Here is a 110,115-nt window from a genome sequence, read left to right on the forward strand (position 1 = left end):
AAGCTCTAAATCCTCCTCGGCACGGGGGGCGGAGGGGGATGGCGGCAAGCGGCAACGCCGGATGTGCGGCCATCCCCTACGTCGGGAAAGCCTCAATGCAGCTTGGCGATCTTCAGCCCGTCTTCCTTCGCCCGCTGCTTGATCGACTCCTCGCTCCGCGTCAGCGCCTTGGCGAGTGCCTTCAGCGCCATGCCCTTGCCGGCCAGCTGGTGCAGCTTCTGGATTTCATCGGGCCGCCATGGCTGGCGGTGACGTTCGAATTTTTCGGCCATAGCCTCTCTCCTAAAGCCCCCGTGCCAGCCGGACCAGCGCGGTGTCGAGCGATTGCAGGAAGCGCGAGCGGTCGGCCTTGGCAAAGGGCGGCGGCCCGCCCAGTTGCTCGCCACCCGCGCGCAAATCGGCCATGATCGCCCGCGTCGCGATCGCACCGCCGATCGACGCGCCGGTGAACGGCTTGCCGTTAGGGGCGATCACCGTAGCTCCGGCTTTCAGGCAACGATCGGCGAGCAGGATATCGGCGGTCACCACCACACAGTCCTGGCCGGCGGTCTCGGCGATCCAGTCGTCGGCGGCATCGAACCCGTCCGACACCACCACCCGTTCGACCCATGGCACCAGCGGCACGCGCATATGGCTGTTGCTGACGATCGCCACGCGGGCGCCGTGCCGCTCGGCGACGCGGTACACTTCGTCCTTCACCGGACAGGCATCGGCATCGACGAGGATGCGGATCATCGCTCGATCGGGCCGGTCTCGATCACGTCGATCGCGTCGCGTCGTCCGCCGAAATCGGCAGTCTCGCCCGCCATTAGCCCGGTAAGCGCCACCGCCAACGGCGCGGTGAACGGAATGCGTCCCGCCATCGGATCGGCCTCGTCGCTGCCGACCAGTTCGATCGTCTTCTCCTGCCCGTTCAGTCGATAGGTCACCCGCGATCCGAACGCGACCTCGTCCTCGGGGATTGGCGCGATCTCGGCGGTCGAATGCCGCGTCCGCCAGTAACGCAGGTCGCGCTTGATCGCGGTCGTCCGCTCGGCATCGCCCTCCGCGTCGGCCAGTTCAGCCTCCAGCCGCGCGACCTGCCCGGCCATCGCCGCCAGCCCGCGTCGCGTAACCAGATTGGGTCCCGGCGGCAGCGGCAGTTCGAAGCGCGGTTCCTTATGTTCGTCATCGTCTTCCCGGCGGAACGCAACGCTCATCAGATCGCGCCCGAGAAGGTGTCGCATTGTGCCGGGTCGCCGGTCTGCAGCCCGCGCTGCAACCACTTCATCCGCTGCGCCGACGTGCCATGGGTAAAGGTCTCGGGCGAGGCACTGCTCCCTTGCAACGTATCGTCCCCGATCGCCTCGGCCGCGCGCAGCCCTTCCTCGATATCGCCCGGTTCCAGCCGGTTGCGGTTCCGCGCCGCCCAGACGCCGGCATAGCAATCGGCCTGCAATTCCAGCCGGACCGACTGGGCATTGCCCTGTGCCTTGGGCAGGGTCTGCTGGGCGCGGCTGACGGCTTCGGCCTGTCCGGTCAGGTTCTGGATATGATGACCGACCTCGTGCGCGACGACATAGGCCTGCGCGAAATCGCCCGCCGCACCGAAGCGCTGCGACAATTCACGGAAGAAGCTGGTGTCGAGATAGACGCCGCGATCCGGCGGACAATAGAAGGGACCCATTGCCGACTGCGCCGCGCCGCATCCGGACTGCGCGCCCTGCTGATAGAAGCGCAGCGTCGGCCGAACATATTGCTGCCCCTGCTCGCGGAAGATTTCCGCCCAGGTCAGGTTCGTCGACTGCATGACCCGGCAGGCAAACAATTCCTCCGCGGTATCGCAGGGGACGTTGCCCTGCTGCGAACCCTGTTGGGTCGTGGGCGCCTGCCCGCCGGTCAGCAGGCCGCCACCGCCCGAAAACATCATGAACGCGACAGCGACAATGGCGATGATCCCGATCGTCCCGCACCCAAGGCCGCGGCCCAGCAGCAGCGGCAGGAAACCGAGCAGGTTCAGGCCGCCTCCGCCCATGCCGCCCCCCCGGCCAAGATCCTCTACGTTACTGGCGGGATCGAGATCGTCGAGGCGCATGGGCGGCGGTCCGTTCGTTGAAGCTGCGTACTGAAATGCGCGAAACGCCGCCTGCGTTGCAACCGGTCCGCATGAAATCGGTTGTACGGGCGTTGAACCCGGTTCGTATAACGCGCAAAGTGTCCTTGATGGCCGAAGCCGATCCCCGTCTGCGCCGACAATCCCCACCCGGCCTGCCGCTTCCCGATTGCGTCGCGCTGGTGTTGCAGGGTGGCGGCGCGCTCGGCAGCTATCAGGCGGGGGTGATCGAACGGCTGGACGAAACCGGGATCGAGGTCGACTGGGTCGCCGGCATCTCGATCGGCGCGATCAACGCCGCGATCTTTGCAGGCAGCCCGCCCGAATGCCGCGTCGATCGTCTCCGCGCCTTCTGGCAACAGGCGGCGGGCGTGCTGCCGTGGTTCCCGATCCTGCCCGACGACCGGGTCCGCGAATGGGTGCACGAATGGTCGGCGGGCGTGGTGCTGGCGACCGGCGTGCCCGGCTTCTTCCGCCCGCGTGGCATAGCGCCGCAATTCGCCGCGCCGGGCACCCCCGCCGCGCTCAGCTATTACGACACCGCGCCGCTGCGCGAGACGCTCGACCGGCTGGTCGACTGGGACCGGGTCAATGACGGGCCGGTGCGGCTGTCGGTCGGAGCGGTCGATATCGAAAGTGGCAACTTCGTGTACTTCGACAGTGCGCGCGACCGGCTGGACGCGCGGCACGTCATGGCTTCGGGAGCGTTGCCACCGGGACTGCCGCCGGTCGAGATCGACGGGCGCTGGTATTGGGACGGCGGCCTGGTGTCGAACACGCCGCTGACCCACATCCTCGATCATCAGCGCGATCCGATGCTGGTGTTCCAGGTCGACCTGTTCTCCGCCGAGGCGGCGCTGCCGCGCACGATCGGCGATGTCGTCGCCCGCGAAAAGGAAATCCGCTTTTCCAGCCGCACGCGACAGGTGACCGCCGAACGGCTGCGCCTGCGCCAGGAGCGCGAACTGATCCGGCGGATGGTCGCCAAGCTGCCGGTTGAGCTGCGCGACGATGCCGATGTCCGCGCGCTGGAGGCGATGGCCGACGAACATCCCTTGAGCCTCGTCCACCTGATCTATCGCGCCAATCGCTGGGAAGGCGGGGCGCGCGACTATGAATTTTCGGCACGCGCGATGCAGGAGCATTGGGCGGCGGGACGGGCGGCGATCGCCGATACGCTCGCCAACGCCCGCGTCGTCGCCGAAAACATCCTCGACGGTCGCACCGCCGCGTTCGACCTGACCCCGCATCTCCATCAACGCCAAGGATAGCCATGTTCCTGAAGGGCAAGACTGCGATCGTCACCGGTTCCACCTCGGGCATCGGCTTGGCCTATGCCAAGGCATTCGCCGCCGAGGGCGCGACCGTCGTCATCAACGGCTTCGGCGACGAGGGGAAGATCGAGGCCGAACGCGCTGCGCTCGCCGAGGCGAGCGGTGCCGACGCCCGCTACGATCCCGCCGACATGACCAAGCCCGACCAGATCGCGGCGATGGTCGACAAGGCGGCGGCGGAGTTCGGATCGGTCGATATCGTCGTCAACAATGCCGGCATCCAGCATGTCGCGAAGATCGAGGAATTTCCGATCGACAAATGGGACGCGATCCTCGCGATCAACCTGTCGTCGGCTTTCCATATGATCCGTGCGGCGGTCCCGCATATGAAGAAGGGCGGCTGGGGCCGGATCATCAATACGGCGTCGGCGCATAGCTTGGTCGCCAGCCCCAACAAATCCGCCTACGTCACCGCCAAGCACGGTCTGGCCGGGCTGACCAAGACCGTCGCGCTCGAAGTCGCGACCTTCGGCATCACCGCCAACTGCATTTCGCCCGGCTATGTCTGGACCCCGCTGGTCGAGCAGCAGATCCCGGACACCATGGCGTCGCGCGGCCTTACCCGCGAGCAGGTGATGAATGACGTGCTGCTGGCGGCACAGCCGACCAAGGAATTCGTCACGTCGGAACAGGTCGCCAGCCTCGCGCTGTATCTCTGCCGCGACGAGGCGAAGGCGATCACCGGCGCGAACCTGTCGATCGACGGCGGCTGGACCGCAGCATGATCGCGGCATGAGGCACAGCGCGTGCATCGCCGGGCTGGTGCTCGGCCTAGCGACCGGCGGCTGCGGCGGCGGGGCAGGGGTAGCTTCGGCGGGCACCGCAGCGCCACAGACGCCGGCCGCTGCCGACGACTGGCGGCGCGTGGCGACGCCCGCCGATCGCGACCGGTTGCGGCGTTGGCGCGAGGCTTGGCTGGCGGCCTTGCCCCGTGCCCGTGCCGCAGATCCGGCAGCGGTGGCGGAGCAGGGCGCGCTGTTCCAACCGGACCTGGCGCTGGCCGGCGCCGCGCCGGCCGGGCGCTATCGTTGCCGGGTGTTCAAGCTGGGCGCGGCGGGCAGCGCTATGCGCGACTTCACCGCCTACCCGGCGTTCGACTGCCGCATCGCCGATGAAGGACGGGTACGCAGTTTCTACAAGGAAACGGGGTCGCAGCGGCCGGTCGGCCTGCTATTCGCTGATGGCGACCGGACGATCTTCCTTGGTACGCTGCTGCTCGGCGACGAACGCGCCCCGTTGCAGTACGGACAGGACCGGGACCGCGACATGGCGGGGGTGCTGGAACGGATCGGCGAACGGCGCTGGCGGCTGGTGCTGCCCTATCCGCGGTTCGAATCGCTGCTGGACGTGGTCGAACTGGTGCCGACGGAGTAGGGCTCGCCGGTAGCCATGTATGTCATCCCAGCGCAGGCTGGGATCTCCCGGTGGTAGCGCGCAGCAGGAGCCGCCGGAGACCCCAGCCTGCGCTGGGGTGACGAACGGGCGACGGCTTATGCCGCCAGCGTGCGCCGCACCGTCTCGTAACAATCGTCAATATGCGAATTGCCGACCAGCTTCATCGCGCCGAAGCTGATGCCGGCCGCCGCAACCTGTCCGGCGAATGGCACGAACCGCAACAGCGACTTGCTTGCATAGCGTGCGCCGACCTTGCGGATCAGCATCGTCACCACCCGCCGCGTGATCGACCGGCCGATGACCCCGTTGCCGAGGTTCGCGGCGATCAGCAGCACCTGCTTCGCACGATCCGGTTCGAGCGCCTGCACCTGCTTTTCGCTCAGGCCGAAACGGCTACTGATGTCGGGCAGCAATTTGGTCAGGATGTTGGCATCGACGATCAGGTCGGCACCCGGCACCGGCACCACCGACGCACCCGCCGATACCAGTGCGCGCTTGGTCACCAGCTTGCGTGCTTCGTTGCGGACCCGGTCGAGTTCGGCGATGGTCGTGATGTGCATGATGGCCCCGTATCGTTTCGTTGCCGCATCAACGCCGTTCTTGCCAAGCGGCTCCCGATCTTCCAGTTTGTCGATATTCGATATTGAGGACGGACCTGTTGATGATCGTACGTCTCGGCGCGTTGCTTGCCACCACTGCCCTTGCCCTGCCTGCCCATGGTGCCGCCATGCCGCAAACCCCGACCACTACCGCCGCCGTCGACGCGACGCCGCTGACCGCGAAATGGGGCGGCCCGTATCAGGGGGTGCCGCCATGGGACCAGGTGACCCCGGCGATGTTTCCGGCCGCCTTCCCGGTGGCGATGGCCGAGATGCGCCGCGACATCCATGCGATACGCGACGACAAACGCCCGGCGACGTTCAAGACGGTGATCGAACCGCTGCAACTCGCCGGCGAGATGATGGACCGGGTCGGATCGATGTGGGGCGTCTATACCAGCAACCTCGCGACCAAGGAGGTGCAGGCGATCGACCGCTTATGGTCGCCCAAGCTGTCGGCGTTCAACGATGAACTGTTCCTAGATCCGAAGCTCTTCGCGCGGATCAAGACCGCGTACGACACCCGCGCGAAACAGAATCTGAACCCGCAGCAATTGCGATTGCTGGAGCGGACCTATCGCAGCTTCGTGCGGCGCGGCAGCCTGTTGACCGATGCACAGCGTCAGCAGGTCAGCGGCCTGAACCAGCAATTGTCGGTCGCCCATAACGACTTCAGCCAGAAGGTGTTGGCCGACGAGGAAACGTGGATCGTCGTCGACGATGCCCGGCAGTTGGCGGGGCTGCCCGACAGCTTCGTCGCGTCGCTGAAGGCCGCCGCCGACGACCGCGGCCTTGCCAGCAAATGGGCGATCGTCAACACCCGCTCGTCGGTCGCCCCCGTGCTGACCTATGCCACCGACCGGCCTCTGCGCGAAAAGGTCTGGCGCGCCTTCACGATGCGCGGCGACAACGGCAACGCCAACGATACCAAGGCGACGATCGCCACCATCCTGAAACTGCGGCAGGAGCGGGCGAAGCTGCTCGGTTTCCGCAACCATGCCTATCTCCGCATGGACGACACGATGGCCGGCACCCCCGCCAATGCTAAGGCGCTGATGATGCGCGTCTGGCCCGCCGCGGTGGCGCGGGTGCGCGAGGAAGTCGCCGACATGCAGGCGTTGGCCACCAAGGACGGCGCGAACATTACGATCGAACCCTGGGACTATCGTTTTTACGCGGAGAAGGTGCGCAAGGCGAAATACGACCTCGATGAGAGCGAGGTGAAGCCGTATCTGCAACTCGACAATATCGTACAGGCAGCCTTCTACGCGGCCGGACGCCTCTACGACCTGAAGTTCACCGAAAATACCGGCCAGATCCCGGTGTTCGAGAAGAATGTCCGTACCTTCGTCGTCACCGATGCGAAGTCGGGGCGCAACGTCGGCGTCTTCTACCTCGATAACTTCGCCCGGTCGGGCAAGCGGTCGGGCGCCTGGGCGACGCGCTATCGCGGACAGCAGAAACTGGGCGGCGAACGCAACGTGCTGGCGTCGAACAACAACAACTTCGTGAAGGGCGCGACCGGACAGCCGACGCTCATCAGTCTCGACGATGCGACGACGCTGTTCCATGAATTCGGCCATGCGATCCATTCGCTGCTGCAGGACGTGACCTATCCCGGCCTTGCCGGCACGCCGCGCGACTTCGTCGAATATCCCAGCCAAGTGAACGAGAACTGGTTGCTGACCCGCGACGTGCTCGACCGCTTTGTCAAGCATTACCAGACCGGCCAGCCGATGCCGCAGGCGTTGGTCGACAAGATCGAGAAGTCGTCTACCTTCAATCAGGGCTTCGACACCGTCGAATATCTGTCCTCGGCCATCGTCGACATGGAGTTGCATGATCGCGAGACGCCGGTGACCGATGTCGCGGCGTTCGAACGCGATACGCTGGCCAAGCTCGGCATGCCGAAGGAGATCGTGATGCGGCACCGCCTGCCGCAGTTTAATCACCTGTTTGCGTCCGATGCCTATTCGGCGGGCTATTATTCCTATTTGTGGTCGGAAACGATGGACGCCGACACCTGGGCCGCGTTCGAGGCGACCGGCAATGTCTGGGACAAGGCGACCGCCGATCGCTTCCGCAAGACGCTGCTGTCGACCGGCAACGAAACTGACCGCAAGGAAGCCTATCGCGCGTTCCGCGGGCGCGACCCGGACGTGACTGCGCTCTTCAAGCGGCGGGGGTTTCCGACCAACTGAAATCCTCCCGCTCCGCAGGACGGTGGAGGGGGCGGGCGGCATACGGGAGCGTTGCGTATGCCGCGCGCCCCCTCCACCATGCTGCGCATGGTCCCCGTCCCCCATGAATGGGGGGGATTTCACAACGACTCGGGCCAATGGTTCGACTGTATCACCGGTTTCCGGCTTATGGCGTCGGCGTCGAGGTCGGTACGCACCCCGTCCTTGCCGAACACCAGCTCTGCGGGTTTGAGCGCGTGCAACGTCTCGCCCACGCCGCCGACACCGCCGGTACTGACCACGACATAGGCGATGGCGTTGTCGCCACAGCCTAGCATCGCATCCACGACGGTACCGACCGCTTCACCGTCCGGCCCGGTCAGCTTGGCGCCTATGACCCCGCCGGCCGGATATAGGGACGGTACCGGATGCCGCGCGCTCGCGTCCGCCGCTGCGTTGCTTCCCTTGTCGTACGTCGCCTGTCGCCCGAGCCAGCGCCAGATGCCGACGAGGTTGACGACCGTCAAAAATGCGTTCGACAGCACGAGATTCGTCTGCCCGCTGGTTAGTCCGACCGTCGTCCACGCGACCGATCCCACCGAAAAGACGACGAATCCCCAGCCGGTTACCCGCGCGCCGAGGTTCGCGGCGGTCATCATCGCGGCGATCATCGTCGCCGCCGGGGCGATCCATCCCGCCATTTCCTCCACGAAATTCTCCCAGCTTTGTCAGCGTGATACGGGCGAAGTGGGCCGTGGTTCCGACGAAAGCGAACGGCCGGGCCTTCGCCCCTCTCGCCAAGCGCGTTGAAATTATATAACAAGGCATTGAAACGAGTCTGCGCGACCGAACCGGCGACGTGGAAGCGACATGGAGAGTGCATGACCGGCGACAGCCGCACCAATTTGCCGCGCCTCGCGCTGCATGTGCCCGAACCCAAATTCCGTCCCGGCGATGCGGTGGACTTCGCCGACGTCGCCGTGCCCGCTGCTGGGGCGCAGCCGCGCCCTGACACCACCGCCGCGCCCGACCGCTTCCACGACCTCGCCTATACGCTGGTCCGGGTGCTCGATGAGCAGGGGCAGGCGGTCGGCCCATGGAACCCGCGCATCGACCCGGACGTGCTGCGGCGGATGCTGCGGCACATGGCGACGGTGCGCGCGTTCGACGAGCGGATGTTCCGCGCGCAACGGCAGGGCAAGACCAGCTTCTACATGAAATGTACCGGGGAAGAGGCGATCGCGGTCGCCGGCACCATGGCGCTCGACCGCGACGACATGGCCTTTCCCAGCTATCGGCAGCAGGGCATCCTGATCGCGCGCGACTATCCGCTCGTCGAGATGATGAACCAGATCTATTCGAACCGCGGCGACAAGCTGCAGGGCAAGCAGTTGCCGATTATGTATTCGTCGAAGGATTTCGGCTTCTTCTCGATTTCGGGCAACCTGACCACGCAATATCCGCAGGCGGTCGGCTGGGCGATGGCGTCTGCGTCGAAAGGCGATACGCGGATCGCGGCGACATGGTGCGGGGAGGGGAGCACCGCCGAGGGCGATTTCCACTCGGCACTGACCTTCGCCACTGTCTATCGTGCACCGGTCATCTTCAACGTCGTCAACAACCAGTGGGCGATCAGCAGCTTTTCCGGCTTTGCCGGCGCGGAGGCGACGACCTTCGCCGCGCGGGCGATCGGCTACGGCATCGCAGGGCTGCGCGTCGACGGCAATGACGCGCTGGCGGTCTATGCTGCGACGGCATGGGCGGCGGAGCGGGCGCGGACCAATGCCGGCCCCACGCTGATCGAGCATTTCACTTATCGTGCGGAGGGACACTCCACTTCCGACGATCCGTCGCAATATCGCTCGGCCGGCGAACCGACCGCATGGCCGCTCGGCGATCCGGTCGCGCGGCTGAAGGCGCATCTGATTACGATCGGCGAATGGGATGAGGACGCCCATGCCGCGATGGACCGCGACGTCGCCGAGCGCGTGCGCGCGGCGCAGAAGGAAGCGGAAGGCAACGGCATCCTCGGTCACGGCCTGCACCAGCCGCTCGACACGCTGTTCGACGGGGTGTTCGAGGAGATGCCGTGGCATCTGCGCGAGCAGCAGGCGCAGATGATGGCCGAGGAGGAAGCCTCCGGCCGTCCCTGGGCGCGCAAGGAGGTTTGAGATGGCGCGCATGAACATGATCCAGGCGATCAACTCCGCCATGGACGTGATGATGGATCGCGACCCCAACGTCATCGTGATGGGCGAGGATGTCGGCTATTTCGGCGGCGTGTTCCGCGCGACCGCCGGCCTCCAGTCGAAATACGGCAAGACCCGCGTGTTCGACACGCCGATCACCGAATGCGGAATCATCGGTGTCGCGGTCGGGATGGGCGCGTACGGCCTGCGTCCGGTCCCCGAAATCCAGTTCGCCGATTACATCTACCCTGCGCTCGACCAGCTGGTCAGCGAAGCGGCACGGCTGCGCTATCGCTCGGCGGGCGACTTTACCGCGCCGATCACGGTACGCTCGCCGTTCGGCGGCGGCATCTTCGGCGGGCAGACCCACAGCCAGTCGCCTGAAGGCATCTTCACCCATGTCAGCGGCATCAAGACGGTGATCCCGTCGACGCCCTATGATGCCAAGGGGCTGCTGATCGCCGCGATCGAGGACAATGACCCGGTCCTCTTCTTCGAACCCAAGCGCATCTATAATGGTCCGTTCGACGGCCATTGGGACAAGCCGGCGCAGAACTGGTCGAAACATGCCGGTGGCGAGGTGCCCGAGGACTATTACCGCATCGAGCTGGGCAAGGCGAAGGTGGTACGCGAAGGCGGCGACCTGACCATCCTCGCTTATGGCACGATGGTCCATGTCGCACAGGCGACCGTGGAAGCGGCGGGCGTCGATGCCGAAATCCTCGACCTGCGCACGCTGGTACCGCTCGATATCGACGCGATCGAGGCGTCGGTGAAGAAGACCGGCCGCTGCATGATCGTGCACGAAGCGACCCGCACCGGCGGCTTCGGGGCGGAGCTGTCGGCGCTGGTGCAGGAACGCTGCTTCCACCATCTTGAAGCGCCGATCGAGCGCGTGACCGGCTTCGACACGCCGTATCCGCATAGCCTCGAATGGGCGTATTTCCCGGGGCCGGTCCGCATCGGACAGGCGCTCAAGAAAATCATGCAGGACTGACCGCCATGGCACGTTTCTCTTTCCGCCTGCCCGATATCGGTGAAGGCATTTCCGAAGCCGAGATCGTCGCGTGGCACGTGGCCGTCGGCGACCGTGTCGAGGAAGACGGCCGGCTGGCCGACATGATGACCGACAAGGCGACGGTCGAAATGGAAAGTCCGGTTGCTGGCACCGTCGTCGAACTGGCGGGCGAGCCGGGCGATCAGGTGGCGATCGGCGCGACGCTGGTGGTGATCGAGACGGAAGAAGAAGTCGTGCAGCCCGCCGAACCCGAGCGGGTCGAGGCGGAAAATCCGGGCGTCGAGGAGGTCGCAAATCCTCCCCGGGACGGGGAGGGGGACCATGCGCAGCATGGTGGAGGGGGTGCGCCGCTGGACGCAACACCCGCCGCTGTTCCGCAGGAGGCCGCCCCCCTCCACCGTCCTGCGGACGGTCCCCCTCCCCGCGAACGGGGAGGAGCATTGGCTTCCCCCGCCGTTCGCCAGCGCGCCAAGGACCTCGGTATCGACCTGTCTGCCGTCCATCACGACGGCCCGCACATCCGCCACGCCGATCTCGACGCCTATCTCCGCTACGGCAGCGCGCAGGGCTATCACGCTCCGAACGCCTCCCGCGCCCGTCCGGACGAAAGCGTCAAGGTCATCGGCATGCGCCGTCGCATCGCCGAGAATATGGCGGCGGCGAAGCGCCACATCCCACATTTCACCTATGTCGAGGAGATCGACGTCACCGCGCTGGAGGCGATGCGTGCCGACCTGAACGCGGGCAGGGGACAGCGGCCGAAGTTGACGATGTTGCCACTGTTGATGGTTGCGATCTGTCGCACGCTGTCCAACTTTCCGATGCTCAACGCCCGTTACGATGACGAGGCGGGCGTGGTTACGCGCTTCGGGCGGGTGCATTTGGGCATGGCGGCGCAGACCGATGCCGGATTGATGGTGCCGGTGATCCGCGACGCACAGGATCTGAACCCGTGGCAATTGGCGAATGAAATCAGTCGCCTGGCCGAAGCGGCGCGCACCGGCAAGGCAAAGTCGGAGGAAATGTCGGGCGGCACGATCACCGTCACGTCGCTGGGGCCGCTTGGCGGGATCGCGACCACGCCGGTCATCAACCGGCCCGAAGTTGCCATTATCGGCCCGAACCGCATCGTCGAACGCCCGGTATTCCGCGCGCGGCCGGGCGGCGGCGAAGAAATCGTGAAGGCGAAGTTGATGAACCTGTCGATCAGCTGCGACCACCGCGTCGTCGATGGCCATGACGCCGCCAGCTATGTCCAGGCGTTGAAGCGGCTGATCGAGACGCCGGTGCTGCTGTTCGCGGAGTAGCGCGTCAGGCGATCGGTTCGTCGAACATCAGCGCCCGCACGAACCGGACCGGCGGCGATCCGTGCGAGATGGCGGCGTTGTTGTAGCGCATCAGGTCGAACTTGCCGCCGGCCCGCTTCTCCGCTTCGCGGCGCATGTCCATATGCTCGCTATAGCCGACGAAATAGCTGAGCAGCTGCGTCGACCCCAGCCGGGCGCGGGTCCATTTGCCCGCCGCCTCGCGCTCCTGCTGGAACGCGCCTTCCATCATCAGCTTCATCGCCTGCGCCTCGGTCAGCCCTTCGGTGTGGATGCCGATGTCGAGCAGGGTGTTGGTGATCGACCGCATCCGCATCTTCAGCACCGTCAGCTTGAACAGCGGATCGCCGTCGAGATAATCGGCATCGGCCATCAGTCGTTCGGCATAGACCGCCCAGCCTTCGACGAACGGTCCCGATGATAGCACCGCGCGCAGCACCGATTTGTTTTCGTTGCTGTGCGCGATCTGGAGGTAATGGCCGGGCATCGCCTCATGGATCGACAGGTCGTGGATCATATAGTCGTTATATTCGCGCAGGAACGAGGTCGTCTGCGCCTCGGTCCAGTCCGCCGGGATCGGCGACACCGCGTAGAAGGTGCCTAGATTCTTTTCGAGCGGACCGGGGCTGTCGCAATAGGCGACGGCGACACCCTGCTGGAACTTCGGCATCTCGATGATCTGGACCGGCGTGGTCGGCACCCGCACCAGCTTCTTCTCGCGGACGAAGGCGGTCGCCTGCTCAAGCGTCGAGCGCGCCTTGGCCATTACGCCCGATCGCGTCGGGCGGCGGGCGTAGCTCATTTCCAGCGCGGCCTCGATCGCCTTTTGCTGCTGCGCCGGGCTGGGTTTCAGCGGCGTCGGCGGTGCCTTCGGCCGGCCGCGCAGGACCATGCGCGCCTGTTCGTACATTTCGGCGCGGGTGTCGGCGGCGGCGCGGACGGCGCGCGCCTTGATCTCGGTCCGCGACAGCGGCGACAGGAGCGCGAACTTGACCTTTTGATCGTACAGCTCGGGCGACAGGCGGAAATCGCCTTTGGCGGCGGGCACCAATACCGTGTCGAGCCAGCGCTGCTGTTCGGCGGTGGCGGTCTTCAGCGTCGCGACGGCACGGTCGAACTTCGCACGGTCGGCACGGCCGAGCGTGGCGCGGTGCGGGGCCAGCATCGTTTCGACGATCTGGAGGATGCCGTCATTCTGCTTGGCGACGGTGGTGGCGTAGATGGCGGGAACGCGCTCGGGCACGATGCTCGCGCGCATCTGCGCATACATGGTCGGCACCTGTTCCATCCGTCGCGTCGCCGCGCGCAGCCGTTGCGGCCATGGCGCGAAGTCGCGTGCGGCCAGCGCATAGAGGCCGCCCGAGATGGTGCCGGCCGCGCCCTGCGGGTCCCACGCGAAGGGTTGCAGCACCTCCAGCGTCCACAATTGATAGCGAAGCTCGTTGTCGAGCAGCGCGGCATCGACCTGATCGTCGCGCGACAGCGTGTCGCGAGGAATCGCGTTCAACTCCAGCAGCGTCGCGCGCAGGAATTCGGCATCGCGGGCGCGTCCGGCGGCCGACAGGTCCTCGACCTCGCTGTCATGCGCATGGTTGCCGAGCGCAGTGGCATAGCCCGGATGGAGCCGGGCGATGCCGTCGAGATAACGTTTCGACAGTCGCGCGAAATCGCCGGCCGGGCCGCTCTGCGCCAGCGCCGGAAAGCTGCCGGCCAGCGGCGCAAGCGCCATCAGCGCGACGAAATGGCGGCGATACATGCGGCAATCCCCCTATATTCTCTGCCGGCCACGCTACCGGGCCGGAGCCGCGGCACAAGCGGATTCAGCGGGTGTCGCGCAGTTCGATGGCGCGCGCGAACACTGCGGCGAACATCTCCGGCGTTAGTCGCCCGGTATTCTGGTTGTAGCGCGAGCAGTGATAGCTATCGATCAGCGTCCGCCCGCCCGGCATGACATGTTCCGCCAGATGGGCGAACGGCGCCTTGGGCAGGCGTCCGCCGAGCACCTTCACCGCCGACTGGTGCGCGATCGCACCCAGCGCGACGACGACGCGCAGCGACGGCATCGCCGCCAGATCGGTATCGAGGAACGGGCGGCAGGTGCGGATTTCCTCCGGGCTCGGCTTGTTTTCCGGCGGCAGGCAGCGGACGGCGTTGACGATCGCGATGCCCTTCGGCACCGGTGCATCCTCGATCCGGCCGGTATAGACGCCCTCGGCCAGCCCCGCGGCGATCAGCGTGTCCCAGAACAATGGCCCCGACCGGTCGCCGGTGAACGGGCGGGCGGTGCGGTTGGCACCCTGCAATCCGGGCGCGAGGCCGATGATCGCCAGCCACGGATCGGCGTCGGCCAACACCGGGACCGGCGCGTTCCACCATGTCGGATGGTCGATGCGCAGTTGTTCGCGCACCGCGACGAGACGGGGGCAGCGCGGGCAGTCGCGGGACGGTTCGGTCGGGGTGGTGCTTTCCATGCGCGGGCGATAGGCGCGGGCGATGGCGACCTCAACCTATGCGATTGCGATCGGATCGAACCGGCGGGGGCGACATGGTGGCCCGACCAGCGAGGTACGCGCGGCGATCGCGGCGTTGGGCGAGGTGAGGGCGGTGGCGCCGATCATCGGCAGCGCGCCGCTGGGCCCGTCGCTCAGGCGCTATGCCAACACGGCGGTCCTGATCGACAGCGACCTGTCGCCACCCGAAATGCTCGCGCGGCTGAAGGCGATCGAACGCGCGTTCGGCCGGCGGCGCGGGCGGCGCTGGGGATCGCGAGTCATCGACCTCGACATCGTGCTGTGGTCGGGCGGGTGCTGGTCGGGACCGGGACTGACCGTGCCGCACGTCGCGTTTCGCACGCGCGACTTCGTGCTGCGACCGCTTACCCGGATCGCGCCGGGCTGGCGCGATCCGGTCAGCGGGCGGACGATGCGCCAGCTGCACCAACTGGTTGACCGCGCCCGTCCGCGGGACTAGGGGGCGGGGCTTCGTGGGCCCGTAGCTCAGTTGGTAGAGCAACGGACTTTTAATCTGTAGGTCTCGGGTTCGAATCCCGACGGGCTCACCACCGCACCTGCCGGCCAAGTCATTGCGCCGTTAAGCCCTTTTTAGCCACGCCCCGTTATTCGGGGTGGAGAGCGGCATCGCAAGATCGGTGGCCGGGCCCATAGCGGCCGGCATCGACGGCACCATGGCCGGCGAAGGGGATGCGACCGTCGATGCGGCTACGAAGGGCGATGATCCGGTTCCGGGACGGCTCCACGCGTGCGAAGCTGACTATCGCGTTCGGCATCCTGCTGACCATGGCGATCCTGCTGATCGGCATGGTCGCCGGTCAGATCGAGTCGATCCACGACGCCGTCGACCGGAACGAGCAAAGCGCCAAGATCATCCGTCTGTCCCACGTCGCCGAAAAAGGCGTGATCCGCGCCAATTCGCAGATGCGCGGCGTGTTGCTGACCGGCAATTTCGACTATCTCGACACCTATTACGAGGGGCGGGCGCAATTCGCGGAGTCGATGGCGAGCCTAGCCACGCTGGTCGACCTGCCCGAACAACGGGCGCTGGTGAAACATGCGGTCGCCGCCTATGCGGACTGGAGCCGTCATTACGGCGATCCGTTGCTGGCAATGGCGCGCCGGCCGGGCGGGCGGGCACAGGCGACCGCTATCCTGATCGCGGCCGGGCCGAAGGTGCGCGTCACCTATATCAACCGCATGATCGCATCGCTGCGTGAGATCGAGGAACGGCGCATCGCCGCGCGCGAGGACGAACTGCACAGCACCATGTCGCACGCCTTCTTCGCGCTGGGCGGCGGGGGCATCGCCCTGATGGCGATGGCGGTGGCGATGGGGTGGTTGCTGACCACGTCGATCGCGAACCCGCTGGCGCGGCTGAGCGCCATCGTCGACCAGCTGGCGCAGCGCGATTTTACCACGACCGTACCGGCGGACAAGCGCCGCCGTCGCGACGAGATCGGCCGGATCGCCCGGTCGCTGGAGGTGTTTCGGGTGGCAGGGATTGAGAATGAGCGGCTGGAGGCCGAAGCGCAGCGGCTGATCGAGGCGCGCGCGAGCGATGCGGAGGAGGCCGCGCGGCGGGTCCGCGTCGATGCCGAACGCGACCGGGCGACGATCCGGATCATCGGTGCCGGGCTGGCGGCGATCGCTCGCGGCGACCTGACCTTCCGCCTGCCCGGCGGGCTGTCGGGCGATGCGGCGGTGCTGAAGCAGGACTACGACTCGGCGCTGGCGCAGCTGGGCAGCCTGTTGGCGCGGGTGCAGCGGATGGTGGGTGCTGTCGATCGCGATACACGCAGCATCGTCGTCGCCAGCGAACAGCTGACCCAGCGGACCGTCGAACAATCGACGGCGATCGCCATCGTCGGCGACCGGTTGACGCAGGTCACGGCGTTGATCGACCACAATACGGCGGGCGTCCGACGCGTCGCCGAGGTCGCCCATTCGACCGGCGAGGCCGCCGAACAGTCGCGCCGGACGGTGGCGGAGGCGGTGCGGGCGATGGCGCGGATCGACGAGAGTTCGGAACAGATCGGTGCGATCGCCGGATTGGTCCGGTCGATCGCCGAACAGACGCACCTCCTGTCGCTGAACGCGCAGATGGAGGCGGCACGTGCCGGGGCGGCGGGCAACGGCTTCGCGGTGGTTGCCAAGGAGGTGAGCCAGCTCGCCGCCCGGCTGCGCGCGGCGAGCCACGACATCGCCCAGTCGCTGACATCGGCACGCGCCTGCGCCATCGAGGGTGTCGACCTGGTCGGGACCGCCAGCGGCAAGCTGGGGCTGATCCTGCGCGACGTGAAGGAAATGTCGACGCTGGTCACCGATCTGGCGGGCGCGGCGGAACGGCAGGCGCGCGAGGTGCAGGATGTCGATGTCCGGATGCGTGACATTGCCCGCGTGACCGAACGCAACGCCGCCGCGGCGGGCGAGGCGGACGAGACGCTGGCGCGGTTGCTGACCGGGGCGGACGGGCTGGCCCGGTCGCTGGCGCAGTTCCGGATCGCCGATGCTGGCGATGCGGGGGCATTGCCGGCCGCCGCCTAAGGCGTTCTGGCCCGGCGCGTCCATTTGGCTGCGTGCCGCGTTCGGTCGGGCATGCCCGATCCGCTCCGTCCCGAACCCCGCCCGTCACGCCGCATGCCGTGGAGCATCATCGGCATCGCGGCCGCTGGCGGCGTGCTGTTGCTGCTGTTCTTCCTCGGCACGCGGGTGATGCAGGGCGACGTCTTCGCGCTCGACCGGCGGCTGATGCTGGCGCTGCGCGGCAGCGACGGGACGCCGATCGGGTCGGTGCGCTTCACCTCGATGGTGCGCGACGTGACCGCGCTGGGCAGTACGACGGTGCTGACGATCCTTGTCGCCTTCGTTGCGCTGCTGCTCGCCAGCATGGGGCGGTGGCGGACCGGGGCGCTGGTCGCGCTAGCCTGCTCTAGCGGGAGCTGGGCGAACGTGCTTCTCAAGCATGCGGTCGCGCGGACCCGGCCCGACCTCGTCCCGCATCTGATGGCGGAGACGTCGAACAGCTTTCCGAGCGGCCATGCTGCCAATTCGGCGATCGTGTACCTCACGCTGGCGACACTCGCTTGGCCGCTGCTGCGGCGTCCGGCGGCGCGGGCGTTCGCGATGGCGGCGGCGGTGCTGCTGGTGATCGCGATCGGGGCAAGCCGCGTCTATCTGGGGGTGCATTGGCCGAGCGACGTGTTGGCCGGGTGGCTGTTCGGCGCGCTGTGGGCGATCGGGTGGTGGCGGATCGAATTGCGGGTGCTGGGTGGGCGGTAACGATGGAAACCTTTGCCACGTCGGACGTACCGGCGTAGCGTTAGCGCAAACAATACCGCGCAATGCGGGTGTTACAGGAGGTAGGGATGAAGCTGAGGTTCGCTTTGGTCGCCGCAATGCTGGCATTCGGTGCAGGTTCGGCTCAGGCGCAGGTAACGACCGGCGGCGCGCCGTCGACCGACGGGCGGCTGGGCAACGACACCTCGCGCGCCGCCACCAGCGACCGCGACCAGCAATTCGCGCTAGACAATCTGCGCGACGAGGCGGGGACGACGACCAATGCCCGGCCGACGCGGCGCAACACCAACCGCATCGTGCCGGCGGTGGCCGCCGACCTGCTGGTCGGGGCGAATGTCTATGACTCGACCGGCGCGGCGCTCGGCACGATCGAGGCGGTGAAGCCCGAAGGCGTGCAGCTGCTGTCGGGCAGTTCGCGGGCGATGATCCCGGCAGACGTCTTTGCGGTCAAGGGTAACAAGCTGATGCTGAACGTGACCAAGGCCGATTTCGACAAGCAGACCGGCGCGGCGAAATAGGGTCGGCTTAGCCGCCCAGTTGCGCGAGGAGCGCCTTGGCCGCTGCGGTCTCGGCCTCCTGCTTCGACGTGCCGGTCGCCTCGATCGCGGCTAGCTTGCCGATCGTCACGCGGACGGTGAAGCGCGGGGCGTGGCCGGGGCCGCTCTTGTCGACGATCGCATATTCGGGCGGGCGGCGATTGTGGGCGGCGGCCCATTCCTGCAGCGCCGATTTGGGGTGGCGGGGGACGCGCAGCTGCGCATCGATCCGCGATCCCCATAGCGAACGGACCAGCGCCCGCGCGGCGTCATGGCCATGGTCGAGATAGAAGGCGCCGATCAGCGCCTCCATCACGTCGCCGAGCACATTGTCGCTGTCGCCCGCACCATCGTCGCGCGCCTGCTTGCCGAGTTTCAGATGGGGGACGACACCGATCCCGCGCGCGATCTCAGCACAGACCGCGCCGGTGACCAGCGCGTTGAACCGCTTCGACAGCGCGCCTTCGCTCTCGGTCGGGAAGCGGTCGTACAGCCATTCCGCGACCGCGAGGCCGAGCACGCGGTCGCCGAGAAATTCGAGCCGCTCATAGGTAGCCTTGGCAGTGCTGCCATGGGTCAGCGCGCGTGCATAATCGTCGATGCGGGTTGGGGCGCGGCCCAGCGCCTGTTCGACCCAGCGGGGAAGGGCGTCGCTCAGAAGCCTTCCCCGATACGGTTCCACCGCGCCGCGGATACCCAAGTCCAGGGCAGCAGCCACTGCGCCGATCCGTCGGTCGAGAAGAAGTTCACGACCGCCTTCCCCTCGATATTTTCCAGCGGTACGATGCCGATCCCGCCGCCTTCGCGTGCGGGGAAGCGGCTGTCGGCGCTGTCGTCGCGATTGTCGCCCATCAGGAACGCGTGCCCTGCGGGTACGGTGAAGACGCCGGTATCGTCGGCCTCGGTCGTGCCGAGGTCGAGGACGTTGTAGCTCTTTCCGCCCGGCAGCGTTTCGCGATACTGCGGATAGGCGCAGACCTGCTTTTCGGCGACGACGCGCTGGAATTCATAGGCGCAGTCGGTGTTGGGCGATACCGGCACCACGAAATCGGGCATGCGCTGCTTGGGGATCGCCTTTCCGTTCAGGAACAGCTGGCCGCCGCGCATCTGCACCGTATCGCCCGGAATGCCGATCACTCGCTTGATATAGTCCTGTTTGGCGGTCGGCGGCGCCTTGAACACCACCACGTCGCCGCGCGCCGGGGTGCGCGGCAGGATGCGGCCAGGGATCAGCGGCAGGTTCCACGGCAGCGAATAGCGCGAATATCCGTAGTTCCATTTGGTGATGAACAGATAGTCGCCGATCAGCAGCCGCGGCTGCATCGACCCCGACGGGATCGAGAAAGGCGAGAACAGGAACGAGCGGATGATGAACACCACGATCGCCAGCTTCAGCAGGAAGACCATCAGGTCCGCCCCTTCCGAACGCTTCGGCTTGGGGGCGGCGGGAGTCGTGCGGGTCGGATCGAGAGCCATGGTTCCGCCATGCGTGGGGCAGGGCGGGGCGTCAAGCGGGTTGGGGCGGCGAGGGGCCGAGCTAGAGTTGCGGGAGACCCCAGCCTGCGCTGGGGTGACGTAGGTTAAGAGGACGCATAGCCGCATACGTCACCCCAGCGCAGGCTGGGGTCTCCCGCAACTCAAACGATGTCGTCGAACAAGTCCCGCCATTCCGGACTCGATTCCGCGATCAACCGGTGCTTCCATTCGGCCCGCCACGCCTTCAGCGCTTTCTCGCGCCGGATCGCGGTTTCGATGTCGTCGTGATGTTCGGCCAGGACCAGCGTCTTGATCCCGTACTTGCGACAATAGGCGGACCCTTCGTCCCGGCGGTGCTGCCAGATGCGGGCGGCCAGATTGGCGGTGACGCCGACATAGGTCATGCCGAACGGGCGGTTCGCCATGATGTAGGTCCAGCCGCCACGCATGGGTCGGACGTATCGCCATGCGGACGGAGATGCCAGCCTGCGCTGGCATGACGTTTGGGAGGGCCGCCGCTCTGATCGTGCTGGACCTCCCCCCGTCATCCGCCCTAGGGCATCGGCCAAGTCAACCGACGGCAGATGAGGGACGATATGGCGATGCAGGACTGGTCCGCGATCGAAGGGCTTAAGCAAACCAGGCTGACCGAACTGTTCGAACAGGATGCCGATCGGCTGGGCAAGCTGACCCTCGATGTCGGCGGCATCCATTTCGACTTTGCCAAGACGCATCTTGACGATGCCGCGCTGGCCGCGTTTTCGGGGCTGGCGACGACCATGGAACTGGCTGCCAAGCGTGATGCGCTGTTCAGCGGGCAGGTCGTCAACGTCACCGAGGGCCGTGCCGCGACGCATACCGCCGAGCGGGGAGAGGGGAACCCCGACGACGTCGCGCAGGCGCGCGGGTTCCAGGCGCGGATGCGGCAGGTGATCGACGCGATCGAGGCCGATGCCTTCGGCCCGGTCCGCCACATCCTGCATGTCGGCATCGGCGGGTCGGCGCTGGGTCCCGATCTGATCTTCGACGCTTTGGGGCGTGACGAGGACAAATATGACGTCGCGATCGTGTCGAACGTCGATGGCGTGGCGATGGAGGAGGCGGTCAAGGATTTCGATCCCGCCGCCACGCTGCTGGTCGTCGCGTCGAAGACCTTCACGACCACCGAGACGATGCTGAACGCCGCATCGGCGCTGGCATGGATGAGCGAAGGCGGGGTCGAGGACCCCTATGGCCGGGTCATCGCGCTGACCGCCGCGCCCGACAAGGCGGTGGAATGGGGCGTCGACGAGACCCGCGTGCTGCCGTTCGCCGAGAGTGTCGGCGGGCGCTATTCACTGTGGTCGTCGATCGGCTTTCCTTTCGCGCTGGCGCTGGGGTTCCAGGCCTATGAGGAGTTGCTAGGGGGCGCGGCCGAGATGGATCGCCATTTCCGGCTTGCCGACTGGACGCAAAATGCACCGGTGCTCGCCGCCTTTGCCGACCTCTATTATTCGCAGGTCGCCGGTTGCGAGACGCGGGCAACCTTTGCCTATGACGAGCGGCTGCGGTTGCTGCCGTCCTACCTGCAACAGCTCGAAATGGAATCGAACGGCAAGTCGGTGACGGCGGCGGGCGAGCCGCTGGGCCGCAATTCGGCGGCGATCACCTGGGGCGGGGTCGGCACCGATGCGCAGCATGCGGTGTTCCAACTGCTGCATCAGGGGACGCGGATCGTCCCCCTCGAATTCGTTGCGGTGATCGAGGCGGGCGATACGCTCGACCCCGGTCATCACCGGCAGCTGCTGCTCAACGCCTTTGCGCAGGGCGCGGCGCTGATGGCGGGCAAGACCAACGACGATCCGGCGCGAGCCTATGCCGGGGATCGCCCGTCGTCGACGATCCTGCTGCAAGATCTCGACGCCCGCAGCCTCGGCGCGCTGATCGCGTTCTACGAGGCGCGGACATTCGTGAATGCGGCGCTGCTCGGCATCAATCCGTTCGATCAGTTCGGGGTCGAGCTGGGCAAGGAAATGGCGAAGGCAGCCGATCGCGGTGGTCAGACGTTCGATGCGTCGACCAACGACCTTCTGACACGGGCAGGACTTGCATGAGCGAATACGACTACGACCTGTTCGTCATCGGCGCGGGATCGGGCGGCACCCGCGCCGCCCGCGTCTCGGCGGCGCATGGCGCGAAGGTGGCGGTGGCGGAGGAGTATCGCGTCGGCGGCACCTGCGTGATCCGCGGCTGCGTGCCGAAGAAGCTGCTGGTCTATGGCGCGCACTTCGCCGAGGATTTGCGCGATGCGAAGGCGTTTGGTTGGGACGTGCCGTCGCAATGCGACTTCAGCTGGCCGCGACTGCGCGACAATGTGCTAAGCGAGGTCGACCGGATCAACGGCGCCTATACCAGCACGCTCGAAAATCACGGCGTCGACATCATCCACGAACGCGCGACGGTGACCGGGCCGCATTCGGTGAGGCTGGCGAGTGGTCGCGAAGTCACTGCCGAGCGCATCCTAATCGCGGTCGGCGCGCGGCCGGCGGTGCCCGATTGCCCTGGCGCCGAACATGGCATCACCTCGAACGAGGCGTTCCATCTGGACGGCGTGCCCAAGCGCATCCTGATCGCAGGGGCAGGCTATATCGCCAACGAGTTCGCGGGCGTGTTCCATCAGTTCGGCGCGCACGTCATCCTCATCAACCGCACCGACGTGATCCTGCGCGGCTATGACGAATCGATCCGCGACCGGTTGTTGCAGATTTCGATGACCAAGGGCATCGAATTCCGCTTCCATGCCGAGTTCGAGGGGATCGAGAAGGGCGAGGATGGCTGCCTGACGGTCAAGATGTCGAACCACGAGCCGGTGACGGTCGACATGGTGATGTTCGCGACCGGGCGCGTGCCCAATACCGACGGGCTGGGACTGGAGACCGCTGGCGTCGAGCTGGATGCCAAGGGCGCGGTGAAGGTGAACGAGCAGGCGCAGTCGACCTGTCCGTCGATCTATGCGGTCGGCGACGTCACCAATCGGGTGCAGTTGACCCCGGTCGCAATCCGCGAGGGGCAGGCGTTCGCCGACCGCACCTATGGCGGCAAGGACGTGACGGTCGATTACGACTGCATCCCCTCCGCCGTCTTCAGCCATCCGCCGATGGCGGGCGTCGGCATGACCGAGGGCGAGGCGAAATCGAAGCTGGGGTCGGTGAAGGTCTATCTGTCCGACTTCCGCCCGATGAAGAACGTGCTGGCCGGGCGCAACGAACGCGCGCTGTACAAGATGATCTGTGACGACGTGACCGGGCGGATCGTCGGGCTGCACATGATCGGGCCGGATGCGCCGGAGATCCTGCAGGCGGCGGCGATCGCGGTGAAGGCCGGGCTGACGAAGGAGGCGTTCGACCAGACGGTGGCGCTGCACCCGACGATGGCGGAAGAACTGGTGTTGATGAAGTAGGGCAGAGGTGGGGCGTTCCGGCCCGCTGCCGCGAGCGGAACGCCAAATCCTCCCCATTTCATGGGGAGGGGGACCAGCCAAAGGCTGGTGGAGGGGGGGGGTGTCCGCATACGGAAGCGTTGCGTTGCGCCGCGGTCCCCCTCCACCACCGCTTCGCGGCGGTCCCCCTCCCCGCGGAGCGGGGAGGATTTAGCCGTCCGCCAATATCGCGTCCGCCTCGCTTACCCGTTCCCCGCCGACCCGCTCGCCGATCACCGTCGTCACCGCGACGTTCATCGTCACATTGCCGAGCGTCCGCACGATATCCGGCAGCGTCTCCACCGCGACCAGCAGGGCGAGCGGCTCGACCGGCACGCCCATCGCCACCGCGATCGGCGCGATCGACGAAACGAAGCTGATCTGCCCGGGCAAACTTGCCGCGCCCATCGTCGTGATCGCCCCCGCCGCGATCCCCGCCGCGATCTGCCCGGCGCCCAGCGGTACGCCGAACACATGCGCGACGTACAGCGCGACGCCGAGGTTCATCGCCGGCCCGGTCGCACGGAACAGCGCCACCGCCATCGGCAGCACCACGCCCGAGGTTGCGACCGGCACGCCCAGATCGCCCGATCCCTTCAACATCGCCGGCAGCGAGGCAAGCGAGCTTTGCGTCGAGATCGCCACCGCCTGTGCCGGCGCGGTCCCTTTCAGGAAGCGCCCGATCGACACCCGCCCGCCGAACCGCGCGAGCGGATAGGCGAGCAGCCATATCGACAGTCCGACCGTCATCAGCACCAGCACGTAATGGACCAGCGCCCCGAACGCGGCGGTGCCGGCCCGCGCGCCGACGACATAGCCGAGCGCGAACACGCCGATCGGCCCCAGCCACAACACCCAGTTGATGACGATCAGCATCGTGTCGGCAATCGCCTGAAACAGGCGCACCAGCACATGACGGTTGTCCTTTGGCAGCCGCGTCATCGCGAAGCCGAAGACCAGCGTGAACAGGATCAGCGGCAGGAACTGATCGTTCGCTGCCGCCGATACCGGATTGGTCGGCACGATCGCGACGAGGAAGTCGGTGAAGGGCGGGACCTTTGCCGCCGGCGCCGCGGTGCCGAACGTCGCGCGCAGCGCTTGCGCGGCGGTGTCGCCCAACGGGAACAGGTCGAGCAGCGTCAGCGTGACCAGCGCGCCGAGTGCCGACGACGTCCACAGGATGACGATGAACAGCAGCAGCGAGCGGGTCGCGATCCGTCCGGCGCGGGCCGCCTCTGCCGTCTGGGCGATGCCGGTGATCAGCAGCGCCACCACCAGCGGCACGATCGTCATGCGCAGCGCGTTCAGCCACGCGGTGCCGATCGGTTCGGCGACAGCGATGCCCGACAGCGCGGTGTCGGGCGATTGCCCGGCCAGCACGATGCCCAGCGCCAGCCCCGCACCCAATCCCGCCAAAATTCTGGTCGCTTGCGACATGCTCGCCCTTTTAACAAAGTGGCGGTAATAGCCGCGCCACGCAAAGGCTCAACCTGAAGGCGTATGGGACGATGGCAAGGAAATATTTCGGCACCGATGGTATACGCGGGCTGACCAACAGCAAGCCGATGACCGCCGAAATGGCGATGCGGATCGGCATGGCGGCGGGTGCGCACTTCCGGCGCGGCGATCACCGCCACCGCGTGGTGATCGGCAAGGACACACGGCTGTCGGGCTATATGCTCGAAAACGCGATGGTCGCGGGCTTCACCTCGGTCGGCATGGATGTGGTGCTGGTCGGGCCGATGCCGACGCCGGCGGTGGCGATGCTGACCCATTCGATGCGCGCCGACATGGGCGTGATGATCTCCGCCAGCCATAATCCGTTCCACGACAATGGCATCAAGCTGTTCGGGCCGGACGGATACAAGCTGTCCGATGCCGACGAACTGGCGATCGAGGAACTGATCGACAGCGACATCGACCTGTCGGCGCCCGGCGATATCGGTCGCGCCAAGCGGATCGAGGACGCGCGCGGCCGCTATATCCACTTCGCCAAGGCGACCTTTCCCGAAAATCTGCGGCTCGACGGGATGAAGCTGGTGCTCGATTGCGCCAATGGCGCCGCGTACAATGTCGCGCCCGCCGCCCTGTGGGAATTGGGGGCGGAGGTGATCGCGATCGGCGTGACGCCCGATGGCAAGAACATCAACGACCGCGTCGGATCGACCGCGCCGCAACTGCTGTCCGAAACGGTGGTGGCGTCGGGCGCGCAGATCGGCATCGCGCTGGACGGCGATGCCGACCGGCTGATCGTGGTCGACGAAGCGGGCCGGGTGATCGATGGCGACCAGCTGATGGCGACGATCGCCGCCAGCTGGGCGCGCGCCGGGCGGTTGAAGGGCGGCGGGTTGGTCGCGACGGTCATGTCGAACCTCGGCCTCGAACGCCATCTGTCGGCACAGGGGCTGGGGCTGGTCCGCACCGCGGTCGGCGACCGGCACGTCCTCGAGAAAATGCGGTCGTCGGGATACAATGTCGGCGGCGAACAGTCGGGGCATATCATCCTGTCCGACTATGCGACGACCGGCGACGGGCTGGTCGCGGCGTTGCAGGTGCTGGCCGAGGTGCAGCGTGCCGGCGCACCGGCCAGCGAGGTGCTGCACCGGTTCGATCCCCTGCCGCAGCTGCTCAAGAATGTCCGCTTCGCCGGCGGCAAGCCGCTCGACGATCCGCGCGTCAGGGACGTGGTGGCGGGCGTCGAAGCCGAACTGGCGGGGCGCGGGCGGCTGGTGCTGCGCGCGTCGGGGACCGAGCCGGTGATCCGGGTGATGGCCGAGGGCGACGACAAGGCGCAGGTCGAACAGGTCGTCGACCGCATCTGCGACGCGGTGCGGCAGGCGGCGGCCTGATGCTGGACATGAAGCCCGCGTGCGAACGGTGTGACGCGCCATTGCCGGCGGCGGCGCATGGCGCGTTCATTTGTTCGCACGAGTGCACCTTCTGCGCGGATTGTGCGGACGAACTCGATGAGGTTTGTCCGAATTGCCGGGGCGAGCTGGTCGATCGCCCGACCCGCCGAAAGTGAAAATCCTCCCCGCTCCGCGGGGAGGGGGAACAGCGAAGCTGGTGGAGGGGGGTGTCGGCGCAACGCAACGGTTCCGTATGTTGCGAACCCCCTCCACCATCCGCTGCGCGGACGGTCCCCCTCCCCGCAGGCGGGGAGGAACTTGCTCTCCGCTCCGGTCATGCTAACGCCACCGACATGACCACACCCCGCATCCTGATCGTCGCCGGTTCCGACTCCGGCGGGGGCGCCGGTATCCAGGCGGACATCAAGACCGCGACGATGCTCGGCTGTCACGCCATGACCGCGATCACCGCCATCACTGCGCAGAACACGCTGGGCGTCGATGCCGTCCATCCCGTGCCGACCGACATGGTGATGGCGCAGATTGACGCGGTGGTCCGCGATATCGGCGTCGATGCGGTCAAGATCGGCATGATCGGATCGGCTCGCACCGCCCATGCGCTGGCCGACCGGTTGCGCGAGCTGCGCGGCATTCCGGTCGTGTTCGATCCCGTCATGATCTCGACCAGCGGCGCGCGGCTGGCCGATGAAGCTACCGTTGCGGCGTTCGAACGGCTGATGGCGGTGGCTACGGTGGCCACGCCCAACCTGCCCGAACTGGCGGCGCTGGGCGGCGCCGATGCGGTGCTGGCGCATGGCTGCGCGCTGCTGGAGAAGGGCGGCCATGGCGAGGGCGAGGTGGTGTTCGACCGCCTGCATCAGCGCAAACCCGGCACCGCGCCGCTGGTCGAATGGTCGGCGCCGCGCGTGGACGGCATGGCGACGCACGGCACCGGCTGCACCCTGTCGACCGCCATCGCCTGCGAACTGGCCAAGGAATGGACGCTGGCCGAGGCGATCGGCCGCGCGCGCAGCTTCGTGCGGATCGCAATGCAGGGTGCCGACGAACTGGGCCGCGGGGCGGGGCCGATGGCGCAACAGGCGGTGCGGCTCGACCTCAACCAGTCGCGCTGGTCGCCGATGCTCAATCAGGTGACGGTACCGGCCAACGATGTGCCCGCCAGCGAGCATTTCTATCGGTTGCTGGGCCTGAAACCCATTGTCCGTTCCAGCCGCCGCTATGCCCGGTTCGAGACCGAGGGCGGGGCGACCTTCTCGATCGAAATGACCGAGGAGCGTAAGGTGCCGGCGGTCTATTTCGAAGTCGGCGATCTCGACGTCATCGTGCCCTATCTGAAGGGGCAGGGGGTGTCGTTCGCACAGGAACCGATCGACCGCCCCTGGGGCTGGCGCGAGGCGCGGCTGTCCGATCCGGCGGGCAACGAGGTCTGCCTGTATCAGGCGGGCGAGATGCGGCGCTATCCGCCGTGGCGTATCGCCGATGCCTGACTGGAGTCACGAGGCGCGCCATGTCGGGCCGGTGGCGGGGGTGGACGAGGCCGGACGCGGGCCGCTGGCCGGACCGGTCGTCGCGGCGGCGGTAGTGCTCGACCGCGATTGCATTCCGGATGGCCTCAACGATTCGAAGCAGTTGAGCGCGAAGCGTCGCGCCGACCTGCACGCGCGACTGCTCGATTGCGCGACGGTCGGCGTCGGTATCGCGAGCGTCGAGGAGATCGACCGGCTCAATATCCTGTGGGCGACGATGCTGGCCATGGAACGCGCAGTCGATGCGCTGGGGATGGCGTGCGGAATGGTGCTGGTCGACGGCAATCGCTGCCCGAACTGGTCGCATCCCAGCGTCGCGGTGGTCGGTGGCGACGCGATCAGCCTGTCGATCGCGGCGGCATCGATCGTTGCCAAGCAGACGCGCGACGCGATGATGGTCGAGGCGGATGTGCTCCATCCCGGCTATGGCTGGGCATCGAACAAGGGTTACGGCGCGAAGGTGCATCTCGACGCGCTCCGCACGCTCGGCCCGACGCCGCTGCATCGGCGCAGCTTCGCCCCGGTCGCGCAGGCAATGCTCCTCTAAATCCTCCCCACACGGTGGGGAGGGGGACCGCTGCGTAGCGGTGGTGGCGGGGAAGGGCCACAAGCGTTCCGCCTGCGGCCATGCCCCTCCACCATCCTGCGGATGGTCCCCCTCCCCATGATATGGGGAGGATTTTGCGACGAACGGTTTGTTACCACATGTTGAGTCTCGAATGATCGGTCAGACTCAACATCTGCCCCGCAGCGACTCGATTCGTCGTCGCAACGAATCCAGCCAACCGCGTGAGTCAAGTATTTCCCCTTGACCGCGACTCGCCGATTCCCCGAAATGGCGGTAATTTAAGGGGGACCGTGACGATGGTGGCAGTAAAAAATCGGGTGAAGGCGCCCAAGACGGTCATGCTGCCGCTCGACCGCATCCTGATGGACGATTGCATCGATGCAATGCGCTCGCTGCCAGCCAAGTCGATCGACTGCATCTTCGCCGATCCGCCCTATAACCTGCAACTGGGCGGCGACCTGCTGCGCCCTGATGGCAGCCAAGTCGATGCGGTCGACGACGATTGGGACAAGTTCGACAGCTTCGCCGCGTACGACAAGTTCACCCGCGACTGGCTGGCCGAGGCGCGTCGCATCCTGAAGCCCGCCGGCACGATCTGGGTCATCGGCAGCTATCACAATATCTACCGCGTCGGGTCGATCGTGCAGGATCAGGGCTTCTGGATCCTGAACGACATCGTGTGGCGCAAGTCGAACCCGATGCCCAATTTCAAGGGCACGCGCTTCACCAACGCGCATGAAACGATGATCTGGGCATCGATGGGCGAGAAGGCGCGCTACACGTTCAATTATCGCCAGATGAAGACGCTGAACGACGAACTGCAGATGCGGTCGGACTGGGAATTCCCGATCTGCGGCGGGCCGGAGCGGCTGCGCAAGGACGGGACGAAGGTGCATCCGACCCAGAAGCCCGAGGCGCTGCTGTACCGCGTGCTGCTGGCATCGACCAACCCCGGCGACGTCGTGCTCGACCCGTTCTTCGGCACCGGCACGACCGGCGCGGTCGCCAAGCGGCTGGGGCGCCACTTCATCGGCATCGAGCGCGACGCGACCTATGTCGAGGCGGCGACGGCACGGATCGAGGCGGCACTGCCGCTCGACGAATCGGCGATCCGGGCGATGCGCGCCCCGACCAAGCCGCCGCGTGTCGCGTTCGGCGTGCTGGTCGAAAACGGGATGCTGCCGGCCGGATCGGTGGTGATGGATGCCAAGCGCCGGTTCCGGGCGACGGTGCTGGCCGATGGGTCGCTGTTGTCCGATTGCGGGGCGGCGGGGTCGATCCACAAGCTGGGGTCGACGTTGCAGAATGCGCCGTCGTGCAATGGCTGGACCTTCTGGCATAGCGATGGGCCGAACGGGCTGACCCCGGTCGATGCGCTGCGCCAGCAATGGCTGCTCGCGACCCAGCCCTGATGTATCTCCGGCCGGTCCGCTTCGTCGATACGCCGGCCGGGCTGGCCGATGGCAGCGTGGCGCGACTGGCGGGCGGGATGTTGTGGTTCGCAGCCTATGAGGTGCGCGAACGGGGCGGCACGCGGACGGTCGTGCCGGTCGAGGGTTTCGATGCCTGGGTGATGCGCCTGCCTGCGGAGAAGGCCGAGCGGGCTAGGCTGTTGCACCGGCGGATGACGACGCCGCGTGCGCCGCTGACCCTCGGCGAGCGCGTGCTACGCTTCGATCAGCCGCAGGTGATGGCGATCTTGAACGTCACGCCCGACAGTTTTTCGGACGGCGGGCGGCATGTCGACGATCCGGCGGGTGCGGCAGCGGTCGGGGTGGCGATGGCGGCGGCCGGCGCGGCGCTGATCGACCTGGGCGGCGAATCGACCAAGCCCGGTGCGGCGACGGTGTGGGAAGGCGACGAGATCGCCCGCGTCGTGCCGGTCGTCGAGCGACTGGTAGCGGCGGGGGTCGCGATCTCGGTCGACACGCGCAAGGCGGCGGTGATGGAGGCGACGCTGGCGGCGGGCGCGCATCTGGTCAACGATGTCGCCGCGCTCGCCTACGACCCTCGCGCGCTCGACGTGGTTGTAGCGAGCGGATGCCCGGTGGTGCTGATGCATTCGCCCGCTCCCGCACAGGGGCCGCATGGTGGAAACGGCTATCGCGACCCGCTGCTCGACGTGTTCGACTGGCTGGAGATGCGGGTCGAGGCGGTGGTCGCCGCCGGGGTCGATCGCGCGAAGATCTTGGTCGATCCGGGCATCGGCTTCGGCAAGGCGCTGTCGGACAATCTGGCACTGGTGAACGGGCTCGCCTTGTTTCACGGGCTTGGCTGCCCGGTGCTGCTGGGGGCAAGTCGCAAGCGGATCATCGGCGCGTTGTCGAACGAAGCGCCGGCGAACGAGCGGCTGGGCGGATCGGTTGCGCTGGCGCTGGCCGGGGTCGAGCGCGGCGCGCAGATCGTGCGGGTGCATGACGTGGCGGAGACGGTACAGGCGATCCGTGTCTGGCGCGGCCTGCGCGATGCTGCCTTGGTCGCGCCATAAGCCGTCCGCTATAGGAGCGCGCATGGTTCGCGTTCTCCTGATGCTCGCCGCGCTGTCGGCGCTGTTCGCCAATGCCGCGCAGGCCCAACAGAACGGGTTCGATCTGGCCGGCCCCGACGTGTCGGTCATGGTCAGGCGCGGCGATGTCGAACTGCCGGTCGCGGGTGTGCCGGCGCTGCGCGGCGGCGATACGCTGACTGCGAAAGCATTGCTGCCAGACGATCAGGCGGCACGCTATCTGTTGGTCGTAGCCTTCCTGCGCGGGGCGACCAACCCGCCGCCCAAGGACTGGTTCTTCTCGGTCGAGACGTGGAACAAGAAGAAGAACGTCCTAACCGTCACGGTGCCCGAGGGCGCCGAACAGGTGCTGCTGTTCCTCGCCCCCGAAGCCGGCGGCGGCTTTTCGGCAGTGCGCGGCGCGGTGCGCGGACGGCCCGGCGTGTTCGTCCGTGCGGCGCAGGACCTGTATCAGGCATCGCTCGATCGGCAGCGGCTCGACGCGTTCGTCGGCGCGATCGGCCGGATCGGCGAGCGTGCGCCCGAACGGCTCGCCACCGCCGCGCCGGTGCTGGCCGACGCGCTCCGGATCAAGCTGAACGCCGACTGCCTGCTGCGGCAACGCGCGTTGCAGGCGGCGTGCCTGACCCAGCAGCGCGATTCGCTGGTGTTGCAGGCGCAGCGCGGCGCGACGCTGACCGAGACGCTGACCGGCGCCCCGGTCGACCTCGCCTATCGCGTGGCGGCCACGCGCGAGGGCGGAGCGGGCTATTACAGCCCCTATATCGGGCTGGCGCGGGATCTGGCGCGGCTGTTCGGCGCGTTCCGGAGCGCGCAATATCAATATCTGCCCGCCCTGGCACTGGGGCAGGGGCAGTCGATCCACCTGCAACTGAACAGCGCGCCATCGTTCCAGAATCCGCGATCGGTGCTGGTCGCGCCGCTGCCGCCGATCGGCGACGCGCCGCCGCCCTTGTGGCGGTCGGCGGCACCCGGCGCGCTGTGCCTTGCCAAACCCGACCTCGTACTGCCGCTCGACGATGCGTCGCTGCTGTTCGCGACCGATTATGCCCGCGATCTGGTATTGCGGGTGACCGCCGCCGATGGGCGGGTGTCGACGCTGCCGCTCACCCCCGATGCCGAGCGTGGCGGGCTGGTGCTGGCGACCGGTGCGGCACAGGCGGCGGGGCCGGTGACCGAAGCGGTGGTGCAAGGTCGCTGGGGCTTCGATGCGTTCAGTGGCCCGCGGGTTCCGGCGCAGCTCGATGGTCAGGGGGCATGGAGCGCACAGCCCGACGCGACGGTGATCGTCGGGCGCGACCATCCGCTGGTCCTGCGCGGCGGCGCGGCGGCGTGCGTCGCCGGGCTGACGCTGCGTGATTCGGCTGGCCTTAGCCGGTCGCTGACCTGGAAGTCCGCCGCGCCCGATGCGCTCGACGTGACGTTGCCGCTTGGCAAGACGCGGCCCGGCGCGCTGACGCTGACCGTCGTTCGCTTCGGGGCGGTCGCGCCCGACCAGATCGCGCTGACCGGGCGTGCCGAGCCGAGCCGGCTGGACCGGTTCACCGTCCATGTCGGCGACCGCGACGGCGTGCTCGAGGGCGCGCGGCTCGATCAGGTGGCGGGGCTGACGCTCGGCGCGACGCGGTTCGCGGCGGGTGCGCTGACGCGGGTCGGGGAGGGCGATCGCCTGACCCTGACCGCCGAACAGCCGCTGACAGAAGCGGTGGACAGTGCCACGGTGCAGCTTCGCGATGGGCGGACGGCTTCGGTGGCGGTGACGGTCGCCCCGGCACGGCCGGCTGCAACCTTGCTCGATCGCCGCGTCGCCTATGAAACGCCGGCGGGTGCGCTGCCGATCGAACTGCCCGAGGGGCTGGTACCGACCGGCGCGACGCTGACCTTTTCAACCCGCATCGCCGGCGGTCTGGGCGGGGGCGAGGACGGGATCGAGGTCGCGAATGGCGATACGACCAGGCGGCTGACCGTCGCGTCGGGCGGGGTGCAACGGGTCGGCGACGATATCGCGGTGACGACGATCGCGCCGCAATCGGCGTTCGGCGCAGCGGCGGCGGGAGCGCTCCGTCTCCGGCCATGGCGGGGCGGAGCGGCGGGGGCGTGGCAGTCGCTGGGATCGCTGGTCCGCCTGCCGGTGCTGACCGGGATCGCCTGTCGCGAGCGGTGCACGGTCAGCGGGCGCGACCTGTTCGTCGTCGCGGCGATCGGCACGCGGCCGGATATGCAGGATGCCACGCCGCTGCCCGCCGGATTCGTCGGTGGTTCGGTCGACGTGCCTGCGACGCAGGACATGCTGTACCTGCGGCTGCACGACGCGCCCGATGGGGTGCTGCGGGTGAAGGTGCCGGCGAAATAAGGGGGAAGCGCGATCGATTCGCCTGAAACTCTCTGGTCGGGGCGACAGGATTCGAACCTGCGACCCCCACACCCCCAGTGTGATGCGCTACCAGGCTGCGCTACGCCCCGATCAGAGAGGGCGTGCCTTTAGGCCGGGATTTCGGCCCATGCAAGCCCGAAGCGTGCGCGCGGGCAAATGTTGCGCGGGGGGCAAGCAGATGATAGCTGCCCGCAATTGACAGGATGCCGTGTTCGCGGCGTCCGCTATCTCGGACATTCAGGCCAGCAATGCTCGTACCTTCCGCTTTTGCTCAGTCCGCCGCCGCGCCCGCGGCATCGGGTGGTTTCCTCGGCACGCTGATCGGCATCGCGCCGCTGCTGCTGATCTTCGTCGCCTTCTACTTCCTGCTGATCCGTCCGCAGTCGAAGCGGATGAAGACGCTGCAGGCGTCGATCGCCGCGGTGAAGCGCGGCGACCAGATCGTGACCGCCGGCGGCATCATCGGCAAGGTGACGAAGGTCGAGGACACCTTCGTCGAGGCTGAGATCGCCGCCAACACCCGCGTCCGCGTGGTCAAGGCGACCATCGCCGAGGTCACGCCGCCCGCCGGCGCCAAGCCCGCGAACGACTGATGCTCGACTTTCCGCGCTGGAAACGGATCGCCATCTGGGCATCCGTGATCCTGTTGTCGCTGTTCGCGGTGCCGAGCCTGCTGCCCGAAGCGACGCGGGCGAAGCTGCCTGCATGGCTGCCGACGCCGACGATCAATTTCGGTCTCGATCTGGCCGGGGGCAGCTACATCCTGCTCGAAGCGAAGACCGAGGACGTCGCCGCGACCCGGATCGAGGCGATGCGCGAGATGATCGCGACCGAGATGCGCCGCCAGCCGCGTGTCGGCATCGGCGACATTTCGACGCGGGGCGGGCAGATCAGCTTCATGGTCCGTGACGCGACCCAGGTCGATGCCGCGCGCGAAAAGCTGCTCGGCCTGACCGGCGGTGGTGCGGGCATGACCGGCCAGCGCGAATGGGACATTGAGGTGCGCGACACCACGCGCTTCGTCCTGACCCCGACCCAGGCCGGCCTGCGCCTTGCCGTCGAGAATGCGATGAAGGACGCGACCGAGGTCGTGCGCCGCCGTATCGACGAACTCGGCACGCGCGAACCGACGATCATCCAGCAGGGCAGCAACCGCATCGTCGTGCAGGTGCCCGGGCTTTCCGATCCGAAGGCGCTGAAGGACTTGCTCGGCAAGACCGCGCGGCTCGAATTCAAGTTGGTCGACCTGACCGCCGATCCGCAGGCGGTCGCCCGCGGACAGGCGCCGGCCGGCAGCCAGATCCTGCCTTATCCTGCGCAGGGTGCACCGATCGCGGTCAAGCGCTCGACGATCATCTCGGGCGATCAGCTTGCCGATGCACGTCAGACCTATGACCAGAACGGCCAGCCCAACGTCACGATTAACTTCAATTCGGAGGGTGGTCGCCGCTTCGCGAAGGTGACGCAGGAAAATACCGGCAAGCCGTTCGCAATCATCGTCGACAATTCGGTCATCTCCGCGCCGAACATCAACGAACCGATCCTCGGCGGCAGCGCGACGATCAGCGGCGGTTTCACCGTCGACAGCGCCAATCAGCTGTCGATCGCGCTGCGTTCGGGCAAGCTGCCGGTCGACCTGACCGTCGTGCAGGAAAGCACCGTCAGCCCCGAACTGGGGGCCGATTCGGTGAAGGCGGGCGTGACCGCCGCGATCATCGCCACCATCGCGGTCATCGCGTTCATGGTGATGACCTATGGCCGCTTCGGCATCTATTCGACGATCGCCGTGGTGCTCAACATCCTGATGATCATCGCGGTGATGGCGTTCCTGAACGCCACGCTGACGCTGCCCGGTATCGCCGGCTTCGTGCTGACCATCGGTACCGCAGTCGACGCCAACGTGCTCATCAACGAACGCATCCGCGAGGAACGGCGGCGTGGGCGATCGGTGCTCCAGTCGCTCGAACTGGGGTATAAGGAGGCGAGCCGCACGATCTTCGAGGCGAACGTGACCCACGCGATCGCCGGCGGCATCATGCTGATCCTCGGCTCCGGCCCGATCCGCGGCTTCGCGGTCGTGCTGCTGCTCGGTATCGCCAGCTCGGTGTTCACCGCCGTCACCTTCACGCGGATGCTGGTCGCCGGATGGATGCGCCGCACCCGTCCGACCGACATCCATATCTAAGGCCCGGCCGTCATGCGTCTCATCAAGCTGGTCCCCGACAACACCAACATCCGCTTCGTCGCGGTGCGCAAGATCGCGTTCACCGTAACGCTGATCCTCAGCATCCTGGCGGTCGGGCTGGTGTTCGTCCGCGGCCTCAATTTCGGCGTCGACTTCATGGGCGGCGTCGCGATCGAAGAGAAGTTCGCTTCGCCGCCCGCAATCGACCGCGTCCGCGCGACGATCGAACGGCTGGGCGTGGGTGAGCCCGCCATCCAGCAGTTCGGCGACCCGACGCTGGTGTCGATCCGTCTGCCGGTGCCCGAGGGCGATGCGGGTGCGACCGACCGGCTGGTCGAACGGGTGAAGACCGCGCTGTCGACCGAATTTCCCGGTGCCACCTTCAGCAACTATTCGACCGTGTCGGGCAAGGTGTCCGAGGAGCTGGTGACCAACGGTGTGCTCGCCGTGTTGCTGGCGATCGTCGGCATCGCGATCTTTTCGTGGTTCCGCTACGAATGGCAGTTCGGCGTGTCGACCGCGGTCGCGATCATCCACGACGTGCTGATGACGCTCGGCTTCTTCGCGTTGACGCAGATGCCGTTCGACCTGACGATCGTCGCGGCGGTGCTGACCATCATCGGCTATTCGATCAACGACAAGATGGTGATCGACGACCGAATCCGCGAAAACATGCGCAAGTACCGCAAGATGGAGATGCGCGAGCTGATCGATCTGTCGGTCAACGAAACGCTGCCGCGCACGGTCATGACCTCGCTGACCATCCTGCTCGCGCTGACCGCGCTGATCGTGTTCGGCGGACATGTGCTGCGCGGCTTCACCGCAGCGATGATCCTTGGCGTGATCGTCGGCACCTATTCGTCGATCTATGTGTCGTCGTCGCTGCTCATCACGCTGGGCCTCAAGCCCGGTGCGCCGGTGGGCGAGGGGACGGTCAAGGAACCGGTCCCGCAAAAGGGCGCGCGGTGAAGCTCGACCGGACCCGCAAGGGCGACGGTCCGCTCGTCTCGGGACTGACGCCAGGCGGGTTCCGGGTCGATGACGGCATCTATCCCGCGCTGCTGATGACGCCGCAGCGCGCCGATCTGTGGGAGCCGCCGGCGTTCGACGCGCTCGATGCCGATGCGCTGGCGGCGGTGCTGGCGATCGATCCCGCGCCCGAATTCCTGCTGCTCGGCACCGGCGCGACGCTGCGCCAGCCGCCGCGCGCGCTGGTCCGTGCGCTCGATGCGCGGGGACTGGGGATCGAGGCGATGGACAGCCGCGCGGCAGCGCGCGCCTGGGGCGTGCTGCGCGACGAAGGACGGCGGATCGTCGCCGCCTTCTACCCCTTTTGACCGACCAGTCCGGTCAGGTGATCGCGTAGCTCGATCGCATTGCGCTCCCAGCTATAGGCATCGACCGTCGCCCGCGTCGCCGCCGAGTCGGCAGGCTGCGACAGCACCGCCGCAATTCCCTGCGCAAAACTCAGCGCATCGCGCGCGACGATCCGGCCCGCGGCGGGGCAGGTGACGACCTCGCGCGCCGCGCCGGCATCGGGGATGACGATCGGTGTCCCGCTCGCAAGCGCTTCGACCCAGGCATTGGCCAGCCCTTCCGACGATGACGCCAGCGCCATCACGTCGGCTGCCGCCAACAGGTCGGGCAGCGCATCGTGCGGCAACGGCCCGCACAGCCGGATGCGGTCCCCGACCTCCAGTTCGGCGATGCGCGCCGCCAGCGCCGCCCGATCCGGCCCGCCACCGACGATCCACAGCGTCACGCCCGGCAAAGCCGCAACCGCTTCCAGCACGATGCGATGCCCCTTGCGCGGGATCAGCGCGCCGAGCGAGACGACGAGCGGACCGTCGACGCCCAGCCGGGCCTTCGCCGCGGCGCGATCGATCGTGCCGAAACGATTGCGGTCGATGCCGGTGCGGTGGACGCGGACCGGCCGGTCGATACCAGCGGCGGCGATATCGTCGGCCATCGACTGCGACACGGCGAGCAGCCCGTCGGCGTCGCGTCCTGCCGCCCGCACCTGTGCGGCGGTCGCGGGCGCATGGCCCCAATGGTGGATATCGGCCCCGCGCGCCTTGATCGACACCGGCACGCCATAGCGCCGCCCGAGCGCCACCGCCGCCGGCCCGTCGGGAAAGAAGAATTCGGCGTCGATCACGTCGAAGCGAAATGTCCCACGCAACCGATCGAGTCGCGGCGTCAGGCACCGGATCAGCGACGCGACGTGAAACCGTCCGCCAGTCGCGGGCAGGTTCAGGAAGCGCGGCCGATCGACCGCCAGTCCCTTCCATTCCTCGCGCAATGGCAATGCTGCCAACGCGCGATAGGCCGGGTGCAGCGACAGCGGAAAATGCGGCAGCCCGATCGGTGCGACCACGCGCAGCTCGACCCCGTCCAACGCTGCCAGCCCCAGCGTCTGGCGTTCGACGAAGACCCCGAAATTGGGCCGCGTCGCATCGGGAAACAGGGTGGCGAGGGTCAGGACGCGCAGCATCGCCGCCGGCCATAGCCGATAATGGTGAAGGCTTTGCCCCTGAAACGGGCCGGAACGTCTTATCCCGGCCCGTCATCGCATCAGGCGTTCAGCGTGTGGTCGAGCGTAATCTCTGCATTCAGCAGCTTCGAGATCGGACAGCCGGCCTTGGCACCCGCCGCGATCTCCTCGAACTTCGCCTGGTCGATGCCGGGGACATTGGCGGTCAGCGTCAGCGCCGACTTGGTCACCTTGAACCCGTCGCCATCCTTGTCGAGGCTGACCTTCGCCGTCGTCTCCAGCGTGCCGTCGCTATAGCCGGCCCCGGCCAGCGCGAAGCTGAGCGCCATGGTGAAGCAGCTGGCATGGGCGGCGGCGATCAGTTCCTCGGGGTTGGTGCCCTTGCCGTCCTCGAACCGGGTGTTGAAGCCATATTGCTGGTTTTCGAGCACGCCCGACTGGGTAGAAACCTGGCCTTTGCCGTCCTTGCCGAGTCCTTCGTAACGGGCGGATGCACTGCGGATCATAAGCGGGCCTTTGCGATAAAAAGAAGCGAACGAGAAAGGGCGGGCCCGTCGCCGGACCCGCCCCTTCAGAATTCGTCACGCCGGGTAAGGTTCAACGGCAGCGGCCACGCTGTCCGCTGCGTTCAATCTCGCGGCCGGCAAGCGCACCGGCGGCACCACCGAGCAGCGTGCCGAGCGTGCGGTCGCCGCGCGTATCGACCGTGCGGCCGACCAGCGCACCGGCGACGCCGCCAACGACCAGCCCGGTCGTGCCATTGGGCTTGCGGCAGTAACGGCGCCCGTCACGGCCGCGCCATTCGCGATACTTGTAGCGGCGCTGCGCCTCGGCCTCGCTCTTGCCGACCGAAATGCCGTGCTTGGTCCAGGTCGCCCCGACCGGGGCCATCAGCGATGCGGCGGCCAGCGCCAGCATGATATTGCGCATGGTGGATATCCTTTCGTCCATGTCGTTGCTGGCCGGTTTAACGCACCCTCCGCCTGACGGTTTCATGAACGAAACGACAGGTTGTTGCTGTCCCTCGACGGGACGCCTTGTTGGCCGCTTGTCATCTGGACCCGAGCGGATAACGCGCCACCGACTCGTACCATGCGCCGGCATGGCCGACATGGCTTTCGTACAGGACGAAGTGATCGAACCGCATCGGCGGTGAGGCAATGCCGGCATGGCCAGCAAGGAACGGTTCGGTCGGTCCGCTCGATTTGTTGAGCCTTGCCAGGGTGAAATGCGGCAGGAACGCCCGTCCTTCCGGCGGCAGGCCGAGCCGGACCAGCGCATGGTCGATCTTGTGATGCAGCGCCTGGACCGCGTCGTGCGGCGTCACCCCGGCCCACAGCGCCCGGCCGCGCCGCCCGGCATCGAACTGTCCGACACCCGAGAGCGCAAGGTCGAGGGCGGGGGCGCGAATCCCTTGCAGAACCGTGGCAATATCCTCCGCCATCGGCCGTTCGACCTCGCCGATATAGCGTAGGGTCAGGTGAAGTTGCTCGTCATCCTGCCACCGCGCACCCTCGACGCCATCCTGTACGTCGAACAGCGCCTCGCGCATCGCAGGCGGCGGGCGAAGGGCGACAAACAGACGGTGCATGGCGGATTCTCCCGGTAGCGTAACAAAATGTTGCTCCCCGCGTTTGGCTTGAAATCGCCGTTGCGGCGGACGATATTTCGAACATCCGGCATGAGTGCCGGGAAGAGGAGTTTACAATGGCGAACTGGTCCGATCCCCGGACGACGGCCGCACCGATCACCCGTACGCGCGACCGCGACATGGCGCGCGACGCCGGGCTGCGGTCCTACATGCTTTCGGTGTACAACTACATGGCCTCCGGCGTGCTGTTGACCGGCATCGTCGCGCTGTTGTTTTCGTGGGGTGGCGACAGCTCCCCGGCGGCGGCGGTGTTCTACCAGCCCGGCATCCTGAAATATGCGATTATCTTCTCGCCGCTGATTTTCGTGATGGTGTTGAGCTTCGGTATCAACCGTCTGTCGACCGGTGCGGCGCAGGCGTTGTTCTGGGCGTTCGCAGCGATCATGGGTCTGTCGATGTCGACGATCTTCCTGCGCTATACCGGATCGTCGATCGCGCTGACCTTCTTCGCGACCACCGCCGCGTTCCTGTCGCTCAGCCTCTATGGCTATACGACGAAGCGTGACCTGACCGGGTTCGGCACCTTCCTCATCATGGGTCTGGTCGGCCTGATCGTCGCGTCGCTGCTGAACCTGTGGTTCCAGTCGGGCATGATGAGCATGGTCATCAGCGCGATCGGCGTGCTGCTGTTCGCGGGTCTGACCGCCTATGACACGCAGCGGATCAAGGGCCTGTATTTCCAGGTCGCCGGCACCGATTTCGCGGGCAAGGCAGTGATCCTGGGGGCGCTGTCGCTGTATCTCGACTTCGTGAACATGTTCCAGTTCCTGTTGTCGTTCCTCGGCAACCGCGACTGATCGCTGCACGGCAGATGATACGAGGGGCCCGGCGGGAAACCGTCGGGCCTTTTCGTATCCGGGGAACGTCCGTCGCGATCGCTTCGTTTTTACGGGCGAAGGAGTGAGGGACATGACCAACGACACCACTGGAATCGACGAAAAGGCGCTCTCGTCGCTGTCGGTCGCACCGGACGGACACGAAAGCGAAGCGCATACCCCGCCGGGACGCGGCGATGCGGGCGGCGACCACAGCATCGCGGGTCGGATGGAAAGCGATCCGGACGACAGCGACGCGCGGCTCGACCGCGGGCTCGACGAATCGATGGACGCATCGGACCCGCCCGCCTCGACCCAGCCGATCCATAGCAACGGTCCTGCACCGTCGTCGGGCTATGATCCCGAACAGGAAGCGAAGCTGGCGCGCGACGGCACCGCCGACTGATCGTCCGGCAAAGCATGCAAACGACGCGGCGTATCGGCTGGTGCCGGTGCGCCGTGTTCGCTATGGAGGGGGCATGACGACCGATCGGTGGTTTCGGCCCGTGTTGCGGGTGTTGGCGGCGCTGCTGCTGGCAGTGCAGGCGGTGGTGCCGGCACAGGCGGCGGTGACGATCACCTTCTGGTCGCAGGAATTCGGCCAGAATTTCCCCCACGCCTTTTTCAGCTTTTCGGGCACGCCCGATGCCGGCGGTCCGGCGGTCGATGGCAGCTATGGCTTCACCGCGAAGGCGATTACCCCGGCCTTGCTGACCGGATCGGTCGGCGGCCGGATCGACCAGCCCAAGCCGTCTTATATCGATCGCAGCAACGCCCATTTCTCGGTTGTGCTGACCGATGCGCAGTACGCTGCGGTCCGGTCGCTGATCGACGAGTGGGGCGAAGCAGGCGATTCGCACTATAATCTCAATCGCCGCAACTGCGTCCATTTCGTCGCCGAAGCTGCGCGGCGATCGGGGCTGATCGTGGTCGAGGACCGCAAGCTGATGAAGAAGCCACGCTCGTTCACCCAGTCGGTCGAACGCGCCAATCCCGGGCGGGTGACGGTGATCGAACTGCCGGCCAAGGCCTACTTCGCGTCGCTCATCCCGCCGGTCGTGGCGGTCGGATCGGCGCCGCAACCGCGCTGACCTCTTTCGCAAAAGCGCTAAATCCGGCAGTCCAGCGCTGTTCGGTAACGGGAGTCGGTGGATGCGGCGGTGGACGATCGGGGTGCTGGCGTTGCTCGCCGGATGCGGACAGGCCGATGAACCCGCGGCGTCGGTCAACCTGTCGCAGGACGATCCGATCCTGCCCTTCCCGTCGCCCACGCCGGAGACGATGACGGCGATCCCGACCCGCTTCGTCGGCACCTGGGACAGCGACGGTACCGCCTGTGCTACCGATCCGGCCGGGGCCAACCGACTGATCGTCTCGGCGAACGCGCTGCGCATCGGCGAGCGCGACGTGTCGGTGCGCGGCATCACCGTCGCCGATGCCGGCGCGATCGACGTCGACGTCGTCGGCAACCGTGGCGGCATCACCGAACAGCGCCGCTATCGCCTTGCGCTGGGCGAGGGCGGGACGCTCGACATGAACGGCGATGACGGTCCGGTCCGCCGGGTGCGTTGCGATGCGCCGGCGGGCGCGGAGGCGGCGGCGCGCAATGCGATTGCGCTCAACCTCGCCCCCGATGGGCTGCAGACCGTTGCCGGCGCCAGCAGCCGGTCGATCGCCTTCGGCAGCCCGAGTGAGATCGTGCTGCGCGTCGTCGAAGCGGCGACCCAGACGCTGCCCGAACGTTCGCAAAACAAGGATTGCGGCGAAGGGCCGCTCGATATCGCTACCTATCCAACGATCGCGGTCTATTTTCAGGAGGGGCGCTTCGTCGGCTGGTCGGCGCGCGGTCGTGGCCTCACGACGATGAGCGGGGTCGGCATTGGTGCCAAGCGCGCCACCGTCGAATCCTCGATCGTCGCGCCGGTCGAGGAAACCAGCCTGGGCCGCGAATTCAACAGCGGCGGCCTGTCGGGCACCTATGACGCGAAGGACAATGTCAGCGCGCTGTGGGCGGGCAGCACCTGCATCGCTCGGTGATCGCCGCCGCAACCCCCGACGATGCGGCTGCGGTGGTCGCGCTGTGGCAGCGTTGCGAGCTGACCCGGCCGTGGAACGATCCGCATGCCGATTTTATGCGGGCGCTGTCGGGCGCGACCTCTACCATCCTGATCGCGCGCGACGATGCGGCCGTGATCGGCAGCGTCATGGTTGGCCATGACGGGCATCGGGGCTGGCTCTATTATTTGGCGGTCGCGCCCGAGCGGCAGGGGAAGGGGATCGGCCGCACGCTGTTCGCCGCCGCCGAGGACTGGTTGCGCGCGCTTGCCGTGCCGAAGCTGCAGTTGATGGTCCGCAGCGACAACGCCGCCGCGCTCGATTTCTACGACGCGGTCGGCCTGATCCGGCAGGACGTTGTCGTGCTCGGCCGCTTCCTGACCGAGCCCGTACCATGAGGCTGTCAGGCTACTGATAGTCACTTGCAAAAGCAGGAAGGGCGGCGTACCCGGCGCGAAACAGTCAGGGAATCGTTTCGCATGTACGCCTTCGCCATCCTCCTCGCCGCCGCAACCGCCGTTCCGGAGGTGCCGCCGACCGAGGATCCGCAGCGTGGCGACGAGATCGTCGTCACCGGAACGCGGACCGAGGGCAGCGACGATTATGCGATACAGGCGCAGACCACCGCGACCCGCCTGCCGCTCAGCCAGCGCGAGACCCCGCAGTCGATCAGCGTCGTCACCCGCGCGCAGATCGAGGATTTTCAGCTGAACGACATCAACCAGTTGCTGGCGACCGTCCCCGGCGTGAACGTGCAGGCGCAGGAGACCGACCGCTTCTATTATTCGGCGCGCGGCTTCGACATCCAGACCTTCCAGATCGACGGGGTCGGCCTGCCATTCCCGTTCGGCATCCAGAACGGGTCGATCGATACCGCGATGTACGACCGGATCGAGGTCGTGCGCGGTGCGCCGGGGCTGTTGTCGTCGACCGGCAACCCCTCGGCAGTCATCAACTTCATCCGCAAACGCCCGACCCGCGACTTCTCCGCCTCGGCGAGCGCACAGTATGGTTCGTTCGACCATCTCCGCCTCGACGGCGATGTCAGCGTGCCGTTGACCGCCAACGGTTCGGTCCGGGCCCGCGCGGTCGGCTCCTATTTCGACACCGACAGCTATCTCGACCGCTACGGTCTGAAGCGCTGGACCGGCTATGGTATCGTCGAGGCCGACCTCGGCCCCGATACCGTCGTCAGCGCCGGCTATGGTCACCAGAACCACAAGAGCCGCGCGGCGATGTGGGGCGCGCTGCCGCTTTATTACAGCGATGGCAGCCGCATCGATTATGCGCGATCGACCAACAGCTCGCCGGACTGGTCGAGCTTCAACGTGACCGACCGCCAGATCTTCGGCGACGTGACCCACCGCTTCGGCGACTGGACCGCCAAGTTGACCGTGCAGCGCCGCGCGATCGACGAGGACGATAAGCTGTTCTACGTCTATGGCAACAATTACGCCAATGGCGGCAACGGCGCCCCCGACCGCACGACTGGGCTCGGCATCGTCAGCTATCCCGGCGCCTTCCGCTCGTTCGCGCGCAACCTGACGATCGATGCCAATGTCGGCGGCACCGTGTCGCTGTTCGGGCGCGCGCACGACGTGATGTTCGGCGTCAACCGCTCGGCGCAACGCTACACGCAGGATTCGGCCTATGACCTCGATGCGATCGGCGTTTCGCTGCCGCTGTTCAGCGGGTTCGACGGGTCGTTCCCCGAACCGAATTTCCCGGCATTCTCGCGCAGCCTCGACACGCATACCCGCCGCGACACGGTCTACGGCCTCGTCCGGCTGAACCCGACCGACGCGCTGAAGATCATGGTCGGCGGCAACGCCACCCGCGCGTTCAGCGAGGGCGTGTCCTATGGCGCGCCGACCGATTTCGACCGCGCCCGCTTCCTGCCGTTCGTCGGGGTGACCTACGACCTGACCGGCAATATCAGCGCCTATGCGAGCTTCGCGACGATCTTCAACCCGCAGACGCAGGTCGACGCGAACCGCCGTCTGCTCGACCCGATCGAGGGCGACAATCTGGAGGCCGGGCTGAAAGGCGAATGGTTCGCCGGCCGCCTGAACGCCAGCGTCGCCCTGTTCCAGGCGCGGCAGAACAACACGGCCGAAGCGGCGGGCTTCGACGCGACGATCGGCCAGACGCTGTACCGCGGCGTCGATGCGAAATCGCAGGGCGTCGAGGTCGAGGTCAGCGGCCAGATCGCACCGGGGGTGCAGGCGACCGGCGGCTTCACCGCGATGCGCATCCGCGGCACCGACGACCAGCCGGTCCGCACCTTCGTGCCGCGCAACACCGCGCGCCTGAACATCGTCTGGTCGCCCACGACGCTGCCCGCACTGAAGCTCGGCGCATCGGGCCAGTATCAGAGCCGCATGTATCTGGAACCCGGCGTCATCGCGACCACGGGGCAGCCGGTGCGGATCACGCAGGACGGTTATGCGACGCTCGACCTGATGGGTCGCTACGAACTCACGCCACGCGTGGCACTGAGCGTCAATGTCCGCAACATCAACGATGCCAAGGCGCTGAACGCGATCAATTTCGACCAGGGCTATTTCAACGCGCCGCGCACGGTGCTGGGGACGGTGCAGGTCCGGTATTGACGCGAAAAGGGGGCGGTGGTGCCGCCCCCTTCTTTTCCTACGCTCCCAACCGTTCGGTTCGAGCAGCTTCGAGCCTGTCGAGAAGCGACTGTCGAGAACGTCTTGCCCCAAACGGTGCGTTCTCGACGGACGCTTCTCGACTTCGCTCGAAGCTGCTCGAACCGAACGGCTCAGGTGGTTATGGGCATCACCCCACGAACGCCCGTTCGATCACGTAATCGCCGGGCTTCGCGTTCGACCCTTCCTCGAACCCCAGCCCTTCGAGATATTCGGAGAAGTCGCGGATCATCTCGGTCGACCCGCACAGCATGATGCGGTCGGTCGCCGGGTCGAACGCCTGCGCGCCACCGATGCGCGCGCTGAACAGCGTGCCGTTTTCGACCAGCGCGTCGATGCGGCCGGTGGTGTGGAATTCCTCGCGCGTCACGGTCGGGACATAGGTGAATTGCTGCGCCGCCTGATCCTCGACCAGCGGATCGCCGGCAAGGTTCGCCTCCAACGTGGTGCGGAAGGCGAGGTCGGACACGCGGCGCACCGAATGGACGACGACGATCGACGAATACATCTCGTACACGTCGGGATCGCGGATCAGCGACAGGAAGGGCGCCAGGCCGGTGCCGGTCGACAACATGAACAGGCGGCTGCCGGGCTTCAGCGCGTCCGTGACCAGGGTGCCGGTCGGCTTCTTGCCGAGATAGACTTCGTCACCGGGCACGATCTGTTGCAGCTTGCTGGTCAGCGGGCCGTCCTGAACCTTGATCGACAGGAATTCCAATTCCTCGGCATAGGCCGGGCTGGCAATCGAATAGGCGCGCAGCAGCGGCTTGCCATTGTCGCCGGGCAGGCCGATCATCACGAATTCACCCGAGCGGAAGCGGAAGCTCGGCGGGCGGGTGATGGTGAAGCTGAACAGATGCTCGTTCCAGTGACGCACCGAACGCACGCGCTCGACGCTGAGCGCGTTGGTGGGTTCGAGGCCGTGGACGACGGCGGTGCGGTCGGTCATCGAAAATCCTTACGTCTTGACGCTGGTCCCCGGTGGCAGCCCGATCTGGCCGAGCATCGCCGCCGTCCGGGCCAGCGCGCAGAAGGTGGGTGCGATCGCCCCGTCGGCGACCAGCAGCGAAAGCGTGGTCCGTGCCTTCGCATCGCGACCCGTTACGAGATCGCGCGCCAAGGTCAAGAGAACCGATTCATCATCGGTCACAAGCCCGCATTTACAATTGATCTGGATCGGCACGCGGGCATGGCTAGACAGCTGCGTCATCCATGCATCGAAGTCGCCGAGCGCATCGAGCGCCCCGGCTTGGGCGAAGCGCCCCGCGAGCAGCGCGGGCGGATGCTGGCACGCGGTCCGCGCCGCCACCCATAGCCGGATCGCATCGATCAGGAAGCGGTCGCCGCGCGACAATATCGATACCGGACGGTCGATCAGATCGTACATAGAGCCTCGCTATTGATACTCACTCGCAAAAGCTATCCGGGTTTTCATGGTGCGTCAATGGCGCGAACAAGGCCGTCCGAACGATTTTCGTGTCGCACCCGAACCGATCCACGGGAGGCGCGGAATGATAAAGGAGATGTTCAGTATTTCGGCGCACATCACCCCCAAAGGGAAAGGGCGATTCCATGCAATTGAAGGTCCGTGGCCGTATCAACCTGATCGGTGTCGTTGCGGCGCTCGGCCTGATCGCGCTGCTGTGCATCAGCATCTTCAGAACCTCGGCAATCATGCAGTCCGATATCGAGCGCAATACGCGGCAGGTGGTGGAAACCGCCCGGTCGGTCGTTGCGCATTATCATGGCGAGGAAGTCGCCGGCCGGATGAGCAGGGCCGACGCGCAGCGCGCCGCGCTCTCGACGCTGAAGGAAATGCGCTACGAGGGGAAGGAATATTTCTGGGTCAACGATTTGCATCCGACGATGCTGATGCACCCGACCAAGCCCGAACTCGACAATACCGACCTGACCAACAATCGCGACGCCACCGGCAAGGCGCATTTCGTCGAAATGGCGCAGGTGGTGAAGACGCAAGGCGCAGGCTTCGTCCGCTATCTGTGGAAGACCCCCGACAAGAGCCATGACGAACCGAAACTGTCCTATGTCGCCGGCTTCACGCCATGGGGCTGGGTGATCGGGTCGGGCGTGTATCTCGACCGCGTCAACGCCGCGATCTGGAGCGCGGCGCTGTACCAGAGCGCGCTGGCGTTGGTCGTGCTGCTGATCGTCGCCTTCTGCGCCTACCGTATCGGCCGTTCGATCACGCAACCGGTCGAGGCGCTGTCGGCGCGGATGCGGTCGCTCGCCACCGGCGACACCGCGACCCCGATTCCCGGCCGAGACCGCATCGACGAGATGGGCGAGATGGCGGCCGCGCTCGAAACCTTCCGCGGAGCTGCGATCGTCGCCGCCGAACGCGAGGCCGAGCAGCAGCGCGTCGTCGCGACGGTCGGATCGGGGCTGGATTCGCTCGCCCGCGGCCGGCTCGACACCCGGATCGGCGGCCGGCTGACCGGTGCCTTTGCCAAGATCGGCAGCGATTTCGACTCGGCGATGGCCGCGGTGGCCGATGCGATGCGATCGGTTACCCGCTCGGCGGGCGGCATCCGCACCGGCGCGACCGAGATCAGCACCGCGTCCGACGATCTGTCGCGTCGCACCGAACAACAGGCGGCCAGCCTTGAGGAGACCGCCGCAGCGCTCGACCAGATCACCGCCACCGTCCGCCGCACCGCGGCCGGCGCGGCGCAGGCCAATACCACGATGACCGCGACCCGCGGCGATGCCGAGGACGGCGTGCGCATCGTGCGCGAGGCGGTCGCGGCGATGAGCGGCATCAAGCGCGCCTCGGACGAGATATCGGAGATCATCAGCGTGATCGACGGCATCGCCTTCCAGACGAACCTGCTCGCCCTCAACGCCGGGGTCGAGGCGGCGCGCGCCGGTGACGCGGGCAAGGGCTTTGCCGTCGTCGCCAATGAAGTCCGCGCGCTGGCGCAGCGCTCGGCCGACGCCGCCAACGACGTGAAGTCGCGCATCCTCGCCAGCGGCAGCCAGGTCGAGATCGGCGTCAACCTAGTCGGCGAGACTGGCAACGCGCTCGAACGCATCGTCGGGCGCATCGCCGAGATCGCCGATCTGGTTGCGACGATCGCGCGCGGTGCCGACGAACAGTCCTCGGGGCTGCAACAGGTCAACATCGCCGTCAGCGAAATGGACGCGGTGACGCAGCAGAATGCGGCGATGGTCGAGGAAGCCACCGCCGCCGCCCGCAGCCTCGCCAGCGAAGCCGAAGCGCTGACCCATCACGTTGCCCGCTTCAGCGTGGCCGAGGAAGCGGGCTGGGAACAGCCGCGCAGCCTGCGCGCGGCGGCGTAGCGCTTACCCGGTGGCGAAGGTCAGCGCCTCGATCTTGTTGCCGTCGGGGTCGCGCACGAATGCCGCGTAATAATGGGCGTCATATTCGGGCCGCAGGCCGGGCGGTCCGTCGCTGCCGCCGCCCTGCGCCAGCGCGACCGCATAGAAGCGGTCGACCGCCGCGCGGTGTTCGACCTCGAATGCGACATGCGTCCCGTTGCCGGCGCTGGCCTGCGCGCCATTGGCGGGCAGGTTCAGGCTGAACACCGTGATCCCCGCGCCATAACCGACCGCTTCCGCCACATCGAGCGTCCGCCGCAGTCCCAGCGCCGCCATTACCGGGTCATAGAACCGCCGTGCGCGGTCGATGTCCGAGGTTCCGAGCGAGACATGGTGCAGCATGCCACGATCATCGCGCCAGCGTTGCGATCGTTCCGGCGTGGTTTTACATGCGCGCTCCAACGCTCCCGAAAAGGCGCACCGTGACCCTGACCCTCTACGGCATCCCCAATTGCGACACGATGAAGAAGGCGCGCGTCTGGCTCGACGGCCATGGCATCGCCTATCGCTTCCACGACTATAAGAAGGCCGGCATCGACCGCGCTACGCTCAAGGGCTGGGTCGATGCCCTTGGGTGGGAGGCGTTGCTCAACCGATCGGGCACGACCTTCCGCAAGCTGCCCGATGCCGACAAGGCCGATCTGAACGCCGATCGCGCGATCGACCTGATGCTGGCGCAGCCGTCGATGATCCGGCGCCCGGTGCTGGTCGCCGACGATGGGATCGAGGTGGGTTTCAAGCCCGATCGGTACGCGGAACGATTGTCGACCGCCGGCTGACTGCGCTACGATTGCCGCCCTGCGGGGGCCGGGGGCGATACCGCAGCGATTCGGTTGCGGGAGAGACATGGCTGCCACGGTTTTTCGGCTGACGCCGCTATGGTTCCGGTTGGCCGGACTGCTGTTCACCCTGTGGGGTGCGGCGGGAGTCTTCGCCTTCTACATGCATGTCGCGACCGGGCCGGCGCAACTGGCCGCGATGCCGGACTATGACCGCGCCTATTTCCTTGCGCTGCCCGGCTGGTTCGTCTGGATCTATGGACTGGCGACGTGGGGTGGCCTGCTCGGCGGCATCGCGCTGCTGCTGCGGCGGCGCTTCGCCACCATCCTGTTCGTCCTGTCGCTGATCGCCGTCGTCGTCCAGTTCGGCTGGGTGTTCGCCGCGACCGATCTGATCGCCGCAAAGGGTGCGGTGATGGTGGTGCCGTTCCCGCTGGTGATCTTTGCCGTCGCCCTGCTCCAGCTGGCGGTCGCGCGCCATGCCGATGCCCGCGGGTGGCTTCGCTAGGGGCGTTCCGCTAGGGACGGCCGATGTCCACGACCTTCACCATCGACACCGCAACCAGCCGCGCGACGCCGACCCCGGCGCCGATGAAGCGGCTGACCATCCCCGCGATCCGCGCCGCCAAGGGCAAGACCCCGCTGGTGATGCTGACCGCCTATACCGTGCGCATGGCGCAGCTGATGGACGCGCAGTGCGACATGCTGCTGGTCGGCGACAGCCTGGGGCAGGTGATCTATGGCCTGCCCTCGACCGTGCCGGTCACGCTCGACATGATGGCGGCGCATGGCGCGGCGGTCGTGCGCGGCAGCTATCATGCGCTGGTCGTGATCGACCTTCCCTTCGGCAGCTATGAAGCCAGTCCGCAACAGGCGTTCGAAAGCGCGGCGATGCTGCTGAAGGCGACGGGCGCGGCGGCGGTCAAGCTGGAGGGCGGCACGGCGATGGCCGAAACCGTCGCCTTCCTGTCGCAGCGCGGGATTCCGGTGATGGGCCATGTCGGGCTGACGCCGCAGGCGGTGAACCAGCTCGGCGGCTATGGCGCGCGCGGTCGCAGTCCGGAGGAAGCGGCCAAGATCGTCGCCGACGCCGTGGCGATTGCCGAAGCGGGGGCCTTCGCGGTGGTGATCGAGGGCGTAGTCGAACCGATCGCGATCGACATCACCCGCCGCATCGCGGTTCCCACCATCGGCATCGGCGCGTCGGCGCAGTGCGACGGACAGGTGTTGGTTGCCGAGGACATGCTCGGCCTGTTCGAACGCACCCCGCGCTTTGTGAAGACCTTCGACGACATGGCCGGGCGGATCTCGGCCGCGGTCGAAAGCTACGCCACCGACGTCCGCGCGCGCACCTTTCCCGGACCGGACCAGCTGTACGCGCCGAAGGATTAACGCCGCCACCTCGTCATTCTCGCCTTCGCGAAACGTCTGCGAAATTCGCTACCTATCCCCGAACCCCGCCGTACCCCCGCGGAGGCGGGGGTCCAGAGCCAGGCAAAACAACGGCTTGCGCATGAGGCCTGGATCCCCGCCTTCGCGGGGACACGGCGCAGCGGACTTTCGCAACGGTCCCGCCTCTGCGGGAATGACCCAGGCAGTAGCGACGAACCGCTTCGTTCATCCCCCGAACAGCCGCGATCCGCCATGGTCCCGCCCCGGCATCGCACCGTCACGACCATTCGCTTTCGTTTCCATCGACGCTCGGCTAAAGGAGCGCGCTTGACCCATCCCCTGGAGCTGTTCCCTTGGCGTTGACCCCGCAGAACAACGATGCCTTCATCCGCGAAGTCGATGACGAAATGCGTCGCGAGCAGATGTCGGCGATCGGCCGCCGCTATGGCCTGTGGATCATCGGCGCGGTGCTGCTGGCGCTGGCGGCGTTCGGCGGCTGGACCTGGTGGCAGCATCACCAGACCAGCCTCGCCGCCGAACAGGGCGAGCAACTCGCCACCGCGCTCGACGAGATCGCGCAGGGCCGCGTCGCGCAGGGCACGGCCGAGGTCGCGAAGCTGACCACGTCCGATCGCGATGCGGTGCGTGCCACCGCGCTGCTGACGCAGGCCGACCTGCTGCTGTCGAAGAACGACCAGAAGGGCGCCGCCGCCGCCTTCGGCAAGGTCGCCGCCGACGAATCGCTGGCCCAGCCGTTCCGCGACATGGCGCTCGTCCGCCAGACCGCGGTCGAATATGACAGCCTGCAACCGCAACAGGTCATCGACCGGCTGCGCGGATTGGCCGACAAGGGCAGCCCGTGGCTGGGCAGCGCGGGCGAGATGGTCGCGGTCGCCTATCTCCGCCAGAACAAGCTGCAACAGGCGGGCCAGACCTTCGCTCTGATCGCGCAGACCGATGGCGTGCCGCAGTCGTTGCGCGCGCGGGCGGTGCAGATGGCCGGGTCGCTGGGTGTCGATGCGGTCGATGCACCGGCCAACCAGACCGCCGCGCAATAACTCTTCTCCAGTTTTCGGAACCCCTTCGATGAAGACGCATCTCAAACTCTCGGCGGCGGTCGCGGCGTTGGCGCTGCTGGGCGGTTGCGGCGCCTTGAAGGGCAAGGGCCCGGCGCGCACCCCGATCGTCGGACAGCGCGTGCCGATTCTCGCCTCGGAAAATCTGGCGGAGGTCGATCCCGCGCTCGCCAATCTGCAGGTCGTGCTGCCGCTTCCCGAAACCAATGCCGACTGGGCGCAGCCGGGCGGCAATCCGTCGAAGTCGATGGGTCATGTCGCGCTCGGCGATACGCTCAGCCAGCTGTGGACGGCGCGGATCGCGGGCGGCAACACCCGCACCCGGCTGGCCGCGGCCCCGGTGGTCGCCGGCGGGCGGCTGTACGTGATCGACGTCGACGGCGTGGTCACCGCCATGGCCGCCGATACCGGCGCGACCGTATGGACCGCGCGCACCGTCAAGGGTGACGAAAATCCGCGCGCCCGCTTCGGCGGCGGCGTCTCGGTCGATGGCAACCGTGCCTTCGCCACCGATGGTCTGGGCGATGTCGTCGCCTTCGACACCGCCGACGGCAAGGAAGTATGGCGCGCCAAGCCCGGCGGACCGTTGCGCGGTGCACCGACCGTCGCCAACGGCCAGGTCTATGTCGTCAGCCAGGATAACCAGCTGTTCGCGCTCGACCAGGCCGATGGCAAGGTCGTGTGGACGCAGTCGGGCAGCCTCGAATCGCAGGGCGTGTTCGGCGTCGCCGCGCCCGCCTCGGCGCAGGGCACGGTCGTCGCCGGCTTCTCGTCGGGCGAACTCAACGCCTATCGCTACGAAAACGGCCGGTCGGTCTGGGGCGACAGCCTGTCGCGGACCTCGGCCTCGACCTCGGTATCTGCGCTCGCCGACATCGATGCCGAACCGGTGATCGACAATGGCCGCGTTTATGCGGTCGGGCAGGGCGGGCGCATGGTCGCGCTCGAACTGACCTCGGGCCAGCGGTTGTGGGAACAGAATCTGGCCGGCATCTCGACGCCCTGGGTCGCGGGCGAATGGATTTTCGTCGTCACCGACGATGCTCGCCTGCTGTGCATCTCGCGCGGCAGCGGCAAGCTGCGCTGGGTCCAGCAACTGCCGGGTTTCCGCAACCTGAAGAAGCGCAAGAACCCGATCGGCTGGGTCGGGCCGATCCTCGCCGGCAACCGCCTGCTCCTCGCCAATACGCAGGGGCAGCTGGTGTCGGTCTCGCCCGCGGACGGCAGCATCACCACGACGCAGGATACCCGGTCGAAGGCCGGCTACACCCTGTCGCCGGTCGTGGCGAACGGCGTGCTGTATCTGCTCGACGATGCGGGGCAGATCACCGCCTGGAAGTAAGTCGCTGACGTCATCGCAGCCCAGACCGGGGCGACGAAAGACCTCATTCCTCCGAACGAAACGTCGCCCCAGCGCAGGCTGGGGCCTCTATCGGTTCCTGTCCCGCCCTGTCACCGAGACATCCCAGCCTGCGCTGGGATGACGTCCAGTCCGGGCGGGTCGGACACGGGCAACACCCTCGACCCCCCGACCCATTATCCCTACACTCGGCGGCAACCCCGCACCCCAGGAATTCCCATGCCCTTACCCGTCGTCGCCATCATCGGCCGCCCCAATGTCGGCAAGTCGACGCTGTTCAACCGGCTGGTCGGCAAGCGACTGGCGCTGGTCGATGACCAGCCGGGGGTGACCCGCGACCGGCGCGAGGGGCAGGCGACGTTGCTCGGCCTCGACTTCACCATCGTCGACACGGCGGGGTTCGAGGATGAGGACGCCGCGACCCTGCCGGGGCGGATGCGGATGCAGACGCAGGCGGCGGTCGAAATGGCCGATGTCGCGCTGTTCATGATCGATGCCCGCGCCGGCATCACGCCGCTGGACGAGGAAATCGCCCGCTGGCTGCGCTCGTCGAACGGCACCGTCGTGCTGGTCGCGAACAAGGCGGAGGGGCGCGCGGGCGAGAATGGCGTGCTCGAATCGCTGGCACTGGGCTTTGGCGATCCGGTGCAACTGTCCGCCGAACATGGCGAAGGCGTCGCCGACCTGTTCGAAGCGCTCCAACCCTATATCGAGCGCGAGGACGAGCCCGAGCCCGAGGAGGAAAGCGAGTTCGACCCCGAGACCGCCGTCCTGAAACTTGCCATCGTCGGCCGTCCGAACGCCGGCAAATCGACGCTTATCAACCGCTTCCTTGGCGAGGACCGGCTCATCACCGGCCCCGAAGCCGGCATCACCCGCGATTCGATCGCGGTCGACTGGAACTGGACTGCGCCCGACGGCCGCGTGCGGCCCGTGCGGCTGATCGATACCGCGGGGATGCGCAAGAAGGCGCGGGTGCAGGAAAAGCTCGAAAAGCTTTCGGTTGCCGACGCGCTCCACGCCATCGACTTCGCCGAGGTCGTCGTGCTGCTCTTGGACGGCACCCGCGGCCTCGAATTGCAGGATATCAAGATCGCCGACCGCGTGCTGCAGGAGGGGCGGGCGCTGGTGATCGCGCTCAACAAATGGGACATCGCCGAACACGCCTCGTCGCTGTTCAACGGCGTGAAGGGCGCACTCGACGAAGGGCTGGCCCAGGCCAAGGGCGTGCCGCTGCTGACCGTATCCGCCGCGACCGGCAAGGGGCTCGACGTGCTGATGCAGGCCGCGTTCGAAACGCGCGAGGCTTGGGGCCGCCGCGTCTCGACCGGCCAGCTCAACCGCTGGTTCGACCGCGCGCTGGAGGCCAACCCGCCGCCCGCCCCCGGCGGCAAGCGCATCAAGATGCGTTACATCACGCAGAACAAGACGCGGCCCCCCAGCTTCGTCCTGTTCGGCACCCGCGTCGACCAGTTGCCGGAAAGCTACAAGCGCTATCTGGTCAATGGCTTGCGCAAGGAATTCGGCTTCGGCGCGGTGCCGGTGCGTCTGAACCTGCGCGCGCCAAAGAACCCCTTCGACCATAGCAAGTGATCCACATCGACGCCCGCGGCATGCGCTGCCCCTGGCCGGCGATCCGCCTCGCCAAGGCACTGCGCGACGGGGCAAGGGTGGTGGAGATCGAGGCCGACGACCCGAGGGCAGGGGGCGAACTGGCCAACGCGGCGGCAGCGGTCGGGGCGAGGCTGGCGGTGGTAAGCGAAGGCCGGTTCCGGGCCGAACGGTAACGTCCGCGCTGCGTGAGGGTATGGAAAAGGTCGGGCGCCGGCTCTGTCCTACAACCGCCCGACCGTGCGATACCAGTTGGCGATCTTTCTCACCGCCCATCCGCCTCGCCCAAAGGCCAAAGCGTCACACCGCAAAACGCGCACGAGTGTGAACTTAGTGAACTTTGGCCGCGCCTAACCCTTCGCTTCCCAAGGTTTATCCCGCAAATTCAAATGCGTAATCCCTCGCGCCTTCAGCCGCGGCCCAAGGAAGCGATAGAAATACCAATCCTTCGCCGCAAACGGCGTCGCATGGTATAAAAGCCGCTCGGCAAGCGTCCACCGCACCCGCCGCCGGTCCGACCGCCGCGATGAGGGCTGTGCCCAGAAGCGGAACGGATAGACCACGCGCCCCAGCTTCGCGACACGCTGCATGATCTCATGGTCGAGCAGTACATAGGGCCAGAGTGCTTCCGAAAATCCCCCCGCCGCGACCAGCGCCTTCGTCCGGAACGCCTGTCCATAGCCCCCGGTATGCGTCTGCTGCGACAGCACCCGCGTGACGATCCCCGCATAGACCGCCCGCCGCAGCGTCTGCCCCGACGCATCGACCCCCAGCGCCATCACCGCCACCACGCCCGGATCGGCATCGAACGCCCGCTCCGCCTCGGCCAGATAGTGCGGCGGGTACCAGGTATCGGCGTCGCCGAACGCGCAGAATTCGGTGGTCAGCTCGGTCATCGCCGCTTCGAGCGCATGAATCTTGCCCGGCCGCGCCTCGTGCAGATGCACCACCTCCACCCCCGGCGCGGCAAAGCCCCGCGCGATCGCGTCCGACCCGTCAGTCGATCCATTGTCGACCAGCACCAGCCGGAACGGCACCGTCTGCGCGGCCAGCGCCGCCAGCGTCGCGGGCAGGAAATCGGCCTCGTTGTAATAGGCGATGACGAAGGTCCAGCGGGTCACCCGGCGACCTCGATCAGCCGCCGGCACGCCGCCTCCGACGATCGCGGCCCATGCGTCGCCACCGCATGCGATCGTGCTGCGCGGCCCATCGCGTCGAGCCGCCCGGCATCGGCCAGCAACGTCGCCACTCGCTGCCGATAATCGCCATTCCGCACCAGCAGGCCGCAGTCGGGGGGGATCACGTCCGCGCCGATCCGGTCGTCGAACGCCACCGCCGGCAGTCCGCACGCCATCGCTTCGGGAATCGCGCGCGGGAAGTAATCGCGGCGCCCGGCATGAAAGAACAGCCGCGCCTGCGCCAGCATCGCCGGCACCTGACCATTGGGGACATGCCCCAGCCAAGTCACCTGCGGGAAGCGCGCACGCAACTCCGCCGCCTGCGGCCCGTCGCCGATCACCGCCACCCGCATCGTCTCGCCAAGCGAAGCGATCTCGTCGAACTTCTTGTACGGGCTCAACCGGCTGGTCGCGATCACGTCGAACCGCTTCTCGGCCAGGATCGGGTGGAAGCGGTCGGTATCGATCGTCTTGGGTAGTCGCTGCATCCGGGCCGCCGGCACCCGCCGCCGCCAGAAGTGCCTGCCGGGCCGGGTCAGCTTCGCCTCCTGCACCCCCGTTTCGGGAAAGACGAAGGCGGCATGCGGCACGATCCGGCTCCAATAATCGCCGCCGATGATGACCGCGAACCGCCGTCGGTCGGGCCGCAGCGCCCGGTCGAACAGGTCGAACCCGGCGCCACCATTGCTGCCGACCAGCACGAACAGGTCGGCCGGATCGGCCCGCGCCGCCGCGACCATCGCGTCGCTCACCTGATCGCGGGTCTTGGCCGCCGGGTTCGACGGCGCGAACAGCCGGATGGGGTAGGGGGCGACGCCATCCAGCGCCGCGACGGTCTCGCGCGGCGCAGGCGCGAGCGCCCACAACTCGCTGTCGACGCCCAGCTCGGTCAAAATGCCCGGCATCCGCTTGTCGCGATTGTCCCAGCGCAGCCATTCGTCGGTATCGGCGACGCCGTGATGGCTGGGATAGGTCAGGACGAAGATGATCCGCATCGCCGTCCGGCTACCAGCGCATCGCGGGCAGCGCCACCCGATTGTCGAGGGCGGATGCTGCGGCTAAGGCGCTGGCGATGAACTGGTCGGACGACGGCGCGCGGGTGAGCTGCGTGATGGTGACCGCGAACCGTGCCGCGCTGGCGCGGCGGGCGGTCGACTGTTTCCTGCGGCAACGCTGGGCGAACCGCGAACTGGTCGTCGTCGATGACGGGGAACAGGATTATACCCCCCTGTTCGCCGACATCCCCGCCGATCGGCTGATCTATGACCGCGTAGCGAAGACGCCCGAAACTACGCTGGGTCGCCTGCGCAACCGCACGCTCGACCTTGCCCACGGATCGATCGTCGCGCAGTGGGACGACGACGACTGGTATCATCCCGACCGGCTGGCGCGACAGGTCGCGGTGCTGGAGGGCGGCAAGGATGCCTGTGTCCTGCGCGGCACGTTGATGCATCTCGACGCGCCCGACTGGTTCGACCACCCCTATGTCGGCACGCTGGAACCCGGCGTTCCGGGCAGCATCGTCCACCGTGCCGACCCGACCGCGCGCTATCCCGAAAAGCGGCGCGGCGAGGATACCGATTTCCTAGCCCATTGGCCGATCGGGCGCATCGGCGTGCTCGACGCACCCGGCCTGTTCGTCCGTGCCTTCCACGGCGCCAACACGTGGGAGCGGACCCATTTCGAACGCCGGGTGCGCAACACGCCCGCCGCCGCGATCGAATATGCGCTGCGCTCGCTGTTGCCCGGCGGCAAGTGGCGCCATTCGCGCTTCCGTCTCGATGCCGAGACCCGCGCCGCGTTCGAGGCATTCGTCGCCGACTCGCGTCGCGTTGGAGTGTTCGCTTGACCCTCGCCGAACGCGGGCAGCGGCTGCACGACTGGTCGCAGACCCCGGCGGCGGCGCGCTTGGGCAAGGTCTTCCGTGCGCTATTCTTCGTCGGCGTGCTGTTGTGGCTGGTGCTGAAGGTCCGCGCGATCGGCTGGACCAACGTCGCCGCCGCGCTGCCCCGGACGCCATGGTTCTACCTCCTGTTCGTCGTGATGTTCATGGCGTTGCCGATCTCCGAGGTCTGGATCTTCCGCCGCCTGCTCGGCCGACCCTTGCCCGGTGCGTTGCCGGTGTTCGTGCGCAAACGCGTCTTCAATTCGGCATTCGTCGGCTATTCGGGTGAGCTCTACCTGTTCGTCTGGGCGCGCCAGCGGCTCGGCATCGCGTCCAAGACGCTGCTGCTGGCGATCAAGGACAATGCGATCCTGTCGGCACTTGCCTCGGCGGCGATCACGTCGGCGCTGCTGATCGTGTTCATGGCGACCGGTCGTGCCAAATGGATCGCCGACTGGCTGCATTCGGCGGGGGGCGTCATCCTTGCCGGCCTGCTGGTGGCCGGTTTCCTGACTCCGCTGCTGCTCCGCCTGCGCAGCCAGATCCTGTCGGTGTCGTGGCGCGTTGCCGGCACGGTGCTCGGCATCCACGTCGCCCGCATTCTTGTCGTCGTTCTGCTACAGGCGACGCAATGGGCAGTCGTGCTGCCCGACCAGTCCTGGGGGGTGTGGGTCACGTTCCTGACCGTGCAGATGGTCATCAGCCGCCTGCCGATCGTGCCCAATCGCGACCTGCTGTTCCTGTCGGCCGCGCTGGAGATGAGCCACATCATCGACGGTCCGCGCGCGGCGATGGCGGGGTTGCTGCTGGCGGGCGGTGCGCTGACGCAGGGCAGCAACCTGCTGTTCTTCCTGCTGACCAGCTTCGAACGCCGACGCGGAACCCTGCCGGCGGCCGATCCCGATCCGGCGTTCGAGGCGGAAGTCGCCACGTCGGCGGTGCCGCCGGCGGGCGAATAGACGTTACGCCTGCGCTTCGGCCCGCTGGCAGATGAAGCGCGACAGTTCTTGGCGCAGCGGCAGTCCGGCGGTCGGCCGCAGCGGCCCGTCATGCGCGACATTGGTTTCGACATGCGCGCGAGTGTCGGCCACGCCGACCACGTGGAACAGGTCGCGTTCGCAATCCAGTTCGGTGCGGGCATAGACGAAGCGGTCGCCGCGCTGCTGGCGCAGGATGGCGATCGTCGTGCCGGCAGCGGTCTTGCGTTGGCGCAGCAGTTCGTAGCGCGACTGGTCGTCCGATGGCGTCGGGATGACCTCGCCTTCCAGCGGATAGCGTTCGATCCCGTTGCCGGCCACGTCGGTTTCGACCAGATGACGCAGGTCGACCCGCTCAGCCGCGTTTTCGGCCGGCACGGTATTCGCCGACGTTCCGCACCCGGCCACCATCGTCGCGGCCAACAGTGCCGTCATCGATCGGATCATGAAGCTCTTACCTTTCTTCCAGGACAAAACACGTCCGGGGAAATGTTGCGACACGGCAATATTTGCCGAGTTGGGGTCAGCGCGAACGCAGTGCCCCGACTGCCGTCAGGAAGACAATGCCTCCTACGGCCAAAACGACCCCTCCAATATCTTCCCAACCGATCGCCAAAAGGCGGTCGAACTGGTCAGCGATCGGCAGCGTCGAGCGAAGCGTTTCGAATGGAATAGTCATGGCGCGTCGCAACATAATCACCGCTTGCGCGATGAAAACCGCCAAAACGGCCGATCGCTCCGAAGACATCATAAGTTACATGCGCGTAAAAATGGGGAGGGCGAACGGCAATGTGATGACGCTTGCACGACACAAATCCAGCCCATACACCGTCATTCCGTTTATCGATAATGTGTGGGGGTTCCATGTTTCGTACCGTCGCGTCCGTCCTGCTCGCGTCCACGGCGCTGGTCGGGGCCAGTGCGTTCGCTCAGTCCGCGGCCCCTGCGCCCGCACCGATCAAGGCGGCACCGCTGTCGGCGCTGGTGGCGCCGGTGAACATTCCCTACGAAAAATTCACCCTGCCCAACGGGCTGACCGTCATCACCCACACCGATCGCAAGGCGCCGATTGTTGCTGTGTCCGTGTGGTACGATGTCGGGTCGAAGCATGAGCCAGAGGGGAAAACGGGGTTCGCGCATCTGTTCGAGCATCTGATGTTCAACGGATCAGAAAATGCCCCGGGCGATTTCTTCGACCCGCTGCGCTCGATCGGTGCGACCGACCTGAACGGTACGACCAGCTATGATCGTACCAATTATTTCGAAACGGTGCCCAAGCCCGCGCTCGACCGCGCGCTGTTCCTCGAATCCGATCGCATGGGTTATCTGCTCGGCGCGGTGACGCAGGGCGTGCTCGACGAGCAACGCGGCGTCGTGCAGAACGAAAAGCGGCAGGGCGACAACCAGCCCTACGGCCTCGTCCGCTACAAGATGACCGAGGGCATCTTCCCGGTCGGCCACCCTTATCGCCATTCGGTGATCGGTTCGATGGCCGATCTCGACGCCGCCAGCCTCGAGGACGTGAAGAACTGGTTCCGCGGCCATTACGGCCCGAACAATGCGGTGCTGGTGCTGGCCGGCGATATCGACGCCAAGGAAGCGCGCCCGCTGGTCGAGAAATATTTCGGCGCGATCCCGAAGGGGCCGGAATCGGTCCTGCCGCAGATCAGCGTGCCGACGCTCGCCGCCCCGGTGCGCGAAGAGATGAAGGACCGCGTCGCCGCGACCATGATCATGAAGGTCTGGCCGGTGCCGGGCCTGAACGATCCCGACGCGCCCGCGCTCGACGTGGCGATGAGCGCGCTGGGCGGTCTCGCTTCTTCACGGCTCGACAACGAACTGGTGAAGAAGGACAAGCTGGCGGTGCAGGTGTCGGCCGGCGTCCAGTCGCTGTCGCAGGCGGGGATGCTGATCGTCCGCGCCGTCGTCCGCCCCGGCGTCGATGCGAAGCTGGTCGAGGCGAAGCTCGATCAGATCATCGCCGATTATCTGCGCACCGGTCCGACCGCCGACGAAGTCGCGCGCGTCGCCACGACCAACGTGTCGGGCACCATTTCCGGGCTCGAATCGGTCGGCGGGTTCGGCGGCAAGGCGGTCGCGCTGGCGTCGGGCGAACTCTACTCGAACGATCCGGGCTTCTATAAGAAGGAGCTGAACGCGCTCGCGACGATGACGCCCGACCGTGCCCGTGCCGCTGCGCAGAAGTGGATGTCGCGCCCGGCCTATACGCTGGTTGTCGTCCCCGGCGCCCGCGAAGGCTATGAAGAGGCGAAGGCGGTCCCCAAGGTCGCCGACAACAGCACGCCCGCCCCGGCGCAGGGCCCGGCCCAGGGTACCCGCGGCGCGATGCCCGCCGTGCCCGATGTCGGCGGCCAGCTGCAATTCCCGAAGGTCACGCGCAGCCGCCTCGCCAACGGTATGGAGCTGGTCTACGCACAGCGCACTGCCGTACCGGTGACGCAGGTGTCGATGGCGTTCGACGCCGGCATCGCCGCGGATGTGCCGGGCAAGCTCGGCACCGCCGGCATGGTGATGTCGGTGCTCGACGAAGGCACGACCACCCGCAATTCGATCGCGCTGGCCGAGGCGAAGGAACGGCTGGGCATGTCGATCTATGGCAACAACTCCGCCGACCAGACGACGATCGGCTTCTCGACGCCCAGCGCCAATCTGAACAGCTCGGCGTTGTTGTTCGCCGACGTACTGCGCAACCCGGCGTTCGACCCGGCGGAGATCGAACGCGTGCGCGGTCAGGTGCTGGCCCAGATCGGGCAGCAGCGGACCAATCCGCAGGGGCTGGCCGACATGACGCTGCCGCCTTTGCTCTACGGTGCCGATTCGCCCTATGCGAAGCTGGCGGCGGGCGTGGGCGATCCGGCGGCGGTCGCGTCGCTGACGCGCAACGACCTGCTGGCATGGCGCGGTGCGTGGCTGCGGCCCGACAAGGCGAAGATATTCGTGGTGTCCGATCGTCCGCTGGCGGAGGTGCAGGCGGCGCTCAACGCGGGTCTCGGCGACTGGCGCGCGACCGGCACCGGCGGCACCAAGACCTTCCCGGCCCAGCGCGCGACCACGACGCCGAAGATCGTGCTGGTCGACCGCCCCGATTCGCCCCAGTCGCTGATCGTCGCCGGACAGATGACGCCGCTGCAAGCGAAGTCGGACAATCTGGCGGCGACCACCGCCAATACGGTGCTCGGCTCGGGCTTCCTCAGCCGGATCAACATGGACCTGCGCGAGGCCAAGCACTGGTCGTACGGGGCACGTGGCGGCTATCAGTTAATGCAGAACGCCGTGCCTTACGTCATCAACGCCCCCGTTCAGGCCGACAAGACCGGCCCGGCCATCGCGTCGCTGCGCGAACAGATCAGCGGCTTCCTCGGCAATCAGGGCGTTACCCAGGTCGAGTTCCAACGCTCGATCGATGGCGAGACCCGCCAGCTTGCCGGCACCTACGAAACGGCCGGTGCGGTGCTGGGCGCGATGCAGGCGAACGACTTCCTCGGTCGCCCCGACAATTACCAGGCGACGTTGCCGCAAAAATATCGGGCACTCACCATATCGCAACTTGACGCTGCGGCACGGCGGGCACTCGATCCCAATCGCTTCGTTTACGTCGTCGTTGGCAATGCTGCGACCGTCCGGCCGCAGCTTGACGCGCTCGGATTGCCGGTGGAGGTGGTAGCGGCAACGCCGCCGTCCGCCCCGGCCGCCGCGGCAAAGTAAGGAGAGCGAAGATGGCGAATGTCGATGGCAGCTGGAACACGATCACCAAGTCGCCGATGGGCGACCAGCAGGCGACGCTGACCGTCAAGAGCGACGGCAGCACCTTCACCGGCAGCTACTCCGGGGCGATGGGATCGACCGAGATCACCGACGGCAAGGTCGATGGCGACAAGCTGTCGTGGAAGGTCGCGATCGTCGTGCCGATGCCGATGACGCTCGACTGCGAAGCGACGGTCGAGGGCGACACCATTTCGGGCACGGTCGGCGCCGGCGCGTTCGGCAGCTTCCCGATGGCCGGCAACCGCGTCGGCTGATCGACTGATCTGGAGCCGGAAACGGCCCGTCCGCAGACGATGCGGGCGGGCCGTGTGCGTTCAGTACGGCTGTTGCCGCAAACCGTATCTCCGCGGGCGGGACCTTTACGAAAGCTAGCCACACCGTGTCCCCGCGAAGGCGGGGACCCAGGGCCAGAAGCGCAGACCATTCATTTGCTCGACCCTGGCCAACTGCCTGCGCGGGGGTACGCTTGGCGCTGAGGTTTCTACTCCGCCGCCTGCGCCTCCGCCTCGATCTCCGGCAGGACCGCCGCGCGCGGTGTCTCGCCCGGATCAGGGGCATAGCCGGTCAGCAGCCGTGCGCCGCGGCCATAGGTGAACCACGACCATGCCCAATGGACATAGACCGACATCCGGCTGCGGAAATCGACCAGCAGCATCAGGTGGACCAGCGACCATGCCAGCCACGCGACGAAGCCCTTGAGCTTCAGCCCGGCAATCTCCGCCACCGCGCGCGATCGGCCAATCACTGCCATCGTCCCGTAATCGTGATAGCGGAACGTGGTGCTGGTGCTCGATCCGGCGATCTTCGCCGCCACCAGCTTGCCGACGAAATGCCCTTGCTGCTTGGCGACGGGCGCCAGGCCGGGCAGGGGGCCGTCGCCCGCATCGAAACTGGCGACGTCGCCGATCGCAAAGATGTTGGGATGGCCCGGCACCGAACAGTCGGGCCGCACCTTCACCGCGCCGTTCTTGGCGGCATCGGCCGACAACCACGCCGCTGCCGGTCGGGCTTCGGTACCCGCCGCCCATAGCACCGCCGCCGCATCGATCCGCTGGCTGCCGACGGTCAGCCCGCGTTCGTCGATCGCCTGTACCTTCTCGCCGGTGCGTACCTCGACACCGAGCGACTCAAGCATCTCGCGCGCCGCCAGCGACAGCTTCGGGTCGAACGCATTCAGGATGGTGTCGCCCATCTCGCACAAGACCACCCGCGTCGCACGCGGATCGACTCGGCTGAAATCGCGCGCCAGCGTCGTGCGGGCGAGTTCGGCGATCGTGCCGGCCAGTTCGACGCCGGTCGGCCCGCCGCCGACCACGGCAAAGGTCAGCAAACGCCGCAACTCGGCCGGATCGTCGCATTGCTCGGCCCGCTCGAACGCGCCGAGCAGCGCCGCCCGGATCGCCAGTGCATCGTCGATCGATTTCAGAACGAAGGCATGATCGCGCCAGTCGTCATTGCCGAAAAAGCTGTATCCCGCGCCGGTCGCGACGATCAGATAGTCGAAGCGCAACCGCCGCCCGTCGGCGAGGCAAAGTTCGTTCGCGGCGGCATCGATCCCGCTCGCCTCGGCCATCAATATGCGCGTGTTTTTATTGCGACGCAGCAGGGCGCGATTGGCGGTGGCGATGTCCGCCGGGGACAGCGCGGCCCCTGCCACCTGGTACAGCAGCGGCTGGAACAGGTGATGGTTCGTCCGGTCGATCAGGGTCACATCGGCATCGGCCCGGCGCAGCGCTTGTGCTGCGGCGATCCCGCCGAAGCCGGCACCGAGGATGATGACATGCGGTCGCATACGGCCTCGATCCGTCCTTTCTGCGGGTCCGGGCGCACTGCGCGACCGCGTCACCAACCCGCCAGCGCGGCGTTCGTTGCGCGGCGTTGCCGTCACGCCGCACCATGTTTGCCATATTGCCACCATGTTCCGGGCAGCATCGCCACGGTTCGTTCATCCGGGCGCAAGATACCGTTGCCGTTATAACACACCGGCCGCTTTCGTGACGTTCCTGTTGCGACGCAATGCAACTGGGGGCGGGGTTCGGGGTTCAGAGGGGCCACGGATAAACCGGCGCAGCTTCGACGCCGGGACCGTAAACGCTGATGAGGTTTTGTATGCGTAAGCTTTTCACCGTCGCTGCCGCTGCCGCCGCTTTTGTCGCCGCTCCTGCCTTTGCGCAGGACATGTCGACCACGACGCAGGACACCACGACCACCACCGAACCGGCCCCCGCTGTGACCGCGCCCGACGGCACCAGTGGCATCGGCTTCGAACCGTACATCGCCGTCATGGGCGGTTGGGAACAGTTCGATTCCGAAGCTACCAAGGCCGGCATCCCGCTGGTTCCGCGTAACGACAAGCTGAATGGCGCGCTGCTCGAGGGCATCGTCGGCTTCAACGTGCCGCTGGGCCCGGTATTCGTCGGTGCCGAAGGCAGCGTGTCGAAGGGCGTGTCGGGCGACATCGATTGGGATTACGGCGCCGCCGGCCGTTTCGGCTTCCGCGCGGGTGACTCGGGCCTGATCTACGGCAAGGTCGGCTATCGCTGGGTCAATTTCGACCGGTTCGGCACCGCCAGCCGCGACTATCACGAAATGACCTATGGCGCCGGTTTCGAAGTCGGCCCGAAGGACATCGGTCTGGGCGGCATCACCGGCAACTCGGGCGTCCGCCTGCGCGGCGAAGTGTCGACCTTCGGTTCGGCGCACAGCTTCCGTCCGATGCTGGGTCTGACGACCCACTTCTAAGCATGAATTTGGTTCGGGCGGGTCCGGCGTATCGGGACCCGCCCCGGTAATCGCGTAGCGAAGGAGGCCCCGGGCGATGGCTCGGGGCCTTTTTCTGTGGGTCCGGCTGTCGCGCATGAAAAAGCCGCCGGGCGCGAACCCGGCGGCTGGTTCCCGTAGGACGACGGGAAGGCTTATTCCTCGACGGTCACGCGACCGCGGCGGACGATCATTCCGCGCTCGGCCATTTCCTTGCGAAAATCATGCTCGGCGTCGGCGACCTCGCGGCGATATTCGTGCCACGCATCCTCGCGCGACGCGGCATCCTTCGCGCGGCGGAGATCCTTGCGCAGTTCGCGCTTCGCTTCGGAGATGTCGGTTTTATAATCCAGATAATAAGGATTATAGTCCGAATAGACCGGGACCGACCGGTCCTTCGCCAGGGACGGCGTCGCGATACAGGCAGTTGCGGCTGCGGCGATCAGCAATGGAAGGCGGTTCATGGGGGTTCTCCCTGTTCCTGAACTTGGCCGCGATACAACCCGCGTGGTTCGACGACGGTTCCTTCATCTACCGTTCATCTACCGGCGGGCGCCCGGTAACTTGCCGTCCCCGGCGGTCTTGCCGGATCGGTGACGGGTACCGATCTTGGGTTGATGGATGGGAGCAGGCAATGGCCGGACGCGTGAAGCGCAAGGCGGGACTGGCGGCGGCGGAAGCGCTCGCGTTGCGCGCCGCCGATCCGATGACCTGCGCCTTGTGCCACCGCCCGATCGGAACCCAGGTCGAATGGCATCACCGCGTGCCCAAGAGCGAGGGTGGGCGCGAAACCGTGCCGGTTCACCCGATCTGCCACCGCACCATCCACGCCAGTGCGACCAACGCCGAACTGGCCGGACCGCTCGCCGATCTGGACACGCTGCGTGAGGTGCCCGCGGTCGCCAAATTCGTGAAGTGGGTTGCGGACAAGCCGGCGGATTTCCGGGTGCCTGTGCGGCGGGCGCGGTAGGGTTCGGGGCGCGCCGACATTTCGCGCTGTCCTACACCATCGGCCATCGTCATCATGCTGCCGGGCGGTTGTGTGCGCGGCTCTTTGACATGGCAGATCGGATCGTCACGCCAACTGCGTGCAAGTGTGAACTTAGTGAACTTTGGGCGGTGGGCACGGGCAGAGCCCGTGCCGTCGGTCGGCGCTTTGGGCGCCGCCGGCCGATCGCGCCTTGAGGCTCGCGGCAGCCTACGCTGCCGCTTGTCCGGCGCTCATTCCGCCGCGACCCCCCCGAACATATCGCCCATCCCGCTGGCTTCCTCGTTGGCCGGCGCCACGACCTTCGCCTTCTGGCGCTTGTCGAAGCCTTCCCAGACCTCGTTCCAGTTGCCGCGCGTCGCCGCCTTCGAATATTCGGTCGCGCGCTGTTCGAAGAAGTTCGCATGCTCGACACCGTTCAGTAGCGGTGCCAGCCACGGCAGCGGATGTTCGTCGATCAGGTAGATCGGCTTCATCCCCAACTGCCCCAGCCGCCAATCGGCGATGTAGCGGATATACTTTTTGATCTCCTTCGCGGTCATGCCGTGCACCGGCCCCATTTCGAACGCGAGATCGATGAAATTATCCTCCAGCCGTACCGTCGTCTGGCACATGTCGGCAATGTCGTCGCGGACGCTGCGGGTCAGGCAGTCGCGTTCCTTGCAGAAGGCGTGGAACAGCTTGATGATGCCTTCGCAGTGCAGGCTTTCGTCGCGGACCGACCACGATACGATCTGCCCCATGCCCTTCATCTTGTTGAAGCGCGGGAAGTTCATCAGCATCGCGAACGACGCGAACAGCTGCAGGCCCTCGGTGAAGCCGCCGAACATCGCCAGCGTCTTGGCAATGTCCTCGTCGGTATCGACGCCGAAATTCTGCAGATAATCGTGCTTGTCCTTCATCTCGCTATATTCGAGGAAGGCGCCATATTCGCTCTCGGGCATGCCGATCGTGTCGAGCAGATGGCTGTACGCCGCGATATGTACCGTCTCCATGTTGGAGAAGGCGGCAAGCATCATCTTGATCTCGGTCGGCTTGAAGATGCGACCATATTTTTCGTGGTAGCAGTCCTGCACCTCGACGTCCGCCTGGGTAAAGAAGCGGAAGATCTGCGTCAGCAGGTTGCGCTCGTGCGGCGTCAGCTTCTGCGCCCAGTCGCGGCAATCCTCGCCCAGCGGCACCTCTTCGGGCATCCAGTGGATCTGCTGCTGGCGCTTCCAGAAATCGAACGCCCAGGGGTATTCGAACGGCTTGTACTGCTTGCGGGCTTCGGTGAGCGACATGGGGGTTACTCCGGGGAAACTTAGAATTGAATGGGATGAATGCCTTCAGCGGGTAGCATTCCGACAGATAAAGCGGCTGCGAACAGCCAGAAAATCGGCGCAGCAATCATCTGCGCCAGACCAAACCGTTTGATCTGGACCATCGACCAATCGCCGCCCGATATGGGTTGTCCGACGACGGTGCGATCAGCCCACGGGTTGGTTCGCATCCGCATGAACCGCAACCCGTTCAGAAATGAACCGATGCAGACGAAAGTGACCACGGTCAGAAATAGCGTACCGCTCATGTGCCGCTACTCCACGACCATTGCGCGATTCCAAAGATCGCCAAAATGATTCCGAGCGCCAGCGCCATCATTCCCACCATGCCATGTGCATAGCGGCTCTGCTGCGTGACCCGCGACCGCAGGCGCAGCAACAGCCAAAGGCCGACCGCGCCCGCGACCAGCGCGATGGCCAGCATGATGAGTACGTTCTGCGTCATGCGACCAACTGCGTGGACGTGCGTTTGACCGCCGCCCCCAACGGAGGATTATCATGGCCGATCTCAGCAACATCAAGGAACATGCCGAAGTCATCGGCGCCGACGGCGTCCATGTCGGCACCGTCGACCGCGTCGAAGGCGACCGCATCAAGCTGACCAAGAAGGACAGCGGCGCGGAAGTCGAAGGGGCCGAAGGCGGTTCGCATGCAGGGCATCACCATTATATCGATGGCGGCCTCGTGGCCGAGGTCGAGGGCGACACCGTCCGCCTGAGCGCCAATGCCGATGTCGCGGTGACGTTCGAAACCGAAGAGGATGGCAGCGCCATCTGATCGATCGCCCGATGTGCGACGGGGAAGGGGGCTTTTGGCCCCCTTTTTCGTGGCCTGTTCTGCCACACCGTCAGACGGGTCCGCTACGCGACCCCGCTGCCAGCCGTGGCGAGTCATCGATTTGCTCACGCAAATCGATGCCGCCCGCTCACTGACAGGCCAAGCACTCGTCATAATCGGTGGTCTCGCCCAGATCGAACTTGGCCAACTCGGACGTGTTGTCCGCCTCGACACCGCCGGCGAACCCGGCACGCTGCACCGACTTCGACCGCAGATAATAGAGCGATTTGATACCCAGCTCCCATGCACGATAGTGGAGCATCAGCAGGTCCCACTTCTCGACATCGGCCGGGATGAACAGGTTGAGCGACTGCGCCTGATCAATGAACGGCGCGCGGTCCCCGGCCAGTTCGAGCAGCCAACGCTGGTCGATCTCGAAGCTGGTCTTGTACGTGTCCTTCTCTTCCTGGCTGAGGAAGTCGAGATGCTGGACCGATCCGCCACGCTCGAGGATCGAGTTCCACACCGCATCGCTGTTCTTCGACTTCGCGATCAGCAACTTTTCAAGATACGGGTTCTTGACCGACCACGATCCCGACAGCGTCTTGTGGGTATAGATGTTCGCCGGGATCGGCTCGATGCACGCGCTCGTCCCACCGCAGATGATGCTGATCGACGCGGTCGGCGCGATCGCCATCTTGCAGCTGAACCGTTCCATCACGCCCATATCGGCGGCGTCGGGGCAGGGGCCGCGCTCGTTGGCGAGGTGCATCGACGCCTCGTTCACCTGCGCGTTGACGTGGCGGAAAATCTTCAGATTCCACGCCTTCGCCATCGCACCCTCGAACGGGAGCCCACGCGCCTGCAGGAACGAGTGGAAGCCCATGACGCCCAGGCCGACCGAGCGCTCGCGGCTCGCCGAATAGCGGGCGCGGGCCATCTCGTCGGGCGCACGCTCGATATAGTCGGTGAGCACATTGTCGAGGAAGCGCATCACGTCCTCGATGAACCGCTTGTCGCCGTTCCATTCGTCCCAGGTTTCGAGGTTCAGCGACGACAGGCAGCACACCGCGGTACGATCGTTGCCAAGATGATCCTTGCCGGTCGGCAGCGTGATCTCGCTGCACAGGTTCGAGGTCGAGACCTTTAGGCCCAGATCGCGATGATGCTTGGGCATCGTGTTGTTCACATGGTCGCTGAACACGATGTACGGCTCGCCGGTGGCGAGGCGGGTCTCGACCAGCTTCTGGAACAGCGAACGCGCATCGACCTTGCCGCGGACCGACCCGTCCTTCGGGCTCTTCAGCTCCCATTCGGCCCCGTCGCGCACCGCTTCCATGAACGCGTCGGGGATCAGCACGCCGTGGTGCAGGTTCAACGCCTTGCGGTTAAAGTCGCCCGAGGGCTTGCGGATTTCGAGGAACTCCTCGATCTCCGGATGGCTGATGTCGAGATAGCAGGCGGCCGACCCCCGACGCAGCGACCCCTGCGAAATGGCGAGGGTCAGCGAATCCATGACGCGGACGAACGGGATGATGCCGCTGGTCTTGCCGTTCAGGCCGACCGGCTCGCCGATGCCGCGCACGCTGCCCCAATAGGTGCCGATGCCGCCGCCGCGCGACGCCAGCCACACATTCTCGTTCCACGTCTCGACAATGCCTTCGAGGCTGTCGGGGACCGAGTTGAGATAGCAGCTGATCGGCAGGCCGCGCCCGGTGCCGCCGTTCGACAGGACCGGGGTAGCCGGCATGAACCACAGCTTCGAGATATAGTCGTACAGCCGCTGGGCATGCGCCGCATCATCGGCATAGGCCGACGCCACGCGCACGAACAGATCCTGGTACGATTCGCCCGGCAGCAGATAGCGGTCCTTGAGCGTATCCTTGCCGAAATCGGTCAGCAGCGCATCGCGTGAATGATCGACCTCGACCGCGTGCAGCAGCGCGTCGACGGTGCGGCTGGTGCGCTCCTGAGCCGGGGCGGCGGGGGCCGGATCGGCGAATTGCAGTTCGTTCATCTGGGCATCCTGACTATCCTGGAAGGTCATCGTCCCGTTCCTCTTGTGTTCTAGCATGGGGCGCCAGCCCCTGTCGATTTCCTTGGAACGCCCGCGCGCGCCATCGCTGTTGACAAGCATTGGCGACAGTGGAGGTTCCGGCGGGCGACACACTATCTGTAGCGCCTCTCCCGCGTTCGCCACCACTAATTGTAGGAAAGCCGGCGATGCGCAAGCCGGCAAATTTACCACGCGGCAGGGCCGAAACGCTGATCCTGGTCGCGACGCGCGGCGATCCGCCGGGTTCGCGAAATGCAAGCGAACTTTTCGGGAACGCAGAAAAATATGATCGCCCGGAATCGATTTGTGGGCGGAACTTTATGGCGTCGCGGCCACCGCGCATCGCCGAGTAATACGGGTCTGCCACAAGAGCAGCAGCGGCACGACGATCAGCTCGATACACAGGCCCAGCACATGCCCCGCCGACGGCGCGCCCATGCTGCCGAGCGACACCAGCCGCGCCAACCCGCCGCCGACGACCATCACACCGAGTAGCCGGAACCGCGCCGTCTTCGATTCGATCGCCGGGATACAGGTCAGGAAGGCGATACCCATCACCAGGAAGATACCCGAGAGATAGCGGAAATGACTGTCGAGATCGGTTGTTGGTCCGGGTTGCAGCCACGCCGCGCCGTGCACGATGCCGAACGTCGATGCCGCCAACGGGACGAGGCAGGTGATCGCGACCGCCGCCTGCAACAGGGTCCGCTCGAAGTGCGGGGTCACTTGCGCTCGCGTTCCAGCAGTTCGGCGCGGACACGAATCGCGTGGACCGACATGCGCACCTCGAACAGGAACCAGACCAGCCCACCGATCAGCAACACCATCGACAGGACGAACGCGATCGCCACCGCCTTGCCGAGGCCAAGGTCAAGCAGTTCAGCGATGAACAGCATCGCGACCACCGTACAGTTGGCGACCGCCGACAGCACGACAAGGAACACCGCGTTGTTGATGACGCGGATGCGCCGGTCGAGCAGCCGCAGTTCGAACACGTGCCGCTCATGCTCGGGCCCGGTCGAGGATGGGTGCAGCTTCTCTAGGTCGCGGGCACGGTCGACGATCCGCGCCAGCCGCCCGACCATGACGTTCAGGATCGCCCCGATCCCCGCCAGCAGGAAGACCGGCGCGATCGCGGTCTGGATCGTCTTGGCGACGGTCGACAGGACAGGTTCGAATTCCACCGCGTCGATATGCCGTGGCCGGCGAGGGCGGGCAAGGTCGCGCAAGGTTCGCAACGCGGATCGCTACCCAATCGTAACCGGTTATGGGCATGATGATACCCATGTTGCTGCGTGCTTCCCCTTCAATCGCCCGGACGAGCGACGACCTGCCCGACGCGATCGATACCGTCGCGGCCTCGGCAGTGCCGACCCACCGGTTCCTGCGTCGCCAATGGTATGCGGCGGCAATCGCCGCCTATGGCGGCACGGCGCGAACGCTGCTGGTCGAACGCGGCGGGCGGCCGATGCTGGCGCTGCCGTTGATTGGGCTGGGGCCGGAACCGTTGCGCATGGCGCAGCTGCCCGGCGGCTACTGGCCGTTCCGCAGCGGACCGGTCGCGCAGGATGCCGGTCCCGGAGACTTTGCGGCGCTGTTGAGCGAAGCACGACGGCAGATGCGCGGCTTCCGGCTGGGGCCGGTCTATGACGGCGATCCGATGCTGGCCGGACTGTTGGACGCGGCACAAGCGAGCGGGTGGCGGGCGCTGCCGCGCTTCATCGCCGACAGCTATCTGCTCGACATCACCGCGCAGCAGGCAGAGGGCGAGTGGCCGCGGCGGTCGACGCTGCGCAAGAACCGCTTCAACGAGAAGCACCTTAGGACACTAGGCGCTCCCGACTGGTCGTTCGCCAGCGGTGACGATTGGCAGCCGCAATTGTTCGACGATCTGGCCGCGATCGAATCGGCAAGCTGGCTCGCCACGCGTACCGACGGCCGCGATGCGAAATTCACGCTCACCGGACATGGGCGTTTCTGGCGGGCGGCGGCGGCTGATCCGGTACTCGCCGACATGATGCGGGTCGCACTGCTGCGGATGGACGGCAAACCCGCCGCCTTCTCGTTCGACCTTCACGCCGGCACGCATCGATATGCGATCGCCAACAGCTATGACCTGAACTATGCCCGGCACTCGCCGGGGCGACTGCTCTATTACCGCAACCTCGTCCGCGCGGTCAGCGATGGTGTCACCCAGGTCGATTGGGGGGCGGGGGATAGCGGGTATAAGGGGCAGATCGGCGCCGAACGAGGGCCATCGATCCGTGACTGGTTGTTCTTGCGGCCCGGCCTGCCAGCACTAGCCGGACGGTTGCTGGCACGGCGCTGGGCCGCGTCGGGATCGGCGTCGGTGACCACTGATTTGGATCAATAAGTTCGCGCGCGACATTGCCGCGGCGTCGCGGATCGGTCAGAATTGGCAGCCTCCGCAACCCGACGGATGATCGCGCATGACCGGCCCATCGCCCAGCAGTTCGCCCGACCCATCGGCGCGGTCCGATGCGCCGGCGAAGGCCGCCATCCGCTGGCCGCGGCCGGGCATACGGCGCGTTGCCGAACGACGCCATGTCGACCTGCTCAGCTATGCTGCGATCCTGTTCGTCGTCACGATCCTCGCTCTGTCGATCATGCCGGTGTTGCAGGGGGCGTTGCTGATCTGGCCGGCGACGCCGATCGCGGTTGCGACCTTGTCGCGCAACGCGACGTGGCGCTGGCCGATCCTGACCAGCGTCACCTTCGGTACCCTGATCACGGCAGGTCTGGTGGTCGGCCTTCCGCTGGTCGCGGTCACTATCTATGCGGTCATCGACATTGCCGTCATCCTGTCGGTGGCGGGCATCTTGCGGCGGATCAGCCCCGACTCGCGATTGCTGCGTGGGTACGGACTGACGATCGGAACAGCGCTGTTCGGTGCGACGCTCAGCACGCTGCTGGCCATGGCGTTCAGCTGGTTCTGGCATGGCGGCATCATCGCCTACCATGCCGTCCAATGGTTCGCATCGGGCGCAATGGGCCTGATCGTGCTGTTGCCCGCACTCAAGGTAACGCGACGCGCATTGGCGGAAGAACTGGAGACGCTTTCCGCCAAGCTGATCGTGCCGGTCGCGGTATCGACGGCGACGGCCGCGCTGGTGTTCTTTGCCGGACGCAATCCCTCGCTGTTCCTGCTGCTGCCGTGTGGTGTGTTCGCGGCGCTCTTTTCCCGGTTCGTCGGCGTGTCGCTGTCGACGCTCATCATTGCGGCCATTGCCACGGTTGCCACGCTGAACGGCGTCGGGCCGATCGTCGGTGCCTTCGACACGATCGCTGACCAGACCCTATTCTTGCAACTCTTCATTGCCGTCATCGCGCTGACCAGCTTTCCGGTCGCGTCGCTGCTCTACGAACAATCGCTCGCGCTCAACGAGATCCGCGACAACGAACGACAGCTGCGGATGATGACCGACTATTCGACCGACCTTATCGTGCGGATCGGTCGCGACGGCGTCCGTCGCTACGCGTCGCCGGCATCGATGCGCCTGCTGGGATACACGCCTGAGGAGATGATCGGGCGCACCCCCTATGCATCGATCCATCCTGATGACCGCAACCGCGTACGCCGACAGACCTATGCCCTGGTCCCTGGCGGAGAAAGCACCGTCTTCCGCTATCGGATGCAGCATCGCGACGGCCATTATGTCTGGTTGGAAGGGGCATTCCGCCTGATCGGCGACAACCGCTATAATTGCGAGATGATCGGGTCGATCCGTGACATCGGTCTGCGCCGTGCGGCCGAGAGCAAGGCGATCGAGTCGATCACCCAGCTGGAGGAGCAGCAGCGGTTGCTGGCCATGGCCGAGAGCGCGGCACGGCTGGGCCATTGGCGGCTAAACCTGATGGACCGGCGCAACCTGTGGTCGCCCGAAATTTTCCGTATCCACGGCCTGCCTCCGGGCGAGGAACCGTCGCTCGACGCCGCGATCGACTTCTACCATCCCGACGACCGGGCAATGGTCCGTGCCCAGATCGAGCGGGCGATTGCGACCGGCGGGTCGTTCGCCTTCGACGCGCGGCTGGTCCGGCGCGATGGCACGATCCGCTGGGTCGCGTCGCGCGGTCAGGCGGAGCGGGGGCAGGGGGCGGAGGTGGTCGGCCTGTTCGGCGTGCTGCAGGATACCACCGATCAGGTCGCGGCGATGAGCGACCTGCGCGCAGCACGAGAGGACGCCGAACGCGCGCTGGCGGCAAAGGCCACGTTCACCGCGACGATCAGCCACGAAATCCGCACGCCGCTGACCTCGATCCTCGCTGCAGCACAATTGCTGCGCGATACCCCCGACCGGACCGAGCGGATGCGGCATCTCGACTCGCTTGAACAGGCGGGGCGGACGCTGTCGGACATCGTCGACGACGTGCTGACCTTTTCGAAGCTGGAAGGGGGGCATAGCGAACCCGAGGCGATCGTGTTCGAACCCTGCAAGCTGCTGGCGATGGTCACCGGCATGTTCGCAGCCGAGGCGGAGCGCCATATGGTCTCGCTCGATTTCGACGTGCCCGAGGGGCGGGTGATCGGCGATCCGGCCCGTTTGCAGCGCGTGTTGACCAATCTCGTCGGCAATGCCGTCAAATTCACCCGTGCCGGATCGGTCAACATCACTGCGACACGCGATACCGGCGATTGCTGGCGGTTCGAGGTCGCCGATACCGGGGTCGGCATCCGCGACGACCGGCTGGACGCGATCTTCGAACCGTTCGTGCAAGCCGATGCTTCGACCACGCGCAGCTATGGCGGCACCGGGCTGGGGCTCAGCATTAGCCGGATGCTGGTCGAGTCGATGGGAGGCAACATCGGCGTCGTCAGCCGCCCCGGCGCCGGCTCGCGTTTCTGGTTCTATCTGCCGCTCCCGGTTGCCGGACGCATGGCGCTGACGGTGGATACGCCTATGGCTGGACCACACGCAATCCGGGCCGGCGAGCGCGGGAACGTCTCCAGCGTCCTCGTCGCCGAGGATAACGACACCAACCGCTATCTGATCGCCGAGATCGTCCGGCGACTGGGCCATGAGGTCGTCGCGGTCGAAAACGGGGCGCGGGCGGTCGAATATGTCACGGCGGCAACGGGCAACCCGGTCGATCTGGTGTTGATGGACGTGCAGATGCCGGTAATGGACGGCATCGCCGCGACCCGCGCGATCCGGGCATGGAGCGGGGCGGGGGCGAGCGTGCCGATCTATGCGCTGACCGCCGATCTCTCCGCCGAACGCCGCGCCGAGGTCCTTGGGGCGGGGATGAACGGCATCCTGACCAAACCGGTCGACGTACCCCATCTACGCGCCGTACTCGATCAAACGGCAATGCCCCTCGACCGCCCGGCGGTACCCAGGCCGGGGGCGGGGGCCATCGACGCGAACCGGGTGCAGTCGCTGACCGACGCGCTCGGGCCCGCACAGCGCGACACGCTGCTGTCGCTGCTGATCCAGGACGCGGCACGGATACCGGCCCGTCTGCGCACGTTAGTGGCGCACGACCGGCTCAATCTGGCGCGGCGGGAAGCCCATGCGCTGCGCGGGGCTGCGGCCAGCATGGGGGCGATCGACCTGATTGCGGCATTGCAGGTGATCGAGGATGCGCCGGACGAGGCGCCGATCGATCCCGCCGCGCTGGACGAGATCGAACGTTGCGCAACGGCGGTGATCGACGCGGCGCAACGAGCGATGGCCGAACCGGTCTGATCGGCAGCGGTGCCGAACGACGGGCGCTAGGCGTCGAACGCCTGTAGCGCCAGCACCGCTTGCGTCCGGTTGTTGACGCCCAGTTTGCGGAAGATCGCCGACAGATGCGATTTGACGGTCGGCTCGGCCAGTTGCAGGTCGTACGCTATCTGCTTGTTCTGATGCCCGTTGGCGATGGCGCGCAGCACGCGCAGCTGCGCGATCGACAACGTGCCCATCCGTTCGGCCAGATCGACGCGCGGATCAGCCTGCGGCACGTCCTCCAACCCGGCCGGGACCCACGAGTTGCCGGCAAGCAGATTGCGGATCGCCTCCATCATCTCGTCGATCGACGAGGATTTCGGGATGAAACCCTGCGCACCGAGCGCGCGGGCCTGGGCGACTACCGCCGGTTCCTCACGTCCCGACACGATCGCGATCGTTGCCGACGGCCGTACCGCGCGCAACAGCGCCAAGCCGGCAAAACCCTGTACGTCGGGCAGCATCAGGTCGAGCAGGACCAGGTCATATGCCTGTTGCCGAACGAGACTTTCCGCTTCGGCCAGGGTCGTCACGCAATCCTTGGTCACCGACGGATCGACGGCGCGCGCCGCCATGCCGAGCGCGGTGGCGCACATCGGATGGTCGTCAGCGACAAGAATATGCGTCATCCATCCACCCTTGTTCCCACAGCCGTTCGGCGGTGGAGCGCTTTTGGTATATCATGCGCTATGGCCCGTTACCAAGTGATTGAACATGCTCGACTTGGGATTGCACAATTACAGGACAGCCACCTGACTCTCAAAATCCTCTGCGACGACCTGTTCGATCGAACGGATGATCCCGCGGGTCAGCGCCGCCGGTACGGTAACCGTAAAGCCGCGCGCGATCAGGCCGTCGACCGCCCAGCGGACGCAATAATCGGCGGCGACGCCCACCACGATCGCGCGCGAAACGCCGCTGTGGCGCAGATCGGCGAAGAAGGCCTCGCGGTCGATCGGCGCGGCGATCCCGCGCGGATCGTGGAGAACCAGCCCGTCCTCCGCCCACATGTCGAACACCCCTTTTTCGACCGTCCGGCACGGGATGGCGGGGGGCATCGACAGCGGATCGATCAGGTTGCGCCAACCCGCACTTCCTTTGACGCAGTGGATCGGGAACAGTTCGGCCTCGGCACTCATCGGATAGGTGTCGGCGAAATGGGTGTCGAACGTAAAGACGATCGCGGCAGTGTCGTCGGCGGTGCGCGCGTTCAGCCAATCGGTCAGCGGTTCGACGATCGCCTCCGCCCCCGCAACCGGTAGCGCACCGTCGGCCAGGATGAAGTCCGCCTGCGTATCCACCACGACGATCACGTCGGCCATCTCCAACCTCCCGTATCTGGCCAATTGCATATCCCAAAAACATAAAGCTAAGGCGGAGGGAAGATGCCTCAGTCCCCGTCGATACAGGATCCGCCGGTCACGTTACGCTGCGGGCGACCGGAGCCAGGGGCGGATTTCGACCCGCAGATATCCAGGTTCCGAAAGGCCGATCGATGGTGGTGACCGATATCGCGACCCGCGTGTGGAACCATGGCTGGCGGCTGGACCCGGTGGTGCGCAGCCTGCTCGACACCGATTTCTACAAGCTGCTGATGGTGCAGATGATCCGCGAGGTGCATCCGGACGTCCGCGCGACCTTTGCGGTCATCAATCGCAGCAAGTCGGTGCGGCTGGCCGAGGTGATCGACGAGGGCGAACTGCGCGCTCAGCTCGACCATGCACGGACGGTAGGGTTCAGCAAGCAGGAACTGATCTGGCTGGCCGGCAACAGTTTCTACGGCGTGCGGCGCATGTTCTCGCCCGGCTTCATCGACTGGCTCGGCCGGTTTCGCCTGCCCGACTACGACCTGTCGGTGCGCGACGGGCAGTATGAGCTGCACTTCGAAGGGCCATGGGCGGAAACCTCGTTATGGGAAATTCCGGCGCTGACCATCGTCAACGAATTGCGCGCACGGGCGGCGCTGCGCGATCACGGCCGGTTCGCACTCGACGTCACCTATGCGAGGGCAAAGGCACGGCTGTGGGACAAGGTCGAGCGGCTGCGGGCGCTGCCCGACCTGGTCCTGTCCGATTTCGGCACGCGGCGTCGGCATGGTTTCCTGTGGCAGCGCTGGTGTGTCGAGGCGTTGCAGGAGGGGCTGGGCGATCGGTTCGTCGGCACGTCCAACGTGCTGCTGGCGATGCAGGCGGGGGTCGAGGCGATCGGCACCAACGCCCACGAACTGCCGATGGTCGAGGCGGCGCTGGCCGGGGACGACGCAGGCATCGCCTCCGCGCCGTACCGGGTGCTGGCGGAGTGGCGGCGGCATTATGGCGGCAACCTGCTGATCGCGCTGCCCGATGCCTATGGCACCACCGCCTTCCTGCGCGACGCGCCCGACTGGCTGGCCGACTGGACCGGCTTCCGCCCCGACAGCATGCCGCCGATCGAGGGCGGCGAGCAGATCCTGCGCTGGTGGCGGGAACGCGGCGTCGATCCGCGGTCGAAGCTGTTGATCTTCTCCGACGGTATGGACGTCGACAGCATCATGGCGACCTACCGCCACTTTCACGGCCGGGTGCGGATGAGCTTCGGCTGGGGGACCAACCTGACCAACGACTTCCGCGGTTGCGATCCGCTGGGCGGCGAGGGGCTGGAGCCGATCTCGCTGGTGTGCAAGGTCGTCAGCGCCAATGGCCGCCCGGCGGTCAAGCTGTCGGACAATCCGGCCAAGGCGACCGGCGACCCGGCCGACATCGCCCGCTATCTCCGCATCTTCGGCGAGAGCGGCCGGGTGGCGAGCCCCGTCGCGGTCTAGAGGCGGACGTAGCGGAAGTACCAGACTTCATGGCCCTGCCGCCGTGCCTTGCGTTCGTAGCGGGTTTCGGGCCAGTCGGCGGGGCGGGTGAGGAAGTCGGCGGCGGTCTGCGCCTGCCATGCGAAGTCGCGGCGCTGGTCCATGACCATCATTGCCCAGCGGCAATAGGTCGGGTCGTCGGTGCCGAGCCGGAACTCGCCGCCCGGACGCAGCTTGGCGGCGATCAGGTCCATCGGGCCGTGGTTCATCATCCGCCGCTTGGCATGGCGCGCCTTTGGCCACGGATCGGGGTGGAGCAGATAGACGCGCTCCAGCGAAGCATCGGGGAACCGTTCGATCACCTCGAGCGCGTCGCCCATGTGCAGGCGGACATTGGCCAGTTCGCCGTCGCGGATATGGTTGAGCGCACCGACCACGCCGTTGAGGAACGGTTCGCAGCCGATGAAGCCATGGTCGGGCCGCGCGGTCGCCTGTCCCGCCAGATGCTCGCCGGCGCCGAAGCCGATCTCGACCTCCACGGGCCGGTCGTCTCCGAACAGGACGCGCGAATCGAGCGGCCCAGTTTCGGGAACCGAGACGCGGGGCAGCAGTTCCTCGACAAGCGCGGCCTGTCCCTGGCGCAGCTTGTGGCCCTGTCGACGGCCATAGAGGCGGCGAATGGTAGTGGGATCGTTCATCGCCGCGCTCCTACCCGGCGCGGCGGTGATCCGACAAGGGAGCTTCCGTGTCCGCCGGTGGTTCGGATGCCATGGGCAAGAAACGCGATGCGAAGGAACAGGCGAAGCGGCTGGTCGATGCCGATATCGATGCGGGGCGGGGGCTGGCCCGCGAGCTGCACGATCATCCGGTGGTCAAGGTGGCCGGCTGGCTGAGCGAGGTGGCCGACCAGCCGCCGACGGTCGCGATCAACCTGACCACGATCGCGATCGGGCTGTGGCGGGGCGATGCGCGGCTGACGCGGACCGGCGTCAGGATGCTGGCCGCCCATGGTCTGGCGACGCTGGCCAAATCGGTCATCAAGGCCAATGTCGACCGGGCGCGACCGCATTTGTTCAGCGACCGCGAGGATCACCGGCCCAAGCCCGGCGATACCGATGAGGGGCCGCAGAACTCGTTCCCTTCCGGGCATACTGCCGGGGCGCTGGCGGTGGCGCGGGCGGTGGCGCGGGAATATCCGGGCGCGGCGGGTCCAGCCTATGCCGGCGCGGCGGCGGTGGCGGCGATCCAAGTGCCGCGAGGGACGCATTTTCCGATCGACGTCGCGGTCGGGGCGGTCATCGGACTGGTTGCCGAGGCGGTGGTCGCAAGGGTGCTGCCGGTGCCGGACGGAAGTTGACGAAGGTTGCGCGAATCTTCGTTTGGTCGATGGTTTAGCGCAGGTATCTCAGATGTTTAGGTGGGTGGGGGGTGCTGGAAGTTGACACTTGCGCGCCGGGAGCTTGTCCCGGAAAGGGCCGGCGAGGTTCAGTTCGGTAAAAAGCCATCTGCCGCAGTAGGTTAGCAACCTTCTCGGCAAGCCGGGCAGGTGTCACCTTCGATCGGAACGCTGCAAGGGGACGCGGCGCGTCCGTCCAGCGACGACAGCGGATGCACTATCACGTACCGCACCGTGTAGGAAAGCGACCGGCCCTCAGCGCTTGTCGCCGAGCGCGTTCGGATTGATCGTGATGCGGTTCGTGTCGTTCCCCCAGTTGGGGACGTGCGCCATCGCGGGGCGTCGCAGCGCGTCCATCACCTGCCGGGGGCGGGGCAGCGCCGTGAAGGGCGGGTAGACCAGCACGTTACCGACATCGATCAGGTTCACCGACCAGCCGGGCAGATTGGTCTTGGCAATGCGGCCGGTGGCCGGGTCGGGCTGGACGAGCGCGGCACGACCCGAATCGCTGAACGCCAGCAGATAGGACTCGGCCGACGCATCCTCGCGATAGACGCCGCCGGCCGGCCCGGTCGCGGAATCGCGGCACCAGATAACCGGTTTTGCGGGGACGGCGGCAACACCCGGTTTCGGCTTGTCCTTGAGCGCGCGGCCCACCGCCAGCAATCCGCCGGTCAAGGCGGCGACCGACAGCATCTTCGGATCGCGCTGCACCTTCGCCGTGGTCGGGAATGCCAGCGGCGTCGGGCAATCGGCGACGGGTTTAGCCGCGACGGGGGCGGCGAAATCGGTCGGCCATGTAAGTGCCGTCAGTACCGCCGGCATCCGTGCCGCGATGCCGGTACCGTCGAGCGTCGTGCTACTATAACGGACCTTCACCAGCCATTCGCCGAGCGGGACCATGGCGAGGACGGTGCCGCGATAGGGTGGACGCGAGACCGACCAGCCCGCGATCAAGCCGCTGGCAACGCCCTGTCCCGGCGGGGTGAACGCGGTCGGGGGAAGGATGGGGGTAATCGTGCCGTAAACGTCGCGACGTGCTTCGAGGATGGTGCGGGCGCGGTCGAACCAGACCGGCGCCGCACCGCTGGCCATGCGAAAGACATAGATGGTGACCGCTTCGGACCCACGCTGGTAATTGGCGAAGACGTCGAGTTCCGAACCGCCAATTTGTTCGATCGCCACGCGGCGCATGCCGTCGAGCGAGGCCGGGATGACGAGGCCGCTATGCCGGAAGCGATAGGGTTGATCGGCAGGGGCGGCGATCGTGCTTTTGGTGACCTGCGCTGCGGCAGGCGACGCGCCGCCCAGCGTTAGCGAAGCCAGTCCGATTGCGAACAGCCGCCTGGCAAAACCCTGCATCCTATCCCCCTGACGGGCGGATATGAAAACGGGAGGTCCGCCCCTTTCGGCGAACCTCCCGCAAATTCAACGGCTTGTCTAGCCAATAGGTCCGTATTGGATCAGGCAGCCAAGGCGGCCTTCAGATCGTCGACGAGGTCGGTCTTTTCCCACGGGAACAGATCGCCCTCCGGCTTGCGGCCGAAATGGCCATAGGCGGCAGTCGGCTGGTAGATCGGCTTGTTCAGGCCCAGATGCGTGCGGATGCCGCGCGGGGTCAGGCCGCCGAGCTTGGCGATGCCGGCGATCGCATTCTCGATCGCGTCGTCGCCGACGGTGCCGGTGCCGTGGGTGTCGACATAGAGCGACAGCGGCTTCGACACGCCGATCGCATAGGCGAGCTGGATCGTGCAGCGCTTGGCGAGGCCGGCTGCGACGATGTTCTTCGCCAGATAGCGGGTGATGTAGGCCGCCGAACGATCGACCTTGGTCGGGTCCTTGCCGCTGAACGCGCCGCCGCCATGGGGAGCCGCGCCGCCATAGGTGTCGACGATGATCTTGCGGCCGGTAAGCCCTGCGTCACCGTCCGGGCCGCCGATTTCGAAGCTGCCGGTCGGGTTGATGTGATATTCGGTTGCGTCCGACAGCAGATCGGCCGGGAGCACGTCGGCGACGACCGACTTCACATAATTGTGGAGCTCGGCCTCCTTGTCGCCATTGTCATAGCCCGGCGCATGCTGGGTCGAGACGACGATCGCGGTCGCGGCGACCGGCTTGCCGTTTTCGAAGCGCAGCGTGACCTGGCTCTTGGCATCGGGTTCGAGGAACGGCGCGGCGCCCGAATGGCGGTCGGCGGCCATCTTCGCGAGGATCTTGTGGCTGTAGTCGAGCGTCGCCGGCATCAGGTCGGGCGTTTCGTCGCAGGCGAAACCGAACATGATGCCCTGATCGCCGGCACCTTCGTCCTTGTTGCCCGACGCATCGACGCCCTGCGCGATATGCGCCGACTGCGCATGCAGGTTGTTTTCGAAGCGGAAGCTTTCCCAGTGGAAGCCCGACTGTTCATAGCCGATCTTCTTCACGGTTTCGCGCACGGTGCGCTCGATCTCGGCCTGTGCGCCGTCGGCCCATGCGCCGTTTTCGAACACGCCCTTGCAGCGGATTTCACCGGCGAGCACGACCAGCTGGGTGGTGGTCAGCGTTTCGCAGGCGATGCGCGCTTCGGGGTCTTTCGACAGGAACAGGTCGACGATCGAGTCGGAAATCTGGTCCGCGACCTTGTCGGGATGGCCTTCGGAAACCGATTCCGAGGTGAAGAGATAATTGGAACGCATGGACTTCCTCTGGTTAGAGGGAAAGCGCGCGGCCGTTGCCATGCCGCATATAAAGCTTTCCTTATATGACTGCCCTAGCGCGCGCGGCGGCGGATGGCAATCGCGACGCCGAACAGCAAAACTATCGCCAGCAGCGCCATCCAGTTGCCGACGCGCGCGAACAGGGTGGGGGGATGCGGCGCGGGGATCGGCACCTCGATCGCGCCAGCCTGTGCCATCGGGATCCATGCGACGAGGCCGCCAGTGGCATCGATCACCGCCGAAATGCCGGTCGGGGTCGAGCGCAGGATCGGCAGCCCTTCCTCGGCGGCGCGCAGGCGGGCCTGCGCCAGATGCTGGGGCGGACCCCAGCGGCCGAACCACGCGTCGTTCGACGGATTGAACAGGAGGGCGGGGCGGTGCGCGCGGTCGATGACCTGTCCCGAGAAGATGATCTCGTAGCAGATCTGCATCCCGACCGGGCCGAAGCCGGGCAGCGCCAGCGTCGCCGGGCCGGGGCCGGGGCGGAAGTCGATATCGCCCATCACGAGCCGCGAGAGGCCGAGCGGCTGGAGGATCGAACGCATCGGCAGATACTCGCCGCCGGGAACCAGATGCGCCTTGTCATAGCGGCCGACGATGCGCGTGTCGGGGGTGATGGCGAAGACCGAATTGCCGGCGTCGGTCACCTGTCCGTCGGCCCCGAAGAACAGCGCGGTGCCGCCGACCAGCGCCGCGTCGCTCGGCCCGAGCGTGCTGGCGATGCGGGCGCGCAGCAGCGCGGGCGATTGCTGGTACCATAAGGGCGGATAACCGTCCTCGAGGTAGAAATTGACGGTGCCTTCGGGCCAAACGATCAGGCGCGGGGCGGGGCCGGGGGTGCCGGACAGTTCGATCTGCTTGTCGAGCAGGCGCTGGTCATAGCCTTCGCTGCGGACGACCTCTTGCGGGAAGTTCGGCTGGATGACGCGGACGCGGGGGGTGGTGGCGGTTGCGGGCGGCGTCGCGGCCGTCTGACCGGGAACCAGCATCAGCAGCGCGAGCGCGACGATGACGCCGGCACGGATTTTCGGCCGGGGGAGGAGCAGCAGCGCGCTGGCGACGACGGTCAGACCGGACAGCGCATAGGTGCCGGTATAGGCGGCAAGGGCGCGCAAGGGAGTCGGCACCCAGATGACGGCGATCGGGTTCCACGCATAGCCGGTGAAGACGATCGCGCGGAGATATTCGGTGCCGATCCACGCGGCACCGGCGATCAGGACGAAGCTCAAATCAGGGCGGTCGCTGTGTCGGCCAAGCTTCCACGCGATGCCGCCCGCGAGCATCGGATAGATGGCGAGGTAGAGCGCCAGGCCGACGACCGCGACATAGCCGAGCGCGGGCGGCATCCGGTCCTGAAAGTCGAACGCGTGCTGGATCCAGTTGTTGCCGATGGTGAAATGGGCGACACCGAACAGCCAGGAACGCCACAAGGCCGACTTCAGCGTCGGTGCGCGGTGGACGACCCACAGCCACAGCGCGAACGCGGCCAGCGTGATCGGCCACCATTGGAGCGGCGCGAAGCCGAGGGCCGAGGTCAGGCCGGCGAGCAGGGCGAGAAGGGCAGGCACCCGGCGCATATCCGGCTTGTGGCGGATGGGTGCAAGGGGGTGCGCTTCGCCTATGCGATGCGTTTGCGGAGGACAATGCTTCACCCCTGACTTAATCCGGGGCCATGCAGTCTTGGAGGTAATCTGCGCGATCGACGGAGGAAGCGGGACCCTCGATCAAGTCGAGACCGCTGCGAACGGCCGCTCCACCGTATCCCCGCGAAGGCGGGGATCCAGAGCGACGTTCGCAAAGCTTTGTTTTGCTTGGCCCCTGGACTCCCGCCTGCGCGGGGGTACGGAAGGGTTTCAGGAAAGGCGAAGGTGTTTCGCCGAGGTCTCTATCAAGTCCGGGGTGACGAAGTTGCGAAGGCGGCTACGCTTTCAAGTCAATTGTGGCATCCCTATCTCCAACCCATGAACCCGTATCTTTGGCTCGCCATCGCGATCATCGCCGAAGTGATCGCGACCTCGACGATGCGCGCCACGCACGGGTTCACCCGGATCGGGCCGTCGCTGGTGACGGTGATCGGCTATGCGGTCGCCTTTTACTGCCTGTCGCGGACGCTGGAGAGCGTGCCGACCGGAGTTGCCTATGCGATCTGGTCGGGGGTCGGGATCGTGCTGGTCGCCGGCATCGCGTGGGTCTGGCAGGGGCAGCGGCTGGATGGGCCGGCGATGGTCGGCATGGCGCTCATCATCGCCGGCGTGATCGTGATGAACCTGTTTTCGAACAGCGTGGCGCACTAAGTCGGCGGGCGAAGGAGTTTCCCAATGAACCAACCGGTGACCGTCGATATTCCCCACCAGCTCGGCCGCGCGGGCGTGCGGCAGCGGATCGACAGCGGGATCGACAAGCTGGCCGGCATGATCCCCGGCGGAACGTTGCACGACAAACGCTGGGACGGCGACACGCTGTATTTCACGGTCAGCGGGATGGGGCAGACGGTGCAGGCACGCTGTGAAATGCACGACGCGCATGTTCATGCAGTGCTCGACCTGCCGCCGATGCTCGCGATGTTCGCGAACAAGATCAAGGAGAAGCTGGGTCGCGACGGGCCGGCGCTGTTGAAGTAGCGCCTCGGCTAAGACGGCTCCGGCCCGCTCCCCCACCCGGCCACCCACATCGTATCATGCATGGGTGGCCGGGTGGGGGAGCGGGCCGGAGCCGCTGAACGTGCCGGTGGCACGTCTTCAAATAGCGCGGCTCAGCGCGCCGCGAGCGGCTGGCTGACCCGCCAGATGGTGTTGCCGACATCGTCTGCGACCAGCATCGCGCCGGTGCGGTCGGCGATCACCGCGACCGGGCGGCCATGCACGTCCTTGCCATCGGCGGTCAGGAAGCCGGTGAGCAGGTCGATCGGCTTGGCATTGGCGACGGGGAAGCCATCGGCGGCGAAGGGGACGTAGACGACCTTGTAGCCCGAGGGCGGCACCCGGTTCCACGATCCGTGCAGCCCGATCACCGCGCCGTTGCCGAAGCGTTCGCCCAGCCGCATGTCGGCGGTGAAGGCGAGGCCGAGCGGGGCGACGTGCGCGCCGAGCGCATAGTCGGGACGGGCGACATATTGGCGCAAATCGGGGCGCTGCGGCTGGACGCGGTCGTCGATATATCCGCCCCAGTAGTGCCACGGCCAACCATAGTTGCCGCCGAATTCGACCTTGGTCAGGTAGTCGGGGGGCATGTCCGACCCCAGCATGTCGCGTTCGTTGACGACGGTCCACAGGTCTTTCGTTCGCGGTTCGAACGCCATGCCGTTGGCGTTGCGCAGGCCGGTTGCGTAGATGCGGAACGTCTTCTTCGCCGGATCGACCTGCCAGATCGCGGCACGGTTCTTTTCGATCTCCAGACCGTTTTCGGCGATGTTCGAGGCAGAGCCGACGCTGACGTACAGCGACTTGCCATCGGGATCGGCGACGACGTTGCGTGCCCAGTGATTGCCGCCGCCGGGCAGGTCGACGATCTTTTCCGGTTGGGCGGTGATGCGGGTCTGGCCGAGGCGGAAGGGATAGCGGACCAGCGCGTCGGTATTGGCGACGTAGAGCTGGTCGCCGACCACGACCATACCCGAGGGGGAGTTGAGCCCGGTCAGGAACACCGAGCGCGCCTCCGCCACGCCGTCGCCATTGGCGTCGCGCAGCAGGGTGATGCGGTTGGCGGACGGGGTGCCGGCGCCGGCCTTGTCCATGAACAGGCGCATGAACCAACCGGTGATGCCGCCCCCCTCGCGCGGGGGGCTGTTGCTTTCGGCCACCAGCACGTCGCCATTGGCGAGGCGGTAGAGCCAGCGCGGATGGTCGAGGCCCTTGGCGAAGGGCTGGACCTGCAGGCCGGCAGGCGTGGTCGGGGTCTGGCCGTTCTGCCAGCCGATCGGGTCGGCGACGCGAACGGTCGGGAACCACTGGTCGCGGACCTGGGTCAATTGCGGCGTGCGCCCGGCCACCGCATTCTCGCTCAGCTGTGCCCGATCGGGTCGGGTGAGGTAGAAGGCGAGCCCGGCGATCAGGACCAGCAGCACGAGGCCGAAGCGGATGACGTGTTTGCGCATACGCCATGAATAGGGCGGTGCGGGCGGCGGGGGAAGGGGGAGCGAAAGGGCCGCCGGTCACAAGGGAGACAGCGCCGGCGGCCCGTCGGATCGGTTCGAAGGGGGACTTACGAACCGATCCGGTAGGCTCTGATAGCGACGGCGAGTTGTTTTGTGAAACCGATTGAATCGCGGTCGGTGATCGGTTTTTGCTATGATGTGAACGGCGGTTCGTTCGGGGCGGTCCCCCGCCTTGCGGGCGGGGAGGATTTATTCCTCGATTTGCGGGTGGGGCGGGTGGAGGCGCAGGCGCAGGACGCGGCGGGTGTCGGCGGCGATGATTTCGATCCGCCAGCCCGAGGGATGGTCGAGGCATGCGCCCTGTTTGGGAACTTCGCCGGCCAGGACGAAGGCGAGGCCGCCCAGCGTCTCGACATCCTCGTCGACCTCGCCGAGGCGCGGATCGATCAGTTCGGCGGCGTCCTCCAGTTCGGCACGGGCATCGGCCTCCCAGGCGCCACCGTCGAGCGGCACGAACAGGTCGGTCGGAGCCTCGTCATGCTCGTCCTCGATCTCGCCGACGATCTCCTCGACCAGATCCTCGATGGTGATGAGGCCGTCGGTGCCCGAATATTCGTCGAGCACGATGGCGAGGTGCGTGCGGCTGGCCTGCATCTGCGCGAGCAGGTCGAGCGTGCCCATCGATTGCGGAACGTAGAGCGGCTGGCGCAACAGGCCGATCGCGGTCGGCGGATGTTCCTCGCCCTTGGCCAGAATCGCGAACACGTCCTTCACATGGACCATGCCGACGATCGTATCGAGTTTTTCGCGATAGACCGGCAGGCGGCTGTGGCCGGCTTCGGCGAACAGCTTCACGACGTCGGCGAAGGGGGTGTTCTCCTCCAGCGCGACGATGTCGGCACGGGGCACGCCCATGTCGCCCGCGTCGCGTTCGCCGAAATGGAGGATGTTGCGCAACATCTTCCGCTCGATCGGCGACAAATCCCCCGCGACCGGCGCGTCGTTCTCGTCCTCATGCGCTGCGATCACTTCCTCGATCCGTTCGCGCAGCGTCTCGCTGGCGTCCTCCCCGAAGATCAGCGAGCGCAGCCCCCGCCATATGCCCCCTTCGGAGCTGCTACTGTCGCCGGGCGTGGTGCTGGTCGAAACGTCGGCCATGATGGTCGTGTCAGTCCTCTGTAACCGGATAGGGATCGTGCAGGCCGAGTTCGGCGAGCGTCGAACGCTCGATCGCCTCCATGGCTTCCGCCTCGGCATCATGTTGGTGGTCATGGCCTAGCAAATGCAGGCAACCATGGACAATCAGGTGCGTGGCATGATCGGCCACCGAAATGCCGCGTTCGGCGGCTTCCGCGGCACAGACGCCGTGCGCGAGGACGATATCGCCGAGCAGCACCTCGCCATCGTCGCTGTTCTGGGTAACGGTGTCGAGCAGGTCGGGCTGGATCATCGGGAAGGACAGGACGTTGGTCGGCTTGTCCTTCTGCCGGTACTGGCGGTTGAGCGCCTGCACCTCGTCATCGGAGGTCAGCCGGACCGCGATCTCGATCAGCGCCGGATCGGTCAGCCAGATGCCCTGCGGCGTACGGCCGATCGCGGCGGTCGCGGCACGGGTGGCGAGCGCTTCCCAATCCTGGTCCTGCGGCCAGTCGGCCTCTGCCTGTACGGCGATCTCGATCATCTGAGGTCGGTCCTTGCGAAGTCGTCGCCCTTGTAGAGCAATGTGGCTTTGTTGGTACGGGCGCAGGCATAGGCGAAGCAATCGCCCATGTTGAGTTTGGCGTCGTGGCGGCCCTTGCCGTAGCGGGTGAAGGCTTCGAGCGCGACCTGTGATTCGTCGCTTCCGATGTCGACCCGGCGTAACGCCGCGGCCGTCGCAGTGTCGCGGACTTCCTGTCGGGCGCGTTCGATCGGGTAGCGATAGGAGCGGCACAAGGCGAGTACGGCTTCCCATTCGGTCATCGCAGACCAGAGGGGGTCAGGATCGTCCATCAAACGGACCATCAGTGCTTCGCCGTCCGGTTCGCCTGCGATCATCGCGACCAGCGCCGACGCATCAACGAACAGGGTCAAAATCGTCCTCCTCGCCCGAGAGCCAGTCGTAGAACGCCTTGTCCGCTTTCAGTCCGGTCGGAGGGGGAAGCGGATGTTTCGCGCGATATTCCCGCATCCATTCGCGCAGGTCCTGGCGTCGCGTAGTCTTGTCGAGATCGTCCTCGACCCGGCGGATGGCATCGCGCACGACTTGAGTCTTGCTCGTGCCAAGCCGTTTGGCGACGCGCGCGACCGCCGCGGCAGTAGCCGCATCCTTGATATACAACGACGCCATCACCGGTCTCCAAAAGGATATCCCACAAGCTAAGGCAGGATATCCCTCAACTCAAGCATCCTTGCCCTCATAGGCCTCGACGATACGCCCGACGATCGGGTGGCGGACCACGTCGCCGGCGCCGAAGCGAGCGAAGGCGATGCCCTCGATCCCTTCCAGCCGGCGGGTGGCATCGGCGAGGCCCGATGCCTGCACGCCGCCGGGCAAGTCGGTCTGGTTGGGATCGCCGCACACGACCATGCGGCTGTTCTGTCCGAAGCGGGTCAGGAACATCTTCATCTGCGCGGGCGTCGTGTTCTGCGCCTCGTCGAGGATGACGAAGGCGTCGGCCAGCGTCCGGCCGCGCATGAAGGCGATCGGCGCGATCTCGATCTCGCCCGACAGGATGCGCCGTTCGACTTGCTCGGCAGGCAGGCAGTCGTTTAGTGCATCGTAGAGCGGGCGGAGATAGGGATCGACCTTCTCCTTCATGTCGCCGGGCAGGAAGCCGAGCTTCTCACCGGCCTCGACCGCCGGGCGCGACAGGATCAGGCGCTGGACGCTGCCGGTGATGAGCTGCGCCACGGCTTGCGCGACGGCGATATAGGTCTTGCCGGTACCCGCCGGCCCCAATGCGAAGATGATATCGTTCGACAGCAGCTGGTGCATGTAGCTGGCCTGCGCGACGGTGCGCGGGACGATCGTCTTCTTGCGCGTACGGATCATGATCGACGGCGCGCCCTGGCCGCTTTCGGCGCGGAAGATGCCGTCGAGCGCGGGCTGCGACGACATGGCGATGACCGCGTCGATCAGACCGGGGTCGACCTCCTCGCCGCGGAGGATGCGGCGGTGGAGTTCGGTCAGCACCTCGCGCGCATGGGCCACTGCCTCAGCCGACCCCTCGATCCCGACGCGGTCGCCACGGGCGGTGATGTAGACGCCCAGCCGTTCCTCCAGCGCCAGCAGGTTGGCATCGAATTCGCCGAACAGGCGCGAGAGGAGTTGCGGCTTGTCGAAGCTGAGTTCGGCGCGGGCGCGCTGGCCGGCTACGGCGGGGACGGGCTTGCGGCTCATGCGATCCTTTCGAAAAGCGGCCGAAACGCGAAATGCGTCCGGCCGGTGGCAGCGTAGCGAAGATGGGAGCGGCGCATATCGCCTGAAACGCACGAAGGCGGGCGGTGGGGCCAGGAGCGGCGTGGCAGCATCACGGGCGATAGTGGCAGAGCGGACGGCGTCGCGACAGTGGAAAACGACGGGGGACGCATGGAAGGTCGCGTCCCCCGCTTGCGCCTACTTCAGCGTCGCCATGTCGATGACGAAGCGGTACTTCACGTCGCTCTTCTGCATCCGGTCATAGCCGGTTTCGATCTCGTCCATCGCGATCGTTTCAATGTCCGCCGTCAGGCCGTGCTGGTGGCAGAAGTCGAGCATCTCCTGCGTCTCGGCGATGCCGCCGATCAGCGATCCGGCGAGCGAGCGGCGGCCGAAGACCAGGTTGCCGACCGAAGGCGAGGGATGCGGGGTTTCGGGCACGCCGACCAACGTCATCGTCCCGTCGCGCTTGAGCAGGGCGAGGAACTGGTCGAGGTCGTGGCTGGCGGCGACGGTGTTCAGAATGAAGTCGAAGCTGCCGGCATGTTCGCCCATCGCGTCGGCGTCCTTCGACACGATCAGATCCTTCGCGCCCAGTCGCTTCGCGTCGTCGCGCTTGTTGGGAGAGGTCGAGAAGACATAGACCTCGGCACCCATCGCAGCGGCGATCTTCACGCCCATATGGCCGAGGCCGCCGAGACCCACGATGCCGACCTTCTGGCCCGGTCCGACCTTCCAGTGCTTGAGCGGCGAATAGGTGGTAATGCCGGCGCACAGCAGCGGCGCGACGGCGGCGAGGTCGGCATCGTCATGCTTGATGTGCAGCACGAAATCCTGATCGACGACGATATGATCCGAATAGCCGCCAAAGGTGTGGCCGCCGAGCACGGGATCGGGACCATTGTAAGTACCGACGAAGCCGGTGCCGGTGCAATATTGCTCCTCACCCTCGTGACAGGACGGGCATTCGCCGCAACTGTCGACCATGCAGCCGACGCCGACGGTGTCGCCGACCTCAAACTTCGTCACGTCGCTGCCAACGGCAGTCACCGTGCCGACGATCTCGTGTCCCGGAACACAGGGGTAGAGCGTGCCGGGCCATTCGCCGCGCGCGGTGTGGAGGTCGCTGTGGCAGACGCCGCAATAGCGGATGTCGATCGCGACGTCGGTCGGCTGCGGATCGCGGCGTTCGAACGAGAAGGGGGCGAGCTTGCTGTCGGCCGATTGCGCGGCATAGCCCTGTGCGGGGGTCGTCATGCTGGATTTCCGTTGATGGAGGAGGTCGCCAGCACAATGCAACCGGTTGGCATTCGTTGCTGATACAAAGTATCAACGGATCGATTTTTTTCAGCTGACGCGGCGTTCGCCATGTTCGAGCATCGCCGGGATCACCAGATCCTCTTCGTCGGCGAGGTGGCGGTTCAGCATCGCCAGCAGCGTCTGCGACCGTTGTGCATAGTCGGCGGCGGCGCGATCCACCGCGCCGGACCCCCCGAGCGCGGCCAAAAGTGTGCGAGCACCCGTCACGTTCGCCTCCAACGCGTCGTGAATCGCGTGGTGATCGGCGTCGAGCAGGTCGAAACCGCGCGCCATACGGGGATCGAGCGCGCGAAATTTGGGGAAATAGGCGTGATCCTCGATCTGATGATGGCCGTTCAGATGCTGCAGGAAGCGATTAAGGTCAGGCACGAACCGCCGTTGGAATGCCTGCGCGTCGAGCCTGCCGTCGCGGAAGGCGGTCAGCGACGTTGCGACCGCCGCCGCCTCGGCACGCAGCGTCGCGTGGATGTGCAGCCAGAAATCGGCGAGCTGGCCGAAATTGGCATGCCGGCGCCAGTCGGCTTGCGGATAGGTGGCGCGGAGATAGGCGAGGTCGTCGCCGATCGGCCCGCGCGTCGCGAGGTCGCTCACGCCGCGGCCCGCACCCGCTCCACGCCCGAGAGCGAGACCGCACCGGTCGCGACGATCTCGACCTCGGCCATGTCGCCGATCTTCGCATCGGTCAGGAAATGGACCGATTGCAGCCACGGTGACTTGCCGAGCATCTGGCCGGGGTGGCGGCCTTCGCGTTCGACCAGCACCTGACAGGTCCGGCCGACCGCCCGGTCGTTGAACGCCTTCTGATCGCGCAGCAGCGCCGTCTGCAACCGTTGCAGCCGTTCGTCCATCACGGCGACGGGGACTTCGCCGGCCATGTCGGCGGCGGGCGTGCCGGGGCGGGGCGAGTATTTGAAGCTGAACGCCTGCGCATAGCCGACCGCGTCGACCAGGCGCAGCGTATCCTCGAACTCGGCATCGGTTTCGCCGGGGAAGCCGACGATGAAGTCACCCGACAGTGCGATGTCGGGGCGGGCGGTGCGGACGCGGTCGAGCAGGCGCAGATAGCCGTCGGCGGTGTGGCTGCGGTTCATCGCCTTGAGCACCCGGTCGTTGCCGGCCTGTACCGGCAGGTGCAGGAATGGCATCAGCTTCTCGACGTCGCGGTGCGCGTCGATCAGGCCCTGCGTCATGTCGTTGGGGTGGCTCGTCGTATAGCGAATGCGCTGTAGCGCCGGGATGCGGTCGAGTTCGCGGATCAGCGCGTCGAGACCGCAGCCATCGGCATCGGTCCAGGCGTTGACGTTCTGCCCCAGCAGCGTGATCTCGCGCGCGCCACCGTCCACCAGCGCCTTCGCCTCGTCGACGATGCGCGCGAAGGGGCGGCTGATCTCGGCGCCGCGGGTGTAGGGCACGACGCAATAGGTGCAGAATTTGTCGCACCCCTCTTGCACGGTCAGGAACGCGCTGGGGCCGCTGCGGCGGCGGGTCGGAAGGTGGCCGAATTTGGATTCAGGCGGCATGTCGGTGTCGAGCGCGGGCTTGCCCGCCGCCGCATCGGCGACCAGTTGCGGCAGGTTGTGATAGGCCTGCGGGCCGACGACGACATCGACCTTTGCGCGGCGGACGATCTCCTCGCCCTCCGCCTGCGCGACGCAGCCGGCGATGGCGATCATCGGGTCGGCGCCGTGTTTGCGCAGACGGCCGATGTCCGAATAAACCTTCTCGGTCGCCTTTTCACGGATGTGGCAGGTGTTGAGCACGACCAGATCGGCAGCATTGGCGTCGTCGGTGGCGGTCATGCCCTGCGCCGCCATCAATTCGGCCATGCGCTCGCCGTCATAGACGTTCATCTGGCAGCCGAAGGATTTGACGTGGAAGGTCTTTGGAGCGGTAGTCATCGGCCGGCCTTTACCGGATTTCGGTGCAGGTCGGAAGGGCGGCCGATCAGGCGCGTTCGGCCATCACCTCGGCGATCAGGTCCTTGCGGCTCAATTTGCCGATCATCGTTTTCGGCAGGGTCAGGCGGACGACGACTTCGTCCACCCGCTCATGCTTGCCGAGTTGGGGGTTCAGCCATGCCTTCAACGCATCGCCGTCGACCTCTGCATCCTCCGCCAGAGTCACATAGGCGTGGGGGCTTTCGCCGCGATAGTCGTTGGGCAGGCCGACGACCAGCGCCTCGCGGACGGCGGGGTGGTGGTAGAGGACGCGTTCGATCTCGCTCGGGAACACCTTGAACCCGCCGACCGCTATCATGTCCTTCAGCCGATCGACGATGCGGATGAAGCCGTCGTCGTCGATGGTGCCGACATCGCCGGTGCGCAGCCAGTGGGTGCCGTCGGCATCGACGCAGAAGGTCGTGTCGTCGCTATCGTGCCGCCGCCAATAGCCGCACATGATCTGCGGGCCGGCGACGACGATCTCGCCCGGTTCGTCGGCGGGCGGAGCGAGGTTCGGATTTCCCTTGTCGACCAGCCGGACGCGGGTGCCGGCAATGGGTTGGCCGATGCTGCCGGCCTGTTGCGGCCCGGCATAGGGGTTGCACGATACCACGCCGGAGCTTTCGGACAGGCCGTACCCCTCGACCAGCGTCGCGCCGGTCGCCGCCTCGAACCGTTCCTTCAGTTCGGGGGGCATCGGCGCACCGCCCGATATGCAGTAGCGCAGCGACGAGAAGTCGGTCTGCTTCAGTCGCGGATGGTCGAGCAGCGCGCGGTACATGGTCGGAACGCCGGGAAGCGCCGTCGCCTTGGTCCGGTCGAGCGCTGCCAGCACCTGTCCGGCGTCGAAGCGGGGCAGCATCACGATTTCCCCGCCGGTCACGACCGTGCGGTTGAGGACGCAGGTATTGGCGAAGACGTGGAACATCGGCAGCACGCCGAGGATGCGGTCGAGCCTGGTATTGCCGTCGGGGTCGAGCCACGCGACCTGCCGCGCATTGGCCGACATATTGGCGTGGCTGAGCATCGCGCCCTTGGGACTGCCGGTCGTGCCGCCGGTATATTGGATGAGCGCGAGATCACGGGTCGGATCGATCTGCGGCGTCACGCAGCCGCCGTCATTGGCGATCAGCGCGGAAAAGGCCGATACGCGCGGATCGGCGGGCCGCGGTGTCACCTCCTGCGATCGGAACCAGCGATAGAAGAGCGATTTGGCAGCGGGCAGCGCACCGGCGACCGACCCCACCACCAGCCGTTCGAGCGAGCTGCGTTCCAACACCTCCAGCGCGGTGGGTAGCAGCGCCGAGGCGGAGAGGGTGAACAGCAGCTTCGTCCCCGAATCCTCCACCTGCGCCGCCAGTTCCTGTGCGGTGTAGAGCGGCGAGAAATTGACGACCGTCGCGCCCAGTTTGAGGATGCCGTAATAGGCGGCGACATAATGTGGCACGTTCGGCAGGAACAGGCCGATGCGGTCGCCCGGACCATAGCCGAGCCTGGCGAGGCCGCAGGCGACGCGGTCCGCACCATTCTTCGTCTCGGCATAGCTGTAATGGCGGCCGAGAAAGTCGATGAGCGGTGCCGAACCGCGGCGGGCGGCCGATTCCTCGAACAGCGTCACCATCGACATCGGCGGGATCGGTTCGTCCCAGCGAACCGGATGGGCGTAGCGGTCGAGGATCGGTGCGGCGCTGCTCATTTACAAAGGTGTAAGCAGGCGTTGCGCGTCATGCAAGCCGGGTTGCGCCGCCCGAAACCGCGGGCGTCACGCGGCGAGCGGCAGCGACGGTGCCCGGCCGGCACGGTCGCGGCCGGCGGCCTTTGCCTCGAACAGCGCCTTGTCGGCGAGGCGATAGAGACGTTTCCAGTCATTGTCGTCGGCGAGCGGCCCGTGACAGATGCCGATGCTGCTGGTGACACGCAGGTCGTAGGGCAGGCGTTGCGCGCGGACATTGGCGAGCAACACGTCGGGATCAGGCATCGCCCCCTCCTGACCAAGCAGTGCAAATTCCTCACCACCCATGCGCGCGACCAGCACGCCCGGCGGGGCGTGGAAGCGCAGCGTGCGGGCGAACTGACGCAGCACTTCGTCGCCGCCGTCGTGCCCGATCGTATCGTTGACCTGCTTGAAATGGTCGATGTCGAACAGCATCAACGTGCGCGGCCCTTCCGCCGCGATCGCCCGTGACAGGAAGGCGCGTCGATTCAGCAGGCCGGTCAGCGGATCGGTATCGGCCAGCTCGCGCGAGATCGCCTCCTGCCGGACCGCTTCGTCGCGTTCGCGGCTGAGCACGCGGATGCGATAGGCGATGGCGATGCTGGCCGTCAGCGTCTCGATACTCATCGCCACCAGCGTCGAATTGTCGATCCAGAAGCTCCATGCCAGCAGATTGAGATTGTAGAGCGAACGGACGATCAGCATCGCCATCGGCGACGCCCAGCTGATCGCGAACAGCCACAGATAGTCGCTGCGCCTTTGCCAGGCGTGCCACACCACCAGTCCGACCACGACCGGTGCGACGAACATCGCCAGCGAGTAAAGCCGGTCGAGCATCGCGATGGCGACCGGCCCGACCGCGATCAGCAGCGCCCCGATCGTCGCGAAGACGGCGATGACCGTCTGCACCAGCCGGAGCGGCCAGCCATCGAGGATGCGGCGTTCGAAGAAGCAGGCGCAGAAGGTAAGCGCCGAGGCCATTCCCCAGGAGAGCACGACATAGCTGGTCAGGATGCGACGGTTGTTGCCCAGTTCGGGCAGGAACCATGCGAGGATTCCCGATGACGACAGCGCATAGATCACCAGGCAGGCGAGCAGCCCGCAATAGGCGATCTGGAAATCATGGTGCAGCACCCGCCACAGCGCGAAATTATAGAAGAGCAGACCGGCGCACAGGCCGATGAACCCGGCATAGAGCGCGGCGAGCAGCAAGTTCGAACGCTCGCTCTCGGCATCGCCGGTCACGCGGGCCCCGAGCAAGATGCCGCGCATGTTGGCGCTGCCGTCGACCCGCCACAGCACTCGCTCGATCGGCGCGCCATCGGGCACGAAACGGTGTTCGACGATCGCGCCCAGCTGGATATGGCGGCCGATGCCGACATTGTCGTCGATCCATTCGGCGATGCGGCCATCGGCGGCAATCGCATAGACGGCGAGCGAATCCTGCCACAGGCTGGCCTGTCGCAGGCGGATCGGCGCGGCCGGATCGGCTGGCTTGGGCAAACGACCCGACAGCACCCAGTAGTCGCCGGGACCGAAGCTGGTCTGTCGGGTGGTACAGTCGAACCGGTCGGGCCGGGCGAGCACCCCCCGGACGGTGTCGCCGGGCTCGACGCGGCTGATACAGGTCGCGACCGAGGTCCCGACGATGCCGGCCTGCGCGCGTGCCGGCACGGCAGCGAACGCGCCGAACGCCATGAGCAGCGCGATCATCAGGGTCCGACAGGCCGATACCATATGGCCGACATGCCATCCGACGCGCCAAGATTTAGTTAACGCGGCGTTTTGTTTTCGGATCGGTGCGTTAGTTGGCGGCGACGACCGCCGCGGTCAGCCCGGCCATCGTCGCCTGCTGCGCGATCTGGCGCAGGGTGTCGGCACCGGTGCCGGCGGGGGTCATGACGCGCGCACTGGACCGGCCGGGGCCGACCGATTGCGGAAAGGTCGTCGCGCGGCTGGGCTTGTGTGCGCCCTGTTGCCGGACGAAGGCGGCGACCGCCTCGCTCGGGCCGCTCACTACCAGTTCGGGACCGCCCTGTGCCGGGCTCAGGCCACATCCGGCCAGCAGCGTCGCCGCTGCGATCGTCACGAAAATCCGCATCCTCACCCCTATCGCTCGCCGCGTCGTCGCGGTCGTTGGCTAAGCGCCAAGCTGACACGCGCGGGGGCGGCGCGCAATGGGGTAGGTGCGGGCGCCTAGCCGAGCGCTTCGTCGAGCAGGCGGGCGAGGCGCAGGCCGCCCTTCTTCACCTGTCCCTGCGCGATTGGCACCAGCCGGGCGACGGTCGCGTCGTCGAGCTTGATCCGGCCATCGGGTTTCGGGCCGCAGCCGGCGCCGCCCAAAGCAGGCGCATAGGCATAGTCGCGGCTGATCTGCCAACTGTCGCGGCTCCAATCCTCGACGCTGCCGGCCTGGATCGGGGCGCGTTCGGCAGCGGTGTAGGCGCGCAGGATCGAGGGCGGGGTGCTGATCGCGCGTTCGGCGAGCGGCCCGTCCCAGATCGAATGCAGGTTGAAGCGATCGGGATGGTAGATGCCGTAATCGCCCCTCACCCGGTTGCCGCCCAGGTCACCGCGATCGCCGGCATGGAGCGGCATGTGCAGGTCACCGACGAAATGGACGAGGAAGGTGAGTGCCAGCACCTTTTCGCGCATCGGGACCTTCGGGTCCTTCAGCAACTTTACGTCGCGTTCGATCTGTGCCGAGACGCAGTTGCCGTCCTTGCACGCGGCCTTCAGGTCGAACGGCCTGCAGACGTCGACATTCTGGTAATGCCAGGAATAGGCATAGCTGAAACGTTCGCCGAGCGGCTTGACGCAATCGGCCCATACGCTCGCTTCCTCGATCGTGCGCGCCGGGCAAGTCGGGGTTTCGAGCAACGCCTGATGCCGCAGGATGCGGTCGATCGCGGCGCGGGTTTCGGGGCGGACGTTCAGCCGCGCGATGGTGGCGACGCTCTGATGCCCGAACTCCCAATAGGCATAGGCCGGCGAGGTGGCGAACAGGCAGGCGAGTGCGAGCAACAGGCGGCGAATCATGGGCGGGCGTTTAAAGCGTGTCGTCCGGCATGAAAACCTATCCTTCCTCGCCATAGATGGCGACGCGGCGGGTGCCGTCGCTGCCGGCGCGACCGCGATACATGCCGGGGGTGGTGAAGCTCCAGGCGACGTCGCCATCGGGACCGGCGACGATGACGCCGCCGGTGCCGCCCAGCGCCCGTGTTTCGGCGAGGACATGGTCGGCGGCGGTCTGCAGGTCTTCGCCGGCGAAGCGGATGCGCGCCGAAATCTCGTGCGCGACGCCGATGCGGATGAAGAACTCGCCGGCGCCGGTCGCCGAGACGGCGCAGGCGCGATCGTCGGCATGGGTGCCGGCGCCGATCAGCGGCGAATCGCCGATGCGGCCCCAGCGCTTGCCGGTCACCCCGCCGGTTGAAGTGGCGGCGGCGACATGGCCGGCGGCATCGACCGCGACCGCGCCGACCGTGCCGTACTTCATGTCGACGTCGAACCAGCCGTCGGGATTGGCCTTCATTGCTTCGAGCTGCGCGCGGCGTTCGGGGGTGACGAACCAGTCGGGATCGACCTGCTCGACGCCCTGTTCGACAGCAAAGATGTCGGCGCCCTTGCCCGCCAGCAGCACGTGCGGGCTGTGGTCCATGACCGCGCGCGCCAGGCTGACCGGATGGCGGGTGCGGGTGACGCCGGCGACGGCACCGGCCGTGCGGGTCGCGCCGTCCATGATCGCGGCGTCGAGCTCGATCGCACCGTCGAAGGTGAAGACCGCGCCGCGCCCGGAATTGAAGGTCGGATCGTCCTCCAGCACCTGTACCGCCGCCTCGACCGCGTCGAGCGCGCTGCCGCCCGACGACAGGACCGCTTCGCCGGCGGCAAGGGCAGCGTCGAGCCCGGCACGGGCGGCTGCGTCGGTCTGCGCGCTGACGGTATCGCGGGCCAGGATGCCGGCGCCGCCATGCACCAACAGGGTCCAGCGGGGGGCGGGGGCACTCGACATGATCTGGTCCTGCTGCGGTTGGGCGTCCGCGCTGCTAGCAGATCGCGGGGGCGGTGCCACCCTGTCGCTTGATGGGTGCGGCGACGCCGACGAGGATTCCGAATATCGGCACCAGCCGGGCGAGCGCGACGGTCGCCCCGCAGGCGGCGATGGTCGCGGTCAGGATCACCGCCGCCTGTACCCCCGGGGCCAGCGCCAGCGGCAGGGTGCACCATGTCGCCAGCACGATCGCGGGATGATGGACGATATAGGCGGGGAACACCGCCTGCCCGAGGCTGCGGCGCCAGCGATGGTCGCGATTGGCATGGGCGTCGGCGAGGTGGAACAGGGTGACGACCATGCCCCATGCCATGACCGACCGGCCGGCACGGCTGACGGCCATCAGCGCGTGCGGCGGCACGGCGGTGCCGGGATAGGCGACCTCCACCGCGATCGCGGCGCCGCCGCCCAGCAGCGCCAGCAGCGCGGCGGGCCGCCAGCAACGGTGCAGCGCACGCCACAGCGGCGGATGGCGCGCGATCAGGAAGCCGAGGACGAACAGGGTCAGGAACTGCGAATGGCCCGCCCAGTCGCGGAACAGTCCCTGTCGTTCGGGGATCACGAACAGCAGCGCCAGCCGTGCCGCTACGGTCGCCGCCATCGGTGCCCAGAGTAGCCGGTGGCCGACCGCCAGACACGTCGCCGCCCGGTCGAGCCATGCCAACGCGCGGCGTGACGCGGTCAGGCCGGCGACGATCATGGTGTATGCCCATAGATAGACAAGGAACCAGAGATGCTCCCAGCTGGGGAATTTGACGCCCCAATGCGTGCCGCTGGTCCAGGCGTCGAACAGCCGGAAATGGAGATAGTCGCGCGCATAGCCGGCCTCGCGCACCCGTACCCACATTTCCAGTGGGACCACCGCGACCATGGCGAAGGCGAGCGGGATCAACAGTCGCCGCGACCGTTCGCCGGCAAAGGCCGTCGCATCGCCCGCGCGCGCGAACAGCATCGCCCCGGCATAGCCCGACACCGCGAACAACAGCCCCAGCCGCCACGGCGTCAGCGCCGCCATCGGCGCGACGAGTGCCGGATAGACATGGCCCGACGACACGATCCAGTGCCACGGGCTGAACGCCAGCGCGACATGATAGGGGATCAGCAGGGTGAACGCGGCGATGCGCAGCCAGTCCAGCCCGTAATGGCGGCCCGCCGGTGTCATGCGCTTCCCTGTCGTTCCCCGCTTCGCGGCCATGCGACTTTCGCCTGACGCAATGTCGCCCTATACTGACCAGAGATAACCGAAGCGTTAGCGAGAATTTACCATGTCGATCCGCCCTTGGCGCGATATCCACCGCCGGCAGAGCCGCCAGATCATGGTCGGCAACGTCCCCGTCGGCGGCGACGCGCCGGTTACGGTGCAGACGATGACCAACACCGAAACGTCCGACGCAGTGGCGACGATCGACCAGATCCGCCGCTGTGAAGAGGCGGGCGCCGACATCATCCGCGTATCGTGCCCCGACGTGGCGAGCACTGCCGCGCTGCGCCAGATCACCCGCGCCGCGCGCGTGCCGATCGTCGCCGACATCCATTTCCACTACAAGCGCGCGCTGGAGGCGGCCGATGCGGGCGCCGCCTGCCTGCGGATCAATCCGGGCAATATCGGATCGAACGAGCGCGTCGCTGAGGTCGTCCGCGCGGCCAAGGCCAATGGCTGCGCGATCCGCATCGGCGTGAATGGCGGCTCCCTCGAAAAGCATCTGCTCGAGAAATATGGCGAGCCATGCCCCGATGCGTTGGTCGAAAGTGCGATGGACCATATCAAGCTGTTGCAAGACCACGACTTCCACGAGTTCAAGGTCGCGGTGAAGGCGTCCGACCTGTTCCTGGCGGTCGCGGCGTACCAGCAACTGGCCGAAATGGTTGACTGCCCGCTGCATCTGGGCATCACCGAGGCGGGCGGCTTCGTCGGCGGTACGGTCAAGTCGTCGATCGGTATCGGGTCGCTGTTGTGGTTCGGGATCGGCGACACGATCCGCGTGTCGCTGTCGGCCGAGCCCGAAGAGGAAGTCCGGGTCGGGTTCGAGATCCTGAAGGCGCTTGGCATCCGCAATCGCGGCGTGCGCGTCGTGTCGTGCCCGTCGTGCGCGCGGCAGGGCTTCGACGTGATCCGCACCGTGCAGGCGCTGGAGGAGCGGTTGCAGCATATCCGCACGCCGATGTCGCTGTCGGTGCTGGGCTGCGTCGTCAACGGCCCCGGCGAAGCGCGCGAGACCGATATCGGCATCACCGGCGGCGGCAATGGCCGGCACATGGTGTATCTGTCGGGGGTCACCGATCATCATGTCCAGGACGCCGACATGATCGAGCATATCGTCAAGCTGGTCGAGGCCAAGGCGGCGGAGATCGAGGCGGCGAACGCAGGCATGCCGCAGGCGGCGGAATAGGCCCGGTAAATCCGTATCCCCGCCGACGCGGGGATACGATCCATGTGAGGGTTACGACCCGCCCAGCACGTTCACGCTGAACGCGACCACGCCCAGATTGAACACGAACGCGATCAGGCAGTGGCCGGTCACCGTGCGGCGCATGGTGCGCGAAGTGATCGACACGTCCGACGTCTGGAACGTCATGCCGAGCGTGAACGCGAAATAGACGAAGTCCCAGTAATCGGGTTCGTCGGTGCCCGGCACGTCGATGCCGCCGCTGTCCTTGCCCGCGTGATCGGCGGTGTAGAACAGATGCGCATAATGCATCGCGTAGATGGTGTTGGCGAAGGCCCAGGCGAGCAGCAGCGTCGCGACGACCAGCACCACGACCCGCGGTTCGGGGGTGCCGCGCTGCGCCAGTTCGATCGCGATCGCGGTCAGCAGTACCAGCGCGATCCCGGCGGACAGGATCAGCAGCAGCGGGCGGTTGGCGTCGTTGCGCAGCGCCGCCTGCCGCATCCGCTCGGCCGACGCGCCGAGCAGCGGCACGCACGACAGCAGGAACACGACCGCACCGATATCGAACGCCAGCGGCACCCCGATCCGCCAGCCGAACGCCGGCAGTGCCCAGCATCCGGCAGCGACCGCGACCGCGGCGAAGGCGACGAAACGTGCGGGCGCGAGGCGCTGGCCGAGGTTCAGGGGCATGGGGCGGGTGTATCGCGCGCCGGGGCGCGTGAGCAAGTTCCTCCCCGGCAAGGGGAGGGGGACCAGCGCAGCTGGTGGAGGGGGATGTCCGCGAACGCTGTCGTCGCGTAGGTGGCGACCCCCTCCACCATGCTGCGCATGGTCCCCTCCCCGCGGGCGGGGAGGATTGGGTTGCATCGTATGGCCGCCTACGCGACAGCAGCTGGACCGTCCGTCCAGCGAAAGGTCCGTCCATGTCCGCCCCCTTGCGCGCCTTCCTCGTCGCGGCGTCGGGGATCGCGGTCTATACGGTGATGGATGCGCTGATGAAGCAGCTGTCGATCGACAGCGGGGCGTACAATGCGGTGCTGTGGCGGTCGGTCGGCGGCGCGGCATTGTGCGGCGTCCTGTTCGTCGCGGTCGGGCGGCGCTGGCCGGCGTGGTCGACGCTCAAGCTGCATATCGCGCGAGGGCTGGCGGCGGGGTCCTCGGTCGTGCTGTTCTTCTGGGGCCTCGCGCGGGTGCCGATGGCGCAGGGGGTGGCGCTGACCTTCCTTGCGCCGTTGATTGCGCTGTATCTGGCGGCGCTGTTTCTGGGGGAGACGATCCGCCGTGCGGCGATCATCGGGTCGGTGATCGCGTCGGCAGGCGTGCTGGTGATCGCGGCGGGGGAGGTGCAGGCCGATGCGTCTACGCAGGCCGTGCTCGGCAGCCTCGCCTGCGTCGCTGCGTCGGTGCTCTATGCCGGCAGCCTGATCCTGCTGCGGCGGCAGGCGCAGGTCGCCGATCCGGTCGAGGTCGCGTTCTTCGCCAATCTGGTGATCGGCGGGATGCTGCTACCCGCTGCGCCATGGCTGGGGGCGGTGCCGGCGGGGGCGCAGTTGTTGCCGCTATTCGGGGCGATCCTGCTCAACATCGCGTCGGTAATGGCGCTCGCCTGGGCCTATGCGCGTGCCGAGGCGCAGGTGCTGGCGCCAGTCGAATATAGCGCGTTCGTTTGGGCGGCGCTGGCGGGCTGGATCGCATTCGGCGAGACGGTGTCGCCCTATACGGTGATCGGCGCGCTGCTGATCGTCGCGGGCTGCGTGGTCGCGGTCAGGCGGCGGGTGCCGGCGGTACAGAGCGAGGCGGGGGCATGAGCGCGGACGAGGGATTGCTGCTGTGGATCGAGGAGGCGCTGGCGCCGACCGGCCGCGTGACGTGGCGGCGGATGATGGGCGGCGCGACGCTGTATCTCGACGGCACGGTCTTCGCGATCGTGCTCGACGATATGCTGTGGTTTAAATCGGATGCGGTGGCCGATCCGGTGTGGGATGCCGAAGGCGCTGCGCGGTTCAGCTATGCGCGCAAGGACGGCAGCGTGGCGACGATGAACTATCGCCGCGCGCCCGACGGCGTGTTCGACGATGCCGACCTGCTCGGACAATGGGCGGCGCTTGCGGTCGAGGCCGGGCGGCGTGCGCCGGTCAAGCGGCGGCGGACCAAGGGGACGGACCCGGCATAGGGTCGACGTCGCCCCACAACGCTCCGGCTGCAGCGGTGGGACTAGTCTGATCCGAAGACTGGAAGCGTCGCCCCAGCGAAGGCTGGGGCCTCGTGCGGCTTCTGCTGCGTGCGGTCACCGGGAGATCCCAGCCTGCGCTGGGATGACGTATGGTTCAAAGCGGAATGGCGAAGTTCCCGGGTTTCGCGCCCCCAGAACGAAACGGGCGGGGAAAATCCCCGCCCGCCGGTCTCAACGACCCGGTACGTCGTAGTCGTGCGGCTCTTCGCCCTGCGCCTTGGCTTCGTTGTAGCGTTCGATCGCTTCCAGCGTGATGCGCTTGGCTTCCTCGGCACCGCCCCAGGTACCGATGCGGACCCACTTCTTCTTTTCGAGGTCCTTATAATGGGTGAAGAAATGTTCGATCTGTTCGAACACGATTTCGGGCAGATCGGTCTTCTCGCCGACGTTGCTGTAGTAGGGGAAGGTCGAATCGACCGGCACGCATACCAGCTTTTCGTCGCCGCCGGCTTCGTCCTCGAGGTTCAACACTGCGATCGGGCGGGCACGGACCACGCAGCCGGGGATGAACGGCGAACGCGACACGACCAGCGCGTCGAGCGGATCGCCATCGGGCGACAGGGTGTGCGGCACGAAGCCGTAGTTCGCCGGATAGCGCATCGGCGTGTGCAGGATGCGGTCGACGAACAGCGCGCCCGAAGCCTTGTCGAATTCATACTTCACCGGTTCACCACCGGTCGGAACTTCGATGATGACGTTCAGGCTGCTCGGCGGATTGTCGCCGACCGGCACCATGTCGATGCGCATTGATAGTCTCCCTTTTCCCGCACGGACGCGCGTGTGACGCGCCCTTTACCCGGAATTATCAGTCGTTGAAGCACGTTTTGTTTGGAATCGCCGCGCGGCGCAATCGGGTGGTCCCGCAACGGGACCGCCCGGGCGCCAAGATCATTTCGCTGTGAGCAGCCGGTCGAGACCGCCATCGTCCTGGCCGACCTTTTCGAGGCGCGGATAGCGATGCCCGTCATAATAGGGGATCGCGACCTCGCGCACCGCATCGTGCATGTTGACGGTCAGGCGGATCGGTTCCTTCGCGCCCTTTGCTGCGCCGACCGCATCGCGCAGGCGATCGGGGGTGTAGGCACTGCCGTTCACCGCGACGATCATCGTACCGATCTCGAACCCGGCCTTGAACGCCGGACTGCCCCAGATCACGCTGGTCACCTTGCCATCCTTGTTCGCGCCGAGACCCAGCGAATAGGGGAGCGACACGCCGCCCGCGCTCTTTTCGCGCCCCTTCAGATAGGGGGTCGGGGTGTCGGTGTAGATCAGGCGGTAGCCATTGGCGGCGAAGCCGTCGATCGGCGCGCGATCGGTGCGGGCGTTCAGCCGCTTGTCGAGGAAGCCGGCCCAGTCATAGGGCTGGATGCCATTCAGCGTCTTGGCGACATCGGCCAGCGTATAGGGCAGCACGCCCCAGTCGCCGTCGCGTATTCCGAAAAAGGCGCGGGCGAAATCGTCCATCGACCGGGTGCCGCCCGACTGTTTGCGGAGCATCGAATCGACCTCCATCCACACCAGCAGCCCTTCGTTGTAATAATCCTCCGACCGCTGCCAGCTGACCCAGCCCTTGGGACGGCGGGCGGTGATGACCGGATCGTTGGTGGTGTCGATCAACGGGCGCCACTGCCGCCCCTCACGCGCGTCCAATGCGGCGGCGATGTCGGCATAGGCGTCGAGCGTGTCCTGCCTCGATACCAGGCCTGAACGCGCCTGCAGCACATAGCCCCAGAACTGCGTCTGCCCTTCATAGACCCACAGCAGCGAGTTGCGCATGGGGGTACGGAAATCGGGCGTGAACAGGTCGGCCCCGCGACGATATTTGCCGTCCCAGCTATGGGTGAATTCGTGCGGCAGCAGGTTGCGTTCGCCCGGCCCCGATGCCCAGTCGGTGAAATAGCCCGGATCGACACCGTTTTCCGACGAACGATGATGTTCGAGACCGATCGATCCCATCTTGTCGGTGATCGACAGGAGGAATTCGTACTTGTCGTAATGCTGTGCGCCGAACAGCTTCACCGCCTGTTCGACCAGCCGGGTATGTGCGGCGATCTGGTCCGGCGTGGCGGCGAGTTCCGACGGCTTGTCGGCGACGACGTTCAGCCCGACCCGGTCGGTCAGCGGGAAGCGTTTGAAATATTTGCCGGCGAATACCGGCGAGTCGATCAGCGTTTCGTAGCTGGTGCGATCGTACTTATAGACACCGCCCTGCAACTTCGACGGCAGGCCCGATGCGGCGGTCCAGCCGGCGGGATAGCGCACCGACGCCTCGATCGGGATGCGGCGGGTGTAGTAGCCCGCCGGGTACAGGCTGACCGCTTCGAATTGCAGGTTCAGCATCTCGGGGGTGACGACGATGCGCCCCTGATCTCCCTGCTGCGCCGACAGGAACTGGAACTGCACGTCGAGATTTTTGGCGCCGGCGGGTACGTCGATATGGAAGGAATACATGTCGAGCACGTCGCGGGTCCAGGGCAGCTCGCGGCCATTGGCGCGAACGACGAGGCCGGCCAGCTTCTCGATCTCGCCGCGCGGACCGTGCTTGCCGGGCAGCCATTTCGGCATCATCAGCACCATGTGGCCGCTGCGCGCGACCGGGATCGTTTCCTTCACGCGGAAGATGCCCTGCACGGTATCGGTCGCATCGACGTCGAGCTTGATCGTGCCGGGATAGTCGATGTCGCGCGCCACCGGCACGGTGTCGACGATCGGGGTCGGTTGCGGCAGGGTGTTGCCCGGCGGGTTGATCTGCGCGGTGGCGGGCAGGGCGGTGGTCAGCAGCAGCGCGGTCAGCGGGATACGCAACGAATTGGTACGCAAGGGCAGGGACTTCCTTCGGACGCGGATATGCTTCACCGGATGCTTACCATGTCGGTGATAGCGGATGGCACCATGTATCACGCCAAGTCGTTGGCTACGCAAGCCGAACCCGAATCGCGACCTGAATCGGCGGTGTCGACCGGTGTCGGGTTGGCCGGGCTCGCCGGGCTGTGCGCGTGGATCGCGGTCGCGTGGCATTACGGGATGGACGGGCCCTATGCGGCGCTGGTCAACGTCGCCGCCTGCGCGCTGCCGATGGTGCTGTGGTCGCTGCTGATCGACAAGGTGCATCGCAATCCGTCGACGGGCATCGACTGGAACAAGGTCCGGCCGTGGCGCGAGACGGTGGAGATCAGCCTGACCAAGCTCGCCGGGCTATGGCTGACCTGGGGGGCGATCGCAGGCGTCTATGCGACCGGGCGGTTTTACTGGGAGGGCGGGTTCGCCTTTTCGATGTGGGCGTTCGAATGGGCGGCGGTGCCGCTGTTCCTGCTGTCGATCCCGTACATGCTGTGGATCGACCGGCGGCTGGTCGATCCGAAGGACGGGTGCTGGGCGCTGGGGGCATGGGCGCTGCATTTGCCGGAACCCATCGACGGGCAAGCGATCTACAATCATCTGCGCGGTTGGGCGGTGAAGGCGTTTTTCCTCGCCTTCATGCTGGCGATCGTGCCGCCGGGGTTCGGCGAGTTCATCCGTACCCAGCGCGCAGACATCCTGACCGGCCCGGTACCGCTGGCCAACTGGCTCATCACCTTCATGTTCGTGATCGATGTGGCGTTCGCGACGGCGGGCTATATCCTCGCGATGCGGCCGCTCGACAGCCATATCCGCACCGCCACGCCCTATGCGGCGGGGTGGGCGGCGGCGCTGATCTGCTATCCGCCGTTCATCCTGATGGCCGATGGCGGTCCGCTCGACTATCATCCCGGGACGGCGGACTGGACGCACTGGTTCGCGGGGTCGCCAGTGCTGTTGTGGATCACCGGCGCGGTGTTGGTGGGGCTGACCGCCATCTATGCATGGGCGACGATGGCGTTCGGGCTGCGGTTCTCGAACCTGACGCATCGCGGGATCCTGACCCATGGGCCGTATGCGTTCAGCCGGCATCCGGCCTATCTGTCCAAGAACCTGTTCTGGTGGATTTCGACGATTCCCGTGCTGACGACGGCGGACAACTGGACCGAGGCGGCGCGCAATACCGCGATCATGGCGGCGGTCAGCGGGGTCTATTACTGGCGCGCCAAGACCGAGGAACGGCATCTGGGCGCGGACCCGGTGTACCGGGCGTATAGCCGCTGGATGGTGCGGCACGGGTTGGTGACCAAATTCCTCAGTCCTCCCCGGCACGGGGAGGGGGACCGTCCGCAGGACGGTGGAGGGGGTTCGCCAAACACGGGGCGGTAGCGTTTGCGGACAGCCCCCTCCACCATGCTGCGCATGGTCCCCCTCCCCGTACCGGGGAGGAATCAGAAGCTGTATTCTTCGTAGACCCTGGTCAGGTCGCCGCCCCAGCCATCGGCGAATTTGTCGAGCATGACCTGCGCCGGGACCTTGCCCGAGCGGACGACTTCGCGCAGCGGTTCGAGGAAGCCGCTTTCGTCTTCGCCCGACGGGCCGAGGCGGCGGCGGGCGGACAGGCCCTTGCCGGCGATGTCGAGCACCTCGCCCGCGACGTCGCGCAGGCGACCGCCGCCGGGCAGCGGCGCGTCGAGGCCGAGCGCTGGGACGGAATCGCGCAGGCGCTGGCGGTCGTCGATCGACCAGCCCTTGACCATATCCCATGCCGCGTCGAGTGCTTGGCTGTCGTAAAGGAGCCCGACCCAGAAGGCCGGCAGCGCGCAGATGCGGCCCCATGGCCCGCCATCGGCACCGCGCATTTCGAGAAAGGTCTTCAGCCGCACTTCGGGGAAGGCGGTCGAGAGATGGTCGGCCCAGTCCTCCATCGTCGGCTTTTCGCCGGGCAGCACCGACAACTCGCCCTTCAGGAAGTCGCGGAACGATAGGCCGGCGGCGTCGATATAGCGGCCGTCGCGATAGACGAAGTACATCGGTACCTCGAGGGCATAATCGGCATAGCGTTCATAGCCGAAGCCGTCCTCGAACACGAAGGGCAGCATACCGGTGCGTGCCGGATCGGTGTCGGACCAGATGTGCGAGCGATAGGAAAGCTGGCCGTTGGGCAGCCCTTCCGTAAAAGGCGAATTGGCGAACAGCGCGGTGGCGAGCGGCTGCAGCGCGAGGCCGACGCGGAATTTCTGCACCATGTCGGCCTCGCTGGCATAGTCGAGGTTGACCTGGATGGTGCAGGTACGCAGCATCATGTCGAGGCCCATGGTGCCGACGCGCGGCATATGGTTGAGCATGATGCCATAGCGGCCCTTGGGCATGATCGGCAGTTCGTCGCGCCGCTTGTCGGGCCACATGCCGAGACCGAGGAAGCCGAGACCGAGTTCGTCGCCGACCGCCTTGACTTGATCCAGATGGCGGCCGGTTTCGGCACAGGTCTGGTGCAGGTTTTCGAGCGGTGCGCCCGACAGTTCGAACTGCCCGGCGGGTTCGAGGCTGACCGATCCGTCCTTGCCGGTCAGCGCGATGACCTTGCCGCCCTCCTCGACCGGGCGCCAGCCGAAGCGTTCGAGGCCGGCGAGCAGGTCGCGGATGCCGCCCGGTTCGTCATAGGAGGGGGCGGCGTGGTCGCTCGTGCGGTACACGAATTTCTCGTGTTCGGTGCCGATCCGCCAGCGCTCGGCCGGCTTCTCGCCCCCCGCGAAATAGGCGATCAGTTGCGAACGGTCCTCGATGACCGCTGCGTGGCTGTCCGAAACGGTCTTCGTGCTCATCGTCGCGCCCATAAACGGGGTGAAGAGGCGACGCTAGGGGGCTGTCGTTGATATGGGTATAGCGCGGCTACCAGTCGCCGGCCGCCGCCATCCACAAGGCGGTCGCCGCCGCCGCCGCCGTCTCCGCGCGCAGGATGCGGGGGCCGAGCGCGATGCCGACGGCCTGGGGCAGCGCGCGGACCGCGTCGCGCTCCTCTGGGTCGAAGCCGCCTTCAGGACCGATCAGGATCGCGGCGGGGCCAGGGTGCGCGTGCATCGCCGCGACCGCAGGCAA

At 66.6% G+C, this 110,115-nt stretch carries 113 protein-coding genes and 2 tRNA genes (2 of these 115 cut by a window edge); 57 read left to right on the plus strand and 58 right to left on the minus strand.

Translation table 11 applies throughout. From position 1 onward, the window contains the following. On the plus strand, positions 1-9 hold the 3' end of the coding sequence (locus tag ACTHQV_RS01550) for an NADP-dependent oxidoreductase (RefSeq protein ID WP_440488021.1). 981 nt of this gene lie to the left of the window's left edge; the window shows 9 of its 990 coding nt (coding positions 982-990); its start codon lies beyond the left edge, outside the window; it ends in the stop codon at positions 7-9. 83 nt (positions 10-92) lie between these two features. On the opposite strand, the gene ACTHQV_RS01555 is transcribed toward ACTHQV_RS01550, so the two are convergent. The 4 genes from ACTHQV_RS01555 to ypfJ are packed head-to-tail and all read right to left on the minus strand — an operon-like array spanning position 93 to position 2,074. Further along, positions 93-272 (minus strand): hypothetical protein, encoded by a 180-nt coding sequence (locus ACTHQV_RS01555; RefSeq protein ID WP_242116039.1) that lies wholly within the window; start codon positions 270-272, stop codon positions 93-95. A gap of 10 nt (positions 273-282) precedes the next feature. Further along, positions 283-735, minus strand: a complete 453-nt coding sequence (locus ACTHQV_RS01560) for a YaiI/YqxD family protein (RefSeq protein WP_440488022.1) — start codon at positions 733-735, stop codon at positions 283-285. Then, complete coding sequence (locus ACTHQV_RS01565) at positions 732-1,199, minus strand: GreA/GreB family elongation factor (RefSeq protein ID WP_440488023.1); 468 nt, start codon at positions 1,197-1,199, stop codon at positions 732-734. Before ACTHQV_RS01565 ends, ACTHQV_RS01560 begins: the two co-directional genes overlap by 4 nt. Continuing rightward, complete coding sequence (gene ypfJ, locus ACTHQV_RS01570; RefSeq protein ID WP_440488024.1) at positions 1,199-2,074, minus strand: KPN_02809 family neutral zinc metallopeptidase; 876 nt, start codon at positions 2,072-2,074, stop codon at positions 1,199-1,201. Before ypfJ ends, ACTHQV_RS01565 begins: the two co-directional genes overlap by 1 nt. A gap of 128 nt (positions 2,075-2,202) precedes the next feature. On the opposite strand from ypfJ, the gene ACTHQV_RS01575 reads away from it, so the two are divergent. The 3 genes from ACTHQV_RS01575 to ACTHQV_RS01585 are packed head-to-tail and all read left to right on the plus strand — an operon-like array spanning position 2,203 to position 4,800. Further along, complete coding sequence (locus ACTHQV_RS01575) at positions 2,203-3,363, plus strand: patatin-like phospholipase family protein (protein ID WP_440488025.1); 1,161 nt, start codon at positions 2,203-2,205, stop codon at positions 3,361-3,363. A 2-nt stretch (positions 3,364-3,365) separates the two neighbouring features. Then, complete coding sequence (locus tag ACTHQV_RS01580) at positions 3,366-4,151, plus strand: 3-hydroxybutyrate dehydrogenase (protein WP_440488026.1); 786 nt, start codon at positions 3,366-3,368, stop codon at positions 4,149-4,151. 7 nt (positions 4,152-4,158) lie between these two features. Next, entirely contained in the window at positions 4,159-4,800 is a 642-nt protein-coding gene (locus ACTHQV_RS01585; RefSeq protein WP_440488027.1) for a DUF4893 domain-containing protein, read from the plus strand. Between the two features lie 116 nt (positions 4,801-4,916). Here ACTHQV_RS01585 and ACTHQV_RS01590 read toward each other — a convergent pair whose 3' ends face one another. Next, on the minus strand, positions 4,917-5,381 hold the full coding sequence (locus ACTHQV_RS01590) for a hypothetical protein (RefSeq protein ID WP_440488028.1): 465 nt from the start codon (positions 5,379-5,381) through the stop codon (positions 4,917-4,919). A 101-nt stretch (positions 5,382-5,482) separates the two neighbouring features. Between ACTHQV_RS01590 and ACTHQV_RS01595 the strand changes: the two genes are divergently transcribed. Then, complete coding sequence (locus ACTHQV_RS01595; RefSeq protein WP_440488029.1) at positions 5,483-7,621, plus strand: M3 family metallopeptidase; 2,139 nt, start codon at positions 5,483-5,485, stop codon at positions 7,619-7,621. Between the two features lie 119 nt (positions 7,622-7,740). On the opposite strand, the gene ACTHQV_RS01600 is transcribed toward ACTHQV_RS01595, so the two are convergent. Next, positions 7,741-8,301, minus strand: a complete 561-nt coding sequence (locus ACTHQV_RS01600; RefSeq protein WP_440488030.1) for a PRC-barrel domain-containing protein — start codon at positions 8,299-8,301, stop codon at positions 7,741-7,743. A 180-nt stretch (positions 8,302-8,481) separates the two neighbouring features. Between ACTHQV_RS01600 and ACTHQV_RS01605 the strand changes: the two genes are divergently transcribed. From ACTHQV_RS01605 to ACTHQV_RS01615, 3 genes are read left to right on the plus strand one after another with little or no spacing between them, the layout of a single operon-like run. Beyond that, a complete protein-coding gene (locus ACTHQV_RS01605; protein ID WP_440488032.1) occupies positions 8,482-9,771 on the plus strand; it encodes a 3-methyl-2-oxobutanoate dehydrogenase (2-methylpropanoyl-transferring) subunit alpha in 1,290 nt (429 codons plus the stop codon). A 10-nt stretch (positions 9,772-9,781) separates the two neighbouring features. Then, positions 9,782-10,786 (plus strand): alpha-ketoacid dehydrogenase subunit beta, encoded by a 1,005-nt coding sequence (locus ACTHQV_RS01610; protein ID WP_440488303.1) that lies wholly within the window; start codon positions 9,782-9,784, stop codon positions 10,784-10,786. Between the two features lie 5 nt (positions 10,787-10,791). After that, positions 10,792-12,114 (plus strand): dihydrolipoamide acetyltransferase family protein, encoded by a 1,323-nt coding sequence (locus ACTHQV_RS01615; protein ID WP_440488033.1) that lies wholly within the window; start codon positions 10,792-10,794, stop codon positions 12,112-12,114. A gap of 4 nt (positions 12,115-12,118) precedes the next feature. On the opposite strand, the gene ACTHQV_RS01620 is transcribed toward ACTHQV_RS01615, so the two are convergent. Beyond that, entirely contained in the window at positions 12,119-13,888 is a 1,770-nt protein-coding gene (locus ACTHQV_RS01620; protein ID WP_440488034.1) for a DUF885 domain-containing protein, read from the minus strand. A 64-nt stretch (positions 13,889-13,952) separates the two neighbouring features. Continuing rightward, positions 13,953-14,603, minus strand: a complete 651-nt coding sequence (locus ACTHQV_RS01625) for a uracil-DNA glycosylase (RefSeq protein WP_440488035.1) — start codon at positions 14,601-14,603, stop codon at positions 13,953-13,955. A 22-nt stretch (positions 14,604-14,625) separates the two neighbouring features. On the opposite strand from ACTHQV_RS01625, the gene folK reads away from it, so the two are divergent. The 5 genes from folK to ACTHQV_RS01650 all read left to right on the plus strand — a co-directional run bounded on the left by folK (position 14,626) and on the right by ACTHQV_RS01650 (position 18,460). Beyond that, positions 14,626-15,102 carry a 2-amino-4-hydroxy-6-hydroxymethyldihydropteridine diphosphokinase gene (gene folK, locus ACTHQV_RS01630; RefSeq protein WP_440488036.1) on the plus strand — a complete coding sequence of 159 codons (477 nt, stop codon included), beginning with the start codon at positions 14,626-14,628 and terminating at the stop codon, positions 15,100-15,102. Positions 15,103-15,117: 15 nt separating this feature from the next. Next, positions 15,118-15,193: transfer RNA gene (locus ACTHQV_RS01635), tRNA-Lys, on the plus strand. Positions 15,194-15,362: 169 nt separating this feature from the next. Then, complete coding sequence (locus ACTHQV_RS01640; protein ID WP_440488037.1) at positions 15,363-17,189, plus strand: methyl-accepting chemotaxis protein; 1,827 nt, start codon at positions 15,363-15,365, stop codon at positions 17,187-17,189. A gap of 51 nt (positions 17,190-17,240) precedes the next feature. After that, entirely contained in the window at positions 17,241-17,924 is a 684-nt protein-coding gene (locus ACTHQV_RS01645; RefSeq protein ID WP_440488038.1) for a phosphatase PAP2 family protein, read from the plus strand. Between the two features lie 86 nt (positions 17,925-18,010). Further along, the gene (locus ACTHQV_RS01650) at positions 18,011-18,460 is read left to right on the plus strand and encodes a hypothetical protein (protein WP_440488039.1); all 450 of its coding nucleotides are present in this window, start codon (positions 18,011-18,013) and stop codon (positions 18,458-18,460) included. 7 nt (positions 18,461-18,467) lie between these two features. Here ACTHQV_RS01650 and rnc read toward each other — a convergent pair whose 3' ends face one another. From rnc to ACTHQV_RS01665, 3 genes are all read right to left on the minus strand, one after another. Further along, positions 18,468-19,136 (minus strand): ribonuclease III, encoded by a 669-nt coding sequence (gene rnc, locus ACTHQV_RS01655; protein ID WP_440488304.1) that lies wholly within the window; start codon positions 19,134-19,136, stop codon positions 18,468-18,470. After that, positions 19,133-19,954 (minus strand): signal peptidase I, encoded by an 822-nt coding sequence (lepB, locus tag ACTHQV_RS01660; protein ID WP_440488040.1) that lies wholly within the window; start codon positions 19,952-19,954, stop codon positions 19,133-19,135. The genes rnc and lepB overlap by 4 nt, the downstream gene beginning before the upstream one ends. 161 nt (positions 19,955-20,115) lie before the next feature. Then, entirely contained in the window at positions 20,116-20,403 is a 288-nt protein-coding gene (locus tag ACTHQV_RS01665) for a GIY-YIG nuclease family protein (protein ID WP_440488041.1), read from the minus strand. A 135-nt stretch (positions 20,404-20,538) separates the two neighbouring features. Here ACTHQV_RS01665 and pgi point away from each other — a divergent pair, with 135 nt between their 5' ends. Together pgi and gorA are read left to right on the plus strand one after the other, a co-directional pair. Continuing rightward, positions 20,539-22,047: a glucose-6-phosphate isomerase gene (gene pgi / locus ACTHQV_RS01670; RefSeq protein ID WP_440488042.1), complete on the plus strand. Its 1,509-nt coding sequence runs from the start codon at positions 20,539-20,541 to the stop codon at positions 22,045-22,047. Further along, the gene (gene gorA, locus ACTHQV_RS01675) at positions 22,044-23,393 is read left to right on the plus strand and encodes a glutathione-disulfide reductase (protein WP_440488043.1); all 1,350 of its coding nucleotides are present in this window, start codon (positions 22,044-22,046) and stop codon (positions 23,391-23,393) included. The genes pgi and gorA overlap by 4 nt, the downstream gene beginning before the upstream one ends. A gap of 189 nt (positions 23,394-23,582) precedes the next feature. Here gorA and ACTHQV_RS01680 read toward each other — a convergent pair whose 3' ends face one another. Next, positions 23,583-24,848: a dicarboxylate/amino acid:cation symporter gene (locus tag ACTHQV_RS01680; RefSeq protein WP_440488044.1), complete on the minus strand. Its 1,266-nt coding sequence runs from the start codon at positions 24,846-24,848 to the stop codon at positions 23,583-23,585. Between the two features lie 71 nt (positions 24,849-24,919). On the opposite strand from ACTHQV_RS01680, the gene glmM reads away from it, so the two are divergent. The 7 genes from glmM (at position 24,920) to ACTHQV_RS01715 (ending at position 33,234) form a co-directional block, all read left to right on the plus strand. Continuing rightward, on the plus strand, positions 24,920-26,260 hold the full coding sequence (gene glmM, locus ACTHQV_RS01685) for a phosphoglucosamine mutase (protein ID WP_440488045.1): 1,341 nt from the start codon (positions 24,920-24,922) through the stop codon (positions 26,258-26,260). Next, positions 26,260-26,436: a DUF1272 domain-containing protein gene (locus ACTHQV_RS01690; RefSeq protein ID WP_440488046.1), complete on the plus strand. Its 177-nt coding sequence runs from the start codon at positions 26,260-26,262 to the stop codon at positions 26,434-26,436. The genes glmM and ACTHQV_RS01690 overlap by 1 nt, the downstream gene beginning before the upstream one ends. Positions 26,437-26,613: 177 nt before the next feature. After that, a complete protein-coding gene (gene thiD, locus ACTHQV_RS01695) occupies positions 26,614-27,768 on the plus strand; it encodes a bifunctional hydroxymethylpyrimidine kinase/phosphomethylpyrimidine kinase (RefSeq protein WP_440488047.1) in 1,155 nt (384 codons plus the stop codon). Beyond that, positions 27,761-28,354, plus strand: coding sequence for a ribonuclease HII (locus ACTHQV_RS01700; protein ID WP_440488048.1), 594 nt, complete (start codon positions 27,761-27,763; stop codon positions 28,352-28,354). Before thiD ends, ACTHQV_RS01700 begins: the two co-directional genes overlap by 8 nt. A 317-nt stretch (positions 28,355-28,671) precedes the next feature. Then, on the plus strand, positions 28,672-29,787 hold the full coding sequence (locus ACTHQV_RS01705; protein WP_440488049.1) for a site-specific DNA-methyltransferase: 1,116 nt from the start codon (positions 28,672-28,674) through the stop codon (positions 29,785-29,787). After that, positions 29,787-30,863 (plus strand): dihydropteroate synthase, encoded by a 1,077-nt coding sequence (gene folP / locus ACTHQV_RS01710; RefSeq protein WP_440488050.1) that lies wholly within the window; start codon positions 29,787-29,789, stop codon positions 30,861-30,863. The genes ACTHQV_RS01705 and folP overlap by 1 nt, the downstream gene beginning before the upstream one ends. Before the next feature lie 22 nt (positions 30,864-30,885). Next, entirely contained in the window at positions 30,886-33,234 is a 2,349-nt protein-coding gene (locus ACTHQV_RS01715; protein WP_440488051.1) for a hypothetical protein, read from the plus strand. A 33-nt stretch (positions 33,235-33,267) separates the two neighbouring features. Here ACTHQV_RS01715 and ACTHQV_RS01720 read toward each other — a convergent pair. After that, a tRNA-Pro gene (locus tag ACTHQV_RS01720) sits at positions 33,268-33,344 on the minus strand. Positions 33,345-33,503: 159 nt separating this feature from the next. On the opposite strand from ACTHQV_RS01720, the gene yajC reads away from it, so the two are divergent. From yajC to ACTHQV_RS01740, 4 genes are read left to right on the plus strand one after another with little or no spacing between them, the layout of a single operon-like run. Then, the gene (yajC, locus tag ACTHQV_RS01725) at positions 33,504-33,848 is read left to right on the plus strand and encodes a preprotein translocase subunit YajC (protein WP_440488052.1); all 345 of its coding nucleotides are present in this window, start codon (positions 33,504-33,506) and stop codon (positions 33,846-33,848) included. Continuing rightward, a complete protein-coding gene (gene secD / locus ACTHQV_RS01730; protein WP_440488053.1) occupies positions 33,848-35,440 on the plus strand; it encodes a protein translocase subunit SecD in 1,593 nt (530 codons plus the stop codon). The genes yajC and secD overlap by 1 nt, the downstream gene beginning before the upstream one ends. Positions 35,441-35,452: 12 nt before the next feature. Next, positions 35,453-36,409, plus strand: a complete 957-nt coding sequence (gene secF / locus ACTHQV_RS01735; RefSeq protein ID WP_440488054.1) for a protein translocase subunit SecF — start codon at positions 35,453-35,455, stop codon at positions 36,407-36,409. Then, complete coding sequence (locus tag ACTHQV_RS01740) at positions 36,406-36,777, plus strand: Mth938-like domain-containing protein (protein WP_440488055.1); 372 nt, start codon at positions 36,406-36,408, stop codon at positions 36,775-36,777. Before secF ends, ACTHQV_RS01740 begins: the two co-directional genes overlap by 4 nt. On the opposite strand, the gene ACTHQV_RS01745 is transcribed toward ACTHQV_RS01740, so the two are convergent. The 4 genes from ACTHQV_RS01745 to thpR all read right to left on the minus strand — a co-directional run bounded on the left by ACTHQV_RS01745 (position 36,765) and on the right by thpR (position 39,525). Next, complete coding sequence (locus ACTHQV_RS01745) at positions 36,765-37,934, minus strand: glycosyltransferase (RefSeq protein WP_440488056.1); 1,170 nt, start codon at positions 37,932-37,934, stop codon at positions 36,765-36,767. The two genes, ACTHQV_RS01740 and ACTHQV_RS01745, sit on opposite strands and share 13 nt — an antisense overlap. Before the next feature lie 80 nt (positions 37,935-38,014). After that, positions 38,015-38,440 carry an OsmC family protein gene (locus tag ACTHQV_RS01750; protein WP_440488057.1) on the minus strand — a complete coding sequence of 142 codons (426 nt, stop codon included), beginning with the start codon at positions 38,438-38,440 and terminating at the stop codon, positions 38,015-38,017. 91 nt (positions 38,441-38,531) lie between these two features. Continuing rightward, positions 38,532-38,864 (minus strand): glycine zipper 2TM domain-containing protein, encoded by a 333-nt coding sequence (locus ACTHQV_RS01755; protein WP_345877486.1) that lies wholly within the window; start codon positions 38,862-38,864, stop codon positions 38,532-38,534. 121 nt (positions 38,865-38,985) lie between these two features. Beyond that, a complete protein-coding gene (gene thpR / locus ACTHQV_RS01760; RefSeq protein WP_440488058.1) occupies positions 38,986-39,525 on the minus strand; it encodes an RNA 2',3'-cyclic phosphodiesterase in 540 nt (179 codons plus the stop codon). Between the two features lie 116 nt (positions 39,526-39,641). Here thpR and ACTHQV_RS01765 point away from each other — a divergent pair, with 116 nt between their 5' ends. The 6 genes from ACTHQV_RS01765 to ACTHQV_RS01790 all read left to right on the plus strand — a co-directional run bounded on the left by ACTHQV_RS01765 (position 39,642) and on the right by ACTHQV_RS01790 (position 45,067). Further along, positions 39,642-40,382, plus strand: coding sequence for a Bax inhibitor-1/YccA family protein (locus ACTHQV_RS01765; protein WP_440488059.1), 741 nt, complete (start codon positions 39,642-39,644; stop codon positions 40,380-40,382). Positions 40,383-40,494: 112 nt separating this feature from the next. Beyond that, positions 40,495-40,806 (plus strand): hypothetical protein, encoded by a 312-nt coding sequence (locus ACTHQV_RS01770; protein WP_440488060.1) that lies wholly within the window; start codon positions 40,495-40,497, stop codon positions 40,804-40,806. Between the two features lie 73 nt (positions 40,807-40,879). Then, a complete protein-coding gene (locus ACTHQV_RS01775) occupies positions 40,880-41,491 on the plus strand; it encodes a hypothetical protein (RefSeq protein WP_440488061.1) in 612 nt (203 codons plus the stop codon). Positions 41,492-41,552: 61 nt separating this feature from the next. Next, positions 41,553-42,437, plus strand: coding sequence for a hypothetical protein (locus tag ACTHQV_RS01780; RefSeq protein WP_440488062.1), 885 nt, complete (start codon positions 41,553-41,555; stop codon positions 42,435-42,437). Continuing rightward, positions 42,434-42,853 (plus strand): GNAT family acetyltransferase, encoded by a 420-nt coding sequence (locus ACTHQV_RS01785; RefSeq protein ID WP_440488063.1) that lies wholly within the window; start codon positions 42,434-42,436, stop codon positions 42,851-42,853. The genes ACTHQV_RS01780 and ACTHQV_RS01785 overlap by 4 nt, the downstream gene beginning before the upstream one ends. An 81-nt stretch (positions 42,854-42,934) precedes the next feature. Continuing rightward, positions 42,935-45,067, plus strand: a complete 2,133-nt coding sequence (locus tag ACTHQV_RS01790) for a TonB-dependent siderophore receptor (protein WP_440488064.1) — start codon at positions 42,935-42,937, stop codon at positions 45,065-45,067. Between the two features lie 187 nt (positions 45,068-45,254). Here ACTHQV_RS01790 and ACTHQV_RS01795 read toward each other — a convergent pair whose 3' ends face one another. Together ACTHQV_RS01795 and ACTHQV_RS01800 are read right to left on the minus strand one after the other, a co-directional pair. Beyond that, positions 45,255-46,073: a ferredoxin--NADP reductase gene (locus tag ACTHQV_RS01795; protein ID WP_440488065.1), complete on the minus strand. Its 819-nt coding sequence runs from the start codon at positions 46,071-46,073 to the stop codon at positions 45,255-45,257. Between the two features lie 9 nt (positions 46,074-46,082). Continuing rightward, the gene (locus ACTHQV_RS01800) at positions 46,083-46,511 is read right to left on the minus strand and encodes a hypothetical protein (RefSeq protein ID WP_440488066.1); all 429 of its coding nucleotides are present in this window, start codon (positions 46,509-46,511) and stop codon (positions 46,083-46,085) included. 185 nt (positions 46,512-46,696) lie between these two features. On the opposite strand from ACTHQV_RS01800, the gene ACTHQV_RS01805 reads away from it, so the two are divergent. Next, entirely contained in the window at positions 46,697-48,445 is a 1,749-nt protein-coding gene (locus ACTHQV_RS01805; protein WP_440488067.1) for a methyl-accepting chemotaxis protein, read from the plus strand. A 3-nt stretch (positions 48,446-48,448) separates the two neighbouring features. Here ACTHQV_RS01805 and ACTHQV_RS01810 read toward each other — a convergent pair whose 3' ends face one another. After that, the gene (locus ACTHQV_RS01810) at positions 48,449-48,826 is read right to left on the minus strand and encodes a VOC family protein (RefSeq protein ID WP_440488068.1); all 378 of its coding nucleotides are present in this window, start codon (positions 48,824-48,826) and stop codon (positions 48,449-48,451) included. 80 nt (positions 48,827-48,906) lie between these two features. Here ACTHQV_RS01810 and ACTHQV_RS01815 point away from each other — a divergent pair, with 80 nt between their 5' ends. The 7 genes from ACTHQV_RS01815 (at position 48,907) to ACTHQV_RS01845 (ending at position 54,878) form a co-directional block, all read left to right on the plus strand. After that, positions 48,907-49,263 carry an ArsC family reductase gene (locus ACTHQV_RS01815; RefSeq protein ID WP_440488069.1) on the plus strand — a complete coding sequence of 119 codons (357 nt, stop codon included), beginning with the start codon at positions 48,907-48,909 and terminating at the stop codon, positions 49,261-49,263. 67 nt (positions 49,264-49,330) lie between these two features. Continuing rightward, the gene (locus tag ACTHQV_RS01820; protein WP_440488070.1) at positions 49,331-49,771 is read left to right on the plus strand and encodes a hypothetical protein; all 441 of its coding nucleotides are present in this window, start codon (positions 49,331-49,333) and stop codon (positions 49,769-49,771) included. A 23-nt stretch (positions 49,772-49,794) separates the two neighbouring features. Then, the gene (panB, locus tag ACTHQV_RS01825; protein WP_440488071.1) at positions 49,795-50,655 is read left to right on the plus strand and encodes a 3-methyl-2-oxobutanoate hydroxymethyltransferase; all 861 of its coding nucleotides are present in this window, start codon (positions 49,795-49,797) and stop codon (positions 50,653-50,655) included. A 353-nt stretch (positions 50,656-51,008) separates the two neighbouring features. Then, positions 51,009-51,713, plus strand: a complete 705-nt coding sequence (locus tag ACTHQV_RS01830; protein WP_440488072.1) for a tetratricopeptide repeat protein — start codon at positions 51,009-51,011, stop codon at positions 51,711-51,713. 28 nt (positions 51,714-51,741) lie between these two features. After that, complete coding sequence (locus ACTHQV_RS01835) at positions 51,742-53,073, plus strand: outer membrane protein assembly factor BamB family protein (protein ID WP_440488073.1); 1,332 nt, start codon at positions 51,742-51,744, stop codon at positions 53,071-53,073. A 237-nt stretch (positions 53,074-53,310) separates the two neighbouring features. Further along, on the plus strand, positions 53,311-54,684 hold the full coding sequence (gene der / locus ACTHQV_RS01840) for a ribosome biogenesis GTPase Der (RefSeq protein ID WP_440488074.1): 1,374 nt from the start codon (positions 53,311-53,313) through the stop codon (positions 54,682-54,684). Continuing rightward, a complete protein-coding gene (locus ACTHQV_RS01845; protein WP_440488075.1) occupies positions 54,681-54,878 on the plus strand; it encodes a sulfurtransferase TusA family protein in 198 nt (65 codons plus the stop codon). The genes der and ACTHQV_RS01845 overlap by 4 nt, the downstream gene beginning before the upstream one ends. A 174-nt stretch (positions 54,879-55,052) precedes the next feature. Here the strand turns inward: ACTHQV_RS01845 and ACTHQV_RS01850 are convergent, their stop codons facing one another. Further along, entirely contained in the window at positions 55,053-55,823 is a 771-nt protein-coding gene (locus ACTHQV_RS01850) for a glycosyltransferase family 2 protein (RefSeq protein WP_440488076.1), read from the minus strand. Then, on the minus strand, positions 55,820-56,875 hold the full coding sequence (locus tag ACTHQV_RS01855) for a glycosyltransferase (protein ID WP_440488077.1): 1,056 nt from the start codon (positions 56,873-56,875) through the stop codon (positions 55,820-55,822). Before ACTHQV_RS01855 ends, ACTHQV_RS01850 begins: the two co-directional genes overlap by 4 nt. Positions 56,876-56,952: 77 nt before the next feature. Between ACTHQV_RS01855 and ACTHQV_RS01860 the strand changes: the two genes are divergently transcribed. Continuing rightward, a complete protein-coding gene (locus ACTHQV_RS01860) occupies positions 56,953-57,729 on the plus strand; it encodes a glycosyltransferase family A protein (RefSeq protein ID WP_440488078.1) in 777 nt (258 codons plus the stop codon). Continuing rightward, positions 57,726-58,724, plus strand: coding sequence for a hypothetical protein (locus ACTHQV_RS01865; protein WP_440488079.1), 999 nt, complete (start codon positions 57,726-57,728; stop codon positions 58,722-58,724). Before ACTHQV_RS01860 ends, ACTHQV_RS01865 begins: the two co-directional genes overlap by 4 nt. A gap of 3 nt (positions 58,725-58,727) precedes the next feature. On the opposite strand, the gene ACTHQV_RS01870 is transcribed toward ACTHQV_RS01865, so the two are convergent. Together ACTHQV_RS01870 and ACTHQV_RS01875 are read right to left on the minus strand one after the other, a co-directional pair. Continuing rightward, complete coding sequence (locus ACTHQV_RS01870) at positions 58,728-59,189, minus strand: hypothetical protein (RefSeq protein WP_440488080.1); 462 nt, start codon at positions 59,187-59,189, stop codon at positions 58,728-58,730. Positions 59,190-59,265: 76 nt separating this feature from the next. Then, a complete protein-coding gene (locus tag ACTHQV_RS01875) occupies positions 59,266-59,466 on the minus strand; it encodes a hypothetical protein (RefSeq protein ID WP_440488081.1) in 201 nt (66 codons plus the stop codon). A 140-nt stretch (positions 59,467-59,606) separates the two neighbouring features. On the opposite strand from ACTHQV_RS01875, the gene ACTHQV_RS01880 reads away from it, so the two are divergent. Both ACTHQV_RS01880 and ACTHQV_RS01885 read left to right on the plus strand, forming a co-directional pair. Beyond that, complete coding sequence (locus ACTHQV_RS01880) at positions 59,607-62,468, plus strand: M16 family metallopeptidase (protein WP_440488082.1); 2,862 nt, start codon at positions 59,607-59,609, stop codon at positions 62,466-62,468. A gap of 11 nt (positions 62,469-62,479) precedes the next feature. After that, on the plus strand, positions 62,480-62,782 hold the full coding sequence (locus ACTHQV_RS01885; RefSeq protein ID WP_440488083.1) for a hypothetical protein: 303 nt from the start codon (positions 62,480-62,482) through the stop codon (positions 62,780-62,782). 227 nt (positions 62,783-63,009) lie between these two features. Here the strand turns inward: ACTHQV_RS01885 and ACTHQV_RS01890 are convergent, their stop codons facing one another. Further along, complete coding sequence (locus ACTHQV_RS01890) at positions 63,010-64,320, minus strand: NAD(P)/FAD-dependent oxidoreductase (RefSeq protein WP_440488084.1); 1,311 nt, start codon at positions 64,318-64,320, stop codon at positions 63,010-63,012. 317 nt (positions 64,321-64,637) lie between these two features. Here ACTHQV_RS01890 and ACTHQV_RS01895 point away from each other — a divergent pair, with 317 nt between their 5' ends. Next, on the plus strand, positions 64,638-65,270 hold the full coding sequence (locus tag ACTHQV_RS01895) for an outer membrane protein (RefSeq protein ID WP_440488085.1): 633 nt from the start codon (positions 64,638-64,640) through the stop codon (positions 65,268-65,270). Positions 65,271-65,443: 173 nt separating this feature from the next. Here ACTHQV_RS01895 and ACTHQV_RS01900 read toward each other — a convergent pair whose 3' ends face one another. Beyond that, on the minus strand, positions 65,444-65,752 hold the full coding sequence (locus ACTHQV_RS01900) for a hypothetical protein (RefSeq protein ID WP_440488086.1): 309 nt from the start codon (positions 65,750-65,752) through the stop codon (positions 65,444-65,446). A gap of 170 nt (positions 65,753-65,922) precedes the next feature. On the opposite strand from ACTHQV_RS01900, the gene ACTHQV_RS01905 reads away from it, so the two are divergent. Further along, on the plus strand, positions 65,923-66,258 hold the full coding sequence (locus ACTHQV_RS01905) for an HNH endonuclease (RefSeq protein WP_440488087.1): 336 nt from the start codon (positions 65,923-65,925) through the stop codon (positions 66,256-66,258). A gap of 251 nt (positions 66,259-66,509) precedes the next feature. Here the strand turns inward: ACTHQV_RS01905 and ACTHQV_RS01910 are convergent, their stop codons facing one another. Genes ACTHQV_RS01910 through ACTHQV_RS01920 form a run of 3 tightly spaced genes read right to left on the minus strand, consistent with a single transcriptional unit; the run spans position 66,510 to position 68,043 of the window. Next, positions 66,510-67,559 carry a ribonucleotide-diphosphate reductase subunit beta gene (locus tag ACTHQV_RS01910; protein WP_440488088.1) on the minus strand — a complete coding sequence of 350 codons (1,050 nt, stop codon included), beginning with the start codon at positions 67,557-67,559 and terminating at the stop codon, positions 66,510-66,512. A 20-nt stretch (positions 67,560-67,579) separates the two neighbouring features. Next, positions 67,580-67,846 carry a hypothetical protein gene (locus ACTHQV_RS01915; protein ID WP_440488089.1) on the minus strand — a complete coding sequence of 89 codons (267 nt, stop codon included), beginning with the start codon at positions 67,844-67,846 and terminating at the stop codon, positions 67,580-67,582. Next, complete coding sequence (locus ACTHQV_RS01920; protein WP_440488090.1) at positions 67,843-68,043, minus strand: hypothetical protein; 201 nt, start codon at positions 68,041-68,043, stop codon at positions 67,843-67,845. Before ACTHQV_RS01920 ends, ACTHQV_RS01915 begins: the two co-directional genes overlap by 4 nt. A gap of 53 nt (positions 68,044-68,096) precedes the next feature. Between ACTHQV_RS01920 and ACTHQV_RS01925 the strand changes: the two genes are divergently transcribed. Then, positions 68,097-68,375: a DUF2171 domain-containing protein gene (locus ACTHQV_RS01925; RefSeq protein ID WP_440488091.1), complete on the plus strand. Its 279-nt coding sequence runs from the start codon at positions 68,097-68,099 to the stop codon at positions 68,373-68,375. 148 nt (positions 68,376-68,523) lie between these two features. Here the strand turns inward: ACTHQV_RS01925 and ACTHQV_RS01930 are convergent, their stop codons facing one another. The 3 genes from ACTHQV_RS01930 to ACTHQV_RS01940 all read right to left on the minus strand — a co-directional run bounded on the left by ACTHQV_RS01930 (position 68,524) and on the right by ACTHQV_RS01940 (position 71,615). Continuing rightward, positions 68,524-70,422 (minus strand): ribonucleoside-diphosphate reductase subunit alpha, encoded by a 1,899-nt coding sequence (locus tag ACTHQV_RS01930; protein ID WP_440488092.1) that lies wholly within the window; start codon positions 70,420-70,422, stop codon positions 68,524-68,526. Between the two features lie 327 nt (positions 70,423-70,749). After that, positions 70,750-71,157, minus strand: a complete 408-nt coding sequence (locus ACTHQV_RS01935; RefSeq protein WP_440488093.1) for a DUF4345 domain-containing protein — start codon at positions 71,155-71,157, stop codon at positions 70,750-70,752. Then, positions 71,154-71,615 (minus strand): DUF2721 domain-containing protein, encoded by a 462-nt coding sequence (locus tag ACTHQV_RS01940; RefSeq protein WP_440488094.1) that lies wholly within the window; start codon positions 71,613-71,615, stop codon positions 71,154-71,156. The genes ACTHQV_RS01935 and ACTHQV_RS01940 overlap by 4 nt, the downstream gene beginning before the upstream one ends. 89 nt (positions 71,616-71,704) lie before the next feature. Between ACTHQV_RS01940 and ACTHQV_RS01945 the strand changes: the two genes are divergently transcribed. After that, entirely contained in the window at positions 71,705-72,805 is a 1,101-nt protein-coding gene (locus ACTHQV_RS01945; protein ID WP_440488095.1) for a GNAT family N-acetyltransferase, read from the plus strand. 76 nt (positions 72,806-72,881) lie between these two features. Then, on the plus strand, positions 72,882-76,142 hold the full coding sequence (locus tag ACTHQV_RS01950; protein WP_440488096.1) for a PAS domain-containing protein: 3,261 nt from the start codon (positions 72,882-72,884) through the stop codon (positions 76,140-76,142). A gap of 26 nt (positions 76,143-76,168) precedes the next feature. Here the strand turns inward: ACTHQV_RS01950 and ACTHQV_RS01955 are convergent, their stop codons facing one another. Together ACTHQV_RS01955 and ACTHQV_RS01960 are read right to left on the minus strand one after the other, a co-directional pair. Then, positions 76,169-76,792, minus strand: a complete 624-nt coding sequence (locus tag ACTHQV_RS01955; protein WP_440488097.1) for a response regulator — start codon at positions 76,790-76,792, stop codon at positions 76,169-76,171. Positions 76,793-76,900: 108 nt separating this feature from the next. Continuing rightward, positions 76,901-77,485, minus strand: coding sequence for an isochorismatase family protein (locus ACTHQV_RS01960; RefSeq protein WP_440488098.1), 585 nt, complete (start codon positions 77,483-77,485; stop codon positions 76,901-76,903). A 173-nt stretch (positions 77,486-77,658) separates the two neighbouring features. Between ACTHQV_RS01960 and pncB the strand changes: the two genes are divergently transcribed. After that, on the plus strand, positions 77,659-78,963 hold the full coding sequence (gene pncB / locus ACTHQV_RS01965) for a nicotinate phosphoribosyltransferase (RefSeq protein WP_440488099.1): 1,305 nt from the start codon (positions 77,659-77,661) through the stop codon (positions 78,961-78,963). Here pncB and trmB read toward each other — a convergent pair. After that, a complete protein-coding gene (gene trmB, locus ACTHQV_RS01970) occupies positions 78,960-79,640 on the minus strand; it encodes a tRNA (guanosine(46)-N7)-methyltransferase TrmB (protein WP_440488100.1) in 681 nt (226 codons plus the stop codon). The two genes, pncB and trmB, sit on opposite strands and share 4 nt — an antisense overlap. 47 nt (positions 79,641-79,687) lie before the next feature. Here trmB and ACTHQV_RS01975 point away from each other — a divergent pair, with 47 nt between their 5' ends. Further along, entirely contained in the window at positions 79,688-80,299 is a 612-nt protein-coding gene (locus ACTHQV_RS01975; protein WP_440488101.1) for a phosphatase PAP2 family protein, read from the plus strand. 294 nt (positions 80,300-80,593) lie between these two features. Here ACTHQV_RS01975 and ACTHQV_RS01980 read toward each other — a convergent pair whose 3' ends face one another. The 3 genes from ACTHQV_RS01980 to lnt form a co-directional block, all read right to left on the minus strand. Beyond that, positions 80,594-81,700 carry a hypothetical protein gene (locus ACTHQV_RS01980; RefSeq protein ID WP_440488102.1) on the minus strand — a complete coding sequence of 369 codons (1,107 nt, stop codon included), beginning with the start codon at positions 81,698-81,700 and terminating at the stop codon, positions 80,594-80,596. A gap of 101 nt (positions 81,701-81,801) precedes the next feature. Beyond that, positions 81,802-83,013 carry a methionine adenosyltransferase gene (metK, locus tag ACTHQV_RS01985; protein WP_440488103.1) on the minus strand — a complete coding sequence of 404 codons (1,212 nt, stop codon included), beginning with the start codon at positions 83,011-83,013 and terminating at the stop codon, positions 81,802-81,804. Between the two features lie 74 nt (positions 83,014-83,087). Beyond that, positions 83,088-84,611, minus strand: coding sequence for an apolipoprotein N-acyltransferase (lnt, locus tag ACTHQV_RS01990; protein WP_440488104.1), 1,524 nt, complete (start codon positions 84,609-84,611; stop codon positions 83,088-83,090). Between the two features lie 384 nt (positions 84,612-84,995). Here lnt and ACTHQV_RS01995 point away from each other — a divergent pair, with 384 nt between their 5' ends. Both ACTHQV_RS01995 and ACTHQV_RS02000 read left to right on the plus strand, forming a co-directional pair. Beyond that, a complete protein-coding gene (locus ACTHQV_RS01995; protein ID WP_440488105.1) occupies positions 84,996-85,328 on the plus strand; it encodes an SMR family transporter in 333 nt (110 codons plus the stop codon). Positions 85,329-85,352: 24 nt separating this feature from the next. Beyond that, positions 85,353-85,655: a polyhydroxyalkanoic acid system family protein gene (locus ACTHQV_RS02000; protein WP_440488106.1), complete on the plus strand. Its 303-nt coding sequence runs from the start codon at positions 85,353-85,355 to the stop codon at positions 85,653-85,655. Positions 85,656-85,786: 131 nt separating this feature from the next. Here the strand turns inward: ACTHQV_RS02000 and ACTHQV_RS02005 are convergent, their stop codons facing one another. The 15 genes from ACTHQV_RS02005 to ACTHQV_RS02075 all read right to left on the minus strand — a co-directional run bounded on the left by ACTHQV_RS02005 (position 85,787) and on the right by ACTHQV_RS02075 (position 100,717). Further along, complete coding sequence (locus ACTHQV_RS02005; RefSeq protein WP_440488107.1) at positions 85,787-87,127, minus strand: PQQ-dependent sugar dehydrogenase; 1,341 nt, start codon at positions 87,125-87,127, stop codon at positions 85,787-85,789. A gap of 249 nt (positions 87,128-87,376) precedes the next feature. Continuing rightward, on the minus strand, positions 87,377-88,285 hold the full coding sequence (locus ACTHQV_RS02010; protein ID WP_440488108.1) for a hemolysin family protein: 909 nt from the start codon (positions 88,283-88,285) through the stop codon (positions 87,377-87,379). A gap of 10 nt (positions 88,286-88,295) precedes the next feature. Continuing rightward, entirely contained in the window at positions 88,296-88,808 is a 513-nt protein-coding gene (gene ybeY / locus ACTHQV_RS02015) for an rRNA maturation RNase YbeY (RefSeq protein WP_440488109.1), read from the minus strand. Further along, positions 88,805-89,200, minus strand: coding sequence for a type II toxin-antitoxin system VapC family toxin (locus ACTHQV_RS02020; protein ID WP_440488110.1), 396 nt, complete (start codon positions 89,198-89,200; stop codon positions 88,805-88,807). Before ACTHQV_RS02020 ends, ybeY begins: the two co-directional genes overlap by 4 nt. After that, a complete protein-coding gene (locus ACTHQV_RS02025; protein ID WP_440488111.1) occupies positions 89,184-89,456 on the minus strand; it encodes a type II toxin-antitoxin system VapB family antitoxin in 273 nt (90 codons plus the stop codon). The genes ACTHQV_RS02020 and ACTHQV_RS02025 overlap by 17 nt, the downstream gene beginning before the upstream one ends. A 51-nt stretch (positions 89,457-89,507) precedes the next feature. Beyond that, complete coding sequence (locus tag ACTHQV_RS02030) at positions 89,508-90,509, minus strand: PhoH family protein (RefSeq protein ID WP_110151408.1); 1,002 nt, start codon at positions 90,507-90,509, stop codon at positions 89,508-89,510. 216 nt (positions 90,510-90,725) lie between these two features. After that, positions 90,726-91,784, minus strand: a complete 1,059-nt coding sequence (locus ACTHQV_RS02035) for an NAD(P)-dependent alcohol dehydrogenase (RefSeq protein WP_440488112.1) — start codon at positions 91,782-91,784, stop codon at positions 90,726-90,728. 90 nt (positions 91,785-91,874) lie between these two features. Further along, positions 91,875-92,438 (minus strand): hemerythrin domain-containing protein, encoded by a 564-nt coding sequence (locus tag ACTHQV_RS02040; RefSeq protein ID WP_440488113.1) that lies wholly within the window; start codon positions 92,436-92,438, stop codon positions 91,875-91,877. Beyond that, positions 92,435-93,745, minus strand: a complete 1,311-nt coding sequence (miaB, locus tag ACTHQV_RS02045; RefSeq protein ID WP_440488114.1) for a tRNA (N6-isopentenyl adenosine(37)-C2)-methylthiotransferase MiaB — start codon at positions 93,743-93,745, stop codon at positions 92,435-92,437. Before miaB ends, ACTHQV_RS02040 begins: the two co-directional genes overlap by 4 nt. Positions 93,746-93,791: 46 nt before the next feature. Beyond that, the gene (locus tag ACTHQV_RS02050; protein WP_440488115.1) at positions 93,792-95,483 is read right to left on the minus strand and encodes a long-chain-fatty-acid--CoA ligase; all 1,692 of its coding nucleotides are present in this window, start codon (positions 95,481-95,483) and stop codon (positions 93,792-93,794) included. A gap of 66 nt (positions 95,484-95,549) precedes the next feature. Continuing rightward, positions 95,550-97,214 carry a diguanylate cyclase domain-containing protein gene (locus ACTHQV_RS02055; protein ID WP_440488116.1) on the minus strand — a complete coding sequence of 555 codons (1,665 nt, stop codon included), beginning with the start codon at positions 97,212-97,214 and terminating at the stop codon, positions 95,550-95,552. 91 nt (positions 97,215-97,305) lie between these two features. Then, positions 97,306-97,602 (minus strand): hypothetical protein, encoded by a 297-nt coding sequence (locus tag ACTHQV_RS02060; protein ID WP_440488117.1) that lies wholly within the window; start codon positions 97,600-97,602, stop codon positions 97,306-97,308. 95 nt (positions 97,603-97,697) lie between these two features. After that, positions 97,698-98,540 carry a S1/P1 nuclease gene (locus ACTHQV_RS02065; protein WP_440488118.1) on the minus strand — a complete coding sequence of 281 codons (843 nt, stop codon included), beginning with the start codon at positions 98,538-98,540 and terminating at the stop codon, positions 97,698-97,700. 37 nt (positions 98,541-98,577) lie between these two features. After that, positions 98,578-99,516 carry an isoaspartyl peptidase/L-asparaginase family protein gene (locus ACTHQV_RS02070; RefSeq protein ID WP_440488119.1) on the minus strand — a complete coding sequence of 313 codons (939 nt, stop codon included), beginning with the start codon at positions 99,514-99,516 and terminating at the stop codon, positions 98,578-98,580. A gap of 34 nt (positions 99,517-99,550) precedes the next feature. Next, positions 99,551-100,717: an acyltransferase family protein gene (locus ACTHQV_RS02075; protein WP_440488120.1), complete on the minus strand. Its 1,167-nt coding sequence runs from the start codon at positions 100,715-100,717 to the stop codon at positions 99,551-99,553. A 103-nt stretch (positions 100,718-100,820) separates the two neighbouring features. On the opposite strand from ACTHQV_RS02075, the gene ispG reads away from it, so the two are divergent. Beyond that, entirely contained in the window at positions 100,821-101,945 is a 1,125-nt protein-coding gene (gene ispG / locus ACTHQV_RS02080; RefSeq protein WP_440488121.1) for a flavodoxin-dependent (E)-4-hydroxy-3-methylbut-2-enyl-diphosphate synthase, read from the plus strand. Positions 101,946-101,996: 51 nt separating this feature from the next. Here ispG and ACTHQV_RS02085 read toward each other — a convergent pair whose 3' ends face one another. Next, complete coding sequence (locus tag ACTHQV_RS02085) at positions 101,997-102,635, minus strand: DUF1345 domain-containing protein (RefSeq protein WP_440488122.1); 639 nt, start codon at positions 102,633-102,635, stop codon at positions 101,997-101,999. Between the two features lie 233 nt (positions 102,636-102,868). Here ACTHQV_RS02085 and ACTHQV_RS02090 point away from each other — a divergent pair, with 233 nt between their 5' ends. Both ACTHQV_RS02090 and ACTHQV_RS02095 read left to right on the plus strand, forming a co-directional pair. After that, complete coding sequence (locus ACTHQV_RS02090) at positions 102,869-103,753, plus strand: DMT family transporter (protein ID WP_440488123.1); 885 nt, start codon at positions 102,869-102,871, stop codon at positions 103,751-103,753. After that, positions 103,750-104,118 carry a TfoX/Sxy family protein gene (locus tag ACTHQV_RS02095; RefSeq protein ID WP_440488124.1) on the plus strand — a complete coding sequence of 123 codons (369 nt, stop codon included), beginning with the start codon at positions 103,750-103,752 and terminating at the stop codon, positions 104,116-104,118. Before ACTHQV_RS02090 ends, ACTHQV_RS02095 begins: the two co-directional genes overlap by 4 nt. Positions 104,119-104,349: 231 nt before the next feature. Here the strand turns inward: ACTHQV_RS02095 and ppa are convergent, their stop codons facing one another. Further along, positions 104,350-104,925 (minus strand): inorganic diphosphatase, encoded by a 576-nt coding sequence (gene ppa, locus ACTHQV_RS02100; protein WP_440488125.1) that lies wholly within the window; start codon positions 104,923-104,925, stop codon positions 104,350-104,352. A gap of 141 nt (positions 104,926-105,066) precedes the next feature. Beyond that, positions 105,067-106,998, minus strand: coding sequence for a M61 family metallopeptidase (locus tag ACTHQV_RS02105; RefSeq protein ID WP_440488126.1), 1,932 nt, complete (start codon positions 106,996-106,998; stop codon positions 105,067-105,069). A gap of 48 nt (positions 106,999-107,046) precedes the next feature. On the opposite strand from ACTHQV_RS02105, the gene ACTHQV_RS02110 reads away from it, so the two are divergent. Beyond that, a complete protein-coding gene (locus ACTHQV_RS02110; protein WP_440488127.1) occupies positions 107,047-108,405 on the plus strand; it encodes a methyltransferase family protein in 1,359 nt (452 codons plus the stop codon). Between the two features lie 62 nt (positions 108,406-108,467). Here the strand turns inward: ACTHQV_RS02110 and ACTHQV_RS02115 are convergent, their stop codons facing one another. Both ACTHQV_RS02115 and ACTHQV_RS02120 read right to left on the minus strand, forming a co-directional pair. Beyond that, on the minus strand, positions 108,468-109,841 hold the full coding sequence (locus ACTHQV_RS02115) for a glutamate--cysteine ligase (protein WP_440488128.1): 1,374 nt from the start codon (positions 109,839-109,841) through the stop codon (positions 108,468-108,470). A 67-nt stretch (positions 109,842-109,908) separates the two neighbouring features. After that, positions 109,909-110,115, minus strand: the 3' end of a protein-coding gene (locus ACTHQV_RS02120) for a 16S rRNA (uracil(1498)-N(3))-methyltransferase (RefSeq protein WP_440488129.1). 537 nt of this gene lie beyond the right edge of the window; only the last 207 of its 744 coding nucleotides appear in the window; its start codon lies beyond the right edge, outside the window; its stop codon occupies positions 109,909-109,911.

The organism is Sphingomonas sp. SAFR-052, from assembly GCF_051965015.1.
GTDB lineage: Bacteria > Pseudomonadota > Alphaproteobacteria > Sphingomonadales > Sphingomonadaceae > Sphingomonas.

Coding starts and splice junctions, on each gene's coding strand:
- ACTHQV_RS01625 (WP_440488035.1), bottom strand. CDS start 14,603: ATGGAAAGCACCACCCCGACCGAACCGTCCCGCGACTGCCCGCGCTGC.
- ACTHQV_RS01620 (WP_440488034.1), bottom strand. CDS start 13,888: ATGTATCGCCGCCATTTCGTCGCGCTGATGGCGCTTGCGCCGCTGGCC.
- thpR (WP_440488058.1), bottom strand. CDS start 39,525: ATGCACCGTCTGTTTGTCGCCCTTCGCCCGCCGCCTGCGATGCGCGAG.
- secD (WP_440488053.1), top strand. CDS start 33,848: ATGCTCGACTTTCCGCGCTGGAAACGGATCGCCATCTGGGCATCCGTG.
- ACTHQV_RS01770 (WP_440488060.1), top strand. CDS start 40,495: ATGACCAACGACACCACTGGAATCGACGAAAAGGCGCTCTCGTCGCTG.
- ispG (WP_440488121.1), top strand. CDS start 100,821: ATGTCGATCCGCCCTTGGCGCGATATCCACCGCCGGCAGAGCCGCCAG.
- ACTHQV_RS02030 (WP_110151408.1), bottom strand. CDS start 90,509: ATGAGCCGCAAGCCCGTCCCCGCCGTAGCCGGCCAGCGCGCCCGCGCC.
- ACTHQV_RS01880 (WP_440488082.1), top strand. CDS start 59,607: ATGTTTCGTACCGTCGCGTCCGTCCTGCTCGCGTCCACGGCGCTGGTC.
- ACTHQV_RS01885 (WP_440488083.1), top strand. CDS start 62,480: ATGGCGAATGTCGATGGCAGCTGGAACACGATCACCAAGTCGCCGATG.
- ACTHQV_RS02085 (WP_440488122.1), bottom strand. CDS start 102,635: ATGCCCCTGAACCTCGGCCAGCGCCTCGCGCCCGCACGTTTCGTCGCC.
- ACTHQV_RS01780 (WP_440488062.1), top strand. CDS start 41,553: ATGCGGCGGTGGACGATCGGGGTGCTGGCGTTGCTCGCCGGATGCGGA.
- thiD (WP_440488047.1), top strand. CDS start 26,614: ATGACCACACCCCGCATCCTGATCGTCGCCGGTTCCGACTCCGGCGGG.
- lepB (WP_440488040.1), bottom strand. CDS start 19,954: ATGGCTCTCGATCCGACCCGCACGACTCCCGCCGCCCCCAAGCCGAAG.
- ACTHQV_RS01820 (WP_440488070.1), top strand. CDS start 49,331: ATGGCTGCCACGGTTTTTCGGCTGACGCCGCTATGGTTCCGGTTGGCC.
- ACTHQV_RS01610 (WP_440488303.1), top strand. CDS start 9,782: ATGAACATGATCCAGGCGATCAACTCCGCCATGGACGTGATGATGGAT.
- ACTHQV_RS02110 (WP_440488127.1), top strand. CDS start 107,047: ATGTCGGTGATAGCGGATGGCACCATGTATCACGCCAAGTCGTTGGCT.
- ACTHQV_RS01585 (WP_440488027.1), top strand. CDS start 4,159: ATGAGGCACAGCGCGTGCATCGCCGGGCTGGTGCTCGGCCTAGCGACC.
- ppa (WP_440488125.1), bottom strand. CDS start 104,925: ATGCGCATCGACATGGTGCCGGTCGGCGACAATCCGCCGAGCAGCCTG.
- yajC (WP_440488052.1), top strand. CDS start 33,504: ATGCTCGTACCTTCCGCTTTTGCTCAGTCCGCCGCCGCGCCCGCGGCA.
- ACTHQV_RS01645 (WP_440488038.1), top strand. CDS start 17,241: ATGCCCGATCCGCTCCGTCCCGAACCCCGCCCGTCACGCCGCATGCCG.
- glmM (WP_440488045.1), top strand. CDS start 24,920: ATGGCAAGGAAATATTTCGGCACCGATGGTATACGCGGGCTGACCAAC.
- ACTHQV_RS01745 (WP_440488056.1), bottom strand. CDS start 37,934: ATGCTGCGCGTCCTGACCCTCGCCACCCTGTTTCCCGATGCGACGCGG.
- ACTHQV_RS02035 (WP_440488112.1), bottom strand. CDS start 91,784: ATGACGACCCCCGCACAGGGCTATGCCGCGCAATCGGCCGACAGCAAG.
- lnt (WP_440488104.1), bottom strand. CDS start 84,611: ATGCGCCGGGTGCCTGCCCTTCTCGCCCTGCTCGCCGGCCTGACCTCG.
- ACTHQV_RS01915 (WP_440488089.1), bottom strand. CDS start 67,846: ATGAGCGGTACGCTATTTCTGACCGTGGTCACTTTCGTCTGCATCGGT.
- ACTHQV_RS01810 (WP_440488068.1), bottom strand. CDS start 48,826: ATGCTGCACCATGTCTCGCTCGGAACCTCGGACATCGACCGCGCACGG.
- ACTHQV_RS02010 (WP_440488108.1), bottom strand. CDS start 88,285: ATGGCCGACGTTTCGACCAGCACCACGCCCGGCGACAGTAGCAGCTCC.
- ACTHQV_RS01700 (WP_440488048.1), top strand. CDS start 27,761: ATGCCTGACTGGAGTCACGAGGCGCGCCATGTCGGGCCGGTGGCGGGG.
- metK (WP_440488103.1), bottom strand. CDS start 83,013: ATGCGTTCCAATTATCTCTTCACCTCGGAATCGGTTTCCGAAGGCCAT.
- ACTHQV_RS01890 (WP_440488084.1), bottom strand. CDS start 64,320: ATGCGACCGCATGTCATCATCCTCGGTGCCGGCTTCGGCGGGATCGCC.
- ACTHQV_RS02090 (WP_440488123.1), top strand. CDS start 102,869: ATGTCCGCCCCCTTGCGCGCCTTCCTCGTCGCGGCGTCGGGGATCGCG.
- ACTHQV_RS01590 (WP_440488028.1), bottom strand. CDS start 5,381: ATGCACATCACGACCATCGCCGAACTCGACCGGGTCCGCAACGAAGCA.
- ACTHQV_RS01560 (WP_440488022.1), bottom strand. CDS start 735: ATGATCCGCATCCTCGTCGATGCCGATGCCTGTCCGGTGAAGGACGAA.
- ACTHQV_RS01790 (WP_440488064.1), top strand. CDS start 42,935: ATGTACGCCTTCGCCATCCTCCTCGCCGCCGCAACCGCCGTTCCGGAG.
- ACTHQV_RS02065 (WP_440488118.1), bottom strand. CDS start 98,540: ATGATTCGCCGCCTGTTGCTCGCACTCGCCTGCCTGTTCGCCACCTCG.
- ACTHQV_RS01910 (WP_440488088.1), bottom strand. CDS start 67,559: ATGTCGCTCACCGAAGCCCGCAAGCAGTACAAGCCGTTCGAATACCCC.
- ACTHQV_RS01775 (WP_440488061.1), top strand. CDS start 40,880: ATGACGACCGATCGGTGGTTTCGGCCCGTGTTGCGGGTGTTGGCGGCG.
- ACTHQV_RS01855 (WP_440488077.1), bottom strand. CDS start 56,875: ATGCGGATCATCTTCGTCCTGACCTATCCCAGCCATCACGGCGTCGCC.
- ACTHQV_RS01580 (WP_440488026.1), top strand. CDS start 3,366: ATGTTCCTGAAGGGCAAGACTGCGATCGTCACCGGTTCCACCTCGGGC.
- miaB (WP_440488114.1), bottom strand. CDS start 93,745: ATGACTACCGCTCCAAAGACCTTCCACGTCAAATCCTTCGGCTGCCAG.
- gorA (WP_440488043.1), top strand. CDS start 22,044: ATGAGCGAATACGACTACGACCTGTTCGTCATCGGCGCGGGATCGGGC.
- ACTHQV_RS01555 (WP_242116039.1), bottom strand. CDS start 272: ATGGCCGAAAAATTCGAACGTCACCGCCAGCCATGGCGGCCCGATGAA.
- ACTHQV_RS01605 (WP_440488032.1), top strand. CDS start 8,482: ATGACCGGCGACAGCCGCACCAATTTGCCGCGCCTCGCGCTGCATGTG.
- ACTHQV_RS01995 (WP_440488105.1), top strand. CDS start 84,996: ATGAACCCGTATCTTTGGCTCGCCATCGCGATCATCGCCGAAGTGATC.
- ACTHQV_RS01925 (WP_440488091.1), top strand. CDS start 68,097: ATGGCCGATCTCAGCAACATCAAGGAACATGCCGAAGTCATCGGCGCC.
- ACTHQV_RS02070 (WP_440488119.1), bottom strand. CDS start 99,516: ATGTCGAGTGCCCCCGCCCCCCGCTGGACCCTGTTGGTGCATGGCGGC.
- ACTHQV_RS02050 (WP_440488115.1), bottom strand. CDS start 95,483: ATGAGCAGCGCCGCACCGATCCTCGACCGCTACGCCCATCCGGTTCGC.
- ACTHQV_RS02095 (WP_440488124.1), top strand. CDS start 103,750: ATGAGCGCGGACGAGGGATTGCTGCTGTGGATCGAGGAGGCGCTGGCG.
- ACTHQV_RS01680 (WP_440488044.1), bottom strand. CDS start 24,848: ATGTCGCAAGCGACCAGAATTTTGGCGGGATTGGGTGCGGGGCTGGCG.
- ACTHQV_RS02000 (WP_440488106.1), top strand. CDS start 85,353: ATGAACCAACCGGTGACCGTCGATATTCCCCACCAGCTCGGCCGCGCG.
- ACTHQV_RS01905 (WP_440488087.1), top strand. CDS start 65,923: ATGGCCGGACGCGTGAAGCGCAAGGCGGGACTGGCGGCGGCGGAAGCG.
- ACTHQV_RS02115 (WP_440488128.1), bottom strand. CDS start 109,841: ATGAGCACGAAGACCGTTTCGGACAGCCACGCAGCGGTCATCGAGGAC.
- ACTHQV_RS01640 (WP_440488037.1), top strand. CDS start 15,363: ATGATCCGGTTCCGGGACGGCTCCACGCGTGCGAAGCTGACTATCGCG.
- ACTHQV_RS02055 (WP_440488116.1), bottom strand. CDS start 97,214: ATGATCGCGCTGCTCATGGCGTTCGGCGCGTTCGCTGCCGTGCCGGCA.
- ACTHQV_RS01930 (WP_440488092.1), bottom strand. CDS start 70,422: ATGACCTTCCAGGATAGTCAGGATGCCCAGATGAACGAACTGCAATTC.
- ACTHQV_RS01900 (WP_440488086.1), bottom strand. CDS start 65,752: ATGAACCGCCTTCCATTGCTGATCGCCGCAGCCGCAACTGCCTGTATC.
- ACTHQV_RS01705 (WP_440488049.1), top strand. CDS start 28,672: ATGGTGGCAGTAAAAAATCGGGTGAAGGCGCCCAAGACGGTCATGCTG.
- ACTHQV_RS01715 (WP_440488051.1), top strand. CDS start 30,886: ATGGTTCGCGTTCTCCTGATGCTCGCCGCGCTGTCGGCGCTGTTCGCC.
- ACTHQV_RS01650 (WP_440488039.1), top strand. CDS start 18,011: ATGAAGCTGAGGTTCGCTTTGGTCGCCGCAATGCTGGCATTCGGTGCA.
- ACTHQV_RS02075 (WP_440488120.1), bottom strand. CDS start 100,717: ATGACACCGGCGGGCCGCCATTACGGGCTGGACTGGCTGCGCATCGCC.
- ACTHQV_RS01755 (WP_345877486.1), bottom strand. CDS start 38,864: ATGCGCAATATCATGCTGGCGCTGGCCGCCGCATCGCTGATGGCCCCG.
- ACTHQV_RS02060 (WP_440488117.1), bottom strand. CDS start 97,602: ATGCGGATTTTCGTGACGATCGCAGCGGCGACGCTGCTGGCCGGATGT.
- ACTHQV_RS01805 (WP_440488067.1), top strand. CDS start 46,697: ATGCAATTGAAGGTCCGTGGCCGTATCAACCTGATCGGTGTCGTTGCG.
- ACTHQV_RS01600 (WP_440488030.1), bottom strand. CDS start 8,301: ATGGCGGGATGGATCGCCCCGGCGGCGACGATGATCGCCGCGATGATG.
- panB (WP_440488071.1), top strand. CDS start 49,795: ATGTCCACGACCTTCACCATCGACACCGCAACCAGCCGCGCGACGCCG.
- ACTHQV_RS01595 (WP_440488029.1), top strand. CDS start 5,483: ATGATCGTACGTCTCGGCGCGTTGCTTGCCACCACTGCCCTTGCCCTG.
- folK (WP_440488036.1), top strand. CDS start 14,626: ATGGCGACCTCAACCTATGCGATTGCGATCGGATCGAACCGGCGGGGG.
- trmB (WP_440488100.1), bottom strand. CDS start 79,640: ATGAACGATCCCACTACCATTCGCCGCCTCTATGGCCGTCGACAGGGC.
- ACTHQV_RS01750 (WP_440488057.1), bottom strand. CDS start 38,440: ATGATCCGCAGTGCATCCGCCCGTTACGAAGGACTCGGCAAGGACGGC.
- ACTHQV_RS01575 (WP_440488025.1), top strand. CDS start 2,203: ATGGCCGAAGCCGATCCCCGTCTGCGCCGACAATCCCCACCCGGCCTG.
- ACTHQV_RS01950 (WP_440488096.1), top strand. CDS start 72,882: ATGACCGGCCCATCGCCCAGCAGTTCGCCCGACCCATCGGCGCGGTCC.
- ybeY (WP_440488109.1), bottom strand. CDS start 88,808: ATGATCGAGATCGCCGTACAGGCAGAGGCCGACTGGCCGCAGGACCAG.
- ACTHQV_RS01765 (WP_440488059.1), top strand. CDS start 39,642: ATGGCGAACTGGTCCGATCCCCGGACGACGGCCGCACCGATCACCCGT.
- ACTHQV_RS01795 (WP_440488065.1), bottom strand. CDS start 46,073: ATGACCGACCGCACCGCCGTCGTCCACGGCCTCGAACCCACCAACGCG.
- ACTHQV_RS02005 (WP_440488107.1), bottom strand. CDS start 87,127: ATGCGCAAACACGTCATCCGCTTCGGCCTCGTGCTGCTGGTCCTGATC.
- ypfJ (WP_440488024.1), bottom strand. CDS start 2,074: ATGCGCCTCGACGATCTCGATCCCGCCAGTAACGTAGAGGATCTTGGC.
- ACTHQV_RS01565 (WP_440488023.1), bottom strand. CDS start 1,199: ATGAGCGTTGCGTTCCGCCGGGAAGACGATGACGAACATAAGGAACCG.
- secF (WP_440488054.1), top strand. CDS start 35,453: ATGCGTCTCATCAAGCTGGTCCCCGACAACACCAACATCCGCTTCGTC.
- pncB (WP_440488099.1), top strand. CDS start 77,659: ATGGTGGTGACCGATATCGCGACCCGCGTGTGGAACCATGGCTGGCGG.
- pgi (WP_440488042.1), top strand. CDS start 20,539: ATGAGGGACGATATGGCGATGCAGGACTGGTCCGCGATCGAAGGGCTT.
- ACTHQV_RS01955 (WP_440488097.1), bottom strand. CDS start 76,792: ATGACGCATATTCTTGTCGCTGACGACCATCCGATGTGCGCCACCGCG.
- ACTHQV_RS01945 (WP_440488095.1), top strand. CDS start 71,705: ATGATGATACCCATGTTGCTGCGTGCTTCCCCTTCAATCGCCCGGACG.
- ACTHQV_RS01615 (WP_440488033.1), top strand. CDS start 10,792: ATGGCACGTTTCTCTTTCCGCCTGCCCGATATCGGTGAAGGCATTTCC.
- ACTHQV_RS01835 (WP_440488073.1), top strand. CDS start 51,742: ATGAAGACGCATCTCAAACTCTCGGCGGCGGTCGCGGCGTTGGCGCTG.
- ACTHQV_RS01860 (WP_440488078.1), top strand. CDS start 56,953: ATGAACTGGTCGGACGACGGCGCGCGGGTGAGCTGCGTGATGGTGACC.
- ACTHQV_RS01960 (WP_440488098.1), bottom strand. CDS start 77,485: ATGGCCGACGTGATCGTCGTGGTGGATACGCAGGCGGACTTCATCCTG.
- ACTHQV_RS01800 (WP_440488066.1), bottom strand. CDS start 46,511: ATGTACGATCTGATCGACCGTCCGGTATCGATATTGTCGCGCGGCGAC.
- ACTHQV_RS01665 (WP_440488041.1), bottom strand. CDS start 20,403: ATGCGTGGCGGCTGGACCTACATCATGGCGAACCGCCCGTTCGGCATG.
- ACTHQV_RS01690 (WP_440488046.1), top strand. CDS start 26,260: ATGCTGGACATGAAGCCCGCGTGCGAACGGTGTGACGCGCCATTGCCG.
- der (WP_440488074.1), top strand. CDS start 53,311: ATGCCCTTACCCGTCGTCGCCATCATCGGCCGCCCCAATGTCGGCAAG.
- ACTHQV_RS01895 (WP_440488085.1), top strand. CDS start 64,638: ATGCGTAAGCTTTTCACCGTCGCTGCCGCTGCCGCCGCTTTTGTCGCC.
- ACTHQV_RS01870 (WP_440488080.1), bottom strand. CDS start 59,189: ATGATCCGATCGATGACGGCACTGTTGGCCGCGACGATGGTGGCCGGG.
- ACTHQV_RS02025 (WP_440488111.1), bottom strand. CDS start 89,456: ATGGCGTCGTTGTATATCAAGGATGCGGCTACTGCCGCGGCGGTCGCG.
- folP (WP_440488050.1), top strand. CDS start 29,787: ATGTATCTCCGGCCGGTCCGCTTCGTCGATACGCCGGCCGGGCTGGCC.
- ACTHQV_RS01980 (WP_440488102.1), bottom strand. CDS start 81,700: ATGCAGGGTTTTGCCAGGCGGCTGTTCGCAATCGGACTGGCTTCGCTA.
- ACTHQV_RS01920 (WP_440488090.1), bottom strand. CDS start 68,043: ATGACGCAGAACGTACTCATCATGCTGGCCATCGCGCTGGTCGCGGGC.